Here is a 115,343-nt window from a genome sequence, read left to right as displayed (position 1 = left end):
ATAGCTGCCGGTAAATTAGAGAAAGGCAATAGAAGAAAAGCGACTAACATAGGCCTTGTTCTCGCAATGGTTTTTAGAATTCTTCTTTTATTTGGAATAACATGGCTTACATCATTAAAGAAACCATTTTTGGTTTTTAGTGAATCTTGGATTAACGGCGGAATAAGTTGGCAGGCACTAATTTTATTCGCTGGAGGACTCTTTTTAATTTATAAAAGCACCCATGAAATTCATGAGAAAATTGAGGATAAAGGACACGATGAAAGAGAAGTTACAAAACACCGGTCCAATACGCTAGCAAAAGCCATATTGCAGATAACTATTATAAATATTGTATTCTCCTTTGATTCTATTCTTACAGCAATAGGTATGACAAATGGCATATCTCCCAATCCAAATGATGCCTTGGTGTTAATGATAATTGCAGTTGTTATATCTGTGATAATTATGATGTTGTTTGCAAACCCAGTAGGAGAATTTGTAAACAAGCACCCTTCTATACAGGTATTAGGGCTTTCTTTTTTAATCTTAATTGGTTTTATGCTAATTGCCGAAGCTGCACATATATCCCATTTAGTGGTATTTGGCAATGAAGTGGGCACCATTCCAAAAGGCTATTTATACTTTGCCATAGCCTTCTCCTTATTGGTGGAATTCTTTAATATGAGAATTCGTAAAAAGGATGTGGTTGAGGGGTAAGAATAACACCAATATTCGTTAAGAATGAGAATTGATATCCGAACATGTTCATAGCCAAGAACATATAAAACAATTATTTGAAGCGACCTTAATTAGGTCTACTAAAAGCAACTTTAGGGTTTTTGGATTTCTGTTCTTTAAACATTCGTTGCTGTTGTTTTACTGTCATGGTACTGCCATCATGGCTCCAGCCTGGAGGTCCAAAAATATACATGAGTTTATGGGACAGTTTTTTGGATTTTTTGGTATCATTCCAAATATCCTTAAACTCATGGGTCAATATAACAATTGGGTTATAAGATTCTGGCGCATGGATTACACCATATTTAACATCAATATCATCATCTAATTCTTTCCAAGTACCAAAAATCTTATCAAAAATATTTAGAAAGCCCCCATGGTTTTTATCCAAATATTCCACATTTTGTGCATGGTGTACTTGGTGCATGGTATGGGTATTCATAAACTTTTCTATAATTCCCATTTTTGGAACATAAACAGAATGTAATTGAAATTGCCATAGGGCTTCTATTCCCAAACAAACCATAACCATTTCCACTGGGAAACCAACGGCAGGCATCCACATATAAAAGAGTGGTTTATAAACTATTGTAAACCACCCATTACGCACTGCTGTACCTAAATTAAAATTATCCGAAGAATGGTGAACAATATGGGCAGCCCAAAGAATTCTTATCTCATGATTGGCTCTATGAAACCAATAATATGTAAAATCATCAGCCAATTGACACAACAACCAAATATACCACGCATATCCAAAGGATTTAAACCCAAGAATATTTGTTGCCACACCATCAACTTCTGGGTTAAAAAGACCGTAAACAAATTTAAAAAGGACAATGGTATAAGCCACCTTTAGCAAGGGTGCTAGGATAGCTGATCCAACCCCCATAAAACCACTTGCAGCAAGGTCTTTCCAATTATATAAATGGTCATCACCATGTGTTTTACTATAAGTAAGTTCTAATAAAATAAAGGCAATAAAACACGGTACGCCATATACCAGGGGGTTTGTAAAATCCATCTATGGTTAAATTTTTGCAAATATACTATTAAAAAGGTAAGGGTATCTGGTCATTATTTTATGCTAAAATAAGGTTGGTTGTTCAGAATTCCCGTTTTGTGTAGTATCACTTTCATTATTTTTTGTTTCAGTGACATCTTCTTCATCTACAACCTCTATATCTTCTGGTTCATTTTTTTGAGGTTCTTTATAAGGTAAGGGGTCTAAAGCATTGATATTCCTAACTTTATCAGAAGTTAATTGATTACCCATTGCTTTTATTCCTTTTATAGAAATAAAATCTTCTAAATCAACTGTGACGTTTGGTTTTGCTTCTTTTCCTCTTGGCTTTACAAATTCAATCTCTGCAACAGGCCTCCAATCTGTAGAAATAAGTTCTAAAAACGACTTAGAATGCTCAGAAATAAACAAATCTTCTTTGTTTTCATTTTCTATTATGAACCGTTTTACGTAATATCTATCTTTTTCCCCGTCATAATAAATTGCTGAAAGTGGCTTCTTTGGATTCCATTTTTCCAAAACAATCATATCTTCTTCAAAATGATTGTTCAAATCTGGTAGAATTGTTTTTGCCACTCCTTTTTGTGTAACAATCAGTAATAAATCATCCCCTTTAAATTCTCCCAATAGTTCTCCCCTACCATCAACATTTAAACGTCTTACAATGTCATCAAACCAAATTTTTCGCGGTTTTAAGGTGGATACGCCTTGTTCCTTAAACTCAATTCGTTTTATGGAGTATTTTGTAACAATATTTCCTTTTGAAGCTCTTCCTTTTATAAGAACATCAGAAAAATCCAAATCCCATTTTAATTTTTTAATACTCCCTGCTTGTCTTAAAAGAACTGTTATTACTTGTGCTTCTCCATTAAGGTTGGCAGTAAAGTAGAGCACATCTGAATTAGCTTTCCCTGTGGTTAAATCATACAGTTTATCCCTTGTAATAGAGGTCACTGTAAATCTTTTTATATAACTGGGGCCACCTCTACCATCTTTATAGACCATATTGTATACAGTACGGTTGTCTTTCTTTTTAAAGACAGCAACATGAATTATGTTTTTACCAATGAATGTTTTGGCATCTACTTTAGTGACCATCATTTTACCATCTTTTGTAAAAACAATAATATCGTCAATGTCACTACAATCAGTTACATATTCATCTCTTCTTAAAGATGTTCCAACAAAGCCCTCTTCCCTATTTACATAAAGTTTTGTATTTCTAATGACCACTTTTGTAGCTTCAATATCATCAAAAATTCGAATTTCGGATTTACGTTCTCTTCCTTTACCATATTTCTTTTTAAGATTTTTAAAATAATCTATGGCAAAATCTACGATGTTAGCCAAATGGTGTTTTGTTTCTGCTATTCGCTCTTCAAGAGCATCTAATTGTTGTTGCGCTTTATCTAAATCAAATTTTGAAATTCTTTTAATTCGGATTTCCGTTAAACGTACAATATCATCTTCTGTAACTGCGCGTTTTAAATGCTTGGTGTACGGCTTTAAACCTTTATCAATGGCACTAATTACCCCTTCCCATGTTTCTTCTTCTTCAATGTCCCGGTAAATTCTGTTTTCAATAAAAATACGTTCTAAAGAAGTAAAATGCCATTGCTCTTCTAGTTCACTTAACTGAATTTCCAATTCGGCCCTTAATAACTCCACTGTATTGGCAACAGAGTGTTTCAACATTTCTGTTACGCCAATAAATAATGGCTTATTGTCTTCAATGATACAGCCTAAGGGAGAAATGGAAGATTCACAAGCAGTAAATGCATAAAGAGCATCAATGGTTTTGTCGGGAGAAATTCCAGAAGGAATGTGCACCAATATTTCAACTTCTGCAGCTGTATTGTCCTCAATTTTCTTAACTTTTATTTTTCCCTTCTCATTTGCTTTAAGAATAGAGTCAATTAAAGAAGATGTATTAGTACCGTATGGAATTTCATTAATGACTAAAGTGTTCTTATCATACTGCGATATTTTAGCTCTAACTCTTATTTTACCTCCTCTAAGTCCATCATTATAATTACTGACATCAATAATTCCAGAAGTAGGAAAATCTGGGAACAAAGTAAAACGTTGTCCTTTTAAATGTTTTACGGCAGCGTCTATTACCTCATTAAAATTATGTGGAAGAATTTTGGTAGAAAGGCCAACAGCAATGCCTTCTGCTCCTTGCGTTAAAAGTAATGGGAATTTTACAGGAAGGTTTACTGGTTCTTTTTTTCTTCCATCATAGGATAATTGCCATTCTGTGATCTTAGGACTAAAAATCACCTCTAAGGCAAATTTAGAAAGTCGTGCTTCTATATATCTAGATGCTGCAGCTCTATCTCCTGTTAATATATTTCCCCAGTTTCCTTGGGTATCAATTAACAAATCTTTTTGCCCTATTTGCACCATGGCATCTGCAATACTAGCATCACCATGAGGATGGTATTGCATGGTATGACCAACGACATTGGCCACTTTATTGTACCTGCCATCATCTAACTCTTTAAGTGAGTGCATTATTCTTCTTTGCACAGGCTTAAAACCATCTTCAATGGCTGGGACAGCTCTTTCTAAGATTACATAGGAAGCATAATCCAAAAACCAGTCCTTATACATTCCCGTAACCCTAGTAAGGCTATCATGAGAATCCTCTTGGTTTATATGTGCTTCGTTCAACTCTTCATTTTCTTCCATAAAGAAAGACTCAAATTATTTTGGTTTATAATTGGTTTTCGTCAACTAAATCCAGTTCCACCTTCAAATTATTAATAATAAATTTTTGACGATCTGGAGTATTCTTGCCCATATAAAATGCCAATAAATCCTCAATGGACATGGACTTATCTAACATTACCGGTTCTAATCTAATATCATCACCAATAAAATGTTGAAATTCATCTGGTGAAATCTCTCCTAGACCTTTAAATCTGGTAATTTCAGGTTTTCCTGTTAATTTTTCTATTGCTGCCTTACGTTCTTCATCACTGTAACAATATATGGTTTCTTTTTTATTACGAACCCTAAATAATGGGGTTTGCAAAATGTATAGGTGGTTTTCTTTTATCAATTCTGGAAAGAACTGCAAAAAGAAGGTAATCAATAGCAAGCGTATGTGCATACCATCTACATCCGCATCCGTGGCAATCACAATATTATTATACCGTAAATCCTCCATGGATTCTTCTATGTTCAATGCTGCCTGTAAAAGATTAAATTCCTCATTCTCATAAACAATCTTTTTGGACATGCCGTATGAATTAAGTGGCTTGCCCCTAAGGCTAAATACTGCCTGAGTATTTACATCCCTGGATTTGGTTATGGAACCTGATGCAGAATCACCCTCTGTAATAAACAAAGTACTCTCCAAACGTCTATCTTTCTTTAAGTCACCAAGATGTACTCTACAATCGCGTAATTTTTTGTTGTGAAGACTTGCTTTTTTTGCCCTATCCCTAGCAAGTTTTCTAATACCAGATAATTCTTTGCGCTCTTTTTCTGCCTGTACAATTTTACGCTGAATTTTATCTGCAGTTTCGGGGTTCTTATGCAAGAAATTATCTAGGTATTTTCCAACAAAATCATTAATATATGTTCGCACCGTTGGCAAATCGCCGCCCATATCTGTAGAACCCAACTTTGTTTTAGTTTGACTCTCAAAAACAGGTTCCATTACCTTGATAGAAATAGCGGAAATTATTGATTTTCTAATATCAGATGGGTCGTAATTCTTTCCATAAAAGTCACGAATAGTTCTCACCAGGGCTTCCCTAAAAGCTGTTAAATGTGTTCCTCCTTGTGTTGTATGTTGTCCATTAACAAAAGAATGATACTCCTCGCTATATTGAGTTTTACTATGTGTTAAAGCTACTTCTATATCATCTCCTCGCAAATGGATGATGGGATAGAGCATATCTTCCATATTATTGTTATCCTCCAACAAATCCCTAAGTCCATTCTCAGAATGAAATTTTTCACCATTAAAAAGGATAGTAAGTCCTGGGTTTAAGTAGACATAGTTCTTAAGCATTCGCTCTATGTACTCATTCCTATACTTGTATTTTTTAAAAATGACTTCGTCTGGAGTAAAGGAAACTTTAGTTCCTTTTCTTTTGGAAGTTTCCATTGGACCTTCCTCTACAACTAAATTTCCTTGGTGGAATTCTGCAGTTTTTAATTGATTTTCCCTACTGGATTCTACTTTAAAAAAAGTTGAAAGTGCATTAACTGCCTTTGTCCCAACTCCATTTAGTCCAACAGATTTTTTAAAAGCACGGGAATCGTACTTTCCGCCAGTGTTCATCTTTGAGACAACATCCACAACTTTCCCCAAGGGAATGCCACGACCATAATCTCGTACATTTACAACATTATCCTTGATACTGATTTCAATGGTCTTCCCTGCTCCCATCACAAATTCATCGATACAGTTATCAATGACTTCTTTTAGTAGAATGTAAATTCCATCATCCGCGGAAGATCCATCACCTAACTTTCCAATATACATACCTGGACGCATACGAATATGCTCTTTCCAGTCCAAGGAGCGTATATTGTCTTCGGTATATTGTGTATTTCCTGCCATTAAATAGTTTTGGTATGTAGGTCTGCTAATATAGGAAGTGTGGCAAAAAGATAAAACACCTAATCCTTAAAGTAATTAACAATCAAAGCCTATATTTTGTTGATAGGCTAACTTTTTCCTTCTTTTTTTTGAGAAACCAGTGTAACACCAAAAATTACAATGAGCATTCCTACTATTTGAATAATAGAGATTTTTTCATCCAAAAAGAAATATGCCAAGATAATTGTGGATATTGGTCCCAAGCTTCCAAAAATTGAAAACGTTGATGCACCTAACCTATTAATTGCTTCAGAAACCAAAAAAGAAGGTATCAATGTAGAAAATATTGCCATTGCAAGACCAAGCAGGTAAACTTCCATGGGGTAAGAAAACAACATTGAATAATCTGCAATAAGTAGGTAGTTTGCCACAACATATATTGTGGATGCTATCATGGCATAGGCTGTAAAACTAACTGATCCGAACTTTGGAATGAGCCATCCACTACCTACTAAATAGAGTGCATATGTAAGTGCACTAAGGAAAATAAGAAACCCACCCCAAAGAACCGCATCACCAGTAAGTCCTATTTCATTCCAAAAAACCACCACTATACCAAAATAAGTAACCAAAATGGCTAAAATTTGATTTTTAGTAATCTTCTTCTTAAAAAACAACCATGATAAAAGCACCACCAAAGTTGGATAAATAAACAAAATGATTCTTTCCAACCCCGCCTTTATAAATTGCAGACCTTCAAAATCGAACAAGCTGGCCAAATAATAACCAACAAAACCAAAAAAGGCAATCCATAGATAATCCTTGGTCTTTATTTCCTTTGGGTGTAATGGTTTTTTCCAAAAAGCAATAACCAAATAAAATGGAAGGGCAAATATCATTCTAAAAAAAAGTAGCGTGACAGTATCAATACCGTACTTATATGCTAGTTTTACCATAATGGCTTTGGCAGAAAACAGGACCACACCAAGAATGGCGAATAGTACTCCTAGAGAAGTAGAAGGTTTTTTTAGCATACAACAAAACTAAAGATGTATACTTTGAGAATAATGAAAAATATTAGAAAAATACGATGTTCAGAAATAGGTTATACATTAAACCTAAAATGCATAACATCACCATCTTTAACTATATATTCTTTGCCCTCAACACGCATCTTGCCCGCTTCCTTAACTTTGGCTTCCGTACCATAAGTAACATAATCGTTGTACGCAATGACTTCGGCCCTAATAAACCCTTTTTCAAAATCGGTGTGAATAACACCCGCAGCTTGTGGGGCAGTTGCGCCAACGGGAATTGTCCAAGCACGGACTTCTTTTACTCCCGCTGTAAAATAGGTTTCTAAATTCAAAAGTTTATATGCACCACGAATTAGTTTTGCAGAGCCAGGTTCTGATAATCCCAAATCCTCCAAGAACATTTGTCGCTCCTCATAAGTTTCCAACTCCGTTATATCCGCTTCGGTCCCTACTGCTAAGACAACAACCTCTGCATTTTCATTTGCAACGGTTGCTTTTACTTTATTCACATAGTCGTTTCCATCCACTGCAGCTCCTTCATCCACATTACAGACATACATTACAGGTTTATCGGTTATAAACTGTAATGGCTTTACAAACTCTATTCTATCTTCTTTTTCAATTTCTATAGCTCGTACGGAAGTCCCAGCTTCCAATCCATTTTTCAATTTTAAAAGAACAACTTCTTCTTTCTGCGCTTCTTTATTTCCTGTTTTAGCGGCACGTTTTACTTTATCCAGTTTTTTTTCAACAGTTTCCAAATCCTTCAATTGGAGTTCCATATCTATTGTTTCCTTGTCCCTAATTGGGTCAACTGAGCCATCTACATGAACAATATTATCATTATCAAAACATCGTAGAACATGTAAGATAGCATCGGTCTCTCTAATGTTTCCTAAAAACTGATTTCCCAATCCTTCGCCTTTACTTGCTCCCTTTACCAATCCAGCAATGTCAACAATCTCCACAGTTGCCGGTATTACCCGTTCTGGATTTACTAACTCTTCTAATTTTTCTAATCGGTCATCTGGCACGTTTACGACCCCTATGTTGGGTTCAATTGTACAAAAAGGGAAATTGGCACTTTGAGCCTTTGCATTTGAAAGGCAATTAAAAAGGGTTGATTTTCCAACGTTTGGCAATCCTACAATACCAGCTTTCATGTATAATTATTTTGAACGTGCAAATATAGGAGATGTATATATGGACGGCAATAAATATTTCAAAATAACCATCTATCCACTATAAATACATTTTATTTAAAGATTTTTCATTTATGGCAAAATATTCTTGACTAGAAACCAAAATCATTACGAATGTTTCATGAATTTTAAAGATAAAGTCATTTTTTACATAAAATGGAAGTATTCTCCTGTTAATTCCATATCATTACCGATTCACATTAAAACTAAATTTTTATGAAATTAACTTACACACTCACACTTTTTTTATTAATCAGTGCTTCAACATTATTTGCGCAGAACTCCGTAAATGGATCTGTTAAAGACGATAGCGGAGTCCCACTCGTTGGCGTCAATATTGTTGAAAAAGGTACGTCAAATGGTACTACAACAGATTTTGATGGTAATTATACAATTGAAGTCGGTGATAATGCCACTTTGGTTTTTAGCTATATTGGCTATGGCTCTAGTGAGCTACAAGTATCTGGTCGTTCTACGGTAAACGCGGTTTTATCAGAAGGAGTTCAGTTAGAGGAATTTATTGTAGTAGGTTCTCGTACAGCACCTCGTAGTAATACTGATACACCACTACCAGTTGATGTAGTTGGCGTAAAGGAGTTAAACTCTACGGGGCAGGCGACATTTGATAAAGCCTTGCAGTATAGAATACCATCATTTAATACCGTACAAACACCCGTAAATGATGCAACTTCATTATTGGATCCATACGAAATACGTAATATGGGACCAAGTAGAACTTTGATTTTGATTAACGGAAAGAGAAAGAACTTAAGTGCTCTTCTCTATACACAAACCTCTCCCGGACGAGGTGAAACTGGTGCAGATATTTCTGCCATACCAACAGATGCGATTAAAAGAGTAGAAATCCTAAGAGATGGAGCTTCTGCCCAATATGGTTCTGATGCCATTGCTGGTGTAATGAATATTATTTTAAAAGATTCTCCAAATGAAGGTTCTGCCACAATTAGAGCAGGAATTACTTCTGAAGGTGATGGTGAAATGTTTGGTGTTGCTTTAAACAATGGTTCATCTATTGGAGAAGACAAGGGATTTGTAAATTATACTGTTGATTTATCCAAAGTAAATTTAGCAAACAGACCTGGAACAGTAGATGCAGCAGGTGAAGCGGGGGATTTTGGTGCTGATATTGCAGATGTACAAGAATTCTTGTCTAGAAAGCCAGATGCTGGTAACATTAATGGTTCCCCAGAAACAGCTGCAGCAAAATTTTCTGTGAACTTTGGGCATAACTTAAGTGAGAATACAACCTTATATGCCAATGCTGCTTATGTTTATAAAGCGGTAAACAGTTTTGCCAATTATAGAACTCCTTATTGGAGAACAGAAGCTGATTTTCCATACTTAGCGGATTTTTTCCCTAATGGACCAAATGGATCTTATGATGGATATGTGCCTACTTTTGAAGGTTTATTAAGTGATTATAATGGTACAGTTGGATTTAAGTCAACAATAAACGATTGGAATATTGATGCTAGTTTTACAACTGGTGGAAACCTTCAAACATATAAAGTAAATCAAAGTCATAACCGAAATGTTGTATATTCTCCATCAACATGGGTGGATGCCAATTCTAATGGGGTTATTGATGACGGTGAGGTTACTGAAGGCGCACAATTATACAGGGAAAATAGCCAGCAATCATTTGATCCAGGAGGAACAAAATTTTCTCATAATGTTGGTAACATAGATATCTCAAGAATACTATCTGACAAAGTAAGTATTGGTGTTGGTGCCGAGTTTAGAACAGAAACTTTTGAAGTTATCGAAGGTGAATTGGCTTCTTACGATGGTGGTGGTGCAGATTCATTTGCTGGTGCTTCTCCTCAAAATTCTGGGAAATTCAATAGATACAATATAGGTGGCTACTTTAGTTTGGATTATGATGTAACTGATGATTTCTTATTAAGTGGAACTATAAGAACTGAGAACTATTCTGATTTCGGAAATGCTTTTGTATACAAATTTAGTTCTCGATATAAAGTAAGTGATGCATTTACATTAAGAGGGTCTGTGTCTTCTGGCTTTAGAGCCCCTACCTTACATCAAATATATACTCAAAAGGCACAGTATAGTTTTGTTCCTGGTCAAGGTATTCAAGTGGGTGGGTTAATTAACAATGTTTCTACCCAAGCAAAATTATTGGGTATTGCCCAGCTTGATGCTGAAACTTCAAACAACTTCACTGTAGGTTTTGGAGGTAAAGTTGCTAATAACTTCAGCTATACATTTGATTACTATAATATTGCTGTAAAAGATAGAATTGTTTTAGGTACAGAGATTGGCCCAAGTGGAGACCCAACCAATCAACTGGATATTCTTTTGGCAGGTAACAATCTAAGTGATGTTAGTTTCTTTTCAAATGCAATAGACACAAAGACTTCTGGTATTGATGTAGTGCTTGGATATAAGAATATTGAACTTGGTAATGGTAACTTAGGTCTTAACTTATCTGGAAACTACACCATCCAAAATGAACGTGATGGAGCGGTCAAAAATCCAGAATTGGTAGAGCAAGCAGGACAATCAGTTGTGAATGATACGCAAGAAGCATTGTTCTTTACATCACGACCAAAAACAAAATGGATTTTAGGTGCTAATTATGATGTTGATAAATTTGGTTTTTCATTGAACAATACCTATTTCGGAAAAACTACATTCCAACAACAAGGTATGAGCAATGATATATTTACTGAATTTACACCAAAAATAGTTACTGATTTAGGTGTGAATTTCAACGCAACGGAAAAATTCACAATAGCATTGAACATAAATAACTTGTTAAATGTATTACCAGAGTGGAGTTTTATATCTAAAAATTCTGCTGGTGATGCTCTTTTAGCCGATGCTGCTCAGGTTCAAAACCAATCAAACTTAATTACGTTCAACCAACGTTATTCTCAAATGACCTATGATGGGTACCATTTTAGTCAATTGGGCACAATGCTAAATTTATCTTTGAACTACAAGTTCTAACAAAATAGTGTTTAAATAAAAAGCCCACCTAATTATATTAAGTGGGTTTTTTTATATACTATATTCATAAATTTAATCCTCAGGATGCATAAACCGCTGTTTCCCTAATAACACTTCTTCTGTTTCAACATGATCTTCATCTGGTATGCAGCAATCTACAGGACATACGGCAGCACACTGTGGTTCCTCATGGAAACCCATACATTCTGTGCATTTATCAGGAGAAATATAATACAATTCATCACTTATAGGTTCTTGAGCATCCTCTGCGTTTACGGCTTTCCCGTTTGGCAATACTAAATCACCTTTCAATGATGTTCCATCACCGTATCGCCATTCATCCGCGCCTTCATATATAGCAGTGTTTGGGCATTCTGGCTCACAAGCTCCACAATTTATACATTCATCTGTTATTATTATTGCCATACTCTTCTTTTTCTAAATGCGTACTTTTGTGCAAAGGTAATCTCAATAAAAATCTTGTACAAATATAATGACCGACCTTGCTATTAGATTAAAAGCTTTTGTTAAACTTGGGGCGTTTCTTCGAGAATTTTGTGAATATTCTAAAAAACCTATAGATATAGTAGGAATTAATAAGGACTGGTTTTCTAAGTTAGAGCAAAAAATAGAGCTTTCTGGACATAAGAATGGTTGGTATACCAAAGAAAACATTCTCTTTAGTATAGTAAATTGGGGTAATTTACTAACAGAAAGTAATTTAAATACATGGTTAAAAAAATATGACCTTAGAAACATAGATCCAAAAAATGTCGCCATTATTATGGCGGGCAACATTCCTCTTGTTGGTTTTCATGATTTTCTTTCAGCGTTGATTACCGGTAACAAAGTTTTGGTAAAGACATCGTCCAATGATAATATACTCCTCCCCTTTTTGGCCGACTATTTAATTACAGTGGAACCTACCCTAAAAAGTGAAATTATTTTTACTGATGGTAAACTACAGAATTATGACTGTGTCATTGCTACAGGAAGCAACAATACAGCTCGCTATTTTGAACATTATTTTGGGAACAAACCAAACATTATTAGAAAAAGCAGGAACTCAACTGCTGTTTTAACTGGTGATGAAACAAAAGAACAACTACATGCTTTAGGTGAAGATATTTTTAGATACTATGGATTGGGTTGTCGCAGTGTTTCTAAATTATTTGTGCCTGTGGATTATAATTTTGATGCATTTTTCAAGGCTATTTATCCCTATAATAAAATAATAGATGGAGCAAAATATGCAAATAACTATGATTATAACAAAGCCGTTTATTTAATGAGTGAGTTCAAGATATTGGACAATGGGTTTTTGATCTTAAAGGAAGACAGAAGTTACTCCTCTCCCATTGCATCACTTTTTTATGAAAGGTATTCTTCTAAAAAAGAAATACTAGAAAAAATAGGAAGAGATGAGGAAAAACTCCAATGTATTGTCGCTAATGGGGTTCTAGAAAGTGAAGTTTCTTTTGGGCAAACACAAATACCATCTTTAATGGATTATGCCGATGGTGTGGACACTGTTGAATTCTTGTTAAGAACATAACAGAATTTATTGCATTTTGTCTATATACTTTCAACATATTTTATGACCTTTAACTGCTTAATTTTATTCCAATAAAACAGTAAAAAAATGAAAAAACATAATTTTAGTGCTGGTCCGTGTGTATTACCACAAGAAGTAATGAAAAAAGCTGCAGAAGCAGTAATTGAACTTGATGGTATTGGGCTTTCATTGATAGAAATTTCCCATCGTAGTACAGAATTTGTAGCCATTATGGATAAAGCAAGGTCCTTGGTTTTGGAGTTAATGGGACTAAAGAACAAGGGATACCAAGCTCTATTTTTACAAGGCGGCGCAAGTATGGAGTTTCTTATGGTTGCGTATAATTTATTGGAAACCAAAGCTGGGTATGTAAATACTGGAGCATGGAGTGCTAAAGCTATTAAAGAAGCAAAATTGTTTGGAGACGCTGTGGAGTTGGCATCATCAGAAGATAAAAACTTCAATTATATTCCAAAAGGGTATGATATACCATCAGATCTGGATTATTTACACCTTACATCTAACAACACTATTTTTGGAACACAGGTCAAAGAATTTCCAAAGACAAACGTTCCATTAATATGCGATATGAGCTCCGACATTTTTTCTAGAGAACTGGATTTCTCTCAATTTGACTTAATTTATGCTGGAGCGCAAAAAAACATGGGGCCAGCGGGTACTACCATGGTAGTTGTTAAAGAAGATATTCTTGGGAAAGTTTCTCGCAAAATACCATCTATGTTAGATTATAATGTGCATATTAGTAAAGATAGTATGTTCAACACACCGTCAGTCTTTCCTGTTTATGTATCTATGTTAACCTTGCAATGGTTAAAAGATATGGGAGGTATTGCTGCGATTGAAGAAATTAATGAGAAAAAAGCAAGGCTAATTTATTCTGAAATAGAACTAAATCCCCTTTTCAAAGGTTTTGCTGCCAAAGAAGACCGTTCTAATATGAACGCAACTTTTAATCTTGTTGATGAGTCATTAAAAGACACTTTTGACTCAATGTGGAAAGAAGCTGGAATAAGTGGTGTAAACGGTCATAGATCTGTTGGGGGCTATAGAGCATCTATGTACAATGCCTTGTCCTTGGAAAGTGTTGGTACGCTGGTAGATGTTATGAGCGAATTGGAAAGAAAAGCATAAACATTTATAGATGAAAGTACTTGCAAACGACGGAATATCACAAACTGGAATAACAGCATTAGAAAATGGCGGTTTTGAAGTCATTACAACTAAAGTGGCTCAAGAGCAATTGGTAAATTATATAAATGAAAATAAAATTGATGCCATTCTTGTGCGTAGTGCTACCCAAGTAAGGAAAGATATTATAGATAGCTGCTCTACTTTAAAGCTTATTGGACGTGGAGGAGTTGGCATGGACAATATTGATGTAGATTATGCAAAACAAAAAGGACTTCATGTAATTAATACGCCCGCAGCTTCCTCAGAATCTGTTGCAGAACTGGTATTTGCCCATTTATTTGGAGGTGTTCGTTTTTTATATGATTCCAATAGAAGCATGCCTTTGGAAGGTGATAGCAAATTTAAAGCTCTAAAAAAAGCATATGCTGGTGGTACAGAATTACGTGGAAAAACATTGGGGGTAATAGGTTTTGGACGTATAGGGCAGGCAACGGCGAAAATAGCATTAGGTGTAGGGATGAAAGTTATCTACTTTGACCCCTATATGGAAGAAGCTACTTTAACAGTACCATTTTTTGATGGACAACAAGTTTCATTTCCATTGGAAAGTTCTCCAAAAGAAGAGGTTATAAAATATTCAGATTTTATAACAGTGCATGTTCCAGCTCAAAAAGAGTATATTATTGGTAAGAAAGAGTTAGAATCTATGAAAGATGGTGTAGGTATTATTAATGCGGCACGTGGTGGTGTATTGGATGAAGTTGCTTTGGTTGATGCCCTTGATAACAACAAAGTATCGTTTGCCGCTTTGGATGTATTTGAATCTGAACCACAACCAGAAATTAAAATTCTTATGCACCCCCATATTTCTTTAACTCCACATATAGGTGCTGCCACCAAAGAAGCACAGGATAGGATTGGAATAGAATTGGCAACGCAAATAATAGCACTTTTAAAGTAATATTTTACTTTAAATGAACTCTTCAGTCATTTTTTTTTGATACATTACAAGCCATTAACTAATTATATATAAAATGTCAGGATTATTAGATTTACTAAACAGCCCAATGGGCAAACAATTAATTCAAGGTGTTGCAGGCCAAACTGGACAGCCTGAAAATAAAACAGCTGATGTGTTGAGCATGGCTATGCCCCTTTTAATGGGAGCTATGAAAAAAAATGTTTCTTCTCCACAAGGCGCAGAAGGTTTGTTGAATGCTCTTTCTTCTAAGCATGATGGGGGAATATTAGATAACCTTGGAGGTTTATTTGGTGGAGGTGTAGACAAATCTGTCATCGATGATGGTGCCGGAATATTAGGTCATATTTTGGGAGGTAAACAGCCACAAGTAGAAAATACATTGAGCCAAAAATCTGGAATGGATATAGGTACTATTGCCAATATACTTAAAATAGCAGCACCAATTTTAATGGGCTTTTTAGGAAAACAGAAAGCACAAAACAATGTAAGCGATGCCAATGGTTTAAACGGATTACTTGGGGGTCTTTTAGGAGGGCAGCCAAAACAAAATCAAAGTCTTATAGAAAGTCTTATAGATGCAGATGGTGATGGTAGTGTATTAGATGATGTTGCCGGCATGGTACTTGGAGGAGGAAAAAAGAGAGGTGGTTTAGGCGGCCTTCTTGGTGGATTATTTGGAAAATAATAATCTTAACATATTTTATGAAAGCCATTTGAGTATTCAAATGGCTTTTTTTGTACCTTTTTGTTATGAAAATAATCAAGTTAATATTCTTTTTGTTTTTATGGGTATCCATAAGTTGCAAAAGCTCAAAAGAAACTGTTCAAATTTCTGAAGAAGAAAAAGCAATTTTCAATAAGGAAGAAGGTGATGACCTAACTATTGGTGATGAAGAAATTGAATATGAAATTACCATCATAGACCCCGGTTTCTATACATGGCTACAAAGTATTGCTAGACCAGAAGGGTATTATTCCCAATCTTTTTTGGAGAATAGAAACATTCTTTATGTACAAGAATGGAACAGAAGAGTTCTACAGCCCAATAGGTACAGCCCTAACTTATATGAGCTGCAAATAGATTATGAAAGAAATATTGATTATGGCTATGAGGTAAACTATCAATTATACAATTACTTTATATATTTTCAACGCAAGTACAATCAAAGGCTTGGCCCTTTTATTCCAAGAATTTAAACGATATATTTGTGTTCACAATTTAATTGATGGAGAAGCTAAAGCAACGTTGGGGAATTAAATCAAATTTTCAAATAATAATTATTTTTATTGTTTTTGCCATCACTGGTACAACTGCGGCAAAATTGGCTTCACCATTGACGGAATTCATTGGTTTGGAAAAAGGAACAACAAACCCATGGATATATTGGATTGTTCGCATTTTATTGATTTTTCCAATCTATCAAATATTACTGGTCGCCTTTGGTTGGCTATTTGGGCAATTTCAGTTTTTTTGGAATTTTGAAAAGAAAATGCTTATGCGTTTGGGTTTAAAAAGATTTTTATAAATAAACACTTTACTTTTCTACGCAACAACCCTCATTAGCACATTGACAATAGTTCCGATTATAAAGGTGTATAAAAAATAAACCTAGCGTAGGGATATAAATAAGCGTTTCTGTTAGATGAATAATGGACAGCTTTTCATTTATGACCACAAAGGCTAATATCAACCAAAATATCCATAGCACAAATGACATCCATTTTCTAGTGGTGGTTTTAGCCGACCAATAGACGGCAAATAATGAAATGACCAAAAAAGCCAAATCAAGTAAACCCCACCACCAAGGATGAGTTTCTTTTGATAGGACCAACTGTGCCTGCACCAAAAATATAAATGGTGTTGCCAAACAATGTATAAGACATAAGGAACTGGCAATTGAACCAATAATATCAGATTTTGAAGTTAGTTTAAGCATGTTCATAATGGGTTAAAACTGTTTTAAAAAGGTGATCTTACTGATAAACTGTGTGTTTCTTTGTGTTGGGTCAAAAGAATTGGTTTCTATATCATTGAACACCAAATAGATGAATGACAATGGCGAATACTCCCAACTAAAACGAACATTCCATCTACCTTGTTCATTAAAACTGTTGTATTGGTAAAAGGTTGATAATTGAACCCTGGGATTAAGGGCCAATCGTAGATTTGCAGAATAAAGATCGGTTTCCAAGTTTTCTTCCAAAATGCCCACTCCATTAATATCATTGTGTTCATAATTTAATGACAGTGTCGCATGCGGAATTGGAGCAAAACGGGCAGTGGCATTAATGGCGTTGCGTGTACCATTGTAGAAATTACCAAAACCAAAACTTAAATCTCCTGACCATTTTTTGGATTGATCGGTATAGTAGCGTACTACATGACGGGTATAAAAATATCTGTCTTGCTCAATTTCCAACCCTAAAGGGGCAAAGTCAAAATTTATGTTCTGCCATGTGGGAGTGTTGGAAATTTCCAAAAAACTATTGTCCTTGAACCAAGTGTATATGGGGAAAATGTATAAACTGGCTTGTTGAAACCTATCGGGCCTATCGGCATCGTGGTTATAATTCACAAATACACCGGGATCCCAGCGTCTAATCCATTCCAGCTTTTTCGGACGCCAAATATAATATCCCCCCGGATTGTGCCTAATCGCATTGTTCTGCCTAACAAATCCCATTTTTGGATTGTAATTGTCATCCGTGTACTCGGTAACCCATCCATAGTAGTACTTATTTGTGTCGTTACCTACAAAGATTCTCCCAGAATACCCTGTTTTACCTGAAAGTTCATCAATTGATGTGGAAAGTAAATACTGAATGTCAATTTGACTTGTAGGTCTTATTTGACCATCTATTGTAATGGTGGTATTATTTGTTTTACCAACACCTAAAGAGTTGTTGCTTTCATCCAACCGATGAGTTAGCATAACACCAACATTATTTTCTCTTCCATAGTTTTTAAGGTACCTAAAGACTCCAAAGTTGGCTACAGTAGAATTTTCAGTTCCTCGTTGGCGCACAAGAAGCCCCGCAAGTGCGCTTTTTTCCGTTCGTTGTGTAAAACGAGCTCCAACATCAATAGGTGCGGGAATGGCATTAAATTCACCCTGTAGGCCTATTCTTCTACTAAAAAATGGTCGAATGGATTGTTGTAACCCGCCAGCCCAAATACCAGAATTTTCTAAAAAAAACTGTCTTCTTTCAGGGAAGAATATATTAAAACGTTCTAAGTTGTTTACGGCTCGGTCTACATCGACTTGGGCAAAATCAGTGTTCACTGTTAAATCAAGTACCGTCTTTGGATTTAGTGCCCATTTCGCATCAAAACCAGTTTTAGGGTCGCTTGAATTACTGATCAAACCATTACCTTGTTTGTTTTCATCATATTGATAAAGCGCATAAGGTTCGATTCTAATGTTGGTCGAAGGAGGCGGTGCGTTGATGCCTGTAAGCTTTGCAGCATATGTCATACGGTAAGGGGTAAATGATTGTGGAATAGCCGGAAAGGTACTTACCTCTATGTCTCTTCTGGCATAACGAACAAGGGTAATTCCTAATTCTATAGCTGAACCTTCTTCTGGTAAATTGTAGCGTAAGGACTTAAACGGAATGGCCATTTCAACGATATACCCATTTTCTTTTCTTTGGGTTCTAACCCGCCATAGGGTATTCCAACCGGTATCAAAATTGTTACCATTAAAATTCTGAAAATCTCTCTGATTGCCATAAGGGGTAGTTTGAAATCCTTGGGCATACTGCTTTAAGTTTTGTGGGTCTAGGGCAATTCCGAAAATATCGTTCTCTCCCCAAGAAAAATCCCTACGTAGGTCTTGAATTCGAATTCCTTTTACGCCAGCAGAATCTTTACAAAAAGCTCCTATGTAAAGGTTTTTATCATCATAAAGAAAACGAACCTCTGTTTTGTATTTGATGTCACCACCTTGTCTCGGTTCTCTTCTGAAAAAATCATCTAGTACTTGTGCATTGACCCAATCTGTTTCGTTTAAGGAACCATCAACTTTAATTGATCCACTAGCTTGGTGAACCGTTACTTTTGCAGGTTCTTCGGGAGGTGGAAAATTTTCTTCTTGCGCATATACGAAAGAGTTCAACACTAGAAATAATACCAGTACCCCCATACCTTTTTTTGTAACTGCTAGCTTCCTATTAAATATGGTATTATAAGTAAAAATCACAACCTTCTTAATTTTAAGATGGACAATAAGAAAATAACGGTAATGATGATTAAAAGAGGGATTAACATTTTACCTAAACTCATATTGTTTTTTCCTGTAAAATATTTTGGTTTAAACTGTGACCAATCAACATCCTTCGCTGTTTTTTCATCAAATATTTTAGGGTAGAAATGCAAGCGTAACCTTTCATGAAAATTGGTGGTCTCATCCATAAAATCTATATGATTTCCCAGACTGGTCCCCGCAATTTTATTGAATGCGAGTTGGGTATACATATTGGGAATAAACTGGGCAATTTTTTGGCTCGTTAGCTCACGGCTCAGTATCTTATCCTTGAATTGCTTACTATCTTCCCTAGCATCATCATCACCCATTTGCTGCATGGCATAATACCATAGCCATGTAAACCCTTCGTTGGGATAACCGTAGTGTTCAAATTGTGGGTAGTGTCCATAAAAACTTTTAAGGGTTGTTGTCTTATCAGTATCCCATTTTGTATGATAACCATCCCGTTGTTTGATCATGGTGCTCAATGCCTCGGGTACAGGATACCTGTTGGCAATATAACTATTGATTGTAGAGGGCAACAACACAACAAGTACCAACCAAATTGATAACAATAACAGAATGTTGAATCCTGATTTCTTTTTAAAACCTATCACTAAAAAACAAAGTGCTATCCAAAAGGTTAGATACAAGGTACTCAACCCAATAATGGTCATAAAGTTTTCATCAAAGGGAATCTTTAATATCACTTTTGCCAGCAACAACAACAAAAATAAGGCTGCATACATAAATATGGTCCTGACAGAAAGTTTTCCCAATAAGAACTTTAATTTGGATTTGGTCTGTACGGCAACCAGTCGCCATGTGCCAGATTCTGTCTCTTCCGATAGCAGATTGAACAAAATTGCAATGGTCAAGAGCGGAAATAAATAAATAATGACAAAGCCCAAATCCAGATTCCCGGATTGGAGGTTGACCGGGTTGACTAAATCCGTATCATACTTTTGTCCTTCTAGGTTTAAAATTTTTGTGGACTGTACATTAGGGTTTACATCGCTTTGTCCAATGGACAATCCTGCCAAATTGGATGGCTTGTTTATAAAAGAGAATTTTAAATAGTATAGTAACAAACCTAGGTCTTCACCATGAAATTCAATATTCTTTTTAATATGGTTTTCTTGGTAAGTAGTAATTTCATTAATGGCTTTTTCTTGTCTGTCCAAAAATTGTTTGCCAACAAGAATACTTACAAGGCCTAATGTTATGATAAGCACAAAGCTTAAAACAACGGTGCGCGATCTTAAAAATTGGGTCATTAAAAGTTGAAACATAACTAAATTGCTTTTGCTTTTTTTGTTAAATAACTAATGGCCAATATGGATAGAAGCAGCCAGGCCAGTAAGGATGCTATGGCCAAAGCCTCTCTTGACAATGACTTGCTTATGGGAGAGAATTCATATGAAAAATCTGGAAATTCTTCCCAATGCTCATGACCTACAACATGAACGCTGCCTTCAGAACCACTTACCCTATTTGGGCTTATATATTCCATTTGCAGCTCGTTCATTTCTTGGGCTAAATCGTATCGGTATTTTTCGGCCTTTTTTTGAAAATCAACATAACCATCATAATCTGTACCCGACAAAGCCATTGAGAGGTTCTTTATAGCGATGAACGGGTTTATCAAAGAAGTAAACCTACCCAAATTATTTTGCTGTTGATAGGTACTTACTAAATCATCGTAGTGCTTATTGTAGGTTTTAGAACTGGTTTTTTCACCAACACCCATTATAAAACCACTATAATTAAAGGGTAAATTCTCTACTTTTTCCACATTGTGAAAAGTAAGTACAGAGTCGCGCAATTTTTCATAATAAGGATCATCAGGGTTATGGCTATCTGCCACTTTTGTTATGTCTTTTTCAATAGCAGCCTGAAACTCTAATTTTGAGGGTGTGCTAAAAAAATAGTTACCAAAAGCTTGAGAGGTTTTGGGCAATAATACTACCATAACCAACCAAATTCCCAATAACTTTAGCAGTGCATTTTTAGAGGTTTTACTACTTGCCGAAACCATAATGGTCAACATGGATAGAATGGCCATAAAGACAACATAAGAAAACATCATAACACCAAAACGTGGCCACGAATACGAACCTTCTGAAACGCTGTTATCTAGTAAAAGAAAGCCCCCTGTAATCAACAGTACCGGTAAAAAGAACAACAATCCCACTCCAAATAAACCCAGTGAGTTGCCTAATAATATGCTCTTCCAAGATGCTCCCTGTGTAACCAATATTTTTAATGAACCATTTTCGCGTTCAGAAACTATTGTGGAAAAGCCAAGAAAGAATATAATCAACGGCAACACAGTCTGTAATATCATGGCCATACTCAATTCCCCAAAACGCAATGTGCCCGTAGAAAAACTTGCATCCGAAAAATTAACACTGTTCTGTCTGTGGGCTTCCAAAAAAACCGCATTTCCAGTAAAGCTTTCAATGCCATAATCAAACATGCTCAAGGGATGTTTTAACCGAAAAGCAAAAGTTCCAAAATGTGCCATTCTGTGCGGATGCTTGTCAGGATTGGCCTCCCAGCTTTCACGGGCCTTTTGTTGATGTTCTGTTCGAATGCTATTTTGCTGCTTGTAATTTTGGATCCCACTAACAGCTGCAAAGACCGTTAGCAGAACAAAAATTGCAAACATGACATATACAATGACCAATTTAAACGTGTTGCGCCAAAAGTTTTTGGCAAACAAAACAATGTTGCTGAACTCCATTTTGCTTAAAATTTATAGGTTGCATTCAGCAGTACATTTCTTGGTGCTCCAGGACCTAATCTAGAAGGATTAAGGCCTCCCAACCAATAGGTTTCATCAAATAAATTATTGACTTTAAGTGTCAATTGAATACCTGTATTATTTGGCTTGTAATAAACAGCGGCATCAAACACAGTGTATGATGGCAACAATACCCTATTGATGCTGTAGGTAGGGTTATACCATGTATATCTTTCATCTACATATTGGACACCCAAACCAAAGCCTATTCCCTTTAATGCACTGTTGGGATTAAAATCGTAACGCCCCCACAGGTTTGCATTATGTTTTGGAGCACCTCCAATGCGTTCCCCAATAAAATTTTCAATGGCATCTTCTTCAATGGTAGCATCTGTATAACCATATGAAGCGGTTAATTGTAAGTTGGGTGATACATAACCAGAAATGTCTGTTTCAAAACCCCTACTTCTCTGTTCCCCTCTGGTTGTTAAGTTATCTAAATCATACGTATCACCAAGCAAGATATTTTTTTGGCTGATATCAAAAATTGCGAGATTGGCGAATATTTTCCCATTTAAAAATTCTCCTTTAGCTCCTACTTCTATCAGACTACTTTCCAATGGGTCAAACCTGCTTGGTGAAGCAGACCAAAAGAAGCCTTCGGCAGTTGGTGATAATGAAACCGTATTTGTATGGGGTTGAAATCCTTTTAAATAGGTGGCATATGCACTAATGTCATTGGTGACTTCATAGGTTAAACCCAATCTAGGTACAAAAGCATCGGTCTTAAATTCTTGCTCATTACCTTTATAATCAAAAATATCAGTAAACGATTCATACCGTAGATTTACTAAAGCTGAAAATTTTCCAACCTTAAATTGGTTTTGAATATAGATACCACTTGAAGTGTTTAAATTTGCAGGAATTGATAATTCAGAAAGGTTATAGGCATTTGTATTTCTAGCGCCATTAAAAGGATTTTCTAAATCAAAATGGGGAACGGCAGGTACTGGCATCGTTATACCATCTACAACCATCTGTTGAAAATTATCTGGATTACTTGAGTCAAAATTAGACTGACCGCCACTTACTGTTAAATACCTTCTGGCACGTAGGAATCCAGCTCCAATTTTCCTTTCCCAACGTGTTGCATCATATCCAACCAATATTTTATTCGAAATGTTATCATTTTTGATATCATAGGTAAAATAGGTGCTAAAATTATCCGTTTCCCAAAACTGTTGTCTTTTGTCATATCTCATTCTTACAAGTGTAGGAATCACGTTACCATCAATATCAACCGCTGTACCATCAACCCTATGTTCGGCTAAATCCTCGTCCCAGGTTTGTTTCATGAACTGCGCATTGAAACCAAAATTTTCAGCAAATTTTTTATTAAAGTTGGCCATGAAAATAAGCTCCTTGTTTTTGTAATGGTCGTTTGATGCACCGACATTCATTGAGATTGGGGTGCTATTTAAATCAAATTCACCATTAATTGCACCAAAAATTGGCTGACCCCTATCTAAATTACCTTTAGCATCGTTATAGATCATTTCTACATTGAGCGATGTGTTCTCGTTAGGAATATAACTTAAAGATGGTGTAACTAAAATGGCATTGTTATTTACCACATCCCTAAAAGAATCTGCTTCTTGAAATGCTATGTTAAAACGGTACAACAATGTTTTGGAATTGTTTAAAGGACCTGTAAAATCCGCTGTTGTTCTTAAGGTTCCAAAACTACCTGCAGCGATTGAGACTTCACTCCGCTTTTCAGTTAATGGTTTTTTAGTTACCATATTTACGGTTCCACCTGGATCCGCACTGGAAAATGTTACTGACGAAGGTCCTTTGATAACCTCTACACGCTCAAGATGAGACGTTATAGGTTGTAAAAAGTAGTACTGACGTGTACGCATACCATTAAGCATTTGCCCATCATCTGCTTGTGTAATACCGCGGATATTATAATGGTTGTACAAGCCTGTGATCGAAACATTACTTACTGTTTTTACCGCATCCGGTAGCTGGAATGCTTGTCGGTCAGCAATAAGTTCTTTGGTTACTGTAGCTACTGCTTGTGGCAATTCTTTATTATTTATGGCCACTTTGGTAGCTGAAAAGGAATAATCACTATTGTAATCTTGTCTGGCACGACCTATCACTTCAACAGCCTGTAACTCTTGGGCTGACTCGGTTAAAGTAATTGTTCCTAAATCTTGGGCAGAGCTAATATCAATCGAAGTTGTGTACGTTTCATACCCTAAAAAACGGACTTCCAAAGTATAGCTCCCGTTTTCGGCATTGAGATTAAACACACCATTTTTATTGGTCAACACCCCAATGGTTGTACTGTTATTTGATAAGGATGCTGTTGCCCCGAAAATTGGGCTGCCATTTTGATCAACAACTTTTCCCGTGATGCTTTGTTGTGCATAAGAAAATGCACAAAGTATAAAAAGAAATATTGTATATGTTAGTTTGTTGGGCTTCATTTTATATTGTTTTTAAGTATAAATCTTGTAATTCGTTCGCGTCTATTTTGTTTGTTTTAGAGGTATAGACCAATTTTCCTTCTTTCATTATTCCGATTGTGGTACCTACGTTCACTGCATTAAAAATATCATGGGTAGCCATGAAGATTGATTTTCCTTCTTTGGCCAATTCTTTGCAGATTGCCGTAAACTCCACGGTTGCCTTGGGATCAAGGCCAGAGATTGGCTCGTCCATAAAAATGATGTCTGCATCTTTGGCCAAGGCAATGGCTATACCCACTTTTTGACGCATACCCTTAGAATAGGAACCTAGTTTACTTAAATGTGCATCTTGTTGCAGCCCTGCCTTATCCAAAAAGGAAACCAGTTCATTTTTAGAATATTTGAACCCAGCTATTTTGCTAAAGAAATCCAGGTTTTCAACACCTGTCAAGTTTCCATAGAGTTGCACAACTTCTGGAATATAGGCTATGTGTTTTGTGGTTTCTGAAGTGTTGTGCTTTACTTCAATATCATTTATAAGAGCTTTACCACTTGTGGCTTCTATAAGTCCAAGAAATAAATTTATGGTGGTAGTTTTTCCTGCGCCATTTTGCCCCAGCAAGCAAAATATCTCTCCAGATTCAATCGATAGGTTTAAATTATCAAGTGCTATTTTATCACCATACTTTTTAGTAAGGTCGTTTGCAATAATCATATAAGGAATTATTATAAGTTTAAATAGATAATACTATCCATATTAGTTCTATACTAAAGGATAGGAATATGTTCATCGTTTCCCTTCTGGGAAAGACTTGTTAATAGAAATGGTTTATCTGAAAGAAGGAGGTCCCCGTAGAAGTACTTTTCCGAGTGAAAAAATTAAGGGGTTGCTTTCAAAATATTGTATTTGTAAAAGAAATATAAAACAAGCAAGAGTTAATACAGCAATTGCTTGAAAGTATATTGGGTAATGATTGTTAAGAAAGGCGCATATATAGCACTGTGTTGAACCATCATCTATTTTTTTAATTATTGGAAGTGTCTCAAAAATAGAAGCTTTAGAGTCTGTATGCTCCGTAAAAACATGGTAGGCATGAAAAGAGAATTGGAACAACCAAAAGGTTGCCAACACAAAACTTACAAATATATTTCTACGTTCTTTTTTCATGAAAATTTAGGGGCAGGGTTTCTGCCCCCATTATAAACTTTTTTATCCTTCTTACTCTACGGTAAGGTTAAATGTCTGAGTGATGTCAGTTTCTCCACCGGCATCAGCCAAAGTACCATCATTGGGCTTCTTTGGTTCATGACGTAACGTGGCGGTCAAAACTGCACTTCCAGCATCTCCTGTTGTCAGTGTGAATTCCAACCCAACAGGATTTCCATCACCATCTTGATCGTCATATGTTACACTGGCAATGCTTCCAGAAGTAACATAAAAAAACTGATGTTCGTCATCTTCTTCCTCTACTTCCTCTGTAATGTTTTCGGCCGGAGTTTCTGTTTCGTTTAACAACATTATAGATCCAGAATAGGAGGTGCTAGCTGACAAATTTCCAGAAACAGTGACATTAGGCGCATTTGGCCCATCACCGTCTAAATCTTGAGATTGTAAAGTAACGGTTGTACCACCACCATCTGGCATCAAACTTATAGTTATGGTTGTAATAACTTCTTCTTCATGGATTTCTTCTGGCGCATTGTCATCGCTGGAACACGCAACAAATAATACTGTAAAGGCTATTAATGATAAGATTTTGATTGTTTTCATAATTTTTATGTTATTAATAATTAAACTTAATTTGTAAAATGATGTTTCTCCCAAGATCATTAGCAAAGAAACGTTGTCTGTTTAAGTAGTCCCTATAATCTGTATTTAAAAGGTTGCTAACCGTAAGAGACGTAGTTAATTTTGTTTTATTCTTGAACGGGAACTCTAATTTGGACCTAAGAGCAAGTAAATGGTATGCATCTGGAGGTGTGTTTATCTCTAACATAACATCTTGCTGTTGTTCAGGGGAAAAAACCAAAATATTGTCAGGGGTCTCATTTTGGCGAAATACATATTGACTCTCCATAGAGGCTTCAAAATTCTTCCATTTGGGCATCGAAAATATTAATTTGTTTCTGAAGTTTGCTGCAGGGATATTTATCAAAGCATCCCCATTTTCGACATCCTTACCCTTAACAATGGAAAATTTGTGCTCCGTTGTCCAATGGCTTGTCAAATTTGCTGTAGCAGCAATGTCCAATCCCAATACGCGGGCATTGGTTTGGCGATATTCCCATACAGGAAATGCTCCCCTAATGGTGAATTCCACTCCGGATGGTTCTAGCAAGACAAAATTTTGAATCCAATTTGCAAAAGGTTCAATGACAATTCCCCATTTTTCAAAACCCTTTTCATAAGATGCTGTTATTTTATGTGAGGTTTCACTATCCATTCTCAAATCACCCAGCTCAATTCTGGCTGCGGAATGGTGCAACCCATCACTAAACAGTTCTGAAGGATTTGGTGCCCTTTGCGCTAGCGCATAGTTAAACTTTAATTCTGAATAATCTATAAATTCATACCTGCCTCCTACTGTTGCAGAAATATTGTGATAGTCAAAAACAGGGTTCACCAAAAGCTGGGTGCCCAAATCTTCCACGACCAAGTCTTGAAATTCATCATCATATCCACGTTCTTCCCAACGAGAAGTAACGTAATATTTCTGGGCATCAATTCTACTATAATCGTAACGCAGTCCAGCATCCAATAAAAATTGGTCATTGACCCTATATTCCCCAATTAAAAAACTTCCAAGATCAAATTTTTGGTAATCAGGAATCAGACGGCGAACTCCTGTTTCTGGATTTGCAAAATTGTCTTGGTACCTTCCCATTAATCCAAAATGCAATTTCCAGTCTTCTTTTGCGTCCCAAACAAAATCAGTGGATAAGGTGTGCGTGGTCAATTCTAGGTCAATAGATGGCGTATTGTCCCTTTCTCCCCTTCGAATATCATACTCAAACCTTCGGTTGCTTTGAAAATCATATTGTAGATTCCATTTTCCAACACCTTCAAACCGATTGTAAAATTTAAGCTTGCCCAAATGATGGGTAACTTTCTGTCGTGGATTTAGTAAATCATATGTAAATGAGTTAATGGTTCCTGGTTCTCCACTATTGATACTACGTATTAAATCATCCACATTTCCAATATGTGATGCACGTAAAATAGCTATTTCTGTGTTGTAATAAGAATACCTAGCATCCCATCCCCTGATAAATTGACGCTTCCCAAATTGTAGCGAAGCGGCCAACTCTTTTACACCTGTGTTGGATAATACGTAATTTGGAGCTTCATGGTCGCCCAATTTTTTATATGCCCCTTGCCCTTTTAGAAACCATCCATTCTTATAGGTTTTGGTCAGTTCAGAAACTACATTTCCACCTCTTCCATTGGATACACCGTTCAGCAATGTTTTACCATAAAGAGAATCCTTTAAGGGAATTCGTTCTTGTTCCATTACAATAGTTCCTCCAATGGCATCTCCTCCATATTGCAGTGCCGATGCTCCTTTTATGACCGAAATTGAGCCTGCAGTATTGATGTCTATATTAGGTGCATGTTCTGCGCCCCATTCCATATCTTGCATTCGCACACCATCATTTAAGATCAAAACCCGACTACCATTTAAACCATGGATGGCCGGTTTAACAATATTTGCACCTGTGTTCAATGAAGATACACCGCCCAATCCCTTTAGGGCATCGCCCAAGCTACCTGTACTGTACAGTTCAAGCGTATTGAGTTTTAAACTTTTTTCCAAAGCTGAGTTCGTCTTTTCGCTAACGATATCCCCTACAACCTGCACTTCATCCAACTCTTCCAAGTGGTGTTCCAATTTTATATCATAATTGGTGTTTCCATCTATTTGAAGGGGAATTATCAATGTTGAGCATTCTGGATGGGAAACTTCCATCTCAATATTCCCTTCGCACAACCCTTTAATAATGTATTCACCATTATTATTGGAAATAACGGATAAATTAGTACCTAATACAACAACTGTTGCCCCAGACAACAAGGTTTTATTATGATAATCAATTATGTTTCCTCTTAAAGTTCTAGTGCAATTTTGAGCTATAGAACAATATGTTATGAAAACACATAAAACAGTTAAAATAAATGTTTTAATATGCATTAAAAAATGGTTTTCTCCCTTGGAATGAGGGACTGAATAAAAAAGTGTAGAATTATCCTAAGGTGTGGATGGAAGGCGGAGGCCTTGAAAATAGACATGATTTATGGGGACTTCCCAAAAATAATTCAGCTTCTACCTCCAGTATTGGCTCTACCAATACTACCAAACTTACAGTTGGTGCTTCAACTATTGTTAAAAGTTGGTGTTCAGCTTGCTGATTCTCAACAGCCACAACACACCATTTACAATTTTCAATTGAAGTTTTATTAGTATCATGATGGGTATAAACATGGAAGGCCGATACCTTTATCAGCATCAGAAAAGTAAAAACAATAAAGAAAATAATTTTCTTCTTCTCTCCCATATATAACAAACTTAGTTAATTTATGTGAATTAGGAATGTTAAGAAAATCACAATTTAAGTTTTCGTATTAATTACCTTCCCTTTTTTACTTCCTTTAAAAATATAGGTGTATAACCACATTATTGTGAATGACGGGATTATGTCCAGGCCAGGAATTAATTCCTCTACAAAAGTAACCAAGCCAGCAGCTTGACCAATTCTTCCTTTGTACATACGAGTCATCAACCAAGCGGACAATGGTGCCCATATAATATCCGAGAACTCCCCTATTCCAGGAATGGCAAATGATAACATTCCAACGGCATCAAATAGCAACCCCATAAAGAGGTTTCTCATTTTTTTATCTTTTAATTTAGACATGTTTTTAATTTAAATGTTCTATTGAAAGAAAACAATAAAGATGCCAAAATTTACTCTTTCAACTAGATTGTGATATTGTTTGCACTACTATGATAAATCGGAACTTATCAATTTTAAAAACTCACTTCTTGTTTCAATTTTTTCAAACTGCCCTCTAAATCCAGATGTTGTTGTAACCGAATTCTGTTTCTGTACTCCACGCATCATCATACACATATGAGAAGCCTCTATAACTACAGCAACTCCCTTTGGTTTTAATGTATTATTAAGGCATTCTAGAACATCATGCGTTAATCTTTCTTGTACCTGTAATCTTCTGGCAAAAACATCAACCACACGAGGTATTTTACTCAACCCAACAATATGTCCATTTGGAATATACGCTACATGCGCTTTTCCAAAAAATGGTAACATATGATGCTCGCAAAGAGAATATAACTCTATATCTTTAATGATAACCATGTCATCATAATCTTCAGCAAACATGGCACCCTTTAATATTTCAACAGGATCTTGGTCATATCCTTGCGTTAAAAATTGCATGGCTTTAGCAGCTCTTTCAGGGGTTTTAACTAATCCTTCACGTGTAATATCTTCCCCTATTTCTCCAATAATGCTAGAATAGCGTTCTTTTACTTCATTGGTAACTTCAATATTATATTCCTCTAGATTTTTATATGACATTAATTATGGTATTTCTTCTTACAAAATGACAGGAACCAAAAATACACATTAAAGTACTTATATCATTAATTTTTGCCATGTCTATACTTATGTTTACTTTCATCCTGAAAATATATTTTAATGATACAGGCCAGTAATATTCAAAAATATTATGGAGAGCTCCAAGTTCTAAAGGGAGTTGATTTGCATATAAAAAAGGGAGAAATAGTATCCATAGTAGGTGCCTCTGGAGCGGGAAAAACTACATTACTGCAAATTATGGGGACCTTGGACGTGCAATCCAACAAACAGGATAGTTCGTTACTTATAAACAATATAGATGTTGTTAATTTATCTGATAAAGTCTTGGCAAAATTTAGGAATGAACATATTGGTTTCATTTTTCAATTTCATCAACTATTGCCAGAATTTACGGCTTTGGAAAATGTTTGCATTCCAGCTTTCATAAAAAAAACCGCTCGCGGTGAAGCAGAGAAAAAGGCAAAAGAGCTTTTGGATTTTTTAGGATTAAAGGATAGGTATGACCATAAACCAAATGCACTTTCTGGAGGAGAACAGCAGAGAGTTGCGGTAGCTAGAGCTTTGATAAACAATCCATCCATTATTTTTGCTGATGAACCTAGTGGAAATCTAGATTCAGAAAGTGCAGATAATCTTCATCAACTATTCTTTAAACTACGAGATGAGTTTGGGCAAACTTTTGTTATAGTTACCCACAATACAGAGTTGGCAAATATGGCTGATAGAAAATTAACCATGGTAGACGGCCTAATAACATCATAATTTGTTAAAAAAACTCTGGACATATATAAAGGATCCCGTATATCAGAATTATGATAATGCAGCTCTTTCATACAAAAAAAAGATGTTGTTTAGCCTATTACTATTGGGGTTGGGGTTTGGAATCCTTATTTCTATTCTAACAGGGGTTCTTACCAACGCACTTAAATTGGATTTAGGAGAGCACGCCTCAGAAAAGCTTTTGGATATGCCTATAGGTGTTATTTTTCTATTGGTTGGGATAGTCGCTCCTGTTATTGAAGAATTAATTTTTAGGGGACCTTTAATATTTTTTAAAGATTCTCCATATTTTAAATATGCTTTTTATGTGTCGATTATAGCATTTGGTTTAATTCATATTTCAAATTTTGAATTCACTACCCAAGTTTTGACTTTAGCTCCTTTATTAGTTGCTCCGCAATTAATACTAGGTGTTTTATTGGGTTACATACGAGTTCGTTTAGGCTTAACTTGGTCTATACTTCTCCACAGCGTTTACAATACAATATTGTTTATACCAATGCTCATTGCTGAATTACTCAATATTCCTATCGAATGACAAGAGCAGAATTGAAGGATTTTTTGGATGCAAAAGTTGTGGAATACAACAATCCAAAATTTTTGGAAAGTGACCCCCTACAGATTCCGCATTTATATACCAAAAAAGAAGACATAGAAATTAGTGGGTTTTTAACAGCCACCATTGCTTGGGGAAATAGAAAAAGCATCATTAACAATGCAAAAAAAATGATGCGGCTTTTGGACAATGCGCCTTATGATTTTATAATGAACCATATGGAAAGTGATTTAGAATCTCTTAATGGATTTGTACATAGAACTTTTAATGCCGAAGATTTAAAGTACTTCATTAAAAGTCTCAAAAATATTTATAGTAAGCACGGAGAGCTAGAGCAAGTGTTCGCTACACATAGTGAAGCAACATCCATGCAAAATGCTATTTCCCAATTTAAAAAAATCTTTTTCGAAATCCCGTACCCTATAAGGACTACCAAACATATCTCTGACCCCATAAAAGGCTCTGCTGCCAAACGCATTAATATGTTTTTACGATGGATGGTTCGTGACAACTCAACCGGTGTTGATTTTGGTATTTGGAACAAAATAACTCCAAGTCAATTATCTTGTCCCTTGGATGTACACTCTGGAAACGTTGCAAGAAAATTGGGTTTGCTTAATCGTAAACAAAATGATGCCAAAGCCCTCACTGAATTGGACACCAATCTTAGAGGACTAGACCCACTTGACCCTGTTAAATATGACTTTGCCCTTTTTGGATTGGGGGTATTTGAAAAATTCTAAATTTTCTCAAATTCTTTATCCGTCAAAGTTTTCATGAAAGAAATAATTGATTCGATTTCTTTCGTGCTCAATTCCAATGAATCTGGCGGCAATGTTTGGTATGGTACATCCAGCCCCATTCCTTGGCCGCCGCCTTTGTTATAAAAGTCCAATACCTCTTCCAAGGTCTCAAGGGCCCCATTGTGCATATAGGGTGCGGTTAACTCAATGTTTCTCACAGTGGATGTTTTAAAAAAATGCCGCCTTTCTTCCACTTCGTATGGATGGTAAAGACCAGGGTCATCATCTAAAATAGGATTTTCAAAATCAGCGTTTTTTGTTACACCAAGGTTTTCAAATTCAGTTTCATTATATTTTGGTGGTACCGTTCCAAAAAAGGCAGGTGGAAAATGACAAGTGGCACAAGCAGCTTTTCCCATAAACAAATTGAATCCAAGGATTTCTTCTTCAGTCAAAGATTCTTCCAATCCTTGCATATTACGGTCAAACTTGGAATCAAAAGGGGTTAAGCTTCTAATGTAGGTAGCAATGGCATTTCTAACATTCAAATTGGTTATTTCACCATCATATAGCTTGTTAAATTTCTCTTTATAAACAGAATCGTTCTTTATTTTTTCCTCAATGGTACTTAGATCCATATGAAACTCGTTCTCATTATTGACCACGGCTACGATTTGACCTTCAAGTCCATCTCCTCTCCCATCATAAAAAAATGTTCTTTGGTAAACAGCATATGATAATGTGGGTGTATTTCTCTGTAAATCTTTCCCATCATTGCCCATTGCCTTTCTACGGCCATCCGTAAATGCCCTTTCACGAATATGACATGTGGTGCAGCTTATTGTTCTTGTACTGGAAAATTCTGTATTATTAAAAAGCGATTTCCCCAGTTCCACTCTATCTTCCGTAATAGATGGAGAACCCTGTAAAGAGAACATTTTCATATTAAAAAAATCTTCGGAAAATATGTTGCTTGCTTCGGGATTAAGTGCCCTAGACTTGCTTAGTTCAATTCCCCAATCCTTTGCCGTATTATTTACAAGTCTTAATTGGTTGTTGGTGTGGTTCTTAATGAAACCGTACCTGTCAAAAGAATCAAAATCTCCCGAATTTAAGTCTGTTATAGAACTTCTAATTTCTTTCATCCAATTATCAAAAATGGTTTTATCATTAAAAGTATTCTCGTATATATTTAATATCTCAATAATAGATTCATAGTTATATATGGCTTCATTAAGAGAGTTGGCCAGCATTGGGGAATCAAAGCCCGTTATACCCTTGGTTGCAATATTTACAATGGCATCCCTAATCATTTTTAAATGATGACGATCTCTTTGGGTATAAAGAATGTGGTTTCTTCTAATGTATGGGATTCTAACCTTTAAATATTCCAAAACCCTATGAAGGTCTTTATTGGGTATTTCATCATCTGAATACAATAACTCCTCCAGCACTTGGTAGCTTTTGGGTTTTATTTTTTTAATATCGGTAAAATCCTCCATTTCTACCTTTAAGAGATTAGGGGCATTCATAGAAAGGTAATTTTCATAATCATAGGCTATCAGCATAGGCTCTGCGCGTTTATACCATTCCCTACTTTTTAGAAAATATTTTTGATTTTCTTCTTTTGTATTGAAGGTATCCAATTTTTGGATATAGTGGGCAGCACTATCCAAAGTTCTACAATAGTATTGCCTTATATCCCCATTGAACATGGATTCATTATTAGGCATAATTATTTTTGATTTTTCATGTTCTTTACAAGAAGTAGTGACTAATGGAAAAAGAATGATGAAGGAAATATATTTTAATGCATTCATATGTGTTGATTGGTAGAATTTTGCGAGAAAAGGCTCCCATTTAAAAATGGGAACCTATTAATAATAAGATTATTTGCAGCTATCTTGGAAGACCAGTGAGTTTGAACAAAAAGGATCCTTCCAAACCAGCAGAGCTCTCATCAATTGCAGTTGGATCAAAGAATTTTAAACCATCTGCCCTAAGAGTAGTTTCTGGCTGACTACTATAGTTCCATCCATGAACTTGTGCCCCACCAAGGAAAGTGGGTTCCGAAGCCCCAATAATATCAGTTACATCAATTAGCCCTGTTATTTCCCACATGCTATCTGTATCACCAAAACCTAGGGCAGCAGCAGCTACTTGATTACATTCCATTACCTCTGTATACGTATTGTTGACAATATCATACTGCCACAATTTGGCATAACCGGTAATCTCTGGGTTTAAATCGGCATAACCATTTGGGTCTTCTTGAACATACACATAGTTTTCTGTCACCAGAATGTTATCAGGAGAGTGCATACCATCACCCATTCCTCCTTCTTTATCACCATCTACCACAACAGATATCTTGGCATCTCCAGTAGGATTATTAGGATTTAACTCCACTTTATATACCCTACCAAAAGAAGTGCCTCTATTGGCCAAATCTGGATTGTCTGAACGAATTCTCCCTGTTGCATTAAAAAAAACTTCCCTATTGTTTTCTGCGGAGCCTTTTCTCCAATCAATATCTTCTATTCTTTGGAATCCTATGGCTACAGAATCAATAGCTTCTTGGTTAAGTTCATCAATTGTTCTTTCAGTAACCTCTACCCATTCTACATCATATTCAGTTCCTTCTACCATTCCCATTTCAAACTTAAGACCTCCACCGCCAATTTCGGTCTCTGTGGTATCTTTACCTCTTAATACGTAAAGTGATCCATTGCTCAAATCTCCAAGGCCGCCAACGTACATTGCAAAATGAGCTTGTGGATATATATTGTCACTATCATCATCTCCCATGAAAACTACCGTCTGGCCTGGAAAAGCATTTTTACCAATTACTACTGCATTTTCAGTTGACCACTCTCCAAGTGCAGGTAATCTATCAACTTCCACTCTATCGTTAGTAGAACGAAAAGGATTTACTTTGTAAACTCCCTTGGCATTACCACCCCATTCACCACCAGATAAATATAATGGTCCAAAACCATGCTCTTCTACAGTAATTGCAGAACCAGAGCATTGTGCAGTAAAAGCAGTTGCAGTCGCATTTACAATGTAATCACCTTCCATAGGTTCTAAATCTGCATTCATTCTAATTCTTGCAATGGAGTAATCGCGCTCTAAATTATTAATAAAGGCATAAGTACCATCTCCATAAGGGTAAAGGGCCGCACCGTCCATATAAGACCCATATACAAAAGTGGTGTCTGTTGGCAAAATGTCTGCAGATGATAGAATCATTTGCAATTCTGCACTACTGGTAAAACCACCTTTTAATTCAAATACTTCGTTAGAAACAACAGAAGTTGTAAGGGGTTCCATTTCTGCGATAGTAAGATCCATTCCATCTTGACCATCTATTCCGTCAATTCCATCTACTCCGTCAATTCCATCCCGACCATCCATTCCGTCTTCAGGATTACAGCTTACAAAATTGGATCCCATAATGGAAAGGCATAGAGCACTTAATAGTAATTTTTTAGAAATCATTTTTCAAATAGTTTTTAGGTTTTTATTAGTATCCCAAAACTATCTGACCAATCTTATGGTTTCATTAACTGAATATATTGATTTGATTAATCAAAAATTAAATAATAGTTAACTTGCTAATTGAATGTTAGATTCATGTAATTTTTAAAATTAAACTAACCCCCAAAGCCAAAGCCGGGTTCAAAATCCAACTTTACTTTTCTATTGCCCTCATTAATTGATTTTACAATAGCTTCCATGATTATCACATCCCTAAGACCCATTTCCCCTGGCGCTATATTGGGCGACCCAGTTAAAACATGTTGTGCAAAATCATCCATTTGTAATTTCTGTTGACTTTCATGTGGAAATTCTATTGTTCCCTTAGATGTTTCTCCTTTTAATGGACCGTAACCTGTTGCTGGATCTAAACCGTACCACCCATCAGAACAATTAGCAAGAAATTTATTACTGGTGATATTATGAGAAGTCATTATGTTTCCAATGGCACCACTTGGAAATTCAAACTGGGCCGTAATGGTTTCATCCGTGTCCTTAAAATAATCTGGTCGAGTACTAAACTCCTGTGCTGTTACAGAAATAGGATTCTCACCAGTACCATAGATTGCTGCTTGTATGGCATATACCCCCATATTCCCTAATGCACCACTCCCTGATAATTTCTTATTTAATCTCCATTGCTCGGGATTACTGGCAGAAAAGTAGCCTGCTTCAGCAGAAATATATCTTACATCGCCAAATGTCTTTTCCTTTGTATATTTTTTAATCTCTTGGGTATAAGGCTCAGAATGCAATCTATACCCCATTCCCAGTTTAACTCCTGCATCATTACACGCATCGATTATGGCATTGCACTCTTCCGCATTTATGGCCATAGGCTTTTCACAGACCACATGCTTACCTGCCTTAGCTGCCCTAATACAAAAATCCGCATGCATGGCATTGGGCAGTACCACATATACAATATCAATATCAGGATTATTGGCTATGTCATCAAAATTTTCATAGTTATATACATTCTCCTTTGGAATATTATATTTATCCATCCATATTTTTTCCTTTTCAGGGGTGCCTGTAACAATGCCCGCTAAATAACAATGCTGTGCATCTTGTAAAGCTGGTGCCAATTGATAGGTGCTGTAGGAACCCAATCCCACAAGGGCATAGCCCAATTTTTTCTTTTGACTTGATGCTCCCATAGCACATGCAAGCGGTACACTGCTTAATACTGCAGCAGCCCCTACTCCTTTGGTTATTTTAGAATTGAATGTTCTTCTGTTAATTTTTTCCATGATAAATATTTTACGGTTGGTTTTATTAATCTACTTAACTAAAGCACATAAAGTTAACGAACTAAGGGTTTTATTATAATGATTTTTTGTTAAGAATTCCTTAATATGAATATTGTAAATGTAAATAAGAAGCCAATACACAAAACTCTCAATTGAAATACTTATTTTTAAGTTCAATAACAAGCTAATTCATTATGGTAAGTAAACTACTTTTGCCCTCATTTTTCATTTTTGGTTTCATAGCAATTGGTTTTACACAGGGCAGAACCATTCCTGTAGACACTACTATTACAACACAGCACAGTGTTACAGTAAATGGAGCTTCTTTTACATATACGGCAACTACTGGCACCCAGCCCGTTTGGGATGAACTTGGGGAACCCATAGCTGCATTACATTATACTTACTATACTAGGAACAATATAAAAGATAGGGCTTCTAGACCCCTTTTAATTTCTTTTAATGGGGGACCTGGTTCTGGTAGTGTTTGGATGCACTTGGCTTATACTGGACCACGAGTTCTAAAGATCGATGATGAAGGTTACCCTGTGCAACCCTATGGTGTAAAAGAGAATCCCTATTCAGTTTTGGACATGACGGACATAGTTTATGTAAACCCGGCAAATACCGGATACTCTCGTACTATACCTGAAAGTGGTAAGGAAGTAGATCGTAAGAAGTTCTTTGGAATAAATGCGGATATTAAATACTTGGCAGAATGGCTAAATACTTTTGTTACCAGAAACAATCGCTGGCGGTCACCAAAATATATAATTGGGGAAAGTTATGGTGGTCCACGGGTAATGGGACTCTCCTTTGCTTTACAGAATAACCAGTGGATGTATCTTAACGGTGTTATTTTGGTTTCTCCTGCTGATTATAAAATTATAAGAAATACAGGCCCAGTTGCAGAGGCTATTAATCTACCCTATTATACTGCTGCTGCCTGGCACCATAAAGTTTTGCCACCAGCATTACAACAAAAAGATCTATTAGAAATTCTTCCAGAATCTGAAGAGTATACTGTCAATACTTTGATTCCAGCTTTAGCTAAAGGTGGCTTTATTGGGGAAACTGAAAAAAATTCTGTAGCAGAAAAAATGGCATACTATTCTGGGCTATCAAAAAAAGAAATTATTGATCAAAACCTAAATGTTCCAACTCAATATTTTTGGAAAAATTTACTCAAAGAAAAAGGAGGATATAATATAGGTAGATTGGATTCTAGGTATCTAGGAATTGATAAGCAATTAGTAGGGATGCAACCTGATTATAGTGCGGAATTAACCTCTTGGCTTCATAGCTTTACTCCGGCCATTAACTATTATCTTCAAGAAGAGCTAAACTTTAAAACGGATGTAAAATACAATATGTTTGGCCCAGTGCATCCTTGGGATAATTCTGATGAGAATACACGAGAAAACCTTAGACAAGCTATGGCGCAGAATCCCTACCTAAATGTCTTGGTTCAATCTGGTTATTATGACGGAGCTACTACCTATTTCAATGCTAAATATCTTATGTGGCAAGTAGATCCAAGTGGTAGAATGAAAGATCGTTTCAGTTTTAAAGGCTACCGAAGTGGTCATATGATGTACTTACGCCGAGAAGATTTAAAAAGTGCTAATGATGATATAAGGGATTTTATTAAAAGGACTTTAACGAACGGAAAACCAGCAAAATATTAAAACGATTGTCATGAATAGAAAAATAGTAATTATTCCAGTACTTTTATTAATGTTTAGTCTTTCTTCACAAACAATTCCTTCAAAAGAATGGCAAATAAAAACGGCTACAATGGCAGCTCCGGAGGAATATAAGGAAGGTGCTAAAGTTTATGGGTATGATGAAAATGGAAACTTTGTGACTTTAAGAAAAGGCAGTAATGCGTATGTATGTTTGGCTGATGACCCAAGCAATGATAGTTTTTCTACTGCGGCTTATCATAAAGATTTGGATGAATTTATGGCTCGTGGGAGAGAATTAAAAGCACAAGGTTTAGAATTTCAACAGATTTTTGATCTTAGAGAAAAAGAGGTGAAAGCTGGAACATTAAAAATGCCGGACAAAGCTACTTTATGCGTGTTTTCTGGAACAGTTAATCCAGAGACTCGAGAAATTGAAGACCCTTATGTTCGTTATGTTTTTTATGTGCCATTCGCTACAGGGGAATCAACCGGATTGCCTACTAAACCTACACCGCCAGGGCATGCGTGGCTAATGAACCCTGGAACTCATAGAGCCCATATTATGATTACCCCTCCTAAAGAATAAGTTGAAAGAATGTAACAAACTGTTCCTTTTTAGTACCCATATATAAAGAAAGAGATTATGGGCTTTATGTCACATGGAATGCAAACTACGCTTCAGAATAGAGCTTTGCTTAAGAAAAGAAAAAGCTTTAAGGAAATTCGCAAGACATACAATAATATTTCTCGTGCCAGTGGAATGAATTTTAAAGAACTAACTGAATTTGAAAAAAAGAAAATTAAAAATAAAATTATTAAGCAAATCAAAATTGAAAGGCAAAAAGAGCTAATGATTTCATGTATTGCAGTTGGGGCAACTTCTTTTTTCATTTTACTAATCTATTGGTGGGTTACCTCATAAATCACTATCTTGGAAAGGATTTAAACCAACCAAATGTCTAGCCAGGAGAATACCGTTCCCAAGTCTTTTTTGCAAACCTTATCCATGCTACACTTAGGCCTTTTTACGGGTTTGTTGGCCTTTGCTGGTTTTGCATACTATACAGGAGATACACTAAAAACTGAATTATATCCCAGCGGAGACTATTTTTTATATCTAGTACCCATTATTGCTATTGTTGGTTATTTTCTAAGTACATATGTATTTAAGAATATGGTGGACAAAATATCACAAAAACTGCCATTACAAAGTAAGTTAGCTCGCTATCAAAGTGCATCACTCATAAAATATGCAATTATAGAAGTACCATCCTTTTTGGCACTTTTTGCATTTTTACAAAGCTCACATGCATTGTACTTAACTATTGCCATAGTATTGATAATTTACTTTTTTGTGCAACGTCCATCTGAAAACAGAATTAAAAACGATTTACAATTAAAATAATACTTCTATGAAAAAAATATATTGGTCACTATTGACCTTAATTTTTCTGTCTTCTGGTCTTTTTGCTCAAAATGCAGGACCAGTAACCCCGAACGCCTCAGACGAAGCAAAGGCGCTTCTAGAACTTTTATATAGTATTAGCGGTAAACATATGCTTGCTGGGCAGCACAATTTTCCTATTTCAAGAGCAAAAAATTCAGAGTTTGCAGCTGAATATATTGGAAAAACCCCACCCGTATGGAGTCAAGATTTTGGTTTTTCTGAAGAAGGTGACAAAGACTCATACCTTTCCAGACCTGCTATTGTAGATGAGGCCATAAAACAGCATAAAAAAGGGTCCATTATTACTTTATGCTGGCACGGTGTTCCACCAACAGCTGACGAGCCCATAACTTTTACCCCTAGACCAGGCTCTAATCCTGAAGCTTTAGCAAGTGTTCAGGGTAAATTAACAGATGAGCAATACAAAGATATTATGACCCCAGGAACTGCCTTGTATAAAAAATGGGCAAATCAGGTAGATGAAATTGCCAAATACCTAAAACAATTGCAAGATGCAAAAGTTCCAGTACTATGGAGACCATATCATGAAATGAACGGAAATTGGTTCTGGTGGGGAGGATTACACAAGGGAAAATACACAACAGAACGCCTATATCGTCAAATTTTTGATAGATTGGTAAAGCATCACAAACTAAATAATTTGGTATGGGTGTGGAGTGTGGACCGCACAAGCGGATTACCAGAAAGAGCATATAAAAAATATTTCCCTGGAGAAAAATACTTTGATGTTGTTGGTTTAGATGTATATGGAAGTGATTATAAACAAACGTATTATAATCAATTGAAGGAGTTGGCCAATGGAAAACCTATGGCTCTTGCTGAAGTAGGAGTGCCCCCAACCATAGAAGTTTTAAAAGAGCAGCCAAATTGGACGTTCTATGTCATTTGGTCTGGTATGACAAAATTAACACCAAAAGAACATTATAATGATTTTCTTGATGATAAGCATGTTGTTTTCATGGAAGATGAGAAATACAATGAAATTATAACTCCATTTAGAAAGTCTTCCAACTTACCACCTTTGGAATTAAAACAAGCAGCGGATTTTTCTGGGATGTGGAAGCTTGTAGAAAATGAAAGTGAAATAGAAGGGAATCCGGCTCATAAACTAAATATTATTCAAGCCGATGAAATGTTGGCCATTGAGTCGTACTCAGAAGTTGAATGGTCAGATGATGAAATTACACGTATTATATTAAAAACTGATGGCACGGAGATGAAATCAATCGTCTTTAATTCTCCGAGAATACAAACCGCATCATGGTCAAAAGACAAGGATATGCTATCCGTTAAATCTGAAACTACTTTTAATTTCAATGGGAATGAACGAAAATTTAAAAACAATCAGGATTGGAGTTTAACAAGCATTGGAAAAAAATTAATTATAAAAGAAGAAGCTGATGGATTTAGGGGAAAAACAAAATCTAAATTGGTATATAAAAGAGAATAGCCATGTTAATTTATTTAAGGGGTTTTGTATTAGCATTACTGGCATTAGCCATTTATGGGTGTTCACGAACTACCTCTTCAAAATTTGATCCTGCCAAATATGTATCAGAACTTCAATTAAATTCTACCCTACTAGTCGCCACGGAAATAGCATATAATTTGGACGTTCCATGGGATTTGGAAATGGGTCCAAATGGGTGGATTTGGTTCACACAACAAAAAGGCACCATTAGTAGAGTTAATAAAGAAACAGGAGAATTACAGCTCCTTACTACTATTGATGACGTTTTTTACAGGAAGTCATCTGGATTGTTCAGTATGGTATTGCATCCAGATTTTGAAAACAATCATTATATCTATGTTCATTACGTATATGCAGAAAAAGATTCAAATTTGTTGGATCATATTTATTCTAGAATAACTCGGTTTACATTTATGAATGATAAGTTAGTTGAACCAACTACTATATTAGATGCAATTCCAGGAAATACCTTCCATAATGGTTCTAGAATGCTTATTTCATCAGATAATAAAATATTCATTGGCTTAGGTGATGCTGGTGGCGGAACAGATTTTACACAAAACCCTGAAGTATTTAATGGAAAAATTCTCCGCTTAAATATAGATGGCACTATTCCTATAGATAATCCTTATCCCAATAGCCCTGTTTGGAGTCTGGGTCATAGAAATGTCCAAGGCATTGCATTTGGAAATAATAAATTATATGCCTCTGAACATGGTCCAAATAATGATGATGAAATTAATATAATCATTAAAAAAACAAATTATGGTTGGCCAAATGTTCATGGCTATTGCGATTTAGAAACAGAAAAACAATACTGCAATGACCATGCAATCAAGGAACCCATACAGACATGGACACCCACGGTAGCAACTTCAGGGCTTTCATACTATAATTATGAGGCTATTCCAGAATGGAAAAATAGCTTGATTCAAGCTACCTTAAAGGGGCAATCTTTAAGGGTTTTAAATCTAGATAGTACGGGAGAAAATGTAACGGATGAACATATATTGTTACAGAAAAAGCTGGGAAGAATACGAGATGTAACTGTTGGGCGTGACGGTGCAATTTATATTGCTACCAGTAATTTAGATTGGCATCCAGGACATCAACCATGGATGTATGATTCTCTTCCTAAAGAAAAAGGAGACCGCATTATTAAATTGGAGCCTTTAACTCCCAAAATAAAAAAACAGCTGGCAAGTATAAAAAGCCGCGTTATATTAAAAGAAGATAAGGAGCCATATGCGTTACCTACGGAAAATTGGGCATTCAATGCAACAGATGATGAACTTTTACAAGGGCAAAAATTATATATGCAGCATTGCGCTGCATGCCATAGGCCAGACGGAAAAGGGAATATTGGTCAAATTCCTCCTTTGGTGAACAGTGAGTGGGTTACAGATAATAATCCAAGGTTAATAGATATTTTACTACAGGGAATGAATTTACCTATAACAGTAAATGGTGTACAATACCATGATGAAATGCCATCATATCAAAATTTGGAGGATGATGAAATAAGGGATATCTTGAACTTCATTAAAATTGAGTTTGGTGAAACTTCCGGTAATATTATTTCAGCAGACATTTTACACCAACGTAAGGGACTTAATAAATAAAGTATGAAAATTTTAAAATTTATCACATTGGTTATGTTTTTAGGGTTATTTGGTAAACAAAGTACTGTAGCTCAAGATATTGCAAAAGATTGGGCCAACATGGGCAGGTTTAAGGAGGCAAATAGCAGTCTAGAAGCACCTAAAGAGGGTGAAAACAGAATTGTTTTTATGGGTAATTCTATCACCATAGGTTGGGGACATCATCATCCAGAATTTTTTGAAGGCAAGCCCTATGTAAATCGTGGTATCAGTGGTCAAACCACACCACAAATGTTATTAAGGTTTAAGCAAGATGTTGTAAACCTTAACCCTAAAGTGGTAGTTATTTGTGCCGGAACTAATGACATTGCGGAAAATACGGGCTATGCTAGCACACAAATGATTATGGACAACCTAACTTCTATGGCAGAAATTGCACAAGCCAATGGGATAAAAGTTATTCTTGCTTCTGTGCACCCCGCTTTTGATTATAGATGGCGACCTGGTTTAAATCCCAATATTAGAATTCCAGAATTAAATGATGAAATTAAAAAGTATGCAAAAACAAAAGGATTTGTATACTTAGATTATTTCTCTGCCATGACAGACGGTAATAATGGTATGAGAGAAGAGTTGACTTCTGATGGAGTACACCCAAACAAGGATGGTTACTTGATTATGGAGCCATTGGTGGAAGAAGCTATAAAAAAGGCGTTGGAAGAATAAAATCATGGAGAAACATTTTGATTTAAGCGATGCTGAATTTGAAAGACAATTTTCTAATTGTAGTTTAACCCCTTCCCTATTTACACATACGGCCCACTTAAGGTTGGCCTGGGTTTATATTCAAAAGTATGGTGTGGAACAAGCAAGTAATAAAATTTGCAATCAAATTCTAAAGTTTGATAATATTCATGGAAAAGGAGGCAAGTTTAATAAAACAGTAACAATTGCTTCTGTTAAAGCAGTAGCACATTTTATTGAAAAATCAAAGTCAAGCTCTTTCATTGAACTGCTAAAAGAATTTCCCAGGCTTAAAAATAACTTCAAAGACTTGTTGGGTTGTCATTATGGGTTTGACATTTTTTCGTCTTATAAAGCAAAAACCGAATATTTAGAGCCAGATTTATTACCTTTTAGTTAAGCTCAAAATTGCTTATCTCGCCTTATGAAGAATCCTCTGATAAGCATTCTTATTCCCTTTAAAAATACTTCTTCATTCTTGAATGAATGTCTGGATTCAATACGTACCCAAACATATTCTAATTGGGAAGTTCTAGCTGTAAATGACCATTCTACGGACAATAGCAAATCAATTCTAAAAAAATATGTTGAAAAGGATTCCAGATTCAAAGTGTATGATAATAGTGGAAATGGTATCATAGAAGCTCTCAGAACTGCCTATTCTCAAAGTACTGGTGGTTTTATTACTAGGATGGATTCCGATGACATTATGACTCCAAACAAATTGGAAGTAATGTTGAATAACTTATTGGATTATGGTAAGGGACATTTGGCAGTTGGGAAAGTAAAGTATTTTTCTAGTCAAGGAATTAGTAATGGTTATGAGCGGTATGAAGTTTGGCTGAATATGCTCACAGAGCAAGGCTCAAATTATACAGAAATCTATAAGGAATGTGTTATCCCCTCTCCTTGTTGGATGGTTTATAGAGAAGACTTAGATAAGTGCAAAGCTTTTAAGCCCAACAGATATCCTGAGGATTATGACCTAACGTTCCGTTTTTATGAAGAAAAACTAATATGCATTCCCTGCAACGAACTTCTGCATTATTGGCGAGACTATGATTCTCGAACATCACGTACCAGTGAACACTATGCTCAGAACTACTTTTTAAACATTAAGTTGCATTATTTTTTAAAATTAGAATATAAAGACAGAAAGATTTTAGCAGTTTGGGGTGCTGGATTTAAGGGTAAATCCATCGCAAAAAGTTTAGTAGAAAAGGGTATTGATTTTCAATGGATATGTGACAATCCAAAAAAGATTGGGAAAGACATTTATGGGATTAGGCTTAAACATTTTTCTGCCCTAGACAAATTAGAGAACTCACAGAGCATTATTACCGTCGCCAATGTGGAAGCCCAAATATCAATCAAAAATTATTTTGATGAAATTAATATGACACCTGGCAAGGATTATTTTTTCTTTTGCTAAACCCAAAATAATAGTTGAAAAATAAAGCTCATAGGTTGATTAAGGTATATTGATCATAATCATTTTAACCATTTAAACTATTATACATTAAACTTTTTAAAGTATATTTGCCAAATCAAAATAGGGAATGCAGTTTAAACATCCAGAACTCCTTTGGGCCTTATTCTTACTACTTATCCCCTTATTCATTCATCTTTTTCAACTTCGTAGATTTAAGAAGACTCCTTTTACCAATGTAAAATTGTTACAGAGAGTTGTTGTGGAATCTCGTAAAAGTAATACCCTAAAAAAATGGTTGTTACTCTTTACCAGACTACTGCTTTTGGCATCACTTATTTTAGCCTTTGCTCAACCATTTTTTGCAAAAGAAACAGCACTTGTTAAAAAAGAAGTTGTTATTTATTTAGACAACTCTTATAGTATGCAGGGCAAAAACAATAATGTAAGCTTGTTGGAAAATGGGATACAAGAATTAATAAAAGCCATTCCCCAAGAAAGTACATTTTCACTATTTACCAATAACATAACATATAGGGAGGTTGAGCTAATGGATGTTCAGAACGATTTATTATCCATAAATCATTCTCAAAAACAACTTAAGTTAAATGAAATACAGTTAAAGGCCAGTACCCTATTTTCCAATAGTGTTGAATCCATAAAAAATCTGATTATAATTTCAGACTTTCAACAAAGAATGCTTTCTAACAATATTGATTCTAGCCAAACATATATACAGAAACATCTAGTGCAGTTATTACCAGAAAAACAGGAAAACATTGTAATAGATACTGCATATGTAAGTGATGTTTTGTCTAATACTCTTGAACTAACAACTGAACTCTCTTCTTTGACCAGTTCTGATAATATTGCTGTCTCTTTATTTAATGATGAATCTTTAATAGCCAAAACTTCTGCAGATTTTGACAGCAATAGAAGAGCTTCTTTGGTTTTTACGCTACCAAAAAATGAAATAATCAACGGTAAAATTGAAGTGTTGGATGCTGGTCTATCATATGACAACGCCTTGTATTTTAATATAAATGAGAAGGAGAAAATAGAAGTATTGGCAATTTCGGAAGTTGATTCTGGTTTTTTGAGTAGAATTTTTACTGATGATGAATTTCAGTACAAATCATATTCTCTTCAAAACCTGAACTACAGTGTATTGGAATCACAAAATTTGATTATTCTGAATGAACTAAGCACAGTTCCCAATTCACTTCAAAATGCGCTTATATCTTTTAAAAGAAATGGAGGGTCGTTGGTAATTATCCCATCAAATAATATTGGCACTCAATCATACAATGAATTATTATCAAATATTAATTCTTCTACTTTTTCAAAGCAAATCATGGGTGGTATAGACATCACGCAAATAAATTTTTCTCATCCCTTATTCACCAATGTCTTTGAAAAGAAAGTGACAAACTTTCAATACCCAACTGTTTCACAATACTATGAAATACAATCAACAATGCCCCCTGTTCTTTCATTTGAAAATGGAAACCCTTTTTTAATTGGAGAAAATGGATTGTATATATTTACTAGTCCCCTGTCAAAAGAAAGCAGCAATTTTATAGCATCACCAATAATAGTCCCTACATTATATAATATGGGGGCAAGAAGTCTTAAGTTACCAAAGCTGTACAACCTTATGGGTGAAGTTTCTGGCATAGATATCTCAACAAATCTTGGAAAAGATAATATTCTAAAACTAGTTCAAGGAGATTATGAATTTATTCCTCAACAACAGTCCTTTCCAAATAAGGTAACATTGACATTCGATGATAATCTCGAAAGAAATGGTATTTATACCGTACAGAATGGCAATGAAGCACTTAAAAATATAAGCTTTAATAACCCAAGAAAAGAAAGTGAGCTTGCATATTTAGATTTAAATATACTTGATGCAACAACAAAGCAGAGCACCATTTCTACTCTTTTTGAAGAGTTGGAAAATGACAACAGAGTTACAGACCTTTGGAAATGGTTTGTTATTTTAGCATTGCTTTTTATTTTGATTGAAATTCTTATTCAAAAAGTTTTTAAATGAACATACTTCTAAAGTCCGCCACAATTGTAGATGCCTCCAATAAGAATTTGCATCTTAAAAAGCGTGATATTCTAATTAAGAATGGTATCATAGATAGGATTGCTGCTAAAATTGAAGCAGGTGGAAATACCAGAATTATAAATCATAAAAACCTACATATTTCGCAAGGTTGGTTAGACACCAGTGTTTCCTTTGGTGAGCCTGGGTATGAAGAGAGAGAGACCATTGTCCATGGACTTACTGTTGCTGCTAAAAGTGGTTTTACAGATATTGTTCTTAATCCTAACTGTAATCCACTGCCAGATAGTAGCTCAGACATTGTATTTCTAAAAAATACAGCTCAGGGCAGTGCCACAAATTTGTATCCATTAGGTATGCTGACCACCAAAGGTGAAGGAAAAGACTTGGCGGAATTGTATGACATGAAAAATGCTGGAGCAGTAGGTTTCTCTGACTTTAAAAGCGCCACTGAAAATTCTAATCTAATAAAAATAGCTCTACTTTATGCACAAAATTTTGATGGATTAGTTTATTCTTTTCCTTTAGATAAAGGAATTGCAGGGAAAGGAATTGTCAATGAGGGTAAAGTATCTACCAAACAGGGGTTAAAAGGGATTCCTGCGCTGGCAGAGGAACTTCAAATTGCTAGGGACTTATTTATTCTAGAATACACAGGTGGTAAATTGCATATTCCAACCATTTCCACAGCAAAATCGGTGAAGCTAATTTCGGAAGCAAAAAAGAAGGGATTAAATGTTAGCTGTAGCGTGGCAATCCATAACCTTTGGTTTACAGATGATGTCTTGGAGGAGTTTGATTCCAATTTTAAAACAATACCCCCTATCAGGACAAAAACTGATGCAAAAGAATTGATTAAAGGAGTAAAAGATGGAACCATAGATTTTGTAACAAGTGACCACTTGCCCTTAAATATTGAGTTGAAAAATGTTGAATTTGACAATGCCGAAAATGGAACAATAGGATTAGAAAATATATTTGGAGCTTTAAATCAATTAGTTGGAATAGAAAAGACCATTGGATTGCTTACTAAAAACAAAGAGCTTTACAACATCACAACTTCAAAAATAGCGGAAGGAGAACTAGCCAATATAACGATGTTTGACCCTGAAATAGAATATGTATTTTCCAAAGAAAACATTCTGTCTACATCAAAAAACAGCATGTTTTTAGGCGAAAAATTAAAAGGAAAAAGTTATGGTGTAATCTCCAATAATCAAATTATAAATTAAATATCTATTTTAATATTAATTTAAATAATATAACTATGGACCAAAGCACTATCAATGAAGGAAAAACAGAAGCAATTATTAGTTACATTTTTGTAATTGGGTTAATTATTGCCTATTTAATGAATATGAGCAAAAAAAATACATTTGCTGATTTCCATATTGGCCAGTCATTTAGGTTTGGGTACTTAGTATTGCCCTAAGTCTTGTGTTACGATTTTTAGATGTTGGTTTTCTAAGTATTTTAGGATGGGCACCAATGGTATTGGCAATTCTCGGCTTGGTAAATGCCATTAATGGAAAAGCTGAACCACTACCAATAATTGGGAATATTGGAAAATAGTCTATTTTAGATTTAATAAATAAATTAATGACTGACCAAAAACCGGGAAAAACCACAGCCATAGTTGCCTACATGACCATTGTTGGTGCTTTAATTGCTATCAGTATGAATTCTGAACCTAAACACTTGTTTGCCAGGTTTCATATTCGGCAGGCCTTTGGACTACATTTGATTTTTCTTGGATGCTCGCTCTTTTTAAGTCAATGGTTCAACACCTATGCCTGGTATGGTTTATATGTCTTTTATATTGTGCTTTGGATATATGGCTTTGTTGGCGCATTGAATAATAAAGAACTGGAAGTACCTATTTTGGGGAAATATTTTCAAAAATGGTTCACTTTTATCTCCTAATACTTAATGACAACAGCCCCATTATCTTTGGAACACATAATTAGATCTTCATCTCTTAAAGAGGTTAAACCGCCTGTGTTATTCATGTTACATGGTTATGGCAGTAACGAAGAAGATTTATACTCATTTGCATCCGAATTACCGGAAGAGCTTTGTATTATCTCCGTTCGTGCTCCATACAGTCTTCAGCCATATGGATATGCATGGTATGCAATTAATTTTGATGCTGAAAAAGGAAAGTGGAGTGATGAAGAGCAAGCCGTGGAATCTAGAGATAAAATTGTCTCATTTATTGATGAAGCATGTTCTACATATCATTTGGATACAAATAATGTTACTTTACTTGGCTTCAGTCAAGGAACAATATTGAGCTATTCCATTGGGTTGTCCTATCCACAAAAAATTAAAAATATTATTGCACTGAGTGGTTATATAAATGAAAATATTCTTGTGGAGAATTATCAAGCCAATGACTATTCAAAATTAAACATATATGCCTCCCATGGAACGGTTGATCAAGTAATTCCAATAGAATGGGCTCAAAAAGCTCCAGGAATACTCAAAAAACTAAATGTAAACCATGCATATGAAGAATTCCCCATTGGTCATGGAGTATCTCCGCAGAATTTTTATTCTTTAAAAGATTGGTTAGATGAGAAAATCTAATTGCTCCTAGTATATAGTAAGTGGTCTATTACAGTGAAATCAACACCCAAATCATCTTTTAATTCATAGTGCAAAAGAAGTTCTCCCCAATATTTTCCATCAGAAAAATCTGCAATAATCCATTTGTGGTTCATCAATTTAATTTTATTGATTTTAAAATCACTTTCCATCCCTGCGTATGGAATTAATGGATTATCCCCTTTCTTTTCATTGGTTTCCAATAGTTTATCAGAAATATACAGTGAAGGATCTTTAAGGTTTAAATGTTCATAATAGGCTAATGCATCATCATTATTTTCTAAGGAAAAATATTGTAGGTCTAATGCTTTTAGCTGCGCAGCTTGTAATGAATCTTGCAGCGCTTCTGTATTATTTTCTAAATCTACAATAGTCGCGTTTTTTTCTTTTAACATGTTATTGGCACTAACGAATTGATAGAGAGCAATCAAAGCGGCAAAAACAAATAGATACAAAAATATTTTACTTTTCATTAAACTTATAGGTTTACTATTAAATTATCATACGCCAAATGTACATTATCTGGCAATTTTTTTTCTACATCATCATGAAATCCTAACATATGGCTAATATGAGTAAGATAAGCAGTCTTAGGCCGTACTTTTTTCACAAATTCTAATGCTTCATCTAAATTGAAATGAGAATGATGTGGCTCCTCTCTCAATGCATTTACACAAAGCATGTCTACACCACTCAACTTTTCGATTTCAACTTTAGAAATAGTTTTTACATCAGTTAAATAGGCAAAATCCTGAATTCTATAACCAAAAATCTGTAATCTATTATGGTAGACTTCAATTGGAGTAACTTCAAGATTTCCAAGTTTAAATTGCCGATTATTTTCAACTAGATTTACCTGTACAGCAGGTGCGCCAGGATATCTGTTTTCATCAGCAAAAATATAGTCGAACCGTTGCTGTAATGAATCTACCACTCTTTTTTGAGCATAAATTGGAATATCACCTTGTCTAAAAAAAAATGGCCTTATATCATCTATACCAGCCGTATGATCGGCATGCTCATGCGTGAAAAGGATTCCATCTAGCTTATCAACTTTATGGGTAAGCATTTGTTGTCTAAAATCTGGTCCGCAATCAATTACATAATTGTAGTCTTCCCAAGATACCATAACAGAAACACGCAATCTTTTATCTTTTTGATTTTCGCTTAGACAAACTGGGTGTTTACTCCCAATTACTGGAATTCCTTGGGATGTTCCTGTACCCAAAAAAGTAATTTTCAAACCGATGCTCATTTAATCCAAATTTATAACTAATAAATTTAAAAGATTGTTCAATCTTGTTAACTTTGAAAGCAAAAATAAAACGAGATGGCTTCAGTTTTAAAAAAAGACGTTGGATTTGAGAATGTTCCTTCACTTAAAGCAAAAACGCTTAGAATAAATTTAAACCCTAATATTTACGGGACCTTTGCAGAAATTGGTGCTGGACAAGAAACCGCACGACATTTTTTTAGGTCCGGTGGAGCATCTGGGACCATTGCAAAAGCAATGAGTGCTTATGATAAGGATTTTAGTGATGCCATTTATGGTATAGAGGCAGATGGGAGATATGTTTCACAAGCACGTTTAAAAACAATGCTTTCTCATGAAATGCGTTTAATGGAAGAGCGAATTAATAGGGAAAATCAACCTGATAGACTTTTCTTTTCCTATGCTAACACTGTTGCAACCATTGATTTTTCCAAACGATACAAAGGACATGGTTGGGTTGGTATCCGTTTTCAATTGGATCAAAACCAAAAGGAATATGATGAAATTATACTACATGTTCGTTTTAAACAAAATGAGGCAAGGCTACAACAAGAAACTTTGGGAATTATGGGGGTAAACCTCATTTATGGAGCTTTTTATAAATATAACAAGCCAAGGAAGTTATTAAAATACTTATACGACCATATTGATACTGATACTGTTGAAATTGACATGATAAATTTCTCAGGGCCAAACTTTGAAGATGTAGATAATAGATTAATGAGTCTACAACTTATCAAAAATGATATGACTGATGCAGTTATGTTTGGGCCTGATGGAAATAATTTATTGCCAGCATCAGTATTGTACAAAAAGAACATTCTTGCACTCCGCGGTAGCTTTAGGCCTGTGACCAAAGTAAATATGGATATGCTGGAAAAATCTTATGACATATTTATTAGGGAACAAACGGTCTTGGAAAAAAACACTATCGTAGTCTTTGAAATCACTCTGGCCAACTTAAAAGCTTCTGGTAAAATTGACGAGCAAGATTTTATGGACAGGGCCAAATTGCTCTGCTCTTTGGGTCATACGGTAATGATTTCCAAATTTCAAGAATATTATAAGCTGGTTGAATATTTTAACAACTATACAAAAAATAGAATTGGGCTTACCATGGGGGTAAATAACTTAGTTGATATTTTTGACGAGGAATATTACAGCCACTTAAGTGGTGGTATTTTAGAGGCCTTTGGTAAGTTGTTCTTTAAAGATTTACGAGTTTACCTCTACCCCATGAAAAATGTTGAGACTGGACAAATTATGACAAGTAACAATGTCCAAGTTCATCCAAGAATGAAAGAATTGTATAAGTTCTTTAAATACAATAGTAAGGTTATGGATATCATTGACTATGATCCAGATATAATGCATATTTTCTCTAGAGAAGTTCTTAAAAAAATCACTAATGGAGAAACTGGTTGGGAAGAAATGCTACCAGAAGGAATTGCTGAAACCATTAAAAAAGAAGGGTTGTTTCAAAAAAAGGAAGCGGTTCAGGAAAAATGAGTATAGCTCCATTTATAAAAATTAAAAAAGCCCATTTGGGCTTTTTTTATTCCAATACTTGTTGGGCATGGTCACTTGTTTTTACTATATCAATGACTTTGGTAATAATTCCATCGCCATCTAAAACAAAGGTTTTTCTGTGAATTCCATCAAATTCTCTACCCATGAATTTTTTTAACCCCCATACCCCAAAAATATTGATAACTGCATGGTCAACATCAGCCAATAAAGGAAATGGAAAATCAAACTTTTTTTTGAAATTGAATTGCTTTCTTTCTGTATCTGCACTTACGCCAAGAAGCTCATAACCAGCATCTTGCAATTCTTCATAGTTATCCCTAAGGTTACAAGCTTCAACGGTACAGCCTGGAGTATTGGCTTTAGGGTAGAAAAAAACTACCAGTTTTTTACCCTTATAATCAGATAGTGTAATTAAATTTCCATCTTGATCATTTACTGAGAAATCTGGAACCTTGTCCCCTACTTTTAATGTATTCATTTCTATTTTATGGTTAAATTTGAGTTTACTTTCTTGTACTAAAGTACACATAAATGACAAAGGCAGAAAAAGTTGATTTTACAATCCAGACACTTAAAAAAATATACCCAACGATTCCAGTTCCCTTGGAACATAAAGACCCCTATACATTACTTATAGCCGTACTACTTTCTGCGCAGAGTACAGATGTTAGAGTAAATAAAATTACGCCTCTATTATTTGCTAAAGCTGATAACCCGTATGATATGGTAAAATTATCTATTGATGAAATTAGGGAAATAATTAAGCCTGTTGGCCTTTCACCAATGAAATCCAAAGGAATATATGGGCTTTCAAAAATGTTGATTGAAAAATATGATGGAATTGTACCTAATGATATTGCTCTATTAGAAGAATTTCCAGCTGTGGGACATAAGACGGCAAGTGTGGTGGTTTCTCAAGCATTTGGAATTCCTGCTTTTCCAGTGGATACACATATTCACCGTTTAATGTATCGCTGGGGATTTAGCAATGGCAAAAATGTTGTACAGACAGAAAAAGATGCAAAAAGATTGTTCCCTAAAGAAATATGGAACGATTTGCATTTACAAATTATATGGTACGGTAGAGAATACTCTCCCGCAAGAGGTTGGAATCTTGATAAAGATATAATTACCAGTACTATAGGGAGAAAGAAAGTGTTACAAGATTATTATAAAAATAAAAGCAGCTCTTAATAAGAACTGCTTTTATTTTAGTTTAAATGCCCTTCAAACTTCAAACTATTGTACTGCGTTATATACAAAGACTTAGAATAATTCAAAAGAAATTGAATTGTTTCTGGACATGCCTTTGCTAGTCTACATGCATTTTGTTGTTCAGAGTAAATTTTTTCCATATAATAGTTTTGTTATTACATAATAACGCTACTAAAATGGAATTATTGTTTAAGTGTACTTAATGGATTAATTGGTAAGTACAATGTTGTGCTTATCAATAATTTTTCTGAGGTTAATCAGTGCATATCTCATTCTGCCCAGAGCAGTGTTTATGCTTACTCCTGTATTTTCGGATATTTCTTTAAAACTCATATCCCTATAGATTCTCATCAGTAATACTTCTTTTTGATCTTCTGGCAACTCATCTACCAATATTCGTAAATCAGAATCAATTTGATTTTTTATTATTTGCTTTTCAGCATTCAATTTATCATCACCAATAACCGAAAAGATATTAAACTCATCGCTGCCCTCAAACATTGGCATTCTTTTGTTCTTTCTAAAATGATCTATAATTAGGTTGTGGGCAATTCTCATGACCCAAGGCAAAAATTTACCTTCTTCACTATATCTTCCCTTTTTAAGCGTATTTATTACTTTAATGAAAGTATCTTGGAAAATATCTTCCGTTATATCACGGTCCATAACTTTAGAATATATAAAACTACTTATTCTCTGATTATGTCTATTAATAAGAACCTCTAAAGCCTTTTCATCTCCGCTTATATATTCTCTTACTAATACTGAATCTTCTATTTGAACTTCCATGTAATTATGTTTTTTTAATTTGAGTATCCTTTTAAAGGATGATTTTTTGTTTGATTGCTAATAGTTAATATGTAAATGATTTATTATATGCCTGAGTTTCAATTACAATTTAAAAGTAGATAAATAGGGAGGTCTGGGAAAAAGTATGTTGTAAAACACCGCTTTTTTGATGTCAAACAACGGTTTTATATTTCTTTACAAAAAAAGCCACATCTTTTGATGTGGCTTCCATTATTTTCCATAACAAGAAAAAAGAGCAATTAAATGCCCTTTTTTTCGTTGCTGTTAAATTTTAATGGTTTAATTCTTATTACTCTCAAGCTTTATCCCATCATGATCTATAATGTGTAAGGATTTAGAATAGTTCAACAAGAACTGTACAGTTTCTGGTTGAGCCTTAATCAATTCACATGCTTGTTTATTTCTAGCGTAAATTTCTTCCATATTGTTTGTTTTGCTTAGTTGTCTTAAGATAACGCAGCATATATGGAGGTATTTACATAGTTCGACCTACGACCTAATAATTCGTTAAAACTATATTATGGGTCTCAATAAGCTTTCGTAAGTTAATTAGTGCATATCTCATTCTTCCTAGGGCTGTATTAATACTAACCCCAGTATTTTCGGATATTTCCTTAAAACTCATATCCTTATACATTCGCATGTTAATTACCTCTTTCTGATCTTCAGGCAATTGTTCTATTAAGGATTGCACATCAAAATCTATTTGGTCCTTTATTAATTGCTTTTCAGCATTTAGCTTGCCATCACCTAGTATGGAGAAAATATTAAAATTCTCATTACACTCAAATTTGGGTAATCTTTTGTTTTTTCTAAAGTGGTCTATAATAAGGTTATGAGAAATACGCATTACCCAAGGTAAAAATTTACCTTCTTCATTATAGGCGCCTCTACGCAAGGTGCGTATTACCTTAATAAAAGTATCCTGAAAAATATCTTCGGTAACGCTTTGATCCAAAACTTTGGAATAAATAAAGCTGCTAAGTCTTTGATTGTGTCTGTTGATAAGAATCTCTAAGGATTTTTCGTCTCCTTGTATGTAATTTTTGACTAATACAGCGTCGTCTAATTGCAGTTCCATGTAATTACTTTTTGGGTTAAACTTAGGGGCCTTTCCTTGCGGAAAGATTCTAATTATAATAGGTTAACTTTTAAAAAGTAATTGTACGGTATAGGCGTTTCTGTTTTTTAATTACAAGCCAAATATAGAAAAAATATAAAATATAGAACATTTGGCTAAAGGTTTCTTTCTAATATTATATCCTTTAGTAATTAAATTGGACATATTGTATCTTTACATCTTAATATGAATAATGCCTACACTAGCTGAAGTAAATCCCAAGGAAAACATAATTATAAAGGGTGCAAAACTGCACAACCTTAAGAACATTGATGTTGTAATCCCTAGAAATAAACTGGTGGTCATTACAGGGCTTTCTGGTTCTGGAAAGTCTAGTTTGGCGTTTGACACCCTATATGCAGAGGGACAAAGACGGTATGTGGAAAGCCTATCATCTTACGCCAGGCAGTTTTTAGGGAAGTTAGACAAACCAAAGGTAGATTATATTAAAGGCATTGCACCTGCCATCGCCATTGAACAAAAAGTAAACTCAACCAATCCGCGTTCTACGGTTGGGACAACTACTGAAATATATGATTATTTAAAATTATTGTTTGCACGTATTGGTAGGACCATTTCCCCAATTTCTGGGAAAGAGGTAAAAAAGCAGTCAGTTACTGATGTAATGACTTATATAAAAACCTTTCCAGAAGGAACTAAATTATTATTATTGGCTCCTATTACCATAAAAAAGGATAGAGATCCAATAAAATCCCTTCAAATATTATCCAAACAAGGGTATGCAAGAATAAAGTATAAAGGTGAAATTCTTAGAATAGATGATTCCATTACAAAAATGGACAGAAATTTTCATTTGGTTGTTGATAGAATTATCTCCAAAAATGATGAAGATTTTTATAATCGACTTGCAAATGCAGTTGACACAGCCTTTTTCGAAGGAAATGGCGAATGTATTATTGAAGAGTTGGAAACTAAAACAGAAAAACTTTTTAGTAATAAGTTTGAGTTGGACGGAATGAAATTCTTAGAGCCCAATACCCATCTCTTTAGTTTTAATAATCCCTACGGTGCGTGCCCAAAGTGCGAAGGATATGGAGATGTTATAGGGATAGATGAAGATTTAGTAATTCCCAATACCTCTTTATCGGTTTTTGAAAGTGCCATTTTTCCATGGCGTGGAGAAAGTATGGGTTGGTATAGGGAACAGCTAGTAAACTCAGCTTATAAATTTGATTTTCCTATCCACAAACCGTGGTTTGAACTTACAGATGAACAAAAACAGTTGGTTTGGGACGGGAATGTCCATTTTATAGGTATATCTAAGTTCTTTAAAGAGTTAGAAGAGAAAAGCTATAAAATCCAAAATCGGGTAATGCTTTCGCGCTACCGAGGAAAAACCAAATGTACACAATGTAAAGGTCGCAGACTTAGAGAGGAAACCGATTACGTAAAAGTGGATGGAAAATCCATTTCAGAATTAGTGGAATTACCCATTAAAAAATTGATTGTTTTCTTTGAAAAACTTTCGTTGAATGAACACGATTCAAAAATTGCCTCTAGGCTTTTGGTAGAAATAAACAGTCGTTTGGGCTTTCTACAAAAAGTGGGACTTAGTTATTTAACACTTAACAGGAAATCTAATACCTTGTCTGGTGGGGAAAGTCAACGTATTAATTTGGCAACATCTTTAGGAAGTAGTTTGGTCGGCTCAATGTATATATTGGATGAGCCCAGTATTGGGCTACACCCCAAGGATACGGAAAACCTAATAATAGTATTGAAATCCCTACGGGATTTGGGCAATACGGTAATTGTGGTAGAACATGATGAGGATATTATGAAGGCAGCCGATGTTGTCATAGATATTGGACCAGAGGCTGGTACTCATGGTGGAGAAGTGGTAGCACAAGGAACATTAGATGAAATTCTATTATCAACTTCTCTAACTGCTGGATATTTAAATGGTACCCAAGAAATTAAGGTTCCAGCCAAACGTAGAACATCGCAAAATCAAATTAATATTGTTGGAGCTAGGGAAAACAATCTCAAAAACATTGATGTCACTTTTCCTTTGAACATGTTAACTGTGGTAACAGGAGTTTCAGGAAGTGGAAAAAGTACTTTGGTCAAAAAGATATTGTATCCTATTATATTAAAAGAAGTTGGAGGCTATGGAGAAAAAGCTGGTCAGCACACAAAAGTAGAGGGTAAATATGAACATTTAAAGCATATTGAATTTGTGGACCAAAACCCTATTGGCAGGTCATCTCGCTCTAATCCCGTTACCTATATAAAGGCATATGATGATATTAGGGCATTGTATTCTTCCCAGAAATTGAGTAAGCTAAGAGGATATCTACCAAAACATTTTTCTTTTAATGTAGATGGTGGCCGGTGTGAAAAATGTAAAGGAGAGGGAGAAATTACTGTGGAAATGCAATTTATGGCCGATGTGCATTTGGAATGTGATGCCTGTAATGGCAAACGGTTTAAAAAAGAAGTATTAGAGGTAAAATTTGGAGATTTATCCATAGATGATATTCTTAATCTTACTATAGATAATGCAGTAGCATTCTTTGAGGCTAATGGTCAGGAAAAGATTATGACAAAGTTAAAGCCCCTACAGGATGTGGGCTTGGGTTATGTAACATTAGGTCAATCCTCCTCTACTCTCTCTGGTGGCGAAGCGCAAAGAATTAAACTAGCCTCATTTTTGGTAAAAGGTAAATCCAAAGAAAAAGCGCTGTTCATTTTTGATGAACCTACGACGGGGCTTCATTTTCATGATATAAAAAAATTATTAAAATCATTTGATGCTTTGATATCAGAAGGGCATAGCATCATTGTTATAGAACATAATATAGAATTGATTAAATGTGCCGATTATATTATTGACCTTGGTCAGGAAGGTGGAGATCAGGGCGGACAACTAATTGCATATGGAACTCCCGAAGAGCTCGTAAAAAATAAGGAATCATATACCGCCCATTACTTAATTGAAAAAATTGTATAATATGGAACCACTGGTCTCTATTGATTGGCTTAAAGAAAATTTTAATAACCCAAAGTTGGTAATTCTTGATGCTACAGTAAAAAATACTATTGCTAATATAGATACGGCCTACCCAGGGCTTCAAATTAAAAACGCACGTTTTTTTGATATAAAAAACTCTTTTTCAGATAAAGAAAACCCTTTACCCAATTCTTTATTGTCCCCAGAAGCTTTTACTGATGAATGTAGAAAATTGGGCATTAACGATGATAGTATAGTTGTAGTTTATGATGGATTAGGAATTTATTCCAGTCCAAGAGCTTGGTACATGTTTAAAATAATGGGACATAAAAACGTGGCAGTTTTAGATGGAGGCCTACCTGCATGGATAGAAAAAAGTTTTGAAACTGAATCAAAAGAAGCCAAAACCTATGCACAAGGAACTTTTACTGCCAAGTATCAAAGTGATTTAGTGGTTATTACAGATGATTTACTTACAAACATAGAATCCAAAGAAGCAATAGTTCTAGATGCTAGATCTAAAGGTCGATTTTATGCTGAAGTACCCGAACCAAGGGAAGGATATAAAAGTGGGCATATTCCAAGTTCTATTAGTCTACCCTACTCAAAGTTATTAAAAGATGGTAAGTTTCTTCCCAAAGATGACCTTAATAAGGTTATAAAGGAGCTTAACTTGCCCTCTGATTCTCCACAAATTTTTACCTGTGGGTCGGGTATGACGGCCTGCATCATTCTTTTAGGATGCGAATTGGTCAATACCAATCCCAAAGCCCTTTATGATGGTTCATGGGCAGAATGGGGACAAGAGACCTGTGATTTTCCTGTTGCACAATAGATTTCTCCCAACAATAGAAATGACACAAAAAACCCAAAGTCATTGCGAAGGAATGAAATGACTGAGAAATCTTTTATAAAGTTTTCTCGTCGCTCTTTCAGGCTCTGTCGAAAAAACAAATGAGTTTCGAAGTCATTGCGAGGAACTAAGCAATCTCTCTATTTATTAGGAGACTACCACGTTTTACAAAAAAGTAAAACTCTTATTGACGGAACATTTTTAAATTACTAATTCCCTTCTTCACTATTCAATATTGTGAAGCCTTACCTTTTCATTATAGCTCAGAATAGAATTTAGTTATTGATTATCAGATAGTTATATTTCATAATGATTTTTTGGCACGCTGTTTGGTATATACTAATCGAATGCAAAATAGTTTCATTCGGAACCCACCTGTCGGTCGGCAGGTTTAAAACCTTATATGATGAAAAAAATTATATACCTTTTAACAGCACTGGTTTTTGGTACTGCAAGTATCACAGCTGCAACAACAGAAGATAAGGTTGCCATACCAAGCAATGCTTATAGATACAATAACTCTTTCATCTTTGTAGAGAATGGCATTACTTTTTCGGTATATCCGGATGGAGAGTTCGATTTTTACATTGATAACAGAGTAAACTTTGGAGCTTCCTATAGCTCTAGAAGAGCAAACATAACATTTAACTCTGGATTCGATTATAACCCATTTGTACAATATGATGACTATGGAGCTGTAATCCAAGTAGAGAATGTTCCTGTGTATTATGATGCTTTTGGGCGTGTAACCCAAATTGGTGATGTAGATGTATGGTACAGAAACGGACGAGTTAACAGAATAGGCGGAATGTACGCTTACTATAACAATAGAGGTTTCTATAGCCATCACACAGGTTTTATAAATGTGTATAACAGACGCTATGTGTACAGACCTTTTCATAGATTCTTTGCCAGACCGGCTTTAAATCTTTGTCTAGTGTATAACAGACCTTATAGACAATACTATAGACCAATTAGATATACGTACTATAGACCATATATGCAGAATAGAAGAAGAGCTTATGCCAAAATTGGAAAGATGCATAAGTATGATAACAGAAATAGAAGAACTACGGTTTATAGAAATGATAAGCGTGTAGCTGCAAGGGAAAACACATACAAGAGACGTGGGGATGCAACAAGAAGCAATAGAACTATAGCCCAAAGAGGTGATGTTACCAAAACCAAAAGAACGGTTGTACGTACCAATCCGCAAAGAGGAACAGTGAGCAGAACCACAACGTCTAGAACTATGGAAAGAGGTAATACCAATGGTAACAGAACGGTTAGACAAAGTACTACGGTGCGTAAAAATACAGGAAACGTACATAGGTCTACTCCTACTAGAAAAGTAACCAAAAGAGAAGTTACCGCTAGACCTAACAATAGAACAGTTACCAGAAGTACTACAACCATGAACAGGAAACCTGTAACAAGGAGTGTACAGAGAACGGTAACACCACAAAGAACACAAAAAAGGGTTTCTGCCACAACCAGCAGAAGTTCTAGAAGTCCACAGGCTACAAGCCGAAGTGCTTCACCAAGAAGAAGTAACAGTACAGTGTCTACTAGAAGTCCTAGAAGACAATAAAGATAGTTTTTAGGTTGGTTAGTTGTAAAGCCCCGTGGCGGATTAAGTTCCCCACGGGGTTTTTCTTTTAATAATTTTGTAGTTTCCCAAATTTATTAGACATTTATAAGTATCTCCCCCTTAGTTATTAATGCTCCCTCATTTTTTGAATTTAAGTTCAATAAAATAACCTGTTCAATATAAGAAGTTTGTTTATTGCTTTGGTTTTATAGACAGCAATAACTCCATACGGACAAAAGACTAATGGAAGCAAGTAAAAAAGGACATATAAAAAGGAAGCATGTTTTACGTGATATACATCCATACTATAGCAACAAACCATACACAATGAAAAAAATTACCATATTTATTGCACTTCTTATAATTTTCGGAAGTTTATCCAGAGCCCAAGAAAAAGTATTTTACTCCTCTTTTAGACCGCAAGGATGGGATATTTATTTGTCTAAAGATGATGGAAAAAGCTTCTCTAAATTCACGGAACACGAAAGTTTGGATTACGATGGTAAAATTTCACCCAACGGAAAATGGGTGGTGTTTACCTCTGAGCGAAATGGTCGTCCACAATTGTTTGTTAAAAGTACCCAAGATAGCTCCAACCCAAGACTTTTGGTAACCAGTAATTCCATGCAAGATCAAATGGACTTTTCACCAGATGGTCAGTGGATGGCTTTTGTCTCTACCCACGAAGGCAACTCGGATATTTATAAATTACCTTTTACACCTTTGGATACCTTGGATATTTCAGAGGCGGTCAACCTAACAAATAATAAAGGCGGGGATTTTAGACCAAAGTTTTCTAATGATGGGATGAAAATTGCCTTTTCAAGTGATAGGGCGCATGAAACCAAACCACTTCCAAGATTGGTTTTTACAATGCAACGGACAGGTGATATATATGTAATGAATGCGGATGGCTCCAGCACGAATAGACTTACAAATTCCGAGAATTGGGAAGGAAGCCCTGTTTGGTCTAAAGATGATAAAGAAATCCTTTATTATTCTGCCGATTATCTTTATAACAATGGCAATGAATCCTTCAAGCTATTTAAAATGTCCAATACCGGCGAAAATGCCACGCAAATATCTCCCGATACTCATTCTTGCGTATCACCCCTTATGAAGTCTGATGGTAAAATTTTATTCACCAGTTTTGTAGAAGGACCTAATGGATTTTCTATTCTTGGACTAGACCCAAAAACACAGGAAATAGACTCTAGCTTGGTTCAGCAAATGAACATGTTAAATGTGGACTACCATGATTCTGGCATAATGCTTTATCATGGTGGTGAAACACCTAAGCGAGAACCCACAAATTTGGATGACTTTTTTGGCGATTTATTGGTTAAAAACAGCCCTCAACTCATAAAAGACATACCAAACAAAACACTTTCATTTTATGGAGTTAGACGATCTTTCGCCGCGCCAGCAACACCAGACGGAAAGATTGTTTATGGCGTTGCCAAAGCAAATAGTTTTCAGGAGGCCATAGCACCATTTGCCTATCCCGTCCTATTGCTGCCATTGCTTGCAATTATTTGGTTGCTCTTTGGAATCTACATGAGCATTAAAAAAAGAAAGACCATTTCCTTTTGGAAACATCTTATTTTTTCTTTACTGTCAGTTGTTATTGTTCTGTTTTTGGTAAAAACTACCGACGATCAATTGTTCTTCAAAGTAATGCCCATGAGTACAGTAAAATCTTTTTTACTTGTAGCGGGAGCTGTACTTTTAGTACTGGGTATATTGGCCTATTTTATGTATACTAAAAGAAAACAGTCACAGAAGCCTATTGCTTCGTTGTATAAGCTTTATACGTTTATGTTTATTCCTTATGCGTTGGTTGTTCTTTATGCAGGACTTATGTTGTCTTCATTTTTTAATACAGAAAAAGATTTTTATGCAGTAGATTATGCAGCAAATGAAATAGAGCACTTGTTCAACTTTCGACCAGATAGTGGTTTTAACCCACAATTTTCCAATATAATAGACACCAAAGTTACCCCAGACGGTAAGTACCTTCAATTTTCGGTAGGCGGTTTTAGAAGAAGTCCGGAAGCCAGGGGTTGTGTTTATCGCTACCACTTTGAAAACAAATCATTGGAACGTGTGACCAATTTGGAGAGCAATACCGGCTTTGCCGATTATTCTGAAGATAATAACGTTATGGTTTTTAGAAGCGGAAGAACTGGCAATATGGATATATATGTTGAGGAAAATGGAACCATTACCAATATTACCAATAGCCCGGACAAGGAAGCCTTTCCTGTTATCTCTTACGATGGCAATAAAATTGCTTATTGCTCGGATGTGATTGGCATTGATAAAGATGGTACTGTAAAAACCATGGACATCTATTTAACTGAAAAGGTCAACAATGTATGGAGTGAACCAAAACGACTTACCTCCTACCCAGGACAAGAGGGGCATCCGCACTTCTCTCCAAATGGTGAATGGTTAATATACACTTCTGAAGAATTTGGAATTAATGACGAACAGCCTTTAATACAGCCCTATATTTTCAGTCCTCAAATGTATGGTGAAATTACGGCGATAAGACTGGCAGATGGGGAGAAATTTAGATTAACACATAATAAGTGGGAAGATGGTGCGCCGCTTTGGCTTAAAGAGAATTAATGTAAGTCCTAACACAAAATATATAAGTCCTTAAATAGGTTTAAAATTTCGCCGCAAAGAAATCATAACCTAAACGTTGGTGATAAACAAATGCAAAACAACCCTATTAACAAAGCATTAAAACTAAATTAATGAGGTGTTCAATTTTAATTTGTCACTTTTAGCAATAGGAATGGTCACAAATAGCTGTATTACTAAAAAGGATTAACCCAAAGAGAATGATTCATTGACACAGGAAGAATCTTCTTTCAATGGCACAAAAATCACTTATCTTAGTTCCTCATATAATAGATATCTATATTCAATTGTTGTATGCAATTTGACGAATGAACGATTACAGTTTAGAAAATTCTATAGAACAAATAAACTCTGAAAGGACAAAAGCCTACTTTAGAGAAGTCTCGAGTTCCTATTTTAATGGAAACTATCGTGCATCAATTGTCACACTTTACTCTGTTGTAATAAACGATATCTTAATAAAATTAGAGGTTCTTGATGAAATTTATTCAGACTCTATTGCAAGAGACATATTAAACGAAATACGGACTTTTCAGCAAGCTCATCCGAATAATCCTGACTGGGAAAAAGATATAATTGAAAAAATCAAAAACAGAACCAGTTTAATTGATAATGTTGATTATGCACACATTCAAGCTTTAAAAAATGACAGACACTTATGTGCACATCCAGTAGTTGACAAAGATGACAAACTATATACACCCAACAAAGAAACTGTTGCATCTCATATTAGGAATATGTTAGAATCATTATTTCTAAAATCACCAATTCTTTCGAAAAAAATATTGTCTACAATTCTTGTTGATATAGCGAATAAGAAAGAACTATTAATAGATGATGAAAGTTTAGAGAAATACATAAAATCAAAATATTTAAACAACTTAAATCCAACTGTAGAAGTTACTATTTTTAGAGATTTATGGAAATTCATCTACAGATTAGATAATGAAGATGCAGAGGAAAATCGTTTAATTAATTATAGAGTTTTATACTTTCTGTACAAGAGAAATACAGCATTGTGCATTCAAAAAATAAAGAATGAGCAAGAATATTTTAGTAATATTCGAAATTACGAGCATACAATCAACTTTCTAATACGGTTTTTATCTGAAAATGAATTTCTTTATCAAGAGTTTAGAGAAGATGTTCACTTACTAATTGCAAAACATATTGAGAAAGATATAAGCGCCAAAACTGTAGCTTGGTTTTTAAGTGAATCTTACATAAAACATCTAGAACAAGTAAAAAATTGGATTCAAGATAATTATGGACAGGTTTTTCCATTTGATGCAAGTGGAGCTGCTTATCAAAGACTTCTAAAAATCGGATATACTAAAGGCTATGTAAAAGAAGTCACCGAATTCATAATTTGGAGATACTCAATAGCTAAAAATTATAATGATGCTGACACAATTTATTCTTATTTAGTACATCCCAATTTGGACAAATTTACTGAAGAACAAATTACTGAACTATGTGAAAAGGCTAACTCAAATTCACAAGTTTACAGTAGAAAAAGAGCCGAAGAAGACCATAAAGATTTAAGAAAATATATAGAATTGAATATCAACGAAGCGTTTGAGTTCAATAAATTTAGAAATGTATTTGAATAAAAAACTGCTTACAACAATGTATAACCGCAATTACGGCGGATTCGACTACGTCCGAATCCACTCGGAATTGCCAAAGTCAGTTCCAGACCGAAAATCAGTAATTTTAATCCCGTAACTGACGGTTATACGAGACCGTTGAAAATTAATGCCCTAAAAACTTGTTCAACACCCCAAAAACATCTTCAGAAATTTTAAACTTGTACAGCATTCCAACAAAAAGCACTACCACTAACAGGCTTTTTAAGGTTATATTGATCAGTGCATGGAAAGGTAGTTCCAAAAAATAAAGGGGAACACCCAAAACCATTAACAATACAAATACTTTAAGGCTCTCCCATGTAAAGGGCTGTATCTTAAATTTACTGTGTACATAAAACAGTTTGGTGGTATTAAAGATACAAACAGCCATAAAAGTTGCAAGCGCAGCACCAATAAGACCATATTTGGGTATCAACCATAAATTAAAGAGGATGGTCAATATTGCCAAGAAAACACCCAATAACAGCACGGTTCTATAATGGTCAGAGTTATATAAAATGGCATTGTTGTTACCCAAAAGGGCATCATATACTTTTACCAACCCAATTAAAAAGACTACCCAAAAACCTCCTCTGTATGCTTCGGGAATTAAAGTGTAAAGATCCTGTAAATTCAATACTATCAGAACAAACAACAAACCTGAGACAATAAACAAGGTAAGAGAGCTTTTTTGATAGAGTTCTTTTAGCGCCACATCATCTTTTTTATTCATTAACTCAGCCGTCAATGGATACGTAATTTGGTGCATGGCCCTAGAAGGCACCACAATAACAGTGGCAATATATATGGCAACGCTATAGTAGGCTACATTTTCGATCTTTATATATTGGTTGATCATAAAACGATCGATCTCCAATACAATGACAGCCGCAGAGGCTCCTAAAATGATAAATGCACTATATTTTATAATTTCTGAGGTGTTATTAGGAAATTTAAACTGAAGTTTTGGGAATTTTAAGGCATAGGCATATAACTTCATGATAATTGTCCTTACAATATATACCCCAACTAAGGCCATTAAGAATACATCTACCGTGATCACTTTAAAATAAACTAGGCACAATAATACAGTCACACAAATACGAGCAAAGACCTCTTTCATAAAATTCCCGAAAACGGATTTCATCTGTACCTTGGACCATGCATAAAAGACTTCAAAATAGGCCATAGCAAATCCAATCAAAAAAATGTGCCAGACATACCCTTTTACAATGGCATTCTTTTTGGACAGAAAATCCCCGATTACCTCCAACCCAAAATAGGTAAGGACCGTACATGGGACAATCATCACGAGCGGTAGTAACAACATTAGAGTGAGAAAGCCATTTTTATCCTTATCCTCTTGAAAACTGCTAAAGTATTTGACCAAGGTATTGGGCACACCAAAGGCCATGAGGGGCATAAGAATGGTTGCCGTGGACAAAAGTACGCCCACCAGACCAAAATATTCATCGGTCAAGAAATTGGTATAGAGAAATAGAATATTGATAGCACCGATACCAAAACCCAAATAGGTGATAAACGTGTTCCTAAAAGATTGCTTTAATACGATTCCCATCTAATATATTCGGCTAGTTTCCCTGTGAGTTCCCTCCTACTGTACTGGTCTATTTTTTTGGAGGAAACGGTTAGTTTTTGCTGTTGGTACTTTAAAAACCAATCTAAAATTACACTTTTTAAATCTGATTCTGATTCATGCCCAAAAATTTCACCTGATTTCGTCTCTTTTACTATTTCTGCCACTTCCCACTCTTTGGGGCCTATTCCCAAAATGGGACGATTGGCAGCCATATATTCAAACAGTTTCCCGGGAATGATACCTTTTGTTTCCTCTGAATCTATTTCTACCAACAACAAGGCCTGTGATTTTCCTTGGAGCAGAATAGCCTCTTCATGACTCACATAACCCAAAAAAGTGGAGCATGAATCCAATCCTGTTTTTTTAAGACTTTGCTTTATTTCTTTGTTCACCACTCCCGCAAATTGTAAATGAAGGGTATTTTTAAAATCATTATTTTCAAGTGCTAGCTCAGCCAAAACGTTCCATAAATTCTTTGGGTTTCTCCCTCCTAGCAAAGAGCCAATATGGGAAATAGTAAATTTAGAGTCTAAGTCATCCTTATCGAATTCATTCTGTCCCCTCGAGTGGAGTCGAGAGGTTTCAAACCCATTAGTGATTACACTAACTGGCTTTTGAGTAATTCGTTTGAATTCAGCTTTAGTGGTCTTACTGGTCACTATTAATTTATCCGCACTGGTAAGCACCAATTGCTCCAGTTTTTTATGTTTTTTTTGAGCCCGTTTGGACAATTTCAGTTTTTTATGGTACCCAATAGAAGTCCATGGGTCGCGGAAATCGGCCAACCATTGGAGGTTAAATTGCTTTTTTAAGCCCAAACCAATGAGGTGAACCGAATGTGGCGGACCTGTAGTAATAATGATATCTATACCTTCTCCCTTGATTACATCATTTAAAAAATTGATAGAGGGTTTTACCCAATATTTCCGTGCATCCGGAATAAAAAAATTGCCACGGACCCATAACATCGTCCTTTCCAAAAACGATTGGCTTTCGGTTTCTATAATACCAGAACTGATACGTTTTGTTTTCTTCTTGGAAAATAAATTTGCCAATCTGTAAGGTTCAAAAATGGGTTGCTTATATATGGTAATCCCTTGAGGAATTTCATTTATAAATGTTTCATCAATAATGGGATAGTTGGGATTCTCTGGAATATAGACTACTGGCTCAATATTGAAATCTTTAAGGTAAGTCACAAATTTCAACCAACGTTGAACACCTGGTCCTCCTGCTGGAGGCCAGTAATACGTTATGATGAGTACTTTTTGCATGCTATTCTTCCTCTTTCTTACGAGGACGCCATATTGAAAATCCTATACCTCCAACAACCGCCAATCCCAGTAGAATTGAACTTACCAAGGTTATTTGGCTACCGGTTTCCACAACTTTAGGCTCAAATTTAAACTCTATAGTATGTTCTCCTGCTGGCAATCGCAAAGCCCTCAATACATGGTTTACTTTAAAATGAGGCTTTAAACTGCCATCTACATAGGCATTCCATCCATTGGCATAATACATTTCTGAAAAAACGGCTACTCCGGCATTTTCATTTTCTGATTTGTATTTTAAATGATTTGGCTCATACTTCAACAATTGAATTGATGCTGTAGAATCCACCTGAAAATCGAACCGACGAATATCTGGAAAATCATTGGTATTAACCACAGCCTCATGAGCGCTATCTAAGTGATCTAATGCTAAAACTTCTTCGTTGGCACTTTTAACTTCCATCAATTTCTTTACAAACCAAGCATTCCCATTGGCATCTGGATTTAATGCTGCACCGCTTCTACCTTCCTCATCTTGCTGAATTACATACTTTACATTCAACATGTTCAACACTCCAATCTTATTTCTATACAAATAAAAATCGAACAAATCTTCCATTCCTCTTGGCCTGGCGGCATGGTAGCCACTAATTGATTTATGGAAATAAGCTGTTCTTGCTTGAAACCCTTCAGATGAGTCAAACACCCTATAATTAGAGGTGTCTTGTTTTATTTGTTGGTCAACGGCTGTAATTTGAAAAGGCTCTGTCATTCTTCTTTTTCTAACAAAATCCTCTCCATCAACATAGCGTAAATCAACCATAATCAAATCAACCACTATCAATAACCCCAATCCAATAATTGCAATATTTTTATTGACTTTCTCTTTTATGAACAACCAAATCACAAAGGCAGCCAAAAGCACATATACTAAGGAACGAATGGTATCACTAATATATACAGCTTCCCTATCTCGTTGAATCATTGTCATTAACTCATCACCAAAATACCCTCTGTAGGTTTCATCATTCAATCCTGTAAAATCGAACATCCCCTTTAAAAGCAGTAAAGCAACACCCAAGCCAGCCATAATAATAAAACTGATTTTTAAAGCATTCAATTTCTTGGCTTTAGCAATTTCTGGTTTAAATAACTTCACCAAAGCCAATATTGCTAAAAGTGGTGCGCAAAGTTCTAATATAATTTGGATAGATGATACCGCTCTAAACTTATCATACAGTGGGAAATAATCAATCATAAAATCTGTGAGCAAGCTAAAATTCTTCCCCCATGATAATATTAAAGACATAATGGTACCACCCAAAAGCCACCATTTGGATTTTCCTTTCACCAAAAACAGACCCATTATAAAAAGAAAGAAAATAATTGCACCAATATATGCAGGGGCTGAAGTTCCAGGTTGTTTTCCCCAATATAAAGGCATACCACTAGAAAACTCCAATGCTTTTGATTTAGACAAACCTTGACTGGTGAGATAATCATAAGCTTTAGAGTTTGTGCCTAAATTTTCTTGGTTACTACCTCCAAATAGCCTGGGAACTAATAGATTTAAAGATTCTGTAATTCCATAACTGTACTGCGTAATATATTCCTTGCTAAGTCCTTGAGTATTTTCTTTTTCAGAACCATCTGGATTTATGGTAAGCTCCGTTTTTCCTCTTGTACTCCAATCTGCGTACTCTTTGGTGGCCAGTAAACTGGTAGCATTGGTGCCAATCCCCAACATAACGGCTCCTAATAGAATGCCAACAGAGATAAAAAAATGTTTGTATTCCTTATTTTTTATTGCATAAACAAAATAGACCGCTCCAAAAATTAAAACCAATAACATAAAATAATAAGTCATTTGGTAATGATTGGCTACCACTTCTAACGCCATAGCTATTGACGTGAGTACAAAGCCCCATAAATAACGTTTTTGAAAGACAAGTAAGATTCCACCCAAAACCATGGGCAAATATCCCAAGGCATGTGCTTTTGCATTGTGACCAACTCCAATAATAATAATTAAATAGGTTGAAAAACCAAATGCCAAAGCGCCCAAAACAGCCAATCTAAAATCAACCTTTAAACAGCAAAGTAGTATATAAAAGCCAAGAAGATATAGAAAAAGATAATCGGCAGGTCTGGGTAAAAATCGAATAAGTCTATCCAATTTCTTTACATAATTATGAGGGTAGTTGGCACCTAATTGATACGTGGGCATGCCACCAAAGGCACTATTGGTCCAATAAGGTTCTTCTCCCGTTCTATTCTTAAAATCGGTCTGTTCTTTTGCCATACCGTTGTATTGAACAATATCCGATTGCAAAATAACTTTTCCTTGAAGTACAGGGTGGAAATAAGCCAGAGCAGCAACAATAAAAAATACGACAACAAAAAAATGGGTAAATAAAGCTTTAAAGCCAGGTTTCATGAGTTGATTTTACGCTAATATCAATCAATTTCTTCAAAATCTATATAATCTCCAACTTTTTTTGCAGCGTTGTTTTTTCTACTTGGCTTTTTATCAATGATAACATCTCCAACTTTTTCTTCCTGTGGAGTATTCTCATTGGTGAATTTTTCAAAACTTTCTTTAAAATGTGCTTCAGTTTTCTTTGCTGCATAACTAAAGAGCTTAGGTGCAAATAACCTAAAAAGCATTTTAAGCAAGTAGTATACTAATAGTAGTATTAAAAGCGTTTTTAGTAAAACCATGTATTGCATTAATTTATATCAAAAATACAAATCTACTATTGCATTTGGAATGCAAAAGTCATAAAATAATACTAAAATGGGCTGCAACGGCCGGTTTTACATCAATCAAAAAAATGAAAAAAATAGTTTCACTCTTCTTATTTACACTTCCGCTTTTTGTTATTTCCCAATATACAGATGTTATAAATTCTAATAGGCCTGGGCAATCTGTAAGTGCTTATGCTGTTGGAAAAGGTGTCTTACAGACAGAAGTTGGTCTAGTATATGAAACCCAAGAGCATACAGAATTATTAACTAATGCTAACCGAATTGGTGGAGAAATGGCAATTAGATATGGGCTACTATTTGAAGAGTTAGAAGTTATTTGGGAAGGTACCTATTTACATGAAAATAAAGATTATATAAGTCTTGGAGAGCGTTTTTCCAGAACCAATTTTACAAGGCATAGAGCCGGATTAAAATTTTTAGTGTTCGACCCCTTTAAAGACCCAGAGCGTAATAAGCCCAATTTATTAAGCTGGCGCGCAAATAATGTTTTTCAATTTAAGAACCTTTTGCCTGCAGTATCATTATATGGAGGTGCAACTTTTAATTTAGGTGATAATCCATTTTATCCTTCTGACCCAACTATTTCTTATAGGGGAATGATTGCTACACAAAGTAGATTAACGCCGAGGTTTGTACTGATTACAAATGTTGCATATGACCGAATAGGAACCGAAGACCCAGAGTTGAGTTATATTGTTTCAATAACCCGTGCCCTTAGAAACCCCAAATGGAGTGTTTTTATTGAAAACCAAGGTATTAAAAGTGATCGATACGGAGATATGATTATTAGAACAGGTATGGTGCATCTATTCAATGAGCGATTGCAAGCCGATGTTAATTTTGGTGGTAGTTTTAAGAATACACCTTCAAGGTTTTTTGCCTCTATTGGCGGTTCTTATCGATTTGATTTTCATAAGGACAAATTGGTGCCTATTGAGGACCAAAATGCAGATGAAAACGGTGGAGAGATTAAGAAGAATAGTATGAAAAAGACTAAGAAGAAAGGTTTGTTTGGCTCTTCAAAAAAGAAGAAAAAAGGCAAAAAGAAGAAGCCAGAAGACAATGGCGTGATAGATTTTTAAATCTCTTTACCATAGAATTCCCTAAAAAGTACTTTTCAGTTTTTTCTATTGATTAATATTGCTGATATTGGTCTTAGAAAAGAACATTTATGATTATCCTTAAAGAAGCTGTAACAAAGTCTGACTTAAAGAAGTTTGTAACATTTCCATTTTCCTTATACAAAGATTCTCCATATTGGGTTCCTCCTATTATAAATGATGAACTGGAAACTTTTAACAAGGACAAAAACCCAGCATTTAAAGATGCAGACGCGTGGTTCTTTTTAGCATATAAGGACAATGAGATTGTAGGCCGGGTTGCCGCTATTATTAATAGAATAGAAATCAGTCATCAAAAAGTTAATAAAATGCGTTTTGGCTGGTTTGATTTTATTGATGATGTGTCTGTTTCTGAGGCGCTTCTTAATAAAGTAGAAGAAATAGGAAAGCAAAACAGTTTAGAGTTCATAGAAGGTCCCGTAGGATTTTCCAATCTAGATAAAGTAGGGGTTCTTATTGAAGGTTTTGACCATATTGGCACTATGATAACTTGGTACAATCATCCATACTACGTTTCTCATTTTGAACGACTAGGGTTCACTAAAGAGAAAGAATATATGGAAAATAAATTTCCATTTTCTAATGCTGACCCCAAGTTTTTTATCAAAGTAAATGACCTTATAAAAAGGAGATACGGTGTTAAAGCCATAAATTTTACCACTACAAAGGAGGTTATGCCAATGGCAGACAAAATGTTTGACCTATTTAATGAAACCTACTCTGTCCTATCTTCCTTTGTTCCAATTACAGATATTCAAAAAGAATATTTTAAAAAGAAATACATAAGTTTCATTAATCCAGAGTACATCAAATTCATTGTTGATAAGGATGATAAACTGATAGCTTTTGGAATTGTAATGCCTTCATTTTCAGAAGCCTTGCAAAAATCAAAAGGAAAACTGTTTCCGTTTGGGATTTTTCATTTGTTAAAAGCCAAAAAGCATAGTAAGGATGTTATTTTTTATTTAATAGGAGTGCATCCTGACTATCAAAACAAAGGAGTCACTGCGGTAATGTTTAATGAATATTACAAAACTTTCAAGGAGAAAGGTATTGAAACTTGTATTAGAACGCCAGAATTAGAGGATAATATTGCTATTAAACAAATCTGGAAGCATTTTGACCCAGTTGTTCATAAACGTAGAAGAACCTATCGGAAAAATTTGGTGTAAAAAACTTAAAATGTAAATTGAACAGTGCTAATTTTTCTAAGAAAAGAGCCATTTACTCTCCCATTGCTGCGGCAACAGCAGCAGATAATCTTTTATATGTCCCGTTCTCTAAACGCTCTCTAATTCCAGAAAAAGCATCCAACGTAATAGCAACATCTTCCAATGTATGTGTAGCTGTAGGAATCAATCTTAACAAGATTAAACCTTTAGGTATTACTGGATAAACCACAATAGAACAAAATATACCGTAATTTTCACGTAAATCCTTAACCAGTGCCATTGCTTCTGGAATACTTCCATTTAAATAAACAGGTGTAACACAGCTACTGGTAGTACCTATGTCAAAACCTTTTTCTTTAAGTCCATTTTGTAATGCATTTACATTCTCCCATAACTTTTCTTTAAGCTCTGGCATTGTTCTAAGCATGTCCAATCTTTTCAGTGCTCCTTTTACATAAACCATTGGTAGTGATTTAGCAAACATCTGAGAACGTAAATTGTATTTTAGGTAATCTATAATTTCTTTATCTGCAGCTACAAAGGCACCAATACCTGCCATGGATTTGGCAAAAGTTGCCAAATATACATCTATGTCATCCTGCACACCTTGTTCTTCGCCAGCTCCAGCCCCAGTTTCTCCCAAAGTTCCAAAACCATGGGCATCATCAACCAACAAACGGAAATTATATTTTTCCTTTAAGGCTACTATTTCTTTTAACTTTCCTTGCTCTCCACGCATGCCAAAAACTCCTTCAGAGATAACTAAAATACCTCCTCCAGTTTGTTCAGCCATTTTTGTAGCACGTTCCAAGTTTTTTTCTAAACTCTCCACATCATTATGCATAAATGTAAAACGTTTACCCATGTGCAAACGCACTCCATCTATGATACATGCATGAGCATCCACATCATAAACAATGATGTCATCTTTTGTTACTAAAGCATCAATAACGGACATGAAACCTTGGTAGCCAAAGTTTAACAAATAGGAAGATTCTTTACTTACAAAAGCGGCCAATTCTTGTTCCAATTGCTCATGAAACTCTGTATGTCCACTCATCATACGAGCACCCATTGGATAAGCCGCCCCAAATTCAGCAGCAGCATCTCCATCAACTTTTTTTATTTCTGGTAGATTAGCAAGACCTAAATAATCATTGATACTCCAAGTAATAACTTCCTTTCCTTGGAATTTCATTCTATTGGATATTGGACCTTCTAGTTTTGGAAAGACAAAATATCCTTCTGCTTGTGAAGCCCATTTTCCCAACGGCCCTTTGTTTTCAATGATTCTATCAAATAAGTCTCTCATCTAGCCTAAAAATTGATTTAGCTGCAAAATTATGGATTTTTAATTAGCATTCATAAATATTTCTATTCAAAAAAAAAGCAATGACCAAATGACCATTGCTTATAATATTATATAATTTGACGTTTATTTTATGAACTGAATCTTTTGAGCCTCTTCTGCGTTCTTAGTATCAAAGAATCCTTGATTGTTCATCCAATCATCACTGTACACCTTGCTCATGTATCTTGAGCCATGGTCAGGAAATATAACAACAACATTGCAATTCTTTCCAAACTCACCCTCAGCATTCAATTGCTTTAACGCCTGCATAGCAGCACCGCTGGTATAACCAACGAACATACCCTCGCTTTTAGAAATTTCTCTTGCAGTATGGGCACTTTCTTCATCAGTTACTTTTATGAACTCATCAATAACATCAAAATCCGTTGCTCCCGGAATAAGGTTTTTTCCCAATCCTTCTATTCGGTACGGATAGATTTCCTCTGCATCAAACTCACGAGTTTCGTGATACTTTTTAAGTACAGACCCAAAAGCATCCACACCTATAATTTTAATATCAGGATTTTGTTCTTTTAGATATTTTGCTGTTCCAGATATGGTCCCACCAGTTCCACTACACGCCACTAAGTGCGTAATATTTCCATTGGTTTGATTCCAGATTTCTGGCCCAGTAGTATTGTAATGAGCTTCCATATTCAGCTCATTAAAATATTGATTAATATAAATAGAATTCTTAGTCTCTTCATGCAAGCTTTTTGCTACCTGATAGTATGACCTTGGATCATCTGCACTAACATGGGCTGGGCATACATAAACCTTAGCGCCCATTGCTCGCAACATATCTATCTTATCTTGGGATGACTTAGAGCTTACAGCCAATATACAGTCATATCCTTTGATAATACTTACCATAGCAATACTAAAACCAGTATTCCCAGATGTTGTTTCTATAATTGTGCTTCCTTCCTTTAAAATTCCTTTGCGCTCAGCTTCCTCTATAATATACGCAGCAATCCTGTCTTTGGAAGAATGTCCTGGGTTAAAAGCTTCTAATTTTGCGTAGAAATTACCTTTAAATGTAGAAGTAATCTTATTTAGCTTGATTAAAGGAGTATTTCCTATTAACTCAAGCAGGTTATTATAAGCATTAATTTTGGGTTCCATAAAGGATGTCTAGTTAGGGGAATATGAATACAATATATAAACTGTTAACAATATTCCAGCGACAAAATTAACATTTTTTTTTTTAACTACTGTATTTGACCTTCTAAATCCAATAAAAAAGCATAATCCTTTGCTGTTTCCTTTAGGGCTTCAAAACGTCCTGATGCACCTCCATGACCAGCATCCATATTAATGTCAAATAACAACAAATTAGAGTCGGTTTTTACCTCTCTTAATTTGGCCACCCATTTTGCTGGTTCAAAGTATTGCACCTGCGAATCGTGTAAACCAGTAGTTACATACAAATTTGGATAATCTTGAGCTACTACATTATCATATGGAGAATATGATTTTATATAATTATAGTATTCTTTATCATTAGGATTTCCCCATTCATCAAACTCTCCTGTTGTCAATGGAATAGAATCATCTAACATAGTAGTTACTACATCTACGAAAGGAACAGCGGCTATAACTCCATTATAAAGCTCAGGAGCCATGTTTACTATTGCACCCATTAACAATCCACCTGCTGAACCTCCATAAGCATATAGATGTTCTGTACTTGTGTATTTGTTTTCTATTAAATACTTGGAACAATCAATAAAATCTGTAAATGTATTTTTCTTATTGAGTAATTTACCATTTTCATACCATTTTCTTCCCAAATACTCCCCTCCTCTTACATGTGCAATTGCATACACAAACCCTCTGTCTAAAAGACTTAGTCTCGATGTAGAAAAATAAGGGTCAGTTGTACTACCATAAGAACCATATGCATATTGCAACAAAGGGCTGGTGCCATCTAATTTGGTGTCTTTGTGATAAATTATTGACATGGGAACCTTTACCCCATCTTCAGCCGTTGCCCATACTCGTTCAGAGCGATAATTATTTTTATTGAATTTACCTCCTAAAACCTCCTGCTCTTTTTTAACTTCTTTGGCCTTGGTTTTCATATTAAAATCTATGATAGAATATGGAGTAGTCATGGCATTGTAAACATAGCGCAAGGTTTCTGTATTAAACTCCAAATTGGCGTAAGTATATGCCGTATAGGTTTCATTATCAAAAGGCAAATAATAGCTATCCGCGTTGTCCCAACGATTGATTTTAAGTTTGTTCAATCCATTTTCTCTTTCAGAAAGCACATAGTAGTCCTTAAAAATATTAATGTCCTCTAAAAGCACATTTGCTCTATGCGGAATAAACTCTTCCCAATTACTTGAAGATGTTTTTTCCTCACTTGTTTTCATCAATTTAAAATTAGTAGCCTTGTCCTTGTTGGTAAGTACATAGAAATCATTATCAAAATGGTAAATAGAATATTCTAAACCACGCTCTCTAGGAGAAAACATTTTAAAGGATTCATCTGGAGTATCAGCCTTTAAAATTTGATACTCGCTTGTAAGTGTACTATAAGAGCCTATAATTATATACTCTTTAGATTTAGACTTGTACACAAAGGTGCCAAAAGTCTCATCATCCTCATGAAAAATTAATTCATCTTCCTTAGAATCGGTTCCGAATTTGTGTTTATATATTTTATCTGATCTTAGTGTTACAGGATCTTTTTTTGTATAAAACAACGTTTTATTGTCATTGGCCCAAACGCTGCCTCCAGTTGTATTCTCTATCTTATCAGGATGTATTTCTCCAGTTTCAAGGTCTTTTATTTGAATGTAATATTGCCTTCTAGAAACAGTATCCAAAGCAAAAGCCGCATATTTATTGTTTGGACTTATGGATATACCACGCAAGCTAAAATATTCGTGCCCTTCTGCCATTTCGTTACCATTGAATATAATTTCTTCCGGAGCGTCTAAGCTTTCTTTTTTTCTAACATGAATAGCATATTCCTTTCCTTCTTCATACCTAGTATAGTACCAATACCCATCACGTTTATAAGGAACAGACGAATCGTCTTCTTTTATTCTAGATTTTAATTCTTCAAATAGGGTTTCTTGATAAGCCTTGGTATGGGCAGTCATTTCATTATAATAGGTGTTCTCCTCCTCTAAATATGTAATGACTTCTTTATCCTCTCTATCATTTAGCCAATAGTAATCATCAATTCTAATATCACCATGCTTTTCTAGTTCTTTTGGCTGTTTTTTTGCTACAGGTACTTTCATTTCTGTTTTTTCCTTTTTTTGATTCTGACAGGAAAGCGCAAAAGTAAGACTTAACAACAAAACAATTTTACTACTATTTAAATGCATCATGGATAGTGTTTTTTATTGCAGCAATTTAGTAATTTTGAACTTGCAACCTCTTAAAATAAATATAATATGTTTGGAGACTTAATGGGAATGATGGGGAAACTTAAAGAAACCCAGAAAAAAGTTGAGGAAACAAAGAAACGGTTGGATACTGTTTTGGTTGATGAAAAATCATCTGATGGATTAATTGCAGTAACCCTAACAGCAAATAGAACTATAAAAACAATTGATTTGGATAGTTCTCTTTTACAAGATAAAGAACAATTGGAGGATTATTTGGTTACTACTCTAAACAGGGCAATTGAAAAAGCCTCTAAAGTAAATGAAACTGAGCTTGCTGCCGTTGCCAAAGATGGAATGCCAAATATTCCCGGAATGGATTCGTTATTTAAATAGTATCTTTATGTAAAGTAGACAATGTGATTGAAATAAAAAAAGACATAAATAACAACTACAGTTTCTGCTTAAAATCCAAAAGTGGCACAATACTTTTAAACAGTGTTGACTTTCCGAACAAAAAGACTGTTGAAAAAACAGTGTCTAAATTAAATCCCACATTGTCTAGTAACAAATACTTTGAACGGAAAACCAATCACAACGGTAAATTCTTATTTGCATTAAAAGATAATGAAGGAAATGTTGTAGGAAAGAGTCAACTTTATAATTCTGAAGCTGGAATGGAAAACGGTATAAAAAATATTAAAAACAGTTTGTCCTCTGTGCCTAATTGGAATCAATTATAATTGCTTTAATACCTTTAAAACTATTTCGTGCATTTCTTGGGTATAGTCGTAATGGGTAACCATTCGCAATTTTCCTTGGCCCATTCCAATAATATGAATGTCACTCTTTTTTAATTTCTCTAGAAATTTTGCCTGAGTCATTTGCTCCTCATCTAGTTCAAAAATTAAAATATTGGTTTCAACTGGTTCCACTTTTTTAATGAATGAAAGTGAAGCAAGACACTCTCCTAATTCTTTTGCTCGTAAATAATCTTCATTGAGTCTATCAATATTATTATCCAACGCATAAATTGCAGCGGCAGCCAAAAAACCAGCTTGACGCATTCCTCCACCAAAGATTTTTCTTATTCGTAATGCTTTATCAATTTGTTCTTTACTGCCTAATAAAGCTGACCCTACCGGGCAACCAAGTCCTTTACTGAAACATACACTAATAGTATCAAAAAGTCCTCCATACTTTTTTGGAGATTCTTTTTTGGCTACCAGCGCATTCCATATTCTAGCTCCATCCAAATGAAATCCTAAGCTATTATCTTTACAGACTTTTTTAATCTTAATAAGTTCCTCTAAATCCCAACAGGCACCACCACCTTTATTGGTCGTGTTTTCTACACAAACCAATGAGGTTAAGGGACTATGGTAAAAATCTGGTGGGTTTATTGCTGCTTCTACTTGTTCTGCTGTCATCATGCCTCTATCACCTTCTAACAATCTACAAGAAACTCCACTATTAAAACTTACACCGCCACCTTCATAATTAAATACATGGGCATATTCATGACAGATTAATTGTTCTCCAGGTTGTGTATGTATTTTTATTCCCGTTTGGTTGGCCATAGTACCACTCGGAAAAAATAGCGCAGCTTCCATGCCAAATAGGCTTGCTACTTTTTCTTCTAGAGTATTTACCGTTGGGTCTTCTTTAAAAACATCATCGCCTACTTCAGCAGACATCATGGCCGCCAACATTCCTTCACTTGGTCTGGTAACTGTATCGCTGATTAAATTTATTTTCAATTTACCATGTGTTAATTATAACAATCCATCCCAATAGGAGAACCGTCTGGGATTTTTGGTGCTGCTGTTTTTCTTTCATACCCTTTTGGATTGCCAATAAAAGATTCCAACTCTTTTTTAATCAGAATGTTTGTTGGATTGATTTTCTTTTCACTAATCCATGTCTTTAATCTCATCATTTCAAACAAAACTATTTCTGTTACCTGTGGAGAACTACTTTTACTACTTGCCAAGGCCATTAGTTCTTGTATTACTTGCCAATTAATTGTTTTTTGAACTTCCCCTAAATACCCATCTAGGCTTTTGGATTTAACTGTAGCATCTAATAGAGACACAACAACATCTTTTAATCCTAGTTGGTTTTTGTCCAGCGCTTTTTGTTGAATTAATCTATTTGCCCTTTCTGGATGCAAAAGAAGTGCTAACGAATTGTTACTTGCTGTTTCTACCGCTCCAAGTGGATCAAAAGCAACGCCTGTTTTCCCTTTAAAAGATTCCCTGCTCCTATAAAACCCAGTTGCCCTTGGTGGAAAAAGTTTTAATTTTTCTTTTGGAATAGCTATTTCTTCTGCATTCAATGTTTTTAGTAGACTTTCTAAGGCATTTTTTTGAGTTTCTTTATCAACTACAGAAACAGTGTTCTGCCCATCACCTTTAACAGTATAATTATAGTCCAAACCACCTATTATTTTTGCCACGCCTTCTGTTTGGTACCGATGGAAAAAGTATAATGGGGCAAAAACGTCTTCCAAAACAGAATTTGCCTCTCCCGTTCTAATATTATCAATAGAAAAATTATTGATAGCCAATTTTCTAATAGCCAATACATTTTCCAGTTCTTCACTAATACTTTTTCCATTATCCCATAAATGTCCCAATGCATGTGCTCCTCCCAACGGTCTGGCATCTCGGTCAGAAATATACCTTAATCCATTATTTTGAGCTTTTTTCAAAATGGAATTCAGCTCTTGTTTCTCATTGGCATTTTCTGGAAAAACTGCATAAGAATAGGCAACAATAGTTTTATCCCAATCACCAATTCCTACATCATAGGCATTAGAAAAATCTATCTCATCATTTTTAATTGAAAATTGAGGGTGCGGATAATCCATTACAGATGCCCTACCGTTTGTGCTAGCAGCAAAATTATGAGCAAAACCCAAGGTGTGGCCAATTTCATGTGCAGACAATTGGCGAATCCTTGCTAATGCTAATTTTAACATAGCATCATGATTATCATCTCTTTCAGCAAAAGGCTCATTCATTAATGCCTGTGCTATTAAAAAATCCTGACGAATTCTAAGACTTCCCAAACTAACATGTCCTTTAATAATTTCTCCCGTCCTAGGATCTGTTATACTACTTCCATAGCTCCAACCTCTAGTGGAACGATGAACCCATTGTATTACATTATATCTAGCATCCAAAGGATCCGCATCATCGGGTAGTATTTTTAATTGAAAAGCATCTTTATACCCAATAGATTCAAATGCTTGATTCCACCACTTACCACCTTCCATTAAAGCAGAACGTACAGGTTCTGGGGTGCCATTGTCCAAATAATATATAATGGGCTCAACAGCTTCACTAACGGCTGCACTAGGATCTTTCTTCTCTAATCGATGCCGAGTAACAAATTGTTTAAGAATAGGCTCTTCTACAGGAGTAGCATAGTCATAATATGAAAAAGGGTACGACCCACATCTTGGGTCAAAAACACGCTTTTTAAAACCATCATCTGGGAGTTCTATAAAAGAATGGTGCTGTGCCACGGTCACCAATCCAGGATTGGGAGTAACGGAACGTATATAGGCACCCTTTGGTTCTCCTTTAAACGTAAGTGTTGCATCAAATTCTATGTTTTTTGGAAAAGCCTTTGTTCGTTCCAAAGCAATAGCGCTTTTAGATAAGTCTAAACTGTATGACCCTTGATTGGCTCTTTTTAATCGGTTAGATACTCCATGGGCATCTTGCATTAAAAAACTAGTAATATCAATTACATAGTTGCCGTTTTTTTCTTCTTCAATTTTAAACCCAAAAAGTATGGACTTAGCAAATGCTTGCTCTACCGATTTTTTTTCAAGTTCATTATCAGTAAGAGCTCTAAAACGTAAGTTGGGTTGTACCAAAAGTAGTTTATTCCCTGCCTTTTTAAAATAAACAACCTGCTCGTTTCCCAGTTGGCCTCTATCTAAACCAATGTCATTGCTTCCAATACCACTACTTAGGGAATACACATATAGAAATTCTTTGTTTAGCTCATTAACTTCTAAATAAATTTTATCGGTACCATCGTCATAATAAAAATCAAAAAGACCTTCGAATTTTTGATAATTTTCCTTATTAGCCGAAAATTGGGCAAAACTCTGCATAGGGGCAAAAATAATGGCCAGAAAAAAGAGTAAGTACTGTTTCATATAGTATGTTTTTTTAAGAATTTAAATTTAGAGAAAAACATTTTAATTTTTGCGTTTTTTTGCTATTTGTCCAATATCGGTCAACTTGACAAAAAAGAGGTTGTTTTTTTCTCTAAATGATAGAAAAACGCCTTCTTTTTAATATATATCCACCCCATATTTTTATGAAAATGTATAGTTTTCAATAAAGATTTAGTGTATGGAGGTACATGGTGAAAATATCTTTTCTTCTTACAAAAAAAGAAATGGCCTTTTTGATGAAGTGTATGATGCCAATGGAAAAATTAAGCCCATCTATCAGACACTTTTAAATCTCTATGGAGGACTTTCCATTGAGGATTATAAAAAATTAAATAGCAAGGCAAAATCTTCATTTTTTAACCAGGGAATTACTTTTCAAGTATATAGTGATGATGAAATCAAAGAAAAAATATTTCCTTTTGACCTTTTTCCAAGAATTATAGACCCAGAAGAATGGGAAACCATTGAAAAGGGTTCCATTCAACGTAGTCTGGCCCTTAATCATTTCTTGTGGGATATTTACCATGACAAGAAAATTATTAAGGATAAAGTTGTACCGTTGGAACTAATCAGCTCGTCTTCCAACTATCTTCACCAAATGTTAGGTGTAGATCCCCCTCAGGGAATATACAACCATATATCTGGTACTGACCTTATAAAGCATTCTGATGGGCAATATTATGTTCTAGAGGACAATATAAGATGTCCGTCTGGGGTAAGCTATGTCATCTGTAACAGAACTGCCTTAAAAAGAGCTTTGTTTGGGGTCTTTAACCATTATGAGACTCATACTGTTACAAATTATGCAGAGAACCTATTAAGAAGTCTTGAGAGTGTTAGGCCACATGGAGTGGATAACCCGGTCTGCGTAGTCATAACACCTGGAATCTACAATTCAGCTTATTACGAACATTCGTATCTGGCCAAAGCAATGGGAGTGGAATTGGTAGAAGGGCGTGACCTTTTTGTGGAAAATGATTTTGTATATATGAAAACAATATCAGGCCCCATTAAAGTGGATGTTATTTATAGAAGAATTGACGACCTTTTCTTGGACCCTCTAGAATTTAAACCTGATTCATCCATTGGTATTCCAGGTCTTTTTGCAGCCTATAGAAAAGGAAACGTATGTATAGCAAATGCTCCTGGAACAGGTGTTGCAGATGACAAGGCTATTTACACCTATATGCCACAAATCATTAAGTATTATTTGGGTGAGGAACCAATACTAAACAATGTACAAACCTATCATTGTAGTAGACCAGACGAACAAAAATTTGTTATTGAAAATATTAAGGACCTTGTGGTGAAACCTGTGGATGAAGCTGGTGGTTATGGAATATCAATTGGGAACAAATTGACTAAAAGTGAGATTGAACAAGTAAAGCTCCAAATAATTGATAATCCAAGAAAGTACATTGCACAGCCCATACTTTCTCTTTCTGTTCATCCAACATATATAGAAGATAAAGAATGTTTTGAACAAAGGCACATAGACTTAAGGACATTTGCGGTGCTGGGAAACAAACACCAATTTGTACTAAAAGGCGGTCTTACCAGAGTTGCACTAAAAGATGGAAATTTAATTGTTAATTCTTCTCAAGGAGGAGGCTCTAAAGATACCTGGGTACTAAAAAAATAACGTATATGCTTGCCAGAGTTGCTAATAATCTTTTTTGGATGGGGCGCTACATAGAGCGTTCTGAGCATGTTGCTCGTTATCTAAATGTAAATTATTTTTCTTCATTAGATGCCCCCAACCAACTTTCCCAATCTAGGCAATTTGTGCTCCGTTCCATGCAATTTATGGTAGGGAATCCAATCTTAGATGATTATACTATATTAAAGGAAGAAGAAGTATTATACAACATTGGCTTAAATTATGATATGCACTACTCCATTATAAATAATGTAAAGAGTGCTAGGGAAAATGCAAATAGCGCAAGAGATTTAATTTCTACCGAGTTATATGAATCCTTGAATAAATTTTACCATTTCATCATAAACTATCCTTCAGAAACTTTTGTAAAACAAGGTTTGTATGATTTTACCACAAACATTACCGAAATGACCGCCGTCCTTAGAGGTAAAATTAGAGCAACATTATTACATGATGAAGTGTATGCCGTTATAATGCTTGGTGTAAATTTAGAACGTGCTATACAAATAATTAGAATAATCAACACAAAATTTAATGATGCTCTAACAGCCAAGGGAAGCTACGGTGATCAAGTATCCAATAGTTTTGAGTGGTCCACATTGCTTAAATGTGCAGAATCTTATGACATGATGAGAAGGTTCTATAAAAAAGCACCTAATAGTATTTCAACATTGGAATTTCTTGCATTAAACGAAGATTGTCCACGTTCCATTATGAACTGCCTTAACCAAGTGCACAAACATATTTCTGTTTTGGATAAAAGAGTGCATCCAGATAAAAACTCCACAGCTTTTCTAGTGGGTAAAGTACGCACAGAATTTCAATATAAACATGTAGAAGAAATTGAAGAAAATGTTAAAATGTTTATTGATGATATTCTAAGTAAATTATTTAAAATTAGTCAAAAAATGGAAAAAGAGTTTTTTACATACTAATTGTACTATTTTTAAATAAATTATTTTTGAGCTATTAATTATGTCCTTTGAGTACAACATAACTTACAGTGCGGAAAATACCTATGAAACGGTATTGGATGAAGCATTTTGGCAATTCTTAATCTTTCCTAAAGTAAATAATACGCAAGAAATTGTAGAATGGCATTTTGAGAATAGCGCTTTGGCTCCTTATAACCTGTCAATAAACGGATTGGGTTTTACTACCATACAACTCCGTTCACAAAAAAAAATAAAAACAATTGGTTTTAGCGCGTTTTTTAAAGTTCTTAAAAAAGAAGTGAATCCATTTGAGAGTGCTAAAATACCAAACACAACAGAAAATTATAAACTAATTAATAGCTTAGACTTTAGGGTAAATTTTGAGCCCTATCTTAGAAAAACAAAGTTCACTACGCTACCAAAAAAGCATAATGATATCTTTAGGTTTGACATATCTAAACCCATTTTTGAAAACTTACAGCAACTAAATCATTGGATCTATATTCATTTATATTTTAAAACAAATGTCACGGATGTAGATACTACTTTACAGGATATTATTGATAATAGACATGGTGTTTGTCAGGATTTTTCTCACTTATTTTGCGCTATTGCTAGAGAAAATGGTATTCCCACTCGTTATGTATCTGGATATTTACATCAAGGAAACGGTTATTTTGGTGATTCTCAAATGCATGCTTGGGTTGAGACCTATGTTCCAGAATTAGGGTGGGTTGGTTTTGATCCTACAAATAACATTTTAGCCAACCACAATCATGTAAAAGTTGCGCATGGAAAGGATTTTAACGATTGTTCTGCACTTAGAGGTGTTGTTTACACAGGAGGCAAGAATACTACTAAATACTCTGTTGAGGTTTTAACAACCGAACAGTAAAGAACCCTTTTATTTTTCTAAAAATCCCAAAAAGTACCCTATTTTTGGGCAAAATTATATTTGATGATAACCACAGATCAACATAAAGGTCTTATAGATCGCCTTGGTGCGTTAAGGAGGTATCTTTGACATTGATGCCAAGCTCATAGAAATAGAAAATGAAGAAGAAAAAACTCTAGCTCCCAACTTTTGGGACAATCCACAAGAAGCACAATTACATATGCAGTCCATCCAATCCAAAAAAAAGTGGGTGGATGATTATGTAAGTGCCGAAAATTTAGTGAATGATTTAGAGATATTCATAGAATTCCAAAAAGAGGGTGATATTTCTGAAGAGGAAGTAAATGCTCATTTTGAAAAAACGCTTAGTTCCATTGAAAAGTTGGAGTTTAAAAACATGCTATCTGATGAAGGTGATGAACTTACCGCAGTACTTCAAGTAACCGCAGGAGCTGGCGGTACAGAAAGCTGTGACTGGGCTTCCATGCTTATGAGAATGTATATGATGTGGAGCGAAAAAAACGGTTATAAAGTAAAAGAGCTCAATTACCAAGAAGGTGATGTAGCGGGTATTAAAACAGTTACACTAGAAATTGATGGTGAGTTTGCATTTGGCTGGTTAAAAGGTGAAAATGGAGTACATAGATTGGTTCGTATTTCACCGTTTGATAGCAACGCAAAAAGACATACCTCTTTTGCTTCAGTTTATGTATACCCACTTGTTGATGATAGTATCGAAATTGATATAAATCCAGCTGATATTGAGATTACTACAGCACGTTCTAGTGGTGCTGGTGGACAAAATGTAAATAAGGTTGAAACTAAGGTTCAACTAGTACATAAACCATCGGGAATACAAATTCAATGTTCGGATTCCCGTTCCCAACATGATAATAGAGCTACAGCAATGAAAATGCTTAAATCCCAATTATATGAAATTGAATTGAGAAAAAAAATGGAAGCACGACAAGAAATAGAATCCTCTAAAATGAAGATTGAATGGGGGTCACAAATTCGTAACTATGTGATGCATCCATATAAGTTGGTGAAAGATGTAAGAACAGGTGAAGAAACAGGAAATGTTGATGCTGTAATGGATGGAAATATAGATCAATTTTTAAAAGCCTATCTAATGATGATGGGGCAAAAAGAAGAATAATGACTAAAATTAAAATATATCACAACCCAAGATGTACCAAATCTAGAGAAGGTCTTGCAATTCTAGAGAACTCTGGCAAGGACTTTGAGATAGTTAAGTATTTAGAGGAGATTCCCACAATTGATGAATTGAAAGAAGTTATTGAACTTTTGGGTATTTCTCCCATAGGGTTGGTTAGGAAAAATGAACCAATTTGGAAAGAACATTTCAAAGGAAAAGAAATAAGTGATGAAGAGGTTATAAAGGCCATGGTACAATATCCAAAGTTAATAGAGCGTCCCATCCTTATTAATGGGAACAAAGCAGTTATTGGTAGACCATCAGAGAAAGTCTATAACATTCTTAGCTAGGCATTTAGGGCATACGATTACTTTAACAAACATTTAACGATAGCGGTTTAAACCATAAAATATTTTTACAATCTAAGTAAACGATTAAAATCATGAAAAAACAATACAAACACATTTTATTATTCTTTTTTTTAATTATAAGTTTCCTTGAAGTTAGTGCTCAATACGGTTATGGAGGCTATGGTTATGGACGTGGTGGTTATGGTTATGGAGGAAGGGGACGAAATACCATTCCACAGGCAAATATCCCAGAAAAGGAACCTGAGCCAAAGACCGCAGAAGAGATTGTGGATGATGAAATGCCAAAAATAACAGAGGCACTGGAATTAAATGAGTTTGAAACAGCAGTAGTGAGCAGTATTTTAACTACTTCCATTAAAAAACGAATGGAACTTCAAATTCTGGAATTAGATGCAGATAAGACTAGGGAAGCCTTGGAAAAAATACATAAAACCCAAGATGACGACTTAAAAGCTAGTCTTTCAGAAGAAAAATACAATGCTTTTGTTAAGCTTCAAGAAGATGGTTTTAAACCCAAAAAGAAAGAAAAAAAGAAAAAAAAGAAGAAGAAAAACAAGGATTAACCAAAACAACCTATGAAAAAACTATTCCCTTTATTTTTGTTACTAATTACGGTAACTCTAACTGCACAAAGACCTCCACAAGGTCAACGAACACCAATAAAAATTACAGGGACAGTTTTAGATCAGGAAAACGATTTGCCGCTAGAATATGCAACCCTTGTTCTACAAAGTGTTCAAAATCCAAGTATTGTTACAGGTGGAATCACCAATGCTGAGGGTGAATTTGATGTTGAAACCAGACCTGGCAGATACAACATCAGAGTAGAATATATTTCCTATAAGACCTATACCCTCGAAAATCAATTGTTAAGGGAAGCAACAGACTTAGGGACTATTAAATTAGCCCTGGATGTTGAGCAACTAGAGGCTGTAGAAGTCGTTGGCGAAAGAACCACTGTAGAATTACGATTAGATAAAAAAGTATATAACGTAGGTTCTGATCTTACAGTAAAAGGCGGATCTGTAACCGATGTTTTGGACAATGTACCATCAGTTTCTGTGGATGTTGAAGGAAATATTAGTTTAAGAGGAAATGAAAGTGTACGCATTTTAATCAATGGAAAACCTTCTGCTCTATCTGGATTGAGCCCAGAAGCACTAAAATCTCTTCCAGCGGAAGCTATCGAGAAAGTAGAAGTTATTACAAACCCTTCTGCCCGGTATGATGCCGAGGGCACTGCTGGAATTTTAAACATTATTCTTAAACAAAGTAAAACAGCAGGTCTCAACGGTTCGTTTAGTATAAATGTTGGAAACCCAGAAAGCTATGGTGGAAATTTGAGCTTAAATTTAAGGCGCAAAAATTTCAATATTTTTACGAATACTTCATACCGATATAGAACTGGTCCTGGTAATGCGTTATTTGAGCAAGAAAATTTTAACGCAGACGGGAGCACTGCAAGTTTTCAAAATGAGTATAGGGAAATGCAAAGAGAAAATGAAGGATTTAATACTAATATTGGTTTTGAATTTTTTATTGATTCTACTAGTAGTATTACCAACTCGTTAGTGTACAGTAGAAGAGACGGTCTCAATACAACGGGCATTGATTTTTTTAATTTTGATGCGGCTCAAAATCCCACCATTCAGCGATTTAGGGGTACGGTGGAAGATGATATTAATAGAGACGTGCAGTATTCTTTAAACTACGTTAAAAATTTTAATGACAATGGGCATAAGTTGACTTTTGATTATCAATATTCAACAGGTGATGAATATGAAAATTCTATTATTAATGAAGTGGTATTGGGTGAAAACACAAACCTTCCAACAGAACAAACACTGAATGATGAAAGTCAGAAAAACCAGCTCCTCCAAATGGATTATGTGCGACCTTTTGGAAAAGACAATAAATCTCAATTTGAATTTGGTTATCGCGGTACTTTCAATGAGTTCAATACCGATTTTGATTTTGGGATTTTGGAAAATGGAATTTTGAACAGTGACCCAAATTTTAGCAACGAGCTTGTCTACAAAGAGTATGTAAATGCAGTATACACCCAAATAGGAAGTAAGTTCAACAAATTTAATGTGCTTGGGGGATTAAGAATGGAAGCATCAGACATTGGAATAGAACTAGTTAATACAAATGAAATCAATAATAAAAATTATGTGAATTGGTTTCCTTCCCTTTTTGTAGGATATGAGTTTTCAGAAGAAGAGCAAATTACTCTTAGTTATAGTAAACGTCTTCGTAGGCCAAGATCACGTTTTATAAACCCTTTCCCGTCTAGAAGCAGTAATACCAACCTATTCCAAGGAAATCCAGATTTAGACCCAACCTATACGGATGCTTATGATTTAGGATATTTAAAGAGATGGGATAAAGTAAGTTTTACTACTTCTGGCTATTTTAATAGATCAACGGGGGTATTTCAATTTGTAACAAGAGAAAGGGGGGATTTTGTAGAGATTGATAATCCAGATGACCCTGCAAATCCAGTTCTTGTTCCTGTGCAATTAAGAGGACCTATCAATTTAGCGACTGAAAAAAGATTGGGGATGGAATTCACCACTACCTACACCCCTAAAAGAAGTTGGCGTTTAACATGGAACTTAAATTTGTTCCAAAGACAAATTAGAGGGGATTATAATTACATCAATTTTCAAAATGAAGAAATTACACAGAATTTTGATGCTGATAATTTTTCATGGTTTACAAGATTTAGTGCTAAAGTGCCACTACCAGGAAAGATTGACTTTCAAAGTAATTTGTTTTTTATGGGCCCCAATGAAAATGCACAATCCAAAAATAAAGGTATGCTCTTTACTAATTTAGCATTAAGTAAAGAGTTTTTAAAAGACAAAGCGTCTTTGTCTCTTAATATCAGAGACTTGTTTAATACGGGTAAGCGTAGAAGTGAAACACGTACAGATAATGTATTTACCTATAGCGAGTTTCAATGGAGAAGGCGTCAAATCAATTTATCTTTTCTATATAGATTCAACCAACAACAAAACCAGAGAGGTAGAAATAGACCTGGACAAAGAAACGGTGGTGGTGATGGCGACGAAGAAGGAGAAGGTTTTGGTGGATAGAATAATCAACCAACATAGATATATTAAAACAAAAAAGAAGCCAATATGGCTTCTTTTTTTATTCGTTTCGCGCAGCTCTTCGCTTATCGCGCTTTTCTTTTAATAATTCTTTAATATTCCCAAACAACCAATAAGGAACAACAAATGTCAACAAAAATATCATTAACCAAAAACCTATGGTCAATATGGTTAAAAATGCTAAAAATCCTAAATATTGGTCAAAATCAAACATGGAAATTATATTTAATAATGCAAAGATAGTTTGAAAACCATAAATAGTGCAAATCAAATTCAAAAAAATACTGAAAACAATTATGTAAAAAGAAAAATACTCATCAAAACAGTACCTTTGTAGTAAATAAACCAGTTAAAAATGAGCTTTAGAATTGAAAAAGATACCATGGGAGAAGTTAAGGTCCCATCTGATAAATATTGGGGAGCACAAACTGAACGTTCTCGTAACAATTTTAAAATAGGCGTAACAGCCTCTATGCCGTTAGATATTGTATTTGGATTTGCCTATCTAAAAAAAGCGGCGGCATACACTAATTGTGAGCTTGGTGTTCTTTCTGTGGAGAAAAGAGATTTAATTTCCAAAGTCTGTGATGAAATTTTAGAAGGCAAGCACAATGATCAATTCCCATTGGTTATATGGCAAACAGGGTCTGGAACCCAAAGTAATATGAATGTAAATGAAGTTGTAGCCAACCGCGCCCATGAAATTGCAGGAAAAAAAATTGGCGAGGGGGAAAAAACCATTCAGCCAAATGACGATGTTAACAAATCTCAATCCTCAAATGATACTTTTCCAACAGGAATGCACATAGCTGCCTATAAAAAAATTGTTGAAGTAACAATTCCTGGGGTTACCCAATTACGGGACACTTTGCATAAGAAGTCAAAAGAATTTTCCAATGTTGTAAAAATTGGGCGTACCCATTTAATGGATGCCACTCCCCTAACCTTGGGGCAAGAATTTTCTGGATATGTTTCTCAATTGGACCATGGACTAAAAGCACTAAAGAATACGTTGGAACATTTAAGTGAGCTAGCTCTTGGTGGAACAGCTGTAGGAACTGGATTAAATACCCCGGAAGGGTACGACGTTCTTGTCGCGAAATATATTGCCGATTTCACAGGGTTACCATTTATTACAGCAAAAAATAAATTTGAGGCTTTGGCAGCACATGACGCCATTGTGGAAAGCCATTCTGCATTAAAGCAATTGGCAGTTTCCTTAAATAAAATTGCCAATGATATACGAATGATGGCTTCTGGTCCCCGTTCGGGAATTGGTGAGATTATTATTCCTGCAAACGAGCCTGGAAGTTCTATTATGCCAGGAAAAGTTAACCCAACACAATGTGAAGCTTTGACAATGGTTTGTGCACAAGTTATGGGTAATGATGTTGCAATATCCATTGGTGGTACACAAGGACATTATGAACTAAATGTCTTTAAGCCTATGATGGCAGCCAATATTTTACAATCAGCGCAACTACTGGGTGATGCTTGTGCTAGTTTTAATGAACACTGTGCTTCTGGTATTGAACCCAATCATCAAGTTATAAAACAATTATTGAACAATTCTTTGATGTTGGTGACAGCATTGAATACTAAAATTGGGTATTATAAAGCTGCAGAAATTGCCAATACAGCACATAAAAATGGAACAACTTTAAAAGAGGAAGCAATCAATTTAGGATATGTGACTGATGAAGAGTACGACCAATGGGTAAAGCCAGAAAACATGGTTGGCTCACTTAAATAATTAATTTTTTATTTAAAAAAGAAAAGGGGAAAACCATTTTGGTTTTCCCCTTTTATATGTAATAGGTAGTGTTTACATTACTTTAAAGTGAAATTGGAAGTTCCCAACAACTTTAATTGATCATCATAGACATTGGCCATGTAATTTCCTTTTTGGAAATCACCAGCAGGTTTATCAACAAAATCACATACATCCAAGTTACTGTTCTCATAGTAGAAACCAGTTCCTTTACTATAGTTTATGGAAGCCCCTGCATCATTAGACTTTGACATACCACCACCAATAACATTTCCTTGTGGGTCTAAAACTTCAATTAAAAATTCTCTATCACCAGCTTCAGCAATTACATTGTTAGCTACTGTAAAACAAATTTTAAATTTATCAGTGCTTTTAGCTCTAGTAGTAGAAACTAATTTTCCATTGTTTCTTTCTCTAACAGCATCAACACTTATCTTAGTTAAGTTCAAAGCAGAACCTCTTTCAACTGCATCCGCTAATTGAGTGTTTTGTACAACTAAAGAATCATTGAACACTGTTTGCTTTTCTAACTCAACATATGTGCTATCTCTTTGCATAGCCAATAAACTGTTAGATTGTGTCAAAGAATCTACTTGCTTAAGTAATTGCTCTCTTTCAGCTTTAAGTACATTAACTTGTCTTCTGTATCTTGAAAGAGATGAAATATCTGCCTTCATTGTTTTAACAGAATCAATATATTTTGCAATTCTATCTCTTGCACCTACCAATTCTTCATTAGTAGCATTGCTTTCCATAATAGCTTTGTCATATTCAGATTTTAAGCTATTTAAGTCTTCAACAACTAAATCCTTTTCTTGTGTAAGTAAAGTAGTTGTCTTTTTCTTGTCTTGATAAAGACTTACTGTGTAAATAATAGTACCTAGCAAAATCACACCTAGCAAACCTGCTATTACTTTTAATCCGTTGTTATTCTTTGTTTCAGTCATAATGTAATAATTAAATAATCGTGTTCGTAAATTTTAAAATAGTTGTTTGATTTTGATTTATATACGCTACATTTTAACATTTGGACTTTTCTAGACCAAAAATGGAATATTTAGGATTGATGTAGTAACTTTATATGCAACAACAATACTTGGCTATTTCATTTAAATTGAATGAATTACAGGGTTTATCAACCATAAAACATCACAGATGAAAAAAATTATTTTCACAATCACTTTTATTGCTCTAACAATTGGATGCAAAGAAAAAACCAAATCGACTCCGATAATGGATTCTGATATTGGTATAAATGAGCCCGCTTCAGCAACTAGTAGTAGTCCTGAAATAAAAATAATACCCATAGAACATGCCACTGCCGTTTTAGAGTGGCAAGATATAACCATATATATAGACCCCGTTGGTGGGAAAACTAAGTTTGAAGGACAAAAACAACCAGATTTAATTTTGGTTACCGATATTCATGGAGATCACCTTAATGTTGAAACATTACAAGCAATAAATACTGAAAAAACAAAAATCATAGTCCCAGGGGCTGTCGCCGATAAAATCCCTGATGGATTTAGTTCTCAGCTCATCGTATTAAACAATGGGGAATCCAAAGAAGTACATAATATAACCGTAGTAGCTATCCCTATGTATAATTTAAGGGAGGAAGCTTTAAGTTTTCATACCAAAGGACGTGGTAATGGTTATGTTCTGAATATTGATGGACAACGTCTTTATTTCTCTGGAGATACAGAAGATATTCCAGAGATGAGAGCATTACAAAATATTGATAAGGCCTTTATTTGTATGAACTTGCCCTATACCATGACAGAAGAAAGTGCGGCAAGTGCTGTTTTGGAATTTAAACCCAAACAAGTTTATCCTTACCATTTTAGAGGAAGACCAAATGTAAGCGATGTTGCAAAGTTTAAAGAATTAGTCAATACGGGAAATACCAGTATAGAAGTTGTGCAGTTGGATTGGTATCCAACAGAACCATATTAATATATGTAACATTATTAAAGCTATTGAGTCTATATATAAGTTAACTTTCCTTAAAATTCACATATGAAAAACACATTTAAAATATCTTCCATACTGTTAATCATTTTATTGATGATTAGTTGTAAAGAGGAGAAAAAAGAAAAAGAAGTTGCCAAATTCCAAGTGCCAGTTGAGTACTACAAACTGGACAACGGCTTAAAAGTAATTCTTTCACAGGACAAAACATCGCCAACGGCAATTATTGCCGCCTACTACAATATTGGTTTTAGAATTGAGCCTAGAGATCGTACCGGTTTTGCGCATTTGTTTGAGCATATGATGTTCCAAGGATCCAAAAATCTTGGTAAAATGGAGTTTATTAAACTAGTACAACAAAATGGAGGTGTTCTTAATGGCTCCACTAGGTTTGATTTTACTAATTATTTTGAAATTGTCCCCTCTCATAAACTAGAAACTATGCTTTGGGCAGAGGCTGATAGAATGCGTGGGTTGGACATTACTCAAGAAAATCTAACCAACCAGCAAGGTGTAGTAAAAAATGAAGTAAAAGTAAACGTGTTAAACCAGCCATATGGTGGTTTTCCTTGGTTAGATATGCCGCAATACGCAAACACCAATTGGAACAATGCTCATAATTTTTATGGCGACCTTGAAGATTTAGATGCAGCAAATTTAGAAGATGTTGCCAGTTTTTTTAAGACATACTATGCCCCAAACAATGCAGCAATTTCTGTTGTGGGCGATTTTGAAATTGAAGAAACCAAAGTATGGATAGAAAAATATTTTGGGAATATTCCTGCTTCAGAATTACCTGCTCAACCAGATATTTCGGAACCTAGACAAGAAGTTGAAAAAGATATCATTAAAGATGATCCATTGGCAAATAAACCTGCTATTGCCCTGGCATATCATATGCCAGAACGTAATACACCAGAATATTATGCCATGGGCCTTTTAAATCAAATTCTATTACAAGGCGATAATGGTTTATTAAAGCAAAAATTAGAAAAGGAAAAAGGATATACCTCAGACGTTGGTGGAGGCATCAATTATTTGGGAAATATGTTCAATTATAAAGGTCCAATGCTTTGGATGTATAATTTTACCTATGATGCTGAAACGTCAAAAGAAGATATTCTAACTTCTATTGATGAAGTCATGGCTAATCTAAAAAGTAATCTTTCCCAAGAAATGATTGATAAAGCTATCATTAAAACAAGATCACAATTATATGATGACCTTGGTGGTTTTTTTGGGTTGGGAAGAGCTGACTTACTCTGTAGTTTTGCCTTATTTGATGATAATCCTGACCGGATAAACCAAATAGAAGATGAATTTAACAAAGTTACTCCAGAAATAATTTCCAAAACCATAGATGAGTATCTTAGAAAAACAAATCGTACAATTTTAACGGTAAATCCTTTATTGGCAAATAACGAAAAAACACAATAATGAAAAATATCATCACATACCTTATAGCACTTACGTTCACTTTTTCTTTTGCCCAAGAACAAACAATTGAAAAAGAACAACCTCCCAAAGGCGGAGAGCCAAAAAATTTCTCCCTTCCAAATAAGGAAGTTATTGAATATGATAATGGTCTCACTTTAGTATTGGTTCCTTACGGTTCCTTGCCCAAAGCGACCATAAGATTTAATATTAAGACTGGTAACATTAATGAAAAGGAAGACCAAGTATGGTTGGCAGACCTGTTAGTAGACTTGTTAGAAGAAGGTAGTATAAATAAAACATCCCAAGAAATTGCCGATGAGATGGCAGGAATGGGAGGCAATTTAAATATGGGTGTTGGTTCACATACAACTTCCCTATCAGCATCTGTATTATATGAATTTACTCCTGATGCCATTAAAGTGATTGCAGACGTTTTGAAAAACCCAAAATGGCCAGGAGAAGAATTAGATAGATTAAAGAGTGATATGAAGCGTGAACTCTCCGTAGATTTATCTACTCCAGGTTCCCAGGCATATCGAGATTTTTATGCAGAAATCTACCCTGACCATCCTTATGGACGTGTATATCCAAGTGAAGAAAATATTGATTCTTACACAGTAGATGACATAAAGGAATTTTATGATGCCAATTTTGGAGCTAAGCGTACAACTATATATGTTGCTGGAAATTTTGATTCGGAAGCCGTTAAGGATGCTGTTGACAGTTCTATGTCCGATTGGAAAGCTGGTAATGAGTCTATGTATAATGTTGCTAAAGCAGTAACTGGTAATACTGTAAAAATAATTGATAGACCAGACGCACCGCAGTCAACAATATTTTATGGGTTACCCGTAGTAGACCCATCTCATCCAGATTATATTGCCATGGACGTAACCAACTCTATTCTTGGAGGTTCATTTGCATCTAGAATTACTAGTAACATAAGAGAAGATAAGGGATATACCTATTCTCCTCGTAGTATTTTGGCTGAAAACTATAAATCTGGGGTTTGGTATGAAAGAGCTGATGTTACAACTGAACATACGGGAGCATCTTTACAAGAAATAAAAAATGAAATTGAAAACTTGCAAAATGAGCCTCCATCTCAAGAAGAATTGAATGGTATTATAAATTATGAGTCTGGTATTTATGTTTTGCAGAATTCATCTCCCAGCGGTATTATAGGTCAGCTTATATTTCTTGATACACATGATTTAGATGATGCCTTTTTAGAAAACAAAGTAAAGAGCATGCATGCTGTAACACCAGAAATGGTTCAGGAAATGACCAAAAAATATATAAGACCAGAAAACATGACCTTAATCGTAGTCGGTGACAAACAAAAAATTGAAAATCAGATTGAGGAAACAATTAAAAAGCCACTTAAACAATAATTATCAATAGTCTTAATAAAAAAAGCTCCTTAATTGGAGCTTTTTTCACCTTATCAATTTCTTGTATTTTATTCGCTTAGGTATTAAATCTCCACCCAGTCGTTTCTTCTTATTTTCCTCATAATCAGAGAAAGAACCTTCAAAGAAATATACTTGAGAATCACCCTCAAAGGCAAGTATATGTGTACAAATTCTATCTAAAAACCATCTGTCGTGAGAAATAACCACTGCACAACCTGCAAAGTTTTCAAGACCTTCTTCCAATGCGCGTAATGTATTTACATCCAAATCATTAGTTGGTTCATCTAAAAGTAATACATTACCTTCTTCTTTTAAGGTCATTGCCAAATGAAGTCGGTTACGCTCACCACCTGAAAGCATACTTACCTTCTTATTTTGCTCACTCCCAGAAAAATTGAATCTACTTAAATAAGCTCTGGAATTAACTTGTCTTCCTCCCATCATAATAAGCTCTTGCTCATCACTAAAATTTTGCCATATAGTTTTCTCTGGATCTATGTTAGAATGACTTTGATCCACATACGCAATCTTGGCAGTATCGCCTACTAAAAATTCTCCCTTATCAGCAGTTTCTTCACCCATTATCATTCTAAAAATAGTAGTTTTACCAGCTCCGTTAGGACCAATAATACCTACAATACCAGCTTGAGGTAGATTAAAATTTAAATCTTCATACAAAAGTTTATCGTCATAGCCTTTGCTGATTCCATTGGCTTCAATAACATTAGTACCCAAACGCGGTCCATTAGGAATATAGATTTCTAATTTATCATCCAATTGTTTCTGGTCCTGGCTCATTAATTTGTCATAGTTCTTAAGACGTGCCTTTTGCTTGGTTTGTCTTCCTTTGGCTCCTTGGCGTACCCATTCCAATTCTCTTTCCAAAGTTTTTTGTCTTTTAGATGCCTGTTTGTTTTCTTGAGCCAACCTTTTGGATTTTTGGTCTAACCAACTGGAATAATTTCCTTTCCATGGGATGCCTTCTCCCCTATCCAGTTCTAATATCCAACCTGCAACATTATCAAGAAAGTACCTATCGTGTGTTACTGCGATAACAGTACCTTTATATTGTGCTAAATGATGCTCTAACCAATGCACAGATTCAGCATCCAAGTGGTTAGTTGGTTCATCCAGAAGTAATATTTCAGGCTCTTGTAATAATAATCTACAAAGAGCTACTCGTCTTCTTTCACCTCCAGAAAGCACAGCAATTTTCTTGTCAGAATCTGGTGTGCGAAGCGCATCCATGGCAATCTCCAATTTTGTATCCAACTCCCAAGCATTAGACGCATCAATCTTATCTTGAAGTTCAGCTTGCTTGTCCATAAGTTTCTGCATCTTATCCGCATCTTCATAGACTTCGGGCAAACCGAACATATCATTTATCTTGTTGTATTCATCTAGAATTGCCACAGTCTCGGCAACTCCTTCTTTTACAATTTCCAAAACTGTTTTGCTTTCATCCAATTGAGGTTCTTGCTCTAAATAGCCAACATTGTATCCTGGTGAGAAAACAACATCGCCTTGGAAATTTTTATCTATACCAGCAATGATTTTTAATAGTGTGGATTTACCGGAACCATTAAGTCCTAAGATTCCGATTTTAGCACCATAAAAGAAACTTAAATAAATATTCTTTAAAACTGGGGTGTTAGCAGTTTTATATGTTTTAGTAACCCCAGACATGGAGAAAATGACTTTCTTATCGTCAGACATAAATTAAAAAATTAAATTTTGGATTAAAAAAGAGATTATTAATATTAAACTCTTCCTTTTAAAGCATTAAATACCCAGGCGATTGCAAAAAACCCTATTCCTACAGCGGCAAATCCCCATCCGGCAACATCATCATATCTAAAAGCTCCAAGAGCAATCAAAGCTACTCCAACAACTATCATAATAAATGTAGCCCATGCAAGCACTGTGTTTTTGTTCATTCCCATATTTAGTTTAGTTTAGTTGTAACCGTCAAATATCGTAAATTTAAGGGAATACCCTAAAAAACATAAGGTTTTAGTTTTCAAATGGAAAAACCACTCCTACTTGTCTTCTAACTTCATCCATTAATTCCATAAGGTCCAAACTATTCTGGTGCGACCATAAATCACTCTCTGTTTTCCCTCCTCTTAGGCAATCATGGACTTCAATAATTTCATGTGTATAACCCATTCCTAAAGATGGTAAATCAAAATTTTGGACAGCACCTCCTTTTTCAATTGAATATCCTTGAGCCATATGCCACATTGGGCGCAAAACTAGAGATGCCTTACTGCCAGCAATTTTTCCTTTTACCTCTAAATCCGAAGCAAAACCGCTATGGAGAATTGCTTGTGCATTGTCATAGGTGAAAATCATTGATGTTTGTATTTCCACTCCAGTCTTAAAGAAGTTTGATTCCGCTATAATTTTATTGGGCTTTCCTAAAAATAAATAGGCAAGAAAAATGGGATATATACCTATATCCAAAATAGAGCCCCCTGCTAACATTGGGTTCAAAATTCGGCCTTCAACATCTCTATCCAGACCATAATAGGTGAAATCTGCATTCACATAATTCACATTCCCAATTTCACCATTATCAACAAGTTCTTTTACTTTTTTTATTGATGGATTAAATCGACTCCACATGGCTTCCATAAAAAACACTTTGTTCTCTTTTGAAGCTTCTATCATTCTTTCCGCATCTTTTCGATTTACAGCTACTGGCTTTTCACATAAAACATGTTTGCCATTTTGCATTGCAGTAATGCTTAATTTGGCATGTGAATCATGAGGAGTTGCAATGTATAAGACGTCAACATCAGAGAATTTAAACAACTCATCATAACTGCCAAATGCATTTTTAACACCGTATTCTTCTGCAAAAGTATTGGCCTTATCCAAACTTCTTGATGCAACTGCGGCTAACTCTCCGTCAGGAACCAATTTTAGGTCATCAGCGAACTTTCTAGCAATTCCGCCAAGACCAATAATACCCCATCGTATTTTTTCTTTCATTTTTGTTCTTCAGTTTTCTCAAAGTTAATCAATATCTTTAGCATTATTAAAGAATTTTATAAGAATGGACATCAACTTCAACATAAATGAAGACCATAACAAACTACTTGTTTCTGAGTTAAAAAAACAGCTTGCTAAGGTGAAATTAGGAGGTGGAAAGCAACGAATAGAAAAACTGCATGCCCAACGAAAAATGACAGCGAGAGAGCGTATTGATTATCTTTTGGACACCAAAGATAGTATAGAAATTGGAGCGTTTGCTGGAAATGGAATGTATGCTGAGCATGGTGGTTGCCCATCTGGAGGCGTTGTTGTGAAAGTTGGTTATGTTCAAGGAAAACAATGTGTAGTTGTAGCAAATGATGCAACCGTCAAAGCTGGAGCTTGGTTTCCCATTACTGGGAAAAAAAATTTAAGAGCACAAGAAATTGCTATAGAAAATAGGCTTCCCATTATTTATCTTGTGGATAGTGCTGGAGTTTATTTGCCATTACAGGATGAGATTTTCCCAGACAAAGAACATTTTGGGCGCATTTTTAGAAACAATGCAGTTATGAGCAGTATGGGCATTACTCAGATTGCAGCTGTTATGGGTAGTTGTGTAGCTGGAGGCGCCTACCTTCCCATTATGAGTGATGAGGCATTGATTGTAGATAAAACAGGAAGCATTTTTTTAGCAGGTAGTTATTTGGTTAAAGCTGCCATTGGTGAAAATATAGATAATGAAACACTTGGAGGGGCTACCACACATTCTGAAATCAGCGGTGTGATAGATTATAAATCCAAGGATGATAAAAATGCCTTGGACACCATTAAAAACATACTAGGTAAAATTGGTGATTTTGATAAAGCTGGGTACAATAGAATAAAGCCTATAAAACCTACAGAGAATCCAGAAGATATATATGGAATTGTTCCAGCATCGAGGGCGGACCAATATGATATGCTAGAAATCATAAAACGTTTGGTAGACAATTCTGAGTTTGAACAATACAAAGAAGAATATGGGAAAACCATTCTAACTGGTTATGCAAGGATTGATGGTTGGGCAGTTGGCATTGTAGCCAACCAGAGAAAAGTTGTAAAAAATGGTAAAGGAGAAATGCAATTTGGAGGGGTTATTTATTCGGACTCTGCTGATAAAGCAACCCGTTTTATTGCTAATTGCAACCAAAAAAAGATTCCATTAGTCTTTTTACAGGATGTTACAGGGTTTATGGTGGGCAGTAAAAGTGAGCAGGGCGGTATTATAAAAGATGGTGCCAAAATGGTGAATGCTGTGGCAAACTCTGTGGTGCCAAAATTTACGGTTGTAATAGGCAACAGTTATGGTGCAGGTAATTACGCCATGTGCGGCAAGGCCTATGATCCTAGATTCATAGTTGCATGGCCCAGTGCAGAACTGGCTGTTATGAGCGGTAATTCAGCAGCCAAGGTATTGTTACAGATTGAAAAAGCATCTTTAGAAAAGAAAGGAGAAAAAATTACACCTAAAAAAGAGGCGGAGTTGTTTGACAAAATAAAAAGTAGGTACGACGAACAAGTCTCACCATATTATGCAGCTGCTCGCTTATGGACAGATGCTATCATAGACCCTTTGGAAACCCGAAAATGGATTTCAATGGGTATGGAAGCTGCCAATCATGCTCCCATTGAAAAACCTTTTAATATGGGGGTTTTACAGGTATAGGCATATTATTTTACTTTCATGATAATGTTTTGGGTAATTTTGTCCTCAACCCTTATATGAAAATCTTTTAACCCCTCTTTTGAAAAAGTAAGTATATCTTTATCCTGAACAGGTATAACATAATGTCCTTTTTCATCTGATAAAACCATTTCCTTATTAGAATGGTTAAAAATGGAAACATTTGGAATCATTTTACCTCTCATGAATACATAGCCAGAAAGGGTGTGAAGTTTTTCTTTTTCTTTAAAAGACTTTCGTTCAACTCTTTGTGCCTCTTTTTCCGACACCATTAGCTCTGACTCAATATAATAAGCCATATTGAAATTCGATAAATGTTCCCATTTGTCTTGACTTGCATATTTTCTATACGAACTATAACCATTTGAAGATGCAGCCAATACCAACCCAAGTTCTTCTTTTCCATATACTTCCAATAGCTCCAAAGAAACAATAAAATCCTTTTTTACATAAATATCATAAGGGATAAGATCAACTTTAACCATTCTATCATTCTTCTTGACCATACACAAGATATTTTTTCCAGATGAATTCAAGTTTTTGAAGGTGTGTCCAAAATCATCTTTGTAATCATAAATATTTACCCTTACCAACAAGCTATCGCTTGGATTGTGCCAAACCTCAAACTCAAATTGATTTAATCTCCTTAGGCCTTTCTTTACTTTTATTCTTGTTGCCAATTCTCCTCCTTTAGCAATATTGTCCTTCCAGTACCCATAATGTTTTTCTCCATAATTCCTGTAACCAACATTACTTTTCACAAAACGCCCTTTAAAATCAGATACAACCACTTCATCCAATTTCAAATTAATTGGGTTTAATGTAATAATTGGATAATCATCAAAGACCATTTTAATATCTGAAACAGGAATATAAAGTGTCTCATATCCTAAAGAAGAAAAAAGAATTTGGGAATCCTTGCTTATTTTATCATAATCCCAAAAAAGATGAAAAAGACCTTCTTCATCACTTACCGTACCCATAGCAGTCTCAAGAATTCCCACATTAACATATGGAATGGGTTCATTGGTTTTGGAGTTGACAATTTTACCTTTGTAGTCCCTTTGTCCAATTAAAGTGTTCAAAAAAAAGAGAAAGAGTATTGATAAATACAATTTCTGATGAACTTTATTTGGCCAAATTCCTAGCATTAACATTAATTTTAAACAATTCCTGGTTTACATTCTTTAGCATAAGTTTAAAAACCTTGGTCTCCTTGCTTTGTGAAGCACTACCATAATTGCGGTAAATCGTTGCCTTTAAATAGGTGGGCATAAGGCTTTTATTGCCTAAGTAGTTAATATTCACACTCCATGTTCCTGGTAGGGAACCATCCACCAAATATTCTTTTACATTATAGCCAAACTCTTTTTCTCTTTCTATTTCTTCAGGATTATCAAACAAACTATGCTTCCAAGTATAGTATTGGTTTTTGGGGTTCACAAACTGCATATCAAATTCAGCTTCACCATCGTTCCACTCAAAAACCAAGCGTGTGCCCCTAAAGTCTTCTTCTGCCACATAGAGAGTCCTAGCTTTATGTCCCTTAACAACTACCTCCCTGTCCAACATAAGTAAATTATTATACTCCCTTTGCATAATAGGCCCAAAACCAACAGTATCTACTTCCATGAAACCCTCTTTCAATAAATAATCGTAACGTGCATACATAGAAGCGGCTTGCTTGGCCCTATTTAAATTACGATAACTTGTTGCCATGTCCAAATAGCTTTGGGCATAGTTTGGTCGTAATATAAAAATGTCCTTATAGGTCTGGTTGGCCATTGCATAACGTCCCTGCTCCTCATAAGTGTAGGCCAAAGCCTTTAAATACACAGGGTTGTTATTGAAAAGAGCATAATTTTCCTTTATGATATCATCCGCATAGTTGACCGCGTTCCATGCATCCACAAAATATTGATAGGAGTCAATAAAAAAATAAGGGGAATTGGCATAACTGCTCCTATAAGCATTGTACACTTCCTTTGCTTTGTCCAAACTAGTGCTACCAACTAATTCTTGTTGATAGGCAGGCATATTTTTAATAACCTCTCCTTTGGTCAAAATAGGACCCTTTACATAATTATTTTTTAAAAGGGCTTGGTCAACTATTCTATTTAGTTGCGGGTTACCGTTTATGGTATTAATAACAACAACTCCTCCAGCAGCAATATTACCATATCTTGCAGTAGAACCTAAATCACTTAAAATTGCAATTCGCTTAAAGTTGTTAACATCTAACCATATTGGAGAGTCAGTAAAAATCTGACCATCTACATCAAAAATTGCAGCTCTTGGTTGAGTTACCGAACTTATTCCACGTATATTTATACTTCCACCATTAGAACAATTACCGTTGACTCTTACACCAGAAAATTCTGAGCGTAATAAATCAAGAATGCAAAGATTTACCGAATTAATGTCTTCTTCGTGTAAAAATCGAACATGACCTGGCGATTTTTTAGCGTCAATGAACCCATATGCTGTCCTAATAATATCATTATTAATAGGATAGTCTTCTTCCAAATCCTTTTGCGAACGTCTTTTACTGTTTTGTACCACGACCTCATCCAATTCGGTTACATCTGGTATCATTATAGGATTAAGGATACGGGTTACATCCTCAATCTTTATGGTAATCGTCCGCATGCCCGTATAGGAAAACTGTAACTTGTCCCCGGTTTCTATTTGAATTTCGTAGTTGCCCCCAGCATCGGTAACAGTAGTGTTTTCTTTACCCAAAACGGATACGTTTACATTTTCCATAGGGTTTTTCCCATCCGATACTTTTCCAAAGACCTTTTTTACATCTTGACCAAAACAAAAAGATGTAATAAATAATAAAAAAAGGAGTATATTTTTCATAGTAAGTATTTTTTTCGTCATTAAGTTACAAAAAAAACTATATACTGTATTGTATATTAGATATTTATCAATTACCCTGATGAATTTTTACCCTTGGTATCAAAAGCAATTCGGTCTGTCTTCCATTTACATATCTAAAACCATTTTTTCCATAAAACCCTGCTTCTTCCAACATTATTCTAATGTCCCTTTTCCACTCGGGTATGTTAACAGTGGTATTAAGCTCAATGGCATAGACTGTATTTGGGTTTAATGGATAGTTTTCCCCATCATCTTTCATAACTCCTCCCTGGGAATCCCACATACCAATAGTAGTGCCGGCAGAATGCCCGTACATTCCCAAGGGATGTGTATAAACCGCTGGTTTTAACCCCTCATTTATGGCATCTTGCAGTGATTTTGCTAAAATCTCTTTTCCGGTCCTCCCAGCTACCATGTTTTTGGTTAAGAAATCTTGAACCTTGTTGCCATCTTTTAATGCACTTACCAAATAGTCCGGGGCCACTTTTTCATTGGGTTTTAACACATAGGCCAATTCCTGGCAATCTGTATTGAGTCTTAGGTAGGTTATTCCAAAATCACAATGCAACAAATTTCCAGGTAAAATTACTTGGTCATCTGGCCGACCTGAAAAGGAATACAAATGTCCTACCAACTCTTCACTGGTTCTCTGAATATCCACCGTTGGGTGAAACCATGTTTCCAACCCCAAATCTGTCACTTTTTGTCGCATCCACCATTCTACATCATTGGTTGTGGTAATCCCCGGAGTAATGACCTTTTCAGAAAATGCTTCAGCAATTATGTCATGAGTAATATCTACCAATTGATTGTAAATGACCATTTCGCGTTCAGTTCTGGTTTCTATCCACCTTACAGCCAATTGCTCTGCCGAGACAACTTTGGTACGGTACTTTTTTGGCAGATTATACATGAATTCATCATAATCTGTTTTGTCTAATCCATCTGCAATGTTGTGGTCTTTAGAATAGTTTAATCCTATTTTAGACGGATTTCTTTCTTCTATCAACTGCATCAAACGTTTCCATTGATTAGGCTCCTTCTCTTTGTCCCAGGCAGATTCAATATTATCACCCACATTATAACGAGCTACAGCTAACTTATCTAAACTGTTCTTTGCTTTATCCCTATAAAAAAGTAAAATGGTTCTTCTACGGGCATTTAGCCATGTGGAAGGAAGCATAGTTCTTAAGACTGGGTCTTCATTATACTCCCTAGAAATTAGGATCCACATATCAATATCGGCGGTATCCATTAGATTAGGAAGTAGATTATTGAAACGGTCAGCGAGGATTTCGTCTACAACTATAGCGCGATTTTTTTCGGATAAAATCTGTTGGGAATGTATTGAAAAACTAACAAGAAATAAAAATAGGAAAGTAATATTTTTCATAGGACATTGTTTGTTTTATGAAAATACAAAAAACTAACTGTCAATCATTGTCCTAATGCTTGTTGGAGTGATTTTTTTCGGTCAAATTTTCCGCTACTTGTTTCTATTATCTTCTTTATAAAATATACCTCTTTAGGGATTTCATACTTATTTAGTGTTGGTAACGATTTTATTTTTTTTAAAATCTCATCTACTGTACCCTCCATAACTAGCACCAATTTTTGACCTAGCTTATCATCTGGAATACTTGTTATAAAAAATCTATTATTTATTATACCTGTTAGTTTGGATTCAATTTCTTCTGGGATCAATTTTACTCCTCCAGAATTAATAATATTATCAAACCTTCCTAACAATCTAAATTTAGTATTAGAAACAATGTCTACCAAATCATTCGTAAAAACAGGATTTTCTGAAATCATCGGCGCATTTATCACCAAACAATTTCTTTCATCTTGAGAAATTGAAATGTTTGGAAGTAGATTAAAATAGTTCTCGATTCCGCTCGAACCGACACCCACTTTTCTAACAGCAATATGGGTAATGGTCTCTGTCATACCATAAGTTTCAAAAATTTGCAAGACTATCCCCCCAAGTTTTTCTTTTAACATTTTGGGGATGGCAGCTCCCCCAACTATCAAAGTCTTTATTTGGTTTAACTTCTTTATTGAGCTTTCAACCTGTAAAGGAACCATGGCCGCAAAATCATATTTTTTGGAAATTAGGTTAAGTGGATTAGAAGTAGGTTCCACATAATCCAGTTCCAGACCTAAGGTCATGGCTCTAACGAGCATCATTTTACCTGCGATAAAATCAGAATTTAAGCATAACAATGCTGAGTTTCCTGCTATAAGGTTAAAAAAAACACCTGTAGCAAGAGCGGAATTTATCATGTGTTCCTTTTTGAGCGCAATAATTTTTGGCTTTCCTGTGGAGCCAGAAGTTTTTACTTCTAAAATTGGTTTGGTTGATAACCATTCCAATAAGAAATTGCCAATAGAAATTTCAAAGTCCTTTCCTTTATTTATTAGACAGGAAGCAAATTCCTTTAACTCACTTGTTGTAAAAGAGGCCCCATTTAATTTAAATTTGGGATGTAGGTTATACAACTGTTTCATTTTTCTCTTGAAGAGCAACAAAAGCATCTTTTGTTAGAACTTTACCAGTAAGCCTTTCTTTCCAATTTGTCCACCCATATTTCTTTGAAAAGATAAATAGTAGGATTGGGTAAACAACCAAAACTGGAATAAATATATCCCATCCCAATGTTGGTTCAGAAATATCCCTGTATATAGAGTCGGTAGAAAAAGCTGTCCAATCAGCGGTCACCAAAAGTGCCGCAGTAAGGTTATTGGCTGCATGAAAGCCTAAAGCTAGTTCCAATCCTTCATCCATGAGTGTTATAATACCTAAGAAAAAACCTGTACCTATATAAAATACAAGAACTCCATAGCCTAGCTTGCCTATCTCGGGGTTAAAAATGTGCAATAAACCAAAAAGAGAAGATGTAATAACCAATGGAACCCATCTATTTCCTGCCATAATACCAATTCCTTGCATCATATAACCTCTCATAAAATATTCTTCCATACTAGTCTGTATGGGAATCATCAAAATAGCAATGATAGATAAAATAATAAAAGGTCCTATTTTAAAATTAAACTCATAACTCTCTGGAGACAAATAAACATCTATCAAAATAAAAGCTACTGATATTCCAGCCCATAAAAAAAAGGTGAACCATATCCGTTTCCAATCAATCTTATTTCTAGAAGTTGTTAAATACTTAATTGATTGTCTATGAATAAACTTTACAAAAGCAAATAGGGCTAAAAGACCTATTACAAAGGATAAAAGTATAAAAAAGAGGAATGTATTTGTTCCCAAAATCTCTGCCATTTGCCCCATATCGCCTGTTAATCCACCTAGTGAGTTTGACTTTAAAAGTAATGCCACTAACAATGGAATACCACCTAGTAATTGCCAAACAATAAAAACTAAAAAAAATCCCAAAACATATCTCCATGAATCACTTAGTCCTTTATATGCCTTCTCTATATACATAACCCTTTTATTAAATTATTTTTCCAATTTTTATTAGTCTTGTAATATATTCTTCCTTTTTCAATCGTCAAAGGAGAATCAAAATTATTTGTGTACAAACTGCCTGTCCCTAAACCCTGGGGTAATTTATTGTTTAACGTATATGTCCACTGCGCAATAGCATTTAAACCAATGTTACTTTCCAAAGCACTTGTTATCCACCAACCAATACCATATTTATTTGCTAAATCTATCCATTCTCTACTTCCTTTAAATCCTCCAACTAAGCTTGGCTTCAAAATAATATACTGTGGTCTTATTATTTGAAGTAACTTTTCTTTTTCTGTTAAATCAAAAATCCCAATTAATTCTTCATCCAATGCAATAGGTAATGGAGTTTTGGCACATAATTCTTTCATTTCCATCACATTTCTCTGCTTAATAGGTTGTTCAATGGAATGAATATCATAGTTTGATAAAATCTTTAATTTTTCTAAGGCGTTGGTTGAATTAAAGCCACCATTAGCATCAACACGCAATTCAATTTCTTCTTTGGAGTACTTTTTTCTGATTGATTCTATCAACGAGATTTCAGTAGAAAAATCAATGGCACCAATTTTCATTTTAATACAAGAGAAGCCTTCTGAAATTTTTTTCTGGATTTGGTCTTGCATAAATGCTTTATTTCCCATCCATATTAATCCATTAATAGGAATTGATGCTTCTTTATTAGTAAAATCTGATGGGAACAGTTTAAACACATTTTCTACCTCTAAAGAAATAAATGCTTGTTCTACTCCAAACTGAATGCTGGGAAATTCTCTTAACTCAGTCAATAAAGAATTCTTACCTAAATGAATGTTGTTACATACCCATCTTAACTTTTCTTCATATTCTGGAACATCATCATGGCTCAATCCTTTTAATAGACCACATTCACCTATGCCTTGTTTTTCGTTTTTTTCAACAATCAAAAACCAAGTTGCCTTTTGGGTGAGCACACCTCTAGATGTACCACTGGGGTTTTTAAAATTAAGAATATGTTTTGTGAAGGTGGCTATCATGCTTAAAGTCAAAATTAGATAATTTTAAGCCAAGCTCTTGAAGAAATATTGTAAAGCAATTACTAATGGGGTTTAGTATTACTTAAAGTTAAACCAAAATCGAACTCCGTCAGCAGTTTTATCAATATTTAAATTAGACTGTAATTGGTTTACCAAACGGTTCATTAAGCGAATACCCATAGATGAGTTGGCTCTTTCATCTGTATCTTCTGGAAGTCCAATACCATTATCTGTATACTCAAAGTAACCTTGTTCATCATTCTTTCTAAGATGAATGTATATTTTTCCATTTTCATCACCATCAGGAAATGCATATTTAAAGGAGTTGGACACCAATTCATTCAATATCAACCCAAATGGAATTGCCCTATCGATATCAAGTTCAACACCTTCAGCATCTATTGTGATATTTATATTATGCCCTCCCTTTTTGTAAACAGACTGTACACTATTAATTAGGCTTTCAATATATCCTTGCATTTCTATAACGGACAAATCATCGTTTTGATACAGTTTTTGATGGATTAAAGCCATAGCCTTTACCCTGCTCTTCCCTTCTTCTAAAGCTTCTATTGCAGCTTTACTCCTAGTGTTCTTTGTTTGTAAACTTAACAGGCTAGAGACCATTTGAAGGTTATTCTTAACCCTGTGGTGTATTTCTTTTAATAGTGAATCTTTCTCTACTAAAGAATTTTCAATAATATGCTTTTGCTTGGCAATTAATCGTTGATTTTTAATACTCTTTAAATACGCAAAAACCAAACCGGCAAAACCCAATAAGGTAAAAATCAAAGAAATGAATACTAGACTCATTTTCTCATCCTTAGAAGCTAGTTCATTTCTAGTTTTCTCCATTTCCTCTTTTTGTTCATCTATCATTAATCTAGAAATGGCCACTTGTTGTTCGGCTACAGCTGCTAGTTGTTGTGTTTTTATTGATGTATTATTTAAATTAACAGAGTCTCTTATTTTAACGTTTCTCTTTAAGTATAGAGAGGCATTTTTATAATCTTCGGCCATGTCATAATACAGTGCCAATAACCGGTTCTTTTTAATAACATGTTCTACATTTATAACATTAAAATCTTTGTCCAAAAGCTCTTTAGCCAGTTTGTAGTTTTTTAATTGCAAATGGCAATCCACTAAATTCAATGTGTTTTCTATAACGTCTGCAGAATATATTCCTTCATTATTCTCATTAATGGTTTCAATGCTTGTTTCTAAAAAAGGGATGGCCACTTCGTATTCCTTTAATTGTACATGGGACTTTCCAATGTTACCATCTATAATTCCTTTCAAGAAGTTCCCTTTACTTATATCCTCCTCTGTTTTTGTCTCCGTAATGTCAATCAAGTATAGATCAATATAACTTTGTGCCTTTTTTAAGTTTGTAAGTGCTGCTGATGCTGATTTATCTAAAAGAAGATAATTTCCAATATTATTATTGTACGCTGCCATCGCAAAATGATCATCTTCACTTATATCTTTTTTTACTTCCATTATATAATCTTCCATAGCCTGTCTATGCAGACCTAAATTGGAGTATATATCATAAAATGCTACTTTGGATGTAAATCCTAACTTACGTTTTTCCTCTCTTATTTCTACTTGTTTTCCATATAGCTGCAATTGTGAATAATCATCATCCATTATATTCAACAATCTTTCTTTCATCTCATCTTTAAGCCTATCCTTTTCTATGTAGAGCTCTTTTGTAATGGCAATACTTTTATCATAGTAGCCAATATCATGGTATAGTTGGGACTGGATTAATTTGTACTGTCTAATCGCAACGGAATCCTTTATTTTATCAGAAGTATTTAAATACACATTTACGTTATCTAACCAATCGTATGCAGAATTCTCATTGTACCGATTTGGTGTCTCGAAAAAGAAAAAATAACGCCCATTGGCATTTTCAGAATTTTGAAATTTAGTCAATAAACTTTCCTCTAAAACCAAAGTATCCTGTGCAAAAACAGAACCAAAAGTCAAGCAAAAGACTATAAGGATATATCTTATTTTACAACCGGTTTTCTTTGTTGTCATTTAAGGCAAGTAATTTTATCAATTACATATTTATTGTTAAATCAAACTTAATACAATAAAACAGTACTTATTAATTTTTGTTGTAAACAAAAATTAAAGTGTTGTGTAGAACCAATAACACACACAAAAGTACAGTGTTTCTAGTATTAGAAAAACAAATAGGCCATGTTAAATAACATAGCCTATTCTTGAATTTATATGAAAAATGATAAGATTTGGGGTTTATCTTTTCATGTCCCAAATGTATCACTAACATTTACTTAAAATCTAAATATGTTGTATAAGTGTTCTTTTTTGTTGTAAAAAATAGGTTTAATTTTTTTACTTACCATTCATCGATATTTTTAACATTATATCAATAAAAATATGTAGTACAAAACTATAATATTTGTAAGAATTGAATTAAGAATTCATTGCGGAAATAATGAATTCTTTAAAATCTTTGGAAATTGGGATAAGCTGATTATTAATCATTATATCCTTGGAGTTAATAGCATTAATATGATCTACATTAACAATATAAGATTTATGAGCTCTGTAAAATTTATTCTGAGGAAGTTTTTCCAAATAATCTTTTAAAGGTGATCGTACCAAAAACTTCTTATCTACAGTATTAACCTCTAAATACACATTGTCAGCTTTTATAAACTGAATATCCTCAAACTGTATTCTGTAGTACAAGTGTTGTTTCTTAACAAAGATAGAATCCTTAAGCACAGCATTGGACATTAATTTTTCTTCTTGATCAGCTTCTCTATAGCCTTCGTTATTTTGAAGCTTATCATTATAATTAAAATTAGAAAGTGCAATTTCTATTGAAGTGTAAAGGTCTTGCTGTTCAAATGGTTTTACCAGATATCCATTAGGTTTAACCGTTTTGGCATTTTCAACTGTGGCCCTGTCCGAGTTAGAAGTAACAAAAATAAAGGGAATGTTATACTTTTTTCTAATTAGCTTACCTAAATCTATTCCTGTTTTATCTGAAGCAAGAATAATATCTATAAGCACTAAATCAACATCCTTAGTTTTAAGAACTTCTTCTGCTTGTTCATAAACAATTACGTTATCAACAATCTCATATCCAATCTCTTCCAACATAGACTGCATGTCATCTGCAATAATAACATTGTCTTCAACAATCAAGATTCTAATAGGCCTTTCCAATATGTCTTGGTTTTGTGTTAATAATCAAATTTACGAAAATTTATTAAAAGCAATGTAAAAGAGTACGGCCACAAAAAAGGTGCTAATTGCCACTTTCTTTAATTCTGGGTCCAACATGGCAGGGTCTTTAATTTTATTGATTTTTTTTAAATGAAAAAAAATAGGAAGAAAACCAGCTAAGGGCAGAATATTTTGCCAATTAGAATAATTTAGCATAATAAACAACAGCATACTAATAAATGATATTATGAGCAATATATTATGATATATAATACCTTTTGCAAAACCCATTTTTACAATAATGGTCACTTTTCCAGCTTTTTTATCAGAATCATAGTCTCTAAGGTTGTTCAGGTTCAATACGGCTGTACTCAATAACCCAATAACAATAGCCGGTAATATTGAATATAAAGTAAGGAATTTGGTATAAAGAAACATGGAACCTAATACAGCTAGTAAGCCAAAGAACAAAAAAACAAAAACATCTCCCAAACCTTTATAACCATAGGCAGACTCACCTACTGTATACTTAATTGCAGCCCAAATACTGGCAATGCCAAGAAAAATAAAAATAAGCGGATACCAAATATTCTTAATCCCAAATGCCGTATAAACAACCAAAAAAACCAACAACAAACATAGTATTATTGATATAATGATTCCTATTTTTAATTCCGTCCTTGATAAAATTCCACTTTGAAGCGCTCTTTTTGGGCCAATTCTGTCCTCATTATCTGTTCCCTTTACACCATCACCATAATCATTGGCAAAGTTTGAAGTTATCTGGAAACTAATTGTGGTTAGAATAGCTAATACAAACAATGGCATGTTCTTATATTCGAACATACTGGCCATAGCAGTACCAACTATAATACCAGATATTGAAAGAGGGAGAGTTCTTAACCTGGCTGCATTAAGCCATGCCTTAATTTTTGTCAAGACTAATATGGATCTTCTATTGCTACTCTTTTTCCATCCTGATAAGAGGCAACAAAAGCATCTTTAAAGCCCATTTTCACCAATTGAAATCGGAAAGACCTAGCCTCGTCCAATGTTTCAAAATTACCCAAAGAATAAGAATAAAATGGATTTGTCTTTACGAAAAGTGTGTTTGTAAGTGCATCCGATGCAAGAGTCACGTTGTTATCTACAAAGGATTTTACCTGTACAGAATAGATTTTTTCTTTTTCTAAGAACTTCTTGGCTAAATAAAACTCCTTAACCAAACTAAGTTCATCGTTCTGTTCTTTTAGATTATCTATTCTCGCTTTTATTGCATCCAAACTATCTATAGAAACCAATAAATTATTGTTTTGAACATCTATTGTTCCTGATCTACTGGCACCGGCTGTATAAGAAAATACAAATATGGTGGCTATTAAAAAAAGTCCCGTAATTCCAGCTAGAACATTACGTTGAATTCTGTTCTTCTTTAACTCCTTGTTTTTTATTTTAATCTGATCTAGAAGGCGTTCGTTTATAATTTGAGCCTTATCTACATCTTTATGTAATTCAAGCAAATCACTTTCTTCAATAAATGGCATATGTTCTTTATTTTTAGGGGCATATCAAAATAACTAGTGTAATATACAAAAATATGTGATTTTTCTAAATTTTAAAACTATTACTCAACATTATTCTTTATATAAGATTGATTTTCAAACAATTAATTTTGGATAGCACTAGAATCGCTTGATTTTAATACCTCTACTCCATTTTCAACAATTTTAATTTTCCTTTCCTTATACAAAACACCAATTCCTTTTTTAAATGCTTTTTTACTTATTTGTAATTGCCTTTTTATCTCTTCTGGGGCTGATTTATCATGTAGGCTTAAAAACCCTCCATTCTTAATTATTGTTTCATAAATTAAATTGGCAGTGGGTTCTAAACTCATAAACCCTATTGGCTCTAAAGAAATATCTATCTTATTGTCTGGGCGAATATTCTTTATATATCCTTTTCTTTTATCACCAATAGCAATTTCCTTATAAACATCATTCAAAAAAATTAATCCTTTATGAGTATTATTTATAATAACTTCCCACCCTAAATCTGTTTTTCTAGTTATTATAATATCTACTTCTTCATTCTGTTCAATGGTCAAACTCTCATTGCTAATGAATTTGTTTAACTTATTGGATGCCACCAATCGAAATGATTTTTCATCTAAATAACAATAAACAACATACCACTGCCCTTGTTTCATTTTATCCCTTTGTTCACTAAATGGAACCAAAAGGTGCTTTTCCAATCCCCAATCCATGAACGCTCCATAATCGTTAACTTCAGCAACTTTTAATAACGCAAAGGTGTTTCTTATTATATATGGTTTTAAATTAGTGGCAATTGGTCTTTCATCATAATCCAAATAACAGAAAACAGATATTTCATCATCTATTTCATAGGTTTCTGGTACATATTTATTTGGCAAGAGTATATCGGTACCTTCATTATCTTCTAAAAACAGACCAACACTTGTGTCCCTAACAATTTTTAAAGTGTTATGGTTTCCTAATTCTATCATGTGGCAAAGGTATTGTTTAACCTTGGAT

General features: G+C 34.8%; 99 protein-coding genes (1 of these 99 running past the window's edge). 49 read left to right on the top strand and 50 right to left on the bottom strand.

Annotated elements, in window-relative coordinates; translation table 11 throughout:
* Window positions 1-699, top strand: the 3' portion of a protein-coding gene (locus AC000W_RS04480; RefSeq protein WP_474746419.1) for a TerC family protein. The gene continues 99 nt to the left of window position 1, outside the view; 699 of the gene's 798 nt are visible here — the last part of the coding sequence; its start codon lies off the left edge, out of view; the stop codon is at window positions 697-699.
* Window positions 700-787: 88 nt separating this feature from the next.
* Here the strand turns inward: AC000W_RS04480 and AC000W_RS04475 are convergent, their stop codons facing one another.
* The 5 genes from AC000W_RS04475 to ychF form a co-directional block, all read right to left on the bottom strand.
* Window positions 788-1,744 carry a sterol desaturase family protein gene (locus AC000W_RS04475; RefSeq protein WP_474746417.1) on the bottom strand — a complete coding sequence of 319 codons (957 nt, stop codon included), beginning with the start codon at window positions 1,742-1,744 and terminating at the stop codon, window positions 788-790.
* A 63-nt stretch (window positions 1,745-1,807) separates the two neighbouring features.
* Window positions 1,808-4,438: a DNA gyrase/topoisomerase IV subunit A gene (locus AC000W_RS04470; protein WP_474746415.1), complete on the bottom strand. Its 2,631-nt coding sequence runs from the start codon at window positions 4,436-4,438 to the stop codon at window positions 1,808-1,810.
* Between the two features lie 25 nt (window positions 4,439-4,463).
* Entirely contained in the window at window positions 4,464-6,326 is a 1,863-nt protein-coding gene (locus tag AC000W_RS04465; protein WP_474746414.1) for a DNA topoisomerase IV subunit B, read from the bottom strand.
* Window positions 6,327-6,433: 107 nt separating this feature from the next.
* The gene (locus AC000W_RS04460; protein ID WP_474746412.1) at window positions 6,434-7,339 is read right to left on the bottom strand and encodes a DMT family transporter; all 906 of its coding nucleotides are present in this window, start codon (window positions 7,337-7,339) and stop codon (window positions 6,434-6,436) included.
* A 71-nt stretch (window positions 7,340-7,410) separates the two neighbouring features.
* Window positions 7,411-8,505: a redox-regulated ATPase YchF gene (ychF, locus tag AC000W_RS04455; protein ID WP_474746410.1), complete on the bottom strand. Its 1,095-nt coding sequence runs from the start codon at window positions 8,503-8,505 to the stop codon at window positions 7,411-7,413.
* A 255-nt stretch (window positions 8,506-8,760) separates the two neighbouring features.
* Between ychF and AC000W_RS04450 the strand changes: the two genes are divergently transcribed.
* The gene (locus AC000W_RS04450; protein ID WP_474746408.1) at window positions 8,761-11,538 is read left to right on the top strand and encodes a TonB-dependent receptor; all 2,778 of its coding nucleotides are present in this window, start codon (window positions 8,761-8,763) and stop codon (window positions 11,536-11,538) included.
* A gap of 72 nt (window positions 11,539-11,610) precedes the next feature.
* On the opposite strand, the gene AC000W_RS04445 is transcribed toward AC000W_RS04450, so the two are convergent.
* Window positions 11,611-11,964: a 4Fe-4S dicluster domain-containing protein gene (locus tag AC000W_RS04445; RefSeq protein WP_474746407.1), complete on the bottom strand. Its 354-nt coding sequence runs from the start codon at window positions 11,962-11,964 to the stop codon at window positions 11,611-11,613.
* Window positions 11,965-12,031: 67 nt separating this feature from the next.
* Here AC000W_RS04445 and AC000W_RS04440 point away from each other — a divergent pair, with 67 nt between their 5' ends.
* The 6 genes from AC000W_RS04440 to AC000W_RS04415 all read left to right on the top strand — a co-directional run bounded on the left by AC000W_RS04440 (window position 12,032) and on the right by AC000W_RS04415 (window position 16,753).
* Window positions 12,032-13,093 carry an acyl-CoA reductase gene (locus AC000W_RS04440; RefSeq protein ID WP_474746405.1) on the top strand — a complete coding sequence of 354 codons (1,062 nt, stop codon included), beginning with the start codon at window positions 12,032-12,034 and terminating at the stop codon, window positions 13,091-13,093.
* An 87-nt stretch (window positions 13,094-13,180) separates the two neighbouring features.
* Entirely contained in the window at window positions 13,181-14,245 is a 1,065-nt protein-coding gene (serC, locus tag AC000W_RS04435) for a 3-phosphoserine/phosphohydroxythreonine transaminase (RefSeq protein ID WP_474746403.1), read from the top strand.
* A gap of 10 nt (window positions 14,246-14,255) precedes the next feature.
* The gene (locus AC000W_RS04430) at window positions 14,256-15,206 is read left to right on the top strand and encodes a D-2-hydroxyacid dehydrogenase (protein WP_474746402.1); all 951 of its coding nucleotides are present in this window, start codon (window positions 14,256-14,258) and stop codon (window positions 15,204-15,206) included.
* A gap of 73 nt (window positions 15,207-15,279) precedes the next feature.
* Entirely contained in the window at window positions 15,280-15,912 is a 633-nt protein-coding gene (locus AC000W_RS04425) for a DUF937 domain-containing protein (protein WP_474746400.1), read from the top strand.
* Window positions 15,913-15,977: 65 nt separating this feature from the next.
* Window positions 15,978-16,424, top strand: coding sequence for a DUF6146 family protein (locus AC000W_RS04420; protein ID WP_474746398.1), 447 nt, complete (start codon window positions 15,978-15,980; stop codon window positions 16,422-16,424).
* A gap of 29 nt (window positions 16,425-16,453) precedes the next feature.
* Window positions 16,454-16,753 (top strand): DUF6787 family protein, encoded by a 300-nt coding sequence (locus tag AC000W_RS04415; protein ID WP_474746396.1) that lies wholly within the window; start codon window positions 16,454-16,456, stop codon window positions 16,751-16,753.
* 9 nt (window positions 16,754-16,762) lie between these two features.
* Here the strand turns inward: AC000W_RS04415 and AC000W_RS04410 are convergent, their stop codons facing one another.
* The 11 genes from AC000W_RS04410 to folE form a co-directional block, all read right to left on the bottom strand.
* Complete coding sequence (locus tag AC000W_RS04410; protein ID WP_474746394.1) at window positions 16,763-17,164, bottom strand: MerC domain-containing protein; 402 nt, start codon at window positions 17,162-17,164, stop codon at window positions 16,763-16,765.
* Window positions 17,165-17,176: 12 nt separating this feature from the next.
* Complete coding sequence (locus tag AC000W_RS04405; RefSeq protein WP_474746393.1) at window positions 17,177-19,372, bottom strand: DUF5916 domain-containing protein; 2,196 nt, start codon at window positions 19,370-19,372, stop codon at window positions 17,177-17,179.
* A gap of 53 nt (window positions 19,373-19,425) precedes the next feature.
* Entirely contained in the window at window positions 19,426-20,766 is a 1,341-nt protein-coding gene (locus tag AC000W_RS04400) for a DUF3526 domain-containing protein (RefSeq protein ID WP_474746391.1), read from the bottom strand.
* Window positions 20,767-20,768: 2 nt separating this feature from the next.
* Window positions 20,769-22,220 carry an ABC transporter permease gene (locus AC000W_RS04395; protein WP_474746390.1) on the bottom strand — a complete coding sequence of 484 codons (1,452 nt, stop codon included), beginning with the start codon at window positions 22,218-22,220 and terminating at the stop codon, window positions 20,769-20,771.
* Between the two features lie 5 nt (window positions 22,221-22,225).
* Window positions 22,226-24,718 carry a TonB-dependent siderophore receptor gene (locus tag AC000W_RS04390; protein WP_474746388.1) on the bottom strand — a complete coding sequence of 831 codons (2,493 nt, stop codon included), beginning with the start codon at window positions 24,716-24,718 and terminating at the stop codon, window positions 22,226-22,228.
* 1 nt (window position 24,719) lies between these two features.
* Complete coding sequence (locus AC000W_RS04385; RefSeq protein ID WP_474746387.1) at window positions 24,720-25,415, bottom strand: ABC transporter ATP-binding protein; 696 nt, start codon at window positions 25,413-25,415, stop codon at window positions 24,720-24,722.
* A gap of 504 nt (window positions 25,416-25,919) precedes the next feature.
* Complete coding sequence (locus AC000W_RS04380; protein ID WP_474746385.1) at window positions 25,920-26,471, bottom strand: type 1 periplasmic binding fold superfamily protein; 552 nt, start codon at window positions 26,469-26,471, stop codon at window positions 25,920-25,922.
* A 13-nt stretch (window positions 26,472-26,484) separates the two neighbouring features.
* Window positions 26,485-28,890 carry a TonB-dependent receptor gene (locus AC000W_RS04375; protein ID WP_474746383.1) on the bottom strand — a complete coding sequence of 802 codons (2,406 nt, stop codon included), beginning with the start codon at window positions 28,888-28,890 and terminating at the stop codon, window positions 26,485-26,487.
* 52 nt (window positions 28,891-28,942) lie between these two features.
* Window positions 28,943-29,254: a hypothetical protein gene (locus tag AC000W_RS04370; protein ID WP_474746381.1), complete on the bottom strand. Its 312-nt coding sequence runs from the start codon at window positions 29,252-29,254 to the stop codon at window positions 28,943-28,945.
* 54 nt (window positions 29,255-29,308) lie between these two features.
* Window positions 29,309-29,614 carry a hypothetical protein gene (locus AC000W_RS04365; RefSeq protein WP_474746380.1) on the bottom strand — a complete coding sequence of 102 codons (306 nt, stop codon included), beginning with the start codon at window positions 29,612-29,614 and terminating at the stop codon, window positions 29,309-29,311.
* Between the two features lie 87 nt (window positions 29,615-29,701).
* Complete coding sequence (folE, locus tag AC000W_RS04360; RefSeq protein ID WP_474746378.1) at window positions 29,702-30,298, bottom strand: GTP cyclohydrolase I FolE; 597 nt, start codon at window positions 30,296-30,298, stop codon at window positions 29,702-29,704.
* A 120-nt stretch (window positions 30,299-30,418) separates the two neighbouring features.
* On the opposite strand from folE, the gene AC000W_RS04355 reads away from it, so the two are divergent.
* Genes AC000W_RS04355 through AC000W_RS04345 form a run of 3 tightly spaced genes read left to right on the top strand, consistent with a single transcriptional unit; the run spans window position 30,419 to window position 32,398 of the window.
* Window positions 30,419-31,081 (top strand): ABC transporter ATP-binding protein, encoded by a 663-nt coding sequence (locus tag AC000W_RS04355; RefSeq protein WP_474746376.1) that lies wholly within the window; start codon window positions 30,419-30,421, stop codon window positions 31,079-31,081.
* 1 nt (window position 31,082) lies between these two features.
* Window positions 31,083-31,637, top strand: coding sequence for a CPBP family intramembrane glutamic endopeptidase (locus AC000W_RS04350; protein ID WP_474746374.1), 555 nt, complete (start codon window positions 31,083-31,085; stop codon window positions 31,635-31,637).
* Window positions 31,634-32,398 (top strand): TIGR02757 family protein, encoded by a 765-nt coding sequence (locus tag AC000W_RS04345; RefSeq protein WP_474746372.1) that lies wholly within the window; start codon window positions 31,634-31,636, stop codon window positions 32,396-32,398. Before AC000W_RS04350 ends, AC000W_RS04345 begins: the two co-directional genes overlap by 4 nt.
* Here AC000W_RS04345 and AC000W_RS04340 read toward each other — a convergent pair.
* The 3 genes from AC000W_RS04340 to AC000W_RS04330 form a co-directional block, all read right to left on the bottom strand.
* Entirely contained in the window at window positions 32,395-34,218 is a 1,824-nt protein-coding gene (locus tag AC000W_RS04340) for a cytochrome-c peroxidase (RefSeq protein WP_474746370.1), read from the bottom strand. The two genes, AC000W_RS04345 and AC000W_RS04340, sit on opposite strands and share 4 nt — an antisense overlap.
* Window positions 34,219-34,297: 79 nt before the next feature.
* The gene (locus AC000W_RS04335) at window positions 34,298-35,899 is read right to left on the bottom strand and encodes a PhoX family protein (protein WP_474746367.1); all 1,602 of its coding nucleotides are present in this window, start codon (window positions 35,897-35,899) and stop codon (window positions 34,298-34,300) included.
* A 155-nt stretch (window positions 35,900-36,054) separates the two neighbouring features.
* Window positions 36,055-37,191 (bottom strand): Gfo/Idh/MocA family protein, encoded by a 1,137-nt coding sequence (locus tag AC000W_RS04330; protein WP_474746364.1) that lies wholly within the window; start codon window positions 37,189-37,191, stop codon window positions 36,055-36,057.
* Between the two features lie 194 nt (window positions 37,192-37,385).
* Between AC000W_RS04330 and AC000W_RS04325 the strand changes: the two genes are divergently transcribed.
* The 15 genes from AC000W_RS04325 (at window position 37,386) to AC000W_RS04255 (ending at window position 50,255) form a co-directional block, all read left to right on the top strand.
* Window positions 37,386-38,879 (top strand): S10 family peptidase, encoded by a 1,494-nt coding sequence (locus tag AC000W_RS04325; protein ID WP_474746362.1) that lies wholly within the window; start codon window positions 37,386-37,388, stop codon window positions 38,877-38,879.
* Window positions 38,880-38,889: 10 nt separating this feature from the next.
* Entirely contained in the window at window positions 38,890-39,465 is a 576-nt protein-coding gene (locus AC000W_RS04320; protein WP_474746360.1) for a hypothetical protein, read from the top strand.
* Window positions 39,466-39,522: 57 nt separating this feature from the next.
* Window positions 39,523-39,801: a hypothetical protein gene (locus AC000W_RS04315; protein WP_474746358.1), complete on the top strand. Its 279-nt coding sequence runs from the start codon at window positions 39,523-39,525 to the stop codon at window positions 39,799-39,801.
* An 84-nt stretch (window positions 39,802-39,885) separates the two neighbouring features.
* Window positions 39,886-40,284 (top strand): hypothetical protein, encoded by a 399-nt coding sequence (locus AC000W_RS04310; RefSeq protein WP_474746356.1) that lies wholly within the window; start codon window positions 39,886-39,888, stop codon window positions 40,282-40,284.
* A 7-nt stretch (window positions 40,285-40,291) separates the two neighbouring features.
* Entirely contained in the window at window positions 40,292-41,797 is a 1,506-nt protein-coding gene (locus tag AC000W_RS04305; RefSeq protein ID WP_474746354.1) for a glycoside hydrolase family 26 protein, read from the top strand.
* A gap of 2 nt (window positions 41,798-41,799) precedes the next feature.
* The gene (locus AC000W_RS04300) at window positions 41,800-43,440 is read left to right on the top strand and encodes a PQQ-dependent sugar dehydrogenase (RefSeq protein ID WP_474746352.1); all 1,641 of its coding nucleotides are present in this window, start codon (window positions 41,800-41,802) and stop codon (window positions 43,438-43,440) included.
* A 3-nt stretch (window positions 43,441-43,443) separates the two neighbouring features.
* Window positions 43,444-44,145, top strand: coding sequence for an SGNH/GDSL hydrolase family protein (locus tag AC000W_RS04295; RefSeq protein ID WP_474746350.1), 702 nt, complete (start codon window positions 43,444-43,446; stop codon window positions 44,143-44,145).
* A 4-nt stretch (window positions 44,146-44,149) separates the two neighbouring features.
* The gene (locus AC000W_RS04290) at window positions 44,150-44,563 is read left to right on the top strand and encodes a hypothetical protein (RefSeq protein WP_474746348.1); all 414 of its coding nucleotides are present in this window, start codon (window positions 44,150-44,152) and stop codon (window positions 44,561-44,563) included.
* A gap of 24 nt (window positions 44,564-44,587) precedes the next feature.
* A complete protein-coding gene (locus AC000W_RS04285; RefSeq protein WP_474746346.1) occupies window positions 44,588-45,595 on the top strand; it encodes a glycosyltransferase family 2 protein in 1,008 nt (335 codons plus the stop codon).
* 127 nt (window positions 45,596-45,722) lie between these two features.
* Window positions 45,723-47,648: a BatA domain-containing protein gene (locus AC000W_RS04280; RefSeq protein ID WP_474746344.1), complete on the top strand. Its 1,926-nt coding sequence runs from the start codon at window positions 45,723-45,725 to the stop codon at window positions 47,646-47,648.
* Entirely contained in the window at window positions 47,645-48,898 is a 1,254-nt protein-coding gene (locus tag AC000W_RS04275; RefSeq protein WP_474746342.1) for a dihydroorotase, read from the top strand. Before AC000W_RS04280 ends, AC000W_RS04275 begins: the two co-directional genes overlap by 4 nt.
* 35 nt (window positions 48,899-48,933) lie before the next feature.
* Window positions 48,934-49,098, top strand: a complete 165-nt coding sequence (locus tag AC000W_RS04270) for a hypothetical protein (RefSeq protein ID WP_474746340.1) — start codon at window positions 48,934-48,936, stop codon at window positions 49,096-49,098.
* 5 nt (window positions 49,099-49,103) lie between these two features.
* Complete coding sequence (locus AC000W_RS04265; RefSeq protein WP_474746338.1) at window positions 49,104-49,238, top strand: hypothetical protein; 135 nt, start codon at window positions 49,104-49,106, stop codon at window positions 49,236-49,238.
* 27 nt (window positions 49,239-49,265) lie between these two features.
* Complete coding sequence (locus AC000W_RS04260; RefSeq protein WP_474746336.1) at window positions 49,266-49,589, top strand: hypothetical protein; 324 nt, start codon at window positions 49,266-49,268, stop codon at window positions 49,587-49,589.
* Between the two features lie 6 nt (window positions 49,590-49,595).
* A complete protein-coding gene (locus AC000W_RS04255) occupies window positions 49,596-50,255 on the top strand; it encodes an alpha/beta hydrolase (RefSeq protein WP_474746334.1) in 660 nt (219 codons plus the stop codon).
* On the opposite strand, the gene AC000W_RS04250 is transcribed toward AC000W_RS04255, so the two are convergent.
* Both AC000W_RS04250 and AC000W_RS04245 read right to left on the bottom strand, forming a co-directional pair.
* Window positions 50,252-50,746: a hydrolase gene (locus AC000W_RS04250; RefSeq protein ID WP_474746332.1), complete on the bottom strand. Its 495-nt coding sequence runs from the start codon at window positions 50,744-50,746 to the stop codon at window positions 50,252-50,254. The two genes, AC000W_RS04255 and AC000W_RS04250, sit on opposite strands and share 4 nt — an antisense overlap.
* A 5-nt stretch (window positions 50,747-50,751) precedes the next feature.
* A complete protein-coding gene (locus AC000W_RS04245; protein ID WP_474746583.1) occupies window positions 50,752-51,516 on the bottom strand; it encodes an MBL fold metallo-hydrolase in 765 nt (254 codons plus the stop codon).
* An 87-nt stretch (window positions 51,517-51,603) separates the two neighbouring features.
* Between AC000W_RS04245 and AC000W_RS04240 the strand changes: the two genes are divergently transcribed.
* Window positions 51,604-53,055 (top strand): TonB-dependent receptor, encoded by a 1,452-nt coding sequence (locus AC000W_RS04240; protein WP_474746330.1) that lies wholly within the window; start codon window positions 51,604-51,606, stop codon window positions 53,053-53,055.
* 46 nt (window positions 53,056-53,101) lie between these two features.
* On the opposite strand, the gene bcp is transcribed toward AC000W_RS04240, so the two are convergent.
* The gene (gene bcp / locus AC000W_RS04235; RefSeq protein ID WP_474746328.1) at window positions 53,102-53,554 is read right to left on the bottom strand and encodes a thioredoxin-dependent thiol peroxidase; all 453 of its coding nucleotides are present in this window, start codon (window positions 53,552-53,554) and stop codon (window positions 53,102-53,104) included.
* A gap of 53 nt (window positions 53,555-53,607) precedes the next feature.
* Here bcp and AC000W_RS04230 point away from each other — a divergent pair, with 53 nt between their 5' ends.
* A complete protein-coding gene (locus AC000W_RS04230; protein WP_474746326.1) occupies window positions 53,608-54,270 on the top strand; it encodes an endonuclease III domain-containing protein in 663 nt (220 codons plus the stop codon).
* 228 nt (window positions 54,271-54,498) lie between these two features.
* Here AC000W_RS04230 and AC000W_RS04225 read toward each other — a convergent pair whose 3' ends face one another.
* Entirely contained in the window at window positions 54,499-55,080 is a 582-nt protein-coding gene (locus AC000W_RS04225) for an RNA polymerase sigma factor (protein ID WP_474746324.1), read from the bottom strand.
* Window positions 55,081-55,597: 517 nt separating this feature from the next.
* Window positions 55,598-56,182, bottom strand: a complete 585-nt coding sequence (locus tag AC000W_RS04220; RefSeq protein WP_474746322.1) for an RNA polymerase sigma factor — start codon at window positions 56,180-56,182, stop codon at window positions 55,598-55,600.
* A 232-nt stretch (window positions 56,183-56,414) separates the two neighbouring features.
* Between AC000W_RS04220 and uvrA the strand changes: the two genes are divergently transcribed.
* The 5 genes from uvrA to AC000W_RS04195 all read left to right on the top strand — a co-directional run bounded on the left by uvrA (window position 56,415) and on the right by AC000W_RS04195 (window position 65,904).
* Window positions 56,415-59,195, top strand: coding sequence for an excinuclease ABC subunit UvrA (uvrA, locus tag AC000W_RS04215; RefSeq protein ID WP_474746320.1), 2,781 nt, complete (start codon window positions 56,415-56,417; stop codon window positions 59,193-59,195).
* Between the two features lies 1 nt (window position 59,196).
* Entirely contained in the window at window positions 59,197-60,030 is an 834-nt protein-coding gene (locus tag AC000W_RS04210; protein WP_474746318.1) for a sulfurtransferase, read from the top strand.
* Window positions 60,031-60,454: 424 nt separating this feature from the next.
* On the top strand, window positions 60,455-61,639 hold the full coding sequence (locus AC000W_RS04205) for a hypothetical protein (RefSeq protein ID WP_474746316.1): 1,185 nt from the start codon (window positions 60,455-60,457) through the stop codon (window positions 61,637-61,639).
* Window positions 61,640-61,966: 327 nt separating this feature from the next.
* Window positions 61,967-64,273: a hypothetical protein gene (locus AC000W_RS04200; RefSeq protein ID WP_474746314.1), complete on the top strand. Its 2,307-nt coding sequence runs from the start codon at window positions 61,967-61,969 to the stop codon at window positions 64,271-64,273.
* Between the two features lie 326 nt (window positions 64,274-64,599).
* On the top strand, window positions 64,600-65,904 hold the full coding sequence (locus AC000W_RS04195) for a hypothetical protein (protein WP_474746312.1): 1,305 nt from the start codon (window positions 64,600-64,602) through the stop codon (window positions 65,902-65,904).
* A 142-nt stretch (window positions 65,905-66,046) separates the two neighbouring features.
* On the opposite strand, the gene AC000W_RS04190 is transcribed toward AC000W_RS04195, so the two are convergent.
* The 4 genes from AC000W_RS04190 to AC000W_RS04175 are packed head-to-tail and all read right to left on the bottom strand — an operon-like array spanning window position 66,047 to window position 71,514.
* Complete coding sequence (locus AC000W_RS04190) at window positions 66,047-67,501, bottom strand: oligosaccharide flippase family protein (protein ID WP_474746310.1); 1,455 nt, start codon at window positions 67,499-67,501, stop codon at window positions 66,047-66,049.
* Window positions 67,486-68,796: a glycosyltransferase family 4 protein gene (locus tag AC000W_RS04185; protein WP_474746308.1), complete on the bottom strand. Its 1,311-nt coding sequence runs from the start codon at window positions 68,794-68,796 to the stop codon at window positions 67,486-67,488. The genes AC000W_RS04190 and AC000W_RS04185 overlap by 16 nt, the downstream gene beginning before the upstream one ends.
* A 1-nt stretch (window position 68,797) precedes the next feature.
* Window positions 68,798-71,230: a YfhO family protein gene (locus tag AC000W_RS04180; protein WP_474746306.1), complete on the bottom strand. Its 2,433-nt coding sequence runs from the start codon at window positions 71,228-71,230 to the stop codon at window positions 68,798-68,800.
* A gap of 20 nt (window positions 71,231-71,250) precedes the next feature.
* Entirely contained in the window at window positions 71,251-71,514 is a 264-nt protein-coding gene (locus AC000W_RS04175; RefSeq protein ID WP_474746304.1) for a DUF4834 family protein, read from the bottom strand.
* Window positions 71,515-71,627: 113 nt separating this feature from the next.
* On the opposite strand from AC000W_RS04175, the gene AC000W_RS04170 reads away from it, so the two are divergent.
* Together AC000W_RS04170 and AC000W_RS04165 are read left to right on the top strand one after the other, a co-directional pair.
* Window positions 71,628-72,644, top strand: a complete 1,017-nt coding sequence (locus AC000W_RS04170; protein WP_474746302.1) for a transporter — start codon at window positions 71,628-71,630, stop codon at window positions 72,642-72,644.
* A gap of 89 nt (window positions 72,645-72,733) precedes the next feature.
* Window positions 72,734-73,855, top strand: coding sequence for a GTP cyclohydrolase (locus tag AC000W_RS04165; protein WP_474746300.1), 1,122 nt, complete (start codon window positions 72,734-72,736; stop codon window positions 73,853-73,855).
* A 52-nt stretch (window positions 73,856-73,907) separates the two neighbouring features.
* Here the strand turns inward: AC000W_RS04165 and capB are convergent, their stop codons facing one another.
* From capB to AC000W_RS04150, 3 genes are all read right to left on the bottom strand, one after another.
* Entirely contained in the window at window positions 73,908-75,167 is a 1,260-nt protein-coding gene (gene capB, locus AC000W_RS04160) for a cysteate-C-fatty acyltransferase (RefSeq protein WP_474746298.1), read from the bottom strand.
* A 123-nt stretch (window positions 75,168-75,290) separates the two neighbouring features.
* Complete coding sequence (capA, locus tag AC000W_RS04155; RefSeq protein ID WP_474746297.1) at window positions 75,291-76,331, bottom strand: cysteate synthase; 1,041 nt, start codon at window positions 76,329-76,331, stop codon at window positions 75,291-75,293.
* Between the two features lie 86 nt (window positions 76,332-76,417).
* On the bottom strand, window positions 76,418-78,556 hold the full coding sequence (locus AC000W_RS04150) for a S9 family peptidase (protein ID WP_474746295.1): 2,139 nt from the start codon (window positions 78,554-78,556) through the stop codon (window positions 76,418-76,420).
* A gap of 66 nt (window positions 78,557-78,622) precedes the next feature.
* Here AC000W_RS04150 and AC000W_RS04145 point away from each other — a divergent pair, with 66 nt between their 5' ends.
* Window positions 78,623-78,949, top strand: a complete 327-nt coding sequence (locus AC000W_RS04145; RefSeq protein WP_474746294.1) for a YbaB/EbfC family nucleoid-associated protein — start codon at window positions 78,623-78,625, stop codon at window positions 78,947-78,949.
* Window positions 78,950-78,972: 23 nt separating this feature from the next.
* Window positions 78,973-79,296, top strand: coding sequence for a YegP family protein (locus AC000W_RS04140; protein WP_474746292.1), 324 nt, complete (start codon window positions 78,973-78,975; stop codon window positions 79,294-79,296).
* On the opposite strand, the gene AC000W_RS04135 is transcribed toward AC000W_RS04140, so the two are convergent.
* Together AC000W_RS04135 and AC000W_RS04130 are read right to left on the bottom strand one after the other, a co-directional pair.
* Window positions 79,291-80,313 carry a threonine aldolase family protein gene (locus AC000W_RS04135; protein ID WP_474746291.1) on the bottom strand — a complete coding sequence of 341 codons (1,023 nt, stop codon included), beginning with the start codon at window positions 80,311-80,313 and terminating at the stop codon, window positions 79,291-79,293. The two genes, AC000W_RS04140 and AC000W_RS04135, sit on opposite strands and share 6 nt — an antisense overlap.
* Before the next feature lie 11 nt (window positions 80,314-80,324).
* The gene (locus AC000W_RS04130; RefSeq protein WP_474746581.1) at window positions 80,325-82,685 is read right to left on the bottom strand and encodes a zinc-dependent metalloprotease; all 2,361 of its coding nucleotides are present in this window, start codon (window positions 82,683-82,685) and stop codon (window positions 80,325-80,327) included.
* A 244-nt stretch (window positions 82,686-82,929) separates the two neighbouring features.
* On the opposite strand from AC000W_RS04130, the gene AC000W_RS04125 reads away from it, so the two are divergent.
* From AC000W_RS04125 to AC000W_RS04095, 7 genes are all read left to right on the top strand, one after another.
* Window positions 82,930-84,393, top strand: coding sequence for a circularly permuted type 2 ATP-grasp protein (locus tag AC000W_RS04125; protein ID WP_474746290.1), 1,464 nt, complete (start codon window positions 82,930-82,932; stop codon window positions 84,391-84,393).
* Window positions 84,394-84,398: 5 nt separating this feature from the next.
* On the top strand, window positions 84,399-85,346 hold the full coding sequence (locus AC000W_RS04120) for an alpha-E domain-containing protein (protein WP_474746288.1): 948 nt from the start codon (window positions 84,399-84,401) through the stop codon (window positions 85,344-85,346).
* Between the two features lie 40 nt (window positions 85,347-85,386).
* Window positions 85,387-86,241, top strand: a complete 855-nt coding sequence (locus AC000W_RS04115; RefSeq protein ID WP_474746287.1) for a transglutaminase-like domain-containing protein — start codon at window positions 85,387-85,389, stop codon at window positions 86,239-86,241.
* Window positions 86,242-86,304: 63 nt separating this feature from the next.
* Window positions 86,305-87,400 (top strand): peptide chain release factor 2 gene (gene prfB, locus AC000W_RS04110; protein WP_474746285.1). Its coding sequence is split into 2 segments (ribosomal slippage): window positions 86,305-86,367 and window positions 86,369-87,400, totalling 1,095 coding nucleotides; the frame shifts between segments, so codons are not numbered across the junction.
* Window positions 87,400-87,750 carry an arsenate reductase (glutaredoxin) gene (gene arsC, locus AC000W_RS04105; RefSeq protein WP_474746283.1) on the top strand — a complete coding sequence of 117 codons (351 nt, stop codon included), beginning with the start codon at window positions 87,400-87,402 and terminating at the stop codon, window positions 87,748-87,750. Before prfB ends, arsC begins: the two co-directional genes overlap by 1 nt.
* 92 nt (window positions 87,751-87,842) lie before the next feature.
* Complete coding sequence (locus AC000W_RS04100; RefSeq protein WP_474746281.1) at window positions 87,843-88,334, top strand: hypothetical protein; 492 nt, start codon at window positions 87,843-87,845, stop codon at window positions 88,332-88,334.
* Window positions 88,335-88,346: 12 nt separating this feature from the next.
* Complete coding sequence (locus tag AC000W_RS04095) at window positions 88,347-90,872, top strand: TonB-dependent receptor (protein WP_474746279.1); 2,526 nt, start codon at window positions 88,347-88,349, stop codon at window positions 90,870-90,872.
* Window positions 90,873-90,930: 58 nt separating this feature from the next.
* On the opposite strand, the gene AC000W_RS04090 is transcribed toward AC000W_RS04095, so the two are convergent.
* Entirely contained in the window at window positions 90,931-91,104 is a 174-nt protein-coding gene (locus AC000W_RS04090) for a hypothetical protein (protein WP_474746278.1), read from the bottom strand.
* Between the two features lie 141 nt (window positions 91,105-91,245).
* Between AC000W_RS04090 and fumC the strand changes: the two genes are divergently transcribed.
* Window positions 91,246-92,643, top strand: coding sequence for a class II fumarate hydratase (fumC, locus tag AC000W_RS04085; protein WP_474746276.1), 1,398 nt, complete (start codon window positions 91,246-91,248; stop codon window positions 92,641-92,643).
* 77 nt (window positions 92,644-92,720) lie between these two features.
* On the opposite strand, the gene AC000W_RS04080 is transcribed toward fumC, so the two are convergent.
* Window positions 92,721-93,608: a hypothetical protein gene (locus AC000W_RS04080; protein WP_474746274.1), complete on the bottom strand. Its 888-nt coding sequence runs from the start codon at window positions 93,606-93,608 to the stop codon at window positions 92,721-92,723.
* 208 nt (window positions 93,609-93,816) lie between these two features.
* Between AC000W_RS04080 and AC000W_RS04075 the strand changes: the two genes are divergently transcribed.
* The 3 genes from AC000W_RS04075 (at window position 93,817) to AC000W_RS04065 (ending at window position 97,463) form a co-directional block, all read left to right on the top strand.
* Entirely contained in the window at window positions 93,817-94,617 is an 801-nt protein-coding gene (locus AC000W_RS04075) for an MBL fold metallo-hydrolase (RefSeq protein ID WP_474746273.1), read from the top strand.
* A 63-nt stretch (window positions 94,618-94,680) separates the two neighbouring features.
* Entirely contained in the window at window positions 94,681-96,069 is a 1,389-nt protein-coding gene (locus tag AC000W_RS04070; RefSeq protein WP_474746271.1) for a M16 family metallopeptidase, read from the top strand.
* Window positions 96,069-97,463: a M16 family metallopeptidase gene (locus AC000W_RS04065; protein WP_474746269.1), complete on the top strand. Its 1,395-nt coding sequence runs from the start codon at window positions 96,069-96,071 to the stop codon at window positions 97,461-97,463. Before AC000W_RS04070 ends, AC000W_RS04065 begins: the two co-directional genes overlap by 1 nt.
* Before the next feature lie 45 nt (window positions 97,464-97,508).
* Here AC000W_RS04065 and ettA read toward each other — a convergent pair whose 3' ends face one another.
* The 3 genes from ettA to AC000W_RS04050 all read right to left on the bottom strand — a co-directional run bounded on the left by ettA (window position 97,509) and on the right by AC000W_RS04050 (window position 100,481).
* Window positions 97,509-99,200, bottom strand: a complete 1,692-nt coding sequence (gene ettA, locus AC000W_RS04060; RefSeq protein WP_474746267.1) for an energy-dependent translational throttle protein EttA — start codon at window positions 99,198-99,200, stop codon at window positions 97,509-97,511.
* A gap of 44 nt (window positions 99,201-99,244) precedes the next feature.
* Complete coding sequence (locus AC000W_RS04055) at window positions 99,245-99,427, bottom strand: CAL67264 family membrane protein (RefSeq protein ID WP_474746265.1); 183 nt, start codon at window positions 99,425-99,427, stop codon at window positions 99,245-99,247.
* 70 nt (window positions 99,428-99,497) lie between these two features.
* Complete coding sequence (locus AC000W_RS04050; protein WP_474746263.1) at window positions 99,498-100,481, bottom strand: Gfo/Idh/MocA family protein; 984 nt, start codon at window positions 100,479-100,481, stop codon at window positions 99,498-99,500.
* A 64-nt stretch (window positions 100,482-100,545) separates the two neighbouring features.
* On the opposite strand from AC000W_RS04050, the gene AC000W_RS04045 reads away from it, so the two are divergent.
* Window positions 100,546-102,171 carry an acyl-CoA carboxylase subunit beta gene (locus tag AC000W_RS04045; protein ID WP_474746261.1) on the top strand — a complete coding sequence of 542 codons (1,626 nt, stop codon included), beginning with the start codon at window positions 100,546-100,548 and terminating at the stop codon, window positions 102,169-102,171.
* 5 nt (window positions 102,172-102,176) lie between these two features.
* On the opposite strand, the gene AC000W_RS04040 is transcribed toward AC000W_RS04045, so the two are convergent.
* The 11 genes from AC000W_RS04040 to AC000W_RS03990 form a co-directional block, all read right to left on the bottom strand.
* Window positions 102,177-103,340: a carboxypeptidase-like regulatory domain-containing protein gene (locus AC000W_RS04040; protein WP_474746259.1), complete on the bottom strand. Its 1,164-nt coding sequence runs from the start codon at window positions 103,338-103,340 to the stop codon at window positions 102,177-102,179.
* Window positions 103,318-105,054: a carboxypeptidase-like regulatory domain-containing protein gene (locus AC000W_RS04035; RefSeq protein ID WP_474746257.1), complete on the bottom strand. Its 1,737-nt coding sequence runs from the start codon at window positions 105,052-105,054 to the stop codon at window positions 103,318-103,320. Before AC000W_RS04035 ends, AC000W_RS04040 begins: the two co-directional genes overlap by 23 nt.
* 67 nt (window positions 105,055-105,121) lie before the next feature.
* Window positions 105,122-106,468 (bottom strand): M24 family metallopeptidase, encoded by a 1,347-nt coding sequence (locus AC000W_RS04030; RefSeq protein WP_474746255.1) that lies wholly within the window; start codon window positions 106,466-106,468, stop codon window positions 105,122-105,124.
* Window positions 106,469-106,512: 44 nt separating this feature from the next.
* A complete protein-coding gene (locus tag AC000W_RS04025; RefSeq protein ID WP_474746253.1) occupies window positions 106,513-107,586 on the bottom strand; it encodes an AMP-binding protein in 1,074 nt (357 codons plus the stop codon).
* Window positions 107,570-108,532: a lysostaphin resistance A-like protein gene (locus AC000W_RS04020; protein ID WP_474746252.1), complete on the bottom strand. Its 963-nt coding sequence runs from the start codon at window positions 108,530-108,532 to the stop codon at window positions 107,570-107,572. Before AC000W_RS04020 ends, AC000W_RS04025 begins: the two co-directional genes overlap by 17 nt.
* Window positions 108,523-109,575: an o-succinylbenzoate synthase gene (locus AC000W_RS04015; protein ID WP_474746250.1), complete on the bottom strand. Its 1,053-nt coding sequence runs from the start codon at window positions 109,573-109,575 to the stop codon at window positions 108,523-108,525. The genes AC000W_RS04020 and AC000W_RS04015 overlap by 10 nt, the downstream gene beginning before the upstream one ends.
* Window positions 109,576-109,653: 78 nt before the next feature.
* On the bottom strand, window positions 109,654-111,624 hold the full coding sequence (locus AC000W_RS04010; RefSeq protein WP_474746248.1) for a sensor histidine kinase: 1,971 nt from the start codon (window positions 111,622-111,624) through the stop codon (window positions 109,654-109,656).
* Window positions 111,625-112,026: 402 nt separating this feature from the next.
* Window positions 112,027-112,788, bottom strand: coding sequence for a LytR/AlgR family response regulator transcription factor (locus AC000W_RS04005; protein WP_474746246.1), 762 nt, complete (start codon window positions 112,786-112,788; stop codon window positions 112,027-112,029).
* A gap of 30 nt (window positions 112,789-112,818) precedes the next feature.
* Complete coding sequence (gene menA, locus AC000W_RS04000) at window positions 112,819-113,727, bottom strand: 1,4-dihydroxy-2-naphthoate octaprenyltransferase (protein WP_474746244.1); 909 nt, start codon at window positions 113,725-113,727, stop codon at window positions 112,819-112,821.
* Window positions 113,728-113,729: 2 nt separating this feature from the next.
* Window positions 113,730-114,332: an SPOR domain-containing protein gene (locus tag AC000W_RS03995; protein ID WP_474746242.1), complete on the bottom strand. Its 603-nt coding sequence runs from the start codon at window positions 114,330-114,332 to the stop codon at window positions 113,730-113,732.
* A 122-nt stretch (window positions 114,333-114,454) separates the two neighbouring features.
* Window positions 114,455-115,343, bottom strand: an 889-nt coding sequence (locus AC000W_RS03990) for a CvfB family protein (RefSeq protein WP_474746240.1), incomplete at its 5' end; no start/stop codon positions are given.

This window comes from Saonia sp., from assembly GCF_056326165.1.
Note: the sequence above shows the minus strand (reverse complement) of the source record. Positions and strands in the feature narration are given on the sequence as shown.

What these genes read in the sequence shown, in the direction of transcription:
- AC000W_RS04475 (WP_474746417.1), bottom strand. Translation starts at nt 1,744, where the DNA reads ATGGATTTTACAAACCCCCTGGTATATGGCGTACCGTGTTTTATTGCC.
- AC000W_RS04470 (WP_474746415.1), bottom strand. Translation starts at nt 4,438, where the DNA reads ATGGAAGAAAATGAAGAGTTGAACGAAGCACATATAAACCAAGAGGAT.
- AC000W_RS04465 (WP_474746414.1), bottom strand. Translation starts at nt 6,326, where the DNA reads ATGGCAGGAAATACACAATATACCGAAGACAATATACGCTCCTTGGAC.
- AC000W_RS04460 (WP_474746412.1), bottom strand. Translation starts at nt 7,339, where the DNA reads ATGCTAAAAAAACCTTCTACTTCTCTAGGAGTACTATTCGCCATTCTT.
- ychF (WP_474746410.1), bottom strand. Translation starts at nt 8,505, where the DNA reads ATGAAAGCTGGTATTGTAGGATTGCCAAACGTTGGAAAATCAACCCTT.
- AC000W_RS04450 (WP_474746408.1), top strand. Translation starts at nt 8,761, where the DNA reads ATGAAATTAACTTACACACTCACACTTTTTTTATTAATCAGTGCTTCA.
- AC000W_RS04445 (WP_474746407.1), bottom strand. Translation starts at nt 11,964, where the DNA reads ATGGCAATAATAATAACAGATGAATGTATAAATTGTGGAGCTTGTGAG.
- AC000W_RS04440 (WP_474746405.1), top strand. Translation starts at nt 12,032, where the DNA reads ATGACCGACCTTGCTATTAGATTAAAAGCTTTTGTTAAACTTGGGGCG.
- serC (WP_474746403.1), top strand. Translation starts at nt 13,181, where the DNA reads ATGAAAAAACATAATTTTAGTGCTGGTCCGTGTGTATTACCACAAGAA.
- AC000W_RS04430 (WP_474746402.1), top strand. Translation starts at nt 14,256, where the DNA reads ATGAAAGTACTTGCAAACGACGGAATATCACAAACTGGAATAACAGCA.
- AC000W_RS04425 (WP_474746400.1), top strand. Translation starts at nt 15,280, where the DNA reads ATGTCAGGATTATTAGATTTACTAAACAGCCCAATGGGCAAACAATTA.
- AC000W_RS04420 (WP_474746398.1), top strand. Translation starts at nt 15,978, where the DNA reads ATGAAAATAATCAAGTTAATATTCTTTTTGTTTTTATGGGTATCCATA.
- AC000W_RS04415 (WP_474746396.1), top strand. Translation starts at nt 16,454, where the DNA reads ATGGAGAAGCTAAAGCAACGTTGGGGAATTAAATCAAATTTTCAAATA.
- AC000W_RS04410 (WP_474746394.1), bottom strand. Translation starts at nt 17,164, where the DNA reads ATGCTTAAACTAACTTCAAAATCTGATATTATTGGTTCAATTGCCAGT.
- AC000W_RS04405 (WP_474746393.1), bottom strand. Translation starts at nt 19,372, where the DNA reads ATGGGGGTACTGGTATTATTTCTAGTGTTGAACTCTTTCGTATATGCG.
- AC000W_RS04400 (WP_474746391.1), bottom strand. Translation starts at nt 20,766, where the DNA reads ATGTTTCAACTTTTAATGACCCAATTTTTAAGATCGCGCACCGTTGTT.
- AC000W_RS04395 (WP_474746390.1), bottom strand. Translation starts at nt 22,220, where the DNA reads ATGGAGTTCAGCAACATTGTTTTGTTTGCCAAAAACTTTTGGCGCAAC.
- AC000W_RS04390 (WP_474746388.1), bottom strand. Translation starts at nt 24,718, where the DNA reads ATGAAGCCCAACAAACTAACATATACAATATTTCTTTTTATACTTTGT.
- AC000W_RS04385 (WP_474746387.1), bottom strand. Translation starts at nt 25,415, where the DNA reads ATGATTATTGCAAACGACCTTACTAAAAAGTATGGTGATAAAATAGCA.
- AC000W_RS04380 (WP_474746385.1), bottom strand. Translation starts at nt 26,471, where the DNA reads ATGAAAACAATCAAAATCTTATCATTAATAGCCTTTACAGTATTATTT.
- AC000W_RS04375 (WP_474746383.1), bottom strand. Translation starts at nt 28,890, where the DNA reads ATGCATATTAAAACATTTATTTTAACTGTTTTATGTGTTTTCATAACA.
- AC000W_RS04370 (WP_474746381.1), bottom strand. Translation starts at nt 29,254, where the DNA reads ATGGGAGAGAAGAAGAAAATTATTTTCTTTATTGTTTTTACTTTTCTG.
- AC000W_RS04365 (WP_474746380.1), bottom strand. Translation starts at nt 29,614, where the DNA reads ATGTCTAAATTAAAAGATAAAAAAATGAGAAACCTCTTTATGGGGTTG.
- folE (WP_474746378.1), bottom strand. Translation starts at nt 30,298, where the DNA reads ATGTCATATAAAAATCTAGAGGAATATAATATTGAAGTTACCAATGAA.
- AC000W_RS04355 (WP_474746376.1), top strand. Translation starts at nt 30,419, where the DNA reads ATGATACAGGCCAGTAATATTCAAAAATATTATGGAGAGCTCCAAGTT.
- AC000W_RS04345 (WP_474746372.1), top strand. Translation starts at nt 31,634, where the DNA reads ATGACAAGAGCAGAATTGAAGGATTTTTTGGATGCAAAAGTTGTGGAA.
- AC000W_RS04340 (WP_474746370.1), bottom strand. Translation starts at nt 34,218, where the DNA reads ATGAATGCATTAAAATATATTTCCTTCATCATTCTTTTTCCATTAGTC.
- AC000W_RS04335 (WP_474746367.1), bottom strand. Translation starts at nt 35,899, where the DNA reads ATGATTTCTAAAAAATTACTATTAAGTGCTCTATGCCTTTCCATTATG.
- AC000W_RS04330 (WP_474746364.1), bottom strand. Translation starts at nt 37,191, where the DNA reads ATGGAAAAAATTAACAGAAGAACATTCAATTCTAAAATAACCAAAGGA.
- AC000W_RS04325 (WP_474746362.1), top strand. Translation starts at nt 37,386, where the DNA reads ATGGTAAGTAAACTACTTTTGCCCTCATTTTTCATTTTTGGTTTCATA.
- AC000W_RS04320 (WP_474746360.1), top strand. Translation starts at nt 38,890, where the DNA reads ATGAATAGAAAAATAGTAATTATTCCAGTACTTTTATTAATGTTTAGT.
- AC000W_RS04315 (WP_474746358.1), top strand. Translation starts at nt 39,523, where the DNA reads ATGGGCTTTATGTCACATGGAATGCAAACTACGCTTCAGAATAGAGCT.
- AC000W_RS04310 (WP_474746356.1), top strand. Translation starts at nt 39,886, where the DNA reads ATGCTACACTTAGGCCTTTTTACGGGTTTGTTGGCCTTTGCTGGTTTT.
- AC000W_RS04305 (WP_474746354.1), top strand. Translation starts at nt 40,292, where the DNA reads ATGAAAAAAATATATTGGTCACTATTGACCTTAATTTTTCTGTCTTCT.
- AC000W_RS04300 (WP_474746352.1), top strand. Translation starts at nt 41,800, where the DNA reads ATGTTAATTTATTTAAGGGGTTTTGTATTAGCATTACTGGCATTAGCC.
- AC000W_RS04295 (WP_474746350.1), top strand. Translation starts at nt 43,444, where the DNA reads ATGAAAATTTTAAAATTTATCACATTGGTTATGTTTTTAGGGTTATTT.
- AC000W_RS04290 (WP_474746348.1), top strand. Translation starts at nt 44,150, where the DNA reads ATGGAGAAACATTTTGATTTAAGCGATGCTGAATTTGAAAGACAATTT.
- AC000W_RS04285 (WP_474746346.1), top strand. Translation starts at nt 44,588, where the DNA reads ATGAAGAATCCTCTGATAAGCATTCTTATTCCCTTTAAAAATACTTCT.
- AC000W_RS04280 (WP_474746344.1), top strand. Translation starts at nt 45,723, where the DNA reads ATGCAGTTTAAACATCCAGAACTCCTTTGGGCCTTATTCTTACTACTT.
- AC000W_RS04275 (WP_474746342.1), top strand. Translation starts at nt 47,645, where the DNA reads ATGAACATACTTCTAAAGTCCGCCACAATTGTAGATGCCTCCAATAAG.
- AC000W_RS04270 (WP_474746340.1), top strand. Translation starts at nt 48,934, where the DNA reads ATGGACCAAAGCACTATCAATGAAGGAAAAACAGAAGCAATTATTAGT.
- AC000W_RS04260 (WP_474746336.1), top strand. Translation starts at nt 49,266, where the DNA reads ATGACTGACCAAAAACCGGGAAAAACCACAGCCATAGTTGCCTACATG.
- AC000W_RS04255 (WP_474746334.1), top strand. Translation starts at nt 49,596, where the DNA reads ATGACAACAGCCCCATTATCTTTGGAACACATAATTAGATCTTCATCT.
- AC000W_RS04250 (WP_474746332.1), bottom strand. Translation starts at nt 50,746, where the DNA reads ATGAAAAGTAAAATATTTTTGTATCTATTTGTTTTTGCCGCTTTGATT.
- AC000W_RS04240 (WP_474746330.1), top strand. Translation starts at nt 51,604, where the DNA reads ATGGCTTCAGTTTTAAAAAAAGACGTTGGATTTGAGAATGTTCCTTCA.
- bcp (WP_474746328.1), bottom strand. Translation starts at nt 53,554, where the DNA reads ATGAATACATTAAAAGTAGGGGACAAGGTTCCAGATTTCTCAGTAAAT.
- AC000W_RS04230 (WP_474746326.1), top strand. Translation starts at nt 53,608, where the DNA reads ATGACAAAGGCAGAAAAAGTTGATTTTACAATCCAGACACTTAAAAAA.
- AC000W_RS04225 (WP_474746324.1), bottom strand. Translation starts at nt 55,080, where the DNA reads ATGGAAGTTCAAATAGAAGATTCAGTATTAGTAAGAGAATATATAAGC.
- AC000W_RS04220 (WP_474746322.1), bottom strand. Translation starts at nt 56,182, where the DNA reads ATGGAACTGCAATTAGACGACGCTGTATTAGTCAAAAATTACATACAA.
- uvrA (WP_474746320.1), top strand. Translation starts at nt 56,415, where the DNA reads ATGCCTACACTAGCTGAAGTAAATCCCAAGGAAAACATAATTATAAAG.
- AC000W_RS04210 (WP_474746318.1), top strand. Translation starts at nt 59,197, where the DNA reads ATGGAACCACTGGTCTCTATTGATTGGCTTAAAGAAAATTTTAATAAC.
- AC000W_RS04205 (WP_474746316.1), top strand. Translation starts at nt 60,455, where the DNA reads ATGAAAAAAATTATATACCTTTTAACAGCACTGGTTTTTGGTACTGCA.
- AC000W_RS04200 (WP_474746314.1), top strand. Translation starts at nt 61,967, where the DNA reads ATGAAAAAAATTACCATATTTATTGCACTTCTTATAATTTTCGGAAGT.
- AC000W_RS04195 (WP_474746312.1), top strand. Translation starts at nt 64,600, where the DNA reads ATGAACGATTACAGTTTAGAAAATTCTATAGAACAAATAAACTCTGAA.
- AC000W_RS04190 (WP_474746310.1), bottom strand. Translation starts at nt 67,501, where the DNA reads ATGGGAATCGTATTAAAGCAATCTTTTAGGAACACGTTTATCACCTAT.
- AC000W_RS04185 (WP_474746308.1), bottom strand. Translation starts at nt 68,796, where the DNA reads ATGCAAAAAGTACTCATCATAACGTATTACTGGCCTCCAGCAGGAGGA.
- AC000W_RS04180 (WP_474746306.1), bottom strand. Translation starts at nt 71,230, where the DNA reads ATGAAACCTGGCTTTAAAGCTTTATTTACCCATTTTTTTGTTGTCGTA.
- AC000W_RS04175 (WP_474746304.1), bottom strand. Translation starts at nt 71,514, where the DNA reads ATGGTTTTACTAAAAACGCTTTTAATACTACTATTAGTATACTACTTG.
- AC000W_RS04170 (WP_474746302.1), top strand. Translation starts at nt 71,628, where the DNA reads ATGAAAAAAATAGTTTCACTCTTCTTATTTACACTTCCGCTTTTTGTT.
- AC000W_RS04165 (WP_474746300.1), top strand. Translation starts at nt 72,734, where the DNA reads ATGATTATCCTTAAAGAAGCTGTAACAAAGTCTGACTTAAAGAAGTTT.
- capB (WP_474746298.1), bottom strand. Translation starts at nt 75,167, where the DNA reads ATGAGAGACTTATTTGATAGAATCATTGAAAACAAAGGGCCGTTGGGA.
- capA (WP_474746297.1), bottom strand. Translation starts at nt 76,331, where the DNA reads ATGGAACCCAAAATTAATGCTTATAATAACCTGCTTGAGTTAATAGGA.
- AC000W_RS04150 (WP_474746295.1), bottom strand. Translation starts at nt 78,556, where the DNA reads ATGATGCATTTAAATAGTAGTAAAATTGTTTTGTTGTTAAGTCTTACT.
- AC000W_RS04145 (WP_474746294.1), top strand. Translation starts at nt 78,623, where the DNA reads ATGTTTGGAGACTTAATGGGAATGATGGGGAAACTTAAAGAAACCCAG.
- AC000W_RS04130 (WP_474746581.1), bottom strand. Translation starts at nt 82,685, where the DNA reads ATGCAGAGTTTTGCCCAATTTTCGGCTAATAAGGAAAATTATCAAAAA.
- AC000W_RS04125 (WP_474746290.1), top strand. Translation starts at nt 82,930, where the DNA reads ATGGAGGTACATGGTGAAAATATCTTTTCTTCTTACAAAAAAAGAAAT.
- AC000W_RS04120 (WP_474746288.1), top strand. Translation starts at nt 84,399, where the DNA reads ATGCTTGCCAGAGTTGCTAATAATCTTTTTTGGATGGGGCGCTACATA.
- AC000W_RS04115 (WP_474746287.1), top strand. Translation starts at nt 85,387, where the DNA reads ATGTCCTTTGAGTACAACATAACTTACAGTGCGGAAAATACCTATGAA.
- arsC (WP_474746283.1), top strand. Translation starts at nt 87,400, where the DNA reads ATGACTAAAATTAAAATATATCACAACCCAAGATGTACCAAATCTAGA.
- AC000W_RS04100 (WP_474746281.1), top strand. Translation starts at nt 87,843, where the DNA reads ATGAAAAAACAATACAAACACATTTTATTATTCTTTTTTTTAATTATA.
- AC000W_RS04095 (WP_474746279.1), top strand. Translation starts at nt 88,347, where the DNA reads ATGAAAAAACTATTCCCTTTATTTTTGTTACTAATTACGGTAACTCTA.
- AC000W_RS04090 (WP_474746278.1), bottom strand. Translation starts at nt 91,104, where the DNA reads ATGTTTGATTTTGACCAATATTTAGGATTTTTAGCATTTTTAACCATA.
- fumC (WP_474746276.1), top strand. Translation starts at nt 91,246, where the DNA reads ATGAGCTTTAGAATTGAAAAAGATACCATGGGAGAAGTTAAGGTCCCA.
- AC000W_RS04080 (WP_474746274.1), bottom strand. Translation starts at nt 93,608, where the DNA reads ATGACTGAAACAAAGAATAACAACGGATTAAAAGTAATAGCAGGTTTG.
- AC000W_RS04075 (WP_474746273.1), top strand. Translation starts at nt 93,817, where the DNA reads ATGAAAAAAATTATTTTCACAATCACTTTTATTGCTCTAACAATTGGA.
- AC000W_RS04070 (WP_474746271.1), top strand. Translation starts at nt 94,681, where the DNA reads ATGAAAAACACATTTAAAATATCTTCCATACTGTTAATCATTTTATTG.
- AC000W_RS04065 (WP_474746269.1), top strand. Translation starts at nt 96,069, where the DNA reads ATGAAAAATATCATCACATACCTTATAGCACTTACGTTCACTTTTTCT.
- ettA (WP_474746267.1), bottom strand. Translation starts at nt 99,200, where the DNA reads ATGTCTGACGATAAGAAAGTCATTTTCTCCATGTCTGGGGTTACTAAA.
- AC000W_RS04055 (WP_474746265.1), bottom strand. Translation starts at nt 99,427, where the DNA reads ATGGGAATGAACAAAAACACAGTGCTTGCATGGGCTACATTTATTATG.
- AC000W_RS04050 (WP_474746263.1), bottom strand. Translation starts at nt 100,481, where the DNA reads ATGAAAGAAAAAATACGATGGGGTATTATTGGTCTTGGCGGAATTGCT.
- AC000W_RS04045 (WP_474746261.1), top strand. Translation starts at nt 100,546, where the DNA reads ATGGACATCAACTTCAACATAAATGAAGACCATAACAAACTACTTGTT.
- AC000W_RS04040 (WP_474746259.1), bottom strand. Translation starts at nt 103,340, where the DNA reads ATGCTAGGAATTTGGCCAAATAAAGTTCATCAGAAATTGTATTTATCA.
- AC000W_RS04035 (WP_474746257.1), bottom strand. Translation starts at nt 105,054, where the DNA reads ATGAAAAATATACTCCTTTTTTTATTATTTATTACATCTTTTTGTTTT.
- AC000W_RS04030 (WP_474746255.1), bottom strand. Translation starts at nt 106,468, where the DNA reads ATGAAAAATATTACTTTCCTATTTTTATTTCTTGTTAGTTTTTCAATA.
- AC000W_RS04025 (WP_474746253.1), bottom strand. Translation starts at nt 107,586, where the DNA reads ATGAAACAGTTGTATAACCTACATCCCAAATTTAAATTAAATGGGGCC.
- AC000W_RS04020 (WP_474746252.1), bottom strand. Translation starts at nt 108,532, where the DNA reads ATGTATATAGAGAAGGCATATAAAGGACTAAGTGATTCATGGAGATAT.
- AC000W_RS04015 (WP_474746250.1), bottom strand. Translation starts at nt 109,575, where the DNA reads ATGATAGCCACCTTCACAAAACATATTCTTAATTTTAAAAACCCCAGT.
- AC000W_RS04010 (WP_474746248.1), bottom strand. Translation starts at nt 111,624, where the DNA reads ATGACAACAAAGAAAACCGGTTGTAAAATAAGATATATCCTTATAGTC.
- AC000W_RS03995 (WP_474746242.1), bottom strand. Translation starts at nt 114,332, where the DNA reads ATGCCATTTATTGAAGAAAGTGATTTGCTTGAATTACATAAAGATGTA.